This is a genomic window from Vibrio sp. Isolate24 (genome assembly GCF_022398215.1).
GTDB lineage: Bacteria > Pseudomonadota > Gammaproteobacteria > Enterobacterales > Vibrionaceae > Vibrio > Vibrio coralliilyticus_A.
This window is the reverse complement of record NZ_JAKEUU010000003.1, coordinates 115,344-230,686: the sequence shown is the minus strand read 5'-3', so window position 1 is coordinate 230,686 and position 115,343 is coordinate 115,344. Positions and strand designations below refer to the sequence as shown.

106 protein-coding genes, 2 pseudogenes and 1 riboswitch (2 of these 109 cut by a window edge) are annotated in these 115,343 nt (G+C 42.7%); of the genes and pseudogenes, 63 read left to right on the top strand and 45 right to left on the bottom strand.

Annotated elements, in window-relative coordinates; all coding sequences use genetic code 11:
* Both L1D23_RS13810 and L1D23_RS13805 read right to left on the bottom strand, forming a co-directional pair.
* Window positions 1-256, bottom strand: the 5' end (the start) of a protein-coding gene (locus L1D23_RS13810; RefSeq protein WP_239867214.1) for an outer membrane beta-barrel protein. It extends 347 nt beyond the left edge of the window; the window shows 256 of its 603 coding nt (coding positions 1-256); the start codon lies at window positions 254-256; its stop codon lies off the left edge, out of view.
* 190 nt (window positions 257-446) lie between these two features.
* Window positions 447-699 (bottom strand): annotated as a pseudogene (locus tag L1D23_RS13805) (tRNA-binding protein); the annotation flags it as partial.
* 165 nt (window positions 700-864) lie between these two features.
* On the opposite strand from L1D23_RS13805, the gene L1D23_RS13800 reads away from it, so the two are divergent.
* From L1D23_RS13800 to L1D23_RS13780, 5 genes are all read left to right on the top strand, one after another.
* Window positions 865-1,866 (top strand): substrate-binding domain-containing protein, encoded by a 1,002-nt coding sequence (locus L1D23_RS13800; protein ID WP_239867211.1) that lies wholly within the window; start codon window positions 865-867, stop codon window positions 1,864-1,866.
* 108 nt (window positions 1,867-1,974) lie between these two features.
* The gene (locus L1D23_RS22260) at window positions 1,975-4,917 is read left to right on the top strand and encodes an EAL domain-containing protein (protein ID WP_275667309.1); all 2,943 of its coding nucleotides are present in this window, start codon (window positions 1,975-1,977) and stop codon (window positions 4,915-4,917) included.
* Window positions 4,865-5,236: an EAL domain-containing protein gene (locus L1D23_RS22255; protein ID WP_275667308.1), complete on the top strand. Its 372-nt coding sequence runs from the start codon at window positions 4,865-4,867 to the stop codon at window positions 5,234-5,236. Before L1D23_RS22260 ends, L1D23_RS22255 begins: the two co-directional genes overlap by 53 nt.
* Window positions 5,237-5,468: 232 nt before the next feature.
* A complete protein-coding gene (locus tag L1D23_RS13785) occupies window positions 5,469-7,205 on the top strand; it encodes a methyl-accepting chemotaxis protein (RefSeq protein WP_239867208.1) in 1,737 nt (578 codons plus the stop codon).
* 539 nt (window positions 7,206-7,744) lie between these two features.
* Window positions 7,745-8,326 carry a VTT domain-containing protein gene (locus tag L1D23_RS13780; RefSeq protein ID WP_239867205.1) on the top strand — a complete coding sequence of 194 codons (582 nt, stop codon included), beginning with the start codon at window positions 7,745-7,747 and terminating at the stop codon, window positions 8,324-8,326.
* Window positions 8,327-8,537: 211 nt separating this feature from the next.
* On the opposite strand, the gene L1D23_RS13775 is transcribed toward L1D23_RS13780, so the two are convergent.
* From L1D23_RS13775 to L1D23_RS13745, 7 genes are all read right to left on the bottom strand, one after another.
* Entirely contained in the window at window positions 8,538-8,837 is a 300-nt protein-coding gene (locus L1D23_RS13775; RefSeq protein ID WP_239867202.1) for a hypothetical protein, read from the bottom strand.
* Complete coding sequence (locus L1D23_RS13770; protein ID WP_239867199.1) at window positions 8,818-10,842, bottom strand: PHP domain-containing protein; 2,025 nt, start codon at window positions 10,840-10,842, stop codon at window positions 8,818-8,820. Before L1D23_RS13770 ends, L1D23_RS13775 begins: the two co-directional genes overlap by 20 nt.
* 442 nt (window positions 10,843-11,284) lie before the next feature.
* Entirely contained in the window at window positions 11,285-11,470 is a 186-nt protein-coding gene (locus tag L1D23_RS13765) for a hypothetical protein (RefSeq protein ID WP_239867197.1), read from the bottom strand.
* Between the two features lie 289 nt (window positions 11,471-11,759).
* Window positions 11,760-13,751 (bottom strand): hypothetical protein, encoded by a 1,992-nt coding sequence (locus tag L1D23_RS13760; protein ID WP_239867194.1) that lies wholly within the window; start codon window positions 13,749-13,751, stop codon window positions 11,760-11,762.
* Between the two features lie 13 nt (window positions 13,752-13,764).
* Window positions 13,765-17,397 (bottom strand): hypothetical protein, encoded by a 3,633-nt coding sequence (locus L1D23_RS13755; RefSeq protein WP_239867191.1) that lies wholly within the window; start codon window positions 17,395-17,397, stop codon window positions 13,765-13,767.
* Window positions 17,398-17,852: 455 nt separating this feature from the next.
* Window positions 17,853-19,232 carry a DEAD/DEAH box helicase family protein gene (locus L1D23_RS13750; protein ID WP_239867188.1) on the bottom strand — a complete coding sequence of 460 codons (1,380 nt, stop codon included), beginning with the start codon at window positions 19,230-19,232 and terminating at the stop codon, window positions 17,853-17,855.
* Entirely contained in the window at window positions 19,226-19,756 is a 531-nt protein-coding gene (locus tag L1D23_RS13745) for a hypothetical protein (RefSeq protein ID WP_239867185.1), read from the bottom strand. The genes L1D23_RS13750 and L1D23_RS13745 overlap by 7 nt, the downstream gene beginning before the upstream one ends.
* 103 nt (window positions 19,757-19,859) lie before the next feature.
* On the opposite strand from L1D23_RS13745, the gene L1D23_RS13740 reads away from it, so the two are divergent.
* Window positions 19,860-20,174: a helix-turn-helix transcriptional regulator gene (locus tag L1D23_RS13740; protein WP_239867182.1), complete on the top strand. Its 315-nt coding sequence runs from the start codon at window positions 19,860-19,862 to the stop codon at window positions 20,172-20,174.
* On the opposite strand, the gene greB is transcribed toward L1D23_RS13740, so the two are convergent.
* The 5 genes from greB to L1D23_RS13715 all read right to left on the bottom strand — a co-directional run bounded on the left by greB (window position 20,171) and on the right by L1D23_RS13715 (window position 26,741).
* Window positions 20,171-20,650: a transcription elongation factor GreB gene (gene greB / locus L1D23_RS13735; protein WP_239867179.1), complete on the bottom strand. Its 480-nt coding sequence runs from the start codon at window positions 20,648-20,650 to the stop codon at window positions 20,171-20,173. The genes L1D23_RS13740 and greB overlap by 4 nt on opposite strands.
* A gap of 18 nt (window positions 20,651-20,668) precedes the next feature.
* Window positions 20,669-21,292, bottom strand: coding sequence for a gamma-mobile-trio protein GmtX (gmtX, locus tag L1D23_RS13730; RefSeq protein ID WP_239867176.1), 624 nt, complete (start codon window positions 21,290-21,292; stop codon window positions 20,669-20,671).
* Window position 21,293: 1 nt separating this feature from the next.
* On the bottom strand, window positions 21,294-25,097 hold the full coding sequence (locus L1D23_RS13725) for a VPA1269 family protein (RefSeq protein ID WP_239867173.1): 3,804 nt from the start codon (window positions 25,095-25,097) through the stop codon (window positions 21,294-21,296).
* On the bottom strand, window positions 25,094-26,392 hold the full coding sequence (gene gmtY / locus L1D23_RS13720) for a gamma-mobile-trio recombinase GmtY (protein ID WP_239867170.1): 1,299 nt from the start codon (window positions 26,390-26,392) through the stop codon (window positions 25,094-25,096). Before gmtY ends, L1D23_RS13725 begins: the two co-directional genes overlap by 4 nt.
* Window positions 26,393-26,591: 199 nt before the next feature.
* Window positions 26,592-26,741, bottom strand: a complete 150-nt coding sequence (locus L1D23_RS13715; RefSeq protein ID WP_239867167.1) for a hypothetical protein — start codon at window positions 26,739-26,741, stop codon at window positions 26,592-26,594.
* 172 nt (window positions 26,742-26,913) lie between these two features.
* On the opposite strand from L1D23_RS13715, the pseudogene L1D23_RS13710 reads away from it, so the two are divergent.
* Window positions 26,914-27,249, top strand: a pseudogene (locus L1D23_RS13710) (GreA/GreB family elongation factor); the annotation flags it as partial.
* 36 nt (window positions 27,250-27,285) lie between these two features.
* On the opposite strand, the gene L1D23_RS13705 reads toward L1D23_RS13710, so the two are convergent.
* Window positions 27,286-29,166: a RimK/LysX family protein gene (locus L1D23_RS13705; protein WP_239867163.1), complete on the bottom strand. Its 1,881-nt coding sequence runs from the start codon at window positions 29,164-29,166 to the stop codon at window positions 27,286-27,288.
* A 243-nt stretch (window positions 29,167-29,409) separates the two neighbouring features.
* Here L1D23_RS13705 and L1D23_RS13700 point away from each other — a divergent pair, with 243 nt between their 5' ends.
* Window positions 29,410-31,737 (top strand): Tex family protein, encoded by a 2,328-nt coding sequence (locus L1D23_RS13700; RefSeq protein WP_239867161.1) that lies wholly within the window; start codon window positions 29,410-29,412, stop codon window positions 31,735-31,737.
* A 70-nt stretch (window positions 31,738-31,807) separates the two neighbouring features.
* Here L1D23_RS13700 and L1D23_RS13695 read toward each other — a convergent pair whose 3' ends face one another.
* Window positions 31,808-32,278, bottom strand: a complete 471-nt coding sequence (locus L1D23_RS13695) for an ATP-dependent Lon protease (protein WP_239867158.1) — start codon at window positions 32,276-32,278, stop codon at window positions 31,808-31,810.
* 109 nt (window positions 32,279-32,387) lie between these two features.
* A complete protein-coding gene (gene bioH / locus L1D23_RS13690) occupies window positions 32,388-33,185 on the bottom strand; it encodes a pimeloyl-ACP methyl ester esterase BioH (protein ID WP_239837894.1) in 798 nt (265 codons plus the stop codon).
* A gap of 59 nt (window positions 33,186-33,244) precedes the next feature.
* Here bioH and L1D23_RS13685 point away from each other — a divergent pair, with 59 nt between their 5' ends.
* From L1D23_RS13685 to cysQ, 4 genes are all read left to right on the top strand, one after another.
* Complete coding sequence (locus tag L1D23_RS13685; protein WP_239867155.1) at window positions 33,245-33,949, top strand: ComF family protein; 705 nt, start codon at window positions 33,245-33,247, stop codon at window positions 33,947-33,949.
* 93 nt (window positions 33,950-34,042) lie between these two features.
* Window positions 34,043-34,630: a Fe-S biogenesis protein NfuA gene (gene nfuA / locus L1D23_RS13680; RefSeq protein ID WP_239837896.1), complete on the top strand. Its 588-nt coding sequence runs from the start codon at window positions 34,043-34,045 to the stop codon at window positions 34,628-34,630.
* Between the two features lie 132 nt (window positions 34,631-34,762).
* The gene (gene nudE / locus L1D23_RS13675; protein WP_239837897.1) at window positions 34,763-35,311 is read left to right on the top strand and encodes an ADP compounds hydrolase NudE; all 549 of its coding nucleotides are present in this window, start codon (window positions 34,763-34,765) and stop codon (window positions 35,309-35,311) included.
* Window positions 35,312-35,337: 26 nt separating this feature from the next.
* Window positions 35,338-36,165 (top strand): 3'(2'),5'-bisphosphate nucleotidase CysQ, encoded by an 828-nt coding sequence (cysQ, locus tag L1D23_RS13670; protein ID WP_239867152.1) that lies wholly within the window; start codon window positions 35,338-35,340, stop codon window positions 36,163-36,165.
* Window positions 36,166-36,313: 148 nt separating this feature from the next.
* On the opposite strand, the gene pyrE is transcribed toward cysQ, so the two are convergent.
* Window positions 36,314-36,955 (bottom strand): orotate phosphoribosyltransferase, encoded by a 642-nt coding sequence (gene pyrE, locus L1D23_RS13665; protein ID WP_239837899.1) that lies wholly within the window; start codon window positions 36,953-36,955, stop codon window positions 36,314-36,316.
* Window positions 36,956-37,073: 118 nt separating this feature from the next.
* A complete protein-coding gene (gene rph / locus L1D23_RS13660; RefSeq protein WP_239837900.1) occupies window positions 37,074-37,790 on the bottom strand; it encodes a ribonuclease PH in 717 nt (238 codons plus the stop codon).
* A 170-nt stretch (window positions 37,791-37,960) separates the two neighbouring features.
* Here rph and L1D23_RS13655 point away from each other — a divergent pair, with 170 nt between their 5' ends.
* Window positions 37,961-38,827, top strand: a complete 867-nt coding sequence (locus L1D23_RS13655; protein ID WP_239867149.1) for a YicC/YloC family endoribonuclease — start codon at window positions 37,961-37,963, stop codon at window positions 38,825-38,827.
* A 61-nt stretch (window positions 38,828-38,888) separates the two neighbouring features.
* Here the strand turns inward: L1D23_RS13655 and L1D23_RS13650 are convergent, their stop codons facing one another.
* On the bottom strand, window positions 38,889-40,259 hold the full coding sequence (locus tag L1D23_RS13650) for an NCS2 family permease (protein WP_239867146.1): 1,371 nt from the start codon (window positions 40,257-40,259) through the stop codon (window positions 38,889-38,891).
* A gap of 56 nt (window positions 40,260-40,315) precedes the next feature.
* A riboswitch (purine riboswitch) is annotated at window positions 40,316-40,415 on the bottom strand.
* Between the two features lie 399 nt (window positions 40,416-40,814).
* Here L1D23_RS13650 and gmk point away from each other — a divergent pair.
* The 5 genes from gmk to recG all read left to right on the top strand — a co-directional run bounded on the left by gmk (window position 40,815) and on the right by recG (window position 47,024).
* Complete coding sequence (gene gmk / locus L1D23_RS13645) at window positions 40,815-41,438, top strand: guanylate kinase (RefSeq protein WP_239867143.1); 624 nt, start codon at window positions 40,815-40,817, stop codon at window positions 41,436-41,438.
* Between the two features lie 127 nt (window positions 41,439-41,565).
* Window positions 41,566-41,838 (top strand): DNA-directed RNA polymerase subunit omega, encoded by a 273-nt coding sequence (rpoZ, locus tag L1D23_RS13640; RefSeq protein WP_006957184.1) that lies wholly within the window; start codon window positions 41,566-41,568, stop codon window positions 41,836-41,838.
* Between the two features lie 40 nt (window positions 41,839-41,878).
* On the top strand, window positions 41,879-44,002 hold the full coding sequence (gene spoT / locus L1D23_RS13635; RefSeq protein ID WP_239837904.1) for a bifunctional GTP diphosphokinase/guanosine-3',5'-bis pyrophosphate 3'-pyrophosphohydrolase: 2,124 nt from the start codon (window positions 41,879-41,881) through the stop codon (window positions 44,000-44,002).
* A 66-nt stretch (window positions 44,003-44,068) separates the two neighbouring features.
* On the top strand, window positions 44,069-44,752 hold the full coding sequence (gene trmH, locus L1D23_RS13630) for a tRNA (guanosine(18)-2'-O)-methyltransferase TrmH (protein ID WP_239837905.1): 684 nt from the start codon (window positions 44,069-44,071) through the stop codon (window positions 44,750-44,752).
* A gap of 193 nt (window positions 44,753-44,945) precedes the next feature.
* Entirely contained in the window at window positions 44,946-47,024 is a 2,079-nt protein-coding gene (recG, locus tag L1D23_RS13625) for an ATP-dependent DNA helicase RecG (RefSeq protein WP_239867140.1), read from the top strand.
* Window positions 47,025-47,082: 58 nt separating this feature from the next.
* Here the strand turns inward: recG and lpxM are convergent, their stop codons facing one another.
* From lpxM to coaBC, 4 genes are all read right to left on the bottom strand, one after another.
* A complete protein-coding gene (gene lpxM, locus L1D23_RS13620; RefSeq protein WP_239867137.1) occupies window positions 47,083-48,069 on the bottom strand; it encodes a lauroyl-Kdo(2)-lipid IV(A) myristoyltransferase in 987 nt (328 codons plus the stop codon).
* Between the two features lie 17 nt (window positions 48,070-48,086).
* A complete protein-coding gene (locus L1D23_RS13615; protein WP_239867134.1) occupies window positions 48,087-49,037 on the bottom strand; it encodes a Kdo(2)-lipid IV(A) acyltransferase in 951 nt (316 codons plus the stop codon).
* Between the two features lie 5 nt (window positions 49,038-49,042).
* Window positions 49,043-49,633 (bottom strand): nucleoid occlusion factor SlmA, encoded by a 591-nt coding sequence (slmA, locus tag L1D23_RS13610; RefSeq protein WP_239837909.1) that lies wholly within the window; start codon window positions 49,631-49,633, stop codon window positions 49,043-49,045.
* A 111-nt stretch (window positions 49,634-49,744) separates the two neighbouring features.
* Complete coding sequence (gene coaBC, locus L1D23_RS13605; RefSeq protein WP_239867131.1) at window positions 49,745-50,950, bottom strand: bifunctional phosphopantothenoylcysteine decarboxylase/phosphopantothenate--cysteine ligase CoaBC; 1,206 nt, start codon at window positions 50,948-50,950, stop codon at window positions 49,745-49,747.
* A gap of 242 nt (window positions 50,951-51,192) precedes the next feature.
* Between coaBC and radC the strand changes: the two genes are divergently transcribed.
* The 5 genes from radC to mutM all read left to right on the top strand — a co-directional run bounded on the left by radC (window position 51,193) and on the right by mutM (window position 54,053).
* Window positions 51,193-51,855, top strand: a complete 663-nt coding sequence (gene radC, locus L1D23_RS13600; protein ID WP_239867128.1) for a DNA repair protein RadC — start codon at window positions 51,193-51,195, stop codon at window positions 51,853-51,855.
* 276 nt (window positions 51,856-52,131) lie between these two features.
* Window positions 52,132-52,368, top strand: a complete 237-nt coding sequence (rpmB, locus tag L1D23_RS13595; protein WP_004410867.1) for a 50S ribosomal protein L28 — start codon at window positions 52,132-52,134, stop codon at window positions 52,366-52,368.
* A gap of 13 nt (window positions 52,369-52,381) precedes the next feature.
* Window positions 52,382-52,552, top strand: a complete 171-nt coding sequence (gene rpmG, locus L1D23_RS13590; RefSeq protein ID WP_004410866.1) for a 50S ribosomal protein L33 — start codon at window positions 52,382-52,384, stop codon at window positions 52,550-52,552.
* Between the two features lie 178 nt (window positions 52,553-52,730).
* On the top strand, window positions 52,731-53,216 hold the full coding sequence (locus L1D23_RS13585) for a hypothetical protein (RefSeq protein ID WP_239867125.1): 486 nt from the start codon (window positions 52,731-52,733) through the stop codon (window positions 53,214-53,216).
* A 30-nt stretch (window positions 53,217-53,246) separates the two neighbouring features.
* Window positions 53,247-54,053: a bifunctional DNA-formamidopyrimidine glycosylase/DNA-(apurinic or apyrimidinic site) lyase gene (gene mutM / locus L1D23_RS13580; RefSeq protein ID WP_239867122.1), complete on the top strand. Its 807-nt coding sequence runs from the start codon at window positions 53,247-53,249 to the stop codon at window positions 54,051-54,053.
* A gap of 48 nt (window positions 54,054-54,101) precedes the next feature.
* Here mutM and coaD read toward each other — a convergent pair whose 3' ends face one another.
* Window positions 54,102-54,596, bottom strand: a complete 495-nt coding sequence (gene coaD, locus L1D23_RS13575; RefSeq protein WP_239867119.1) for a pantetheine-phosphate adenylyltransferase — start codon at window positions 54,594-54,596, stop codon at window positions 54,102-54,104.
* 111 nt (window positions 54,597-54,707) lie between these two features.
* Here coaD and L1D23_RS13570 point away from each other — a divergent pair, with 111 nt between their 5' ends.
* Window positions 54,708-55,742 (top strand): glycosyltransferase family 9 protein, encoded by a 1,035-nt coding sequence (locus tag L1D23_RS13570; RefSeq protein WP_239867116.1) that lies wholly within the window; start codon window positions 54,708-54,710, stop codon window positions 55,740-55,742.
* Window positions 55,743-55,788: 46 nt separating this feature from the next.
* Here the strand turns inward: L1D23_RS13570 and L1D23_RS13565 are convergent, their stop codons facing one another.
* On the bottom strand, window positions 55,789-56,574 hold the full coding sequence (locus L1D23_RS13565; protein ID WP_239867113.1) for a glycosyltransferase family 2 protein: 786 nt from the start codon (window positions 56,572-56,574) through the stop codon (window positions 55,789-55,791).
* Window positions 56,575-56,601: 27 nt separating this feature from the next.
* Window positions 56,602-57,657 carry a glycosyltransferase family 9 protein gene (locus tag L1D23_RS13560; protein WP_239867110.1) on the bottom strand — a complete coding sequence of 352 codons (1,056 nt, stop codon included), beginning with the start codon at window positions 57,655-57,657 and terminating at the stop codon, window positions 56,602-56,604.
* A 94-nt stretch (window positions 57,658-57,751) separates the two neighbouring features.
* Here L1D23_RS13560 and L1D23_RS13555 point away from each other — a divergent pair, with 94 nt between their 5' ends.
* Genes L1D23_RS13555 through L1D23_RS13545 form a run of 3 tightly spaced genes read left to right on the top strand, consistent with a single transcriptional unit; the run spans window position 57,752 to window position 60,304 of the window.
* Window positions 57,752-58,459 (top strand): 3-deoxy-D-manno-octulosonic acid kinase, encoded by a 708-nt coding sequence (locus L1D23_RS13555; protein ID WP_239867107.1) that lies wholly within the window; start codon window positions 57,752-57,754, stop codon window positions 58,457-58,459.
* A complete protein-coding gene (locus L1D23_RS13550) occupies window positions 58,456-59,517 on the top strand; it encodes a glycosyltransferase family 9 protein (RefSeq protein WP_239867105.1) in 1,062 nt (353 codons plus the stop codon). The genes L1D23_RS13555 and L1D23_RS13550 overlap by 4 nt, the downstream gene beginning before the upstream one ends.
* 46 nt (window positions 59,518-59,563) lie before the next feature.
* On the top strand, window positions 59,564-60,304 hold the full coding sequence (locus L1D23_RS13545) for a glycosyltransferase family 25 protein (protein WP_275667306.1): 741 nt from the start codon (window positions 59,564-59,566) through the stop codon (window positions 60,302-60,304).
* A gap of 40 nt (window positions 60,305-60,344) precedes the next feature.
* Here L1D23_RS13545 and rfbA read toward each other — a convergent pair whose 3' ends face one another.
* From rfbA to rfaD, 9 genes are read right to left on the bottom strand one after another with little or no spacing between them, the layout of a single operon-like run.
* The gene (gene rfbA, locus L1D23_RS13540) at window positions 60,345-61,223 is read right to left on the bottom strand and encodes a glucose-1-phosphate thymidylyltransferase RfbA (RefSeq protein ID WP_239867099.1); all 879 of its coding nucleotides are present in this window, start codon (window positions 61,221-61,223) and stop codon (window positions 60,345-60,347) included.
* A gap of 8 nt (window positions 61,224-61,231) precedes the next feature.
* On the bottom strand, window positions 61,232-62,290 hold the full coding sequence (rfbB, locus tag L1D23_RS13535) for a dTDP-glucose 4,6-dehydratase (RefSeq protein WP_239867096.1): 1,059 nt from the start codon (window positions 62,288-62,290) through the stop codon (window positions 61,232-61,234).
* Window positions 62,291-62,337: 47 nt separating this feature from the next.
* On the bottom strand, window positions 62,338-63,606 hold the full coding sequence (waaA, locus tag L1D23_RS13530) for a lipid IV(A) 3-deoxy-D-manno-octulosonic acid transferase (protein ID WP_239867093.1): 1,269 nt from the start codon (window positions 63,604-63,606) through the stop codon (window positions 62,338-62,340).
* Window positions 63,607-63,621: 15 nt separating this feature from the next.
* Window positions 63,622-64,404, bottom strand: coding sequence for a glycosyltransferase (locus L1D23_RS13525; protein ID WP_239867091.1), 783 nt, complete (start codon window positions 64,402-64,404; stop codon window positions 63,622-63,624).
* A gap of 1 nt (window position 64,405) precedes the next feature.
* Window positions 64,406-65,449 carry a glycosyltransferase family 9 protein gene (locus L1D23_RS13520; RefSeq protein WP_239867088.1) on the bottom strand — a complete coding sequence of 348 codons (1,044 nt, stop codon included), beginning with the start codon at window positions 65,447-65,449 and terminating at the stop codon, window positions 64,406-64,408.
* Between the two features lie 6 nt (window positions 65,450-65,455).
* Entirely contained in the window at window positions 65,456-66,484 is a 1,029-nt protein-coding gene (waaF, locus tag L1D23_RS13515; protein WP_239867085.1) for a lipopolysaccharide heptosyltransferase II, read from the bottom strand.
* Between the two features lie 29 nt (window positions 66,485-66,513).
* Entirely contained in the window at window positions 66,514-67,755 is a 1,242-nt protein-coding gene (locus tag L1D23_RS13510) for an O-antigen ligase family protein (RefSeq protein WP_239867081.1), read from the bottom strand.
* 3 nt (window positions 67,756-67,758) lie between these two features.
* Window positions 67,759-68,871, bottom strand: a complete 1,113-nt coding sequence (locus L1D23_RS13505) for a glycosyltransferase family 4 protein (protein WP_345779105.1) — start codon at window positions 68,869-68,871, stop codon at window positions 67,759-67,761.
* Between the two features lie 21 nt (window positions 68,872-68,892).
* Window positions 68,893-69,831, bottom strand: a complete 939-nt coding sequence (rfaD, locus tag L1D23_RS13500) for an ADP-glyceromanno-heptose 6-epimerase (RefSeq protein ID WP_239867074.1) — start codon at window positions 69,829-69,831, stop codon at window positions 68,893-68,895.
* Window positions 69,832-70,186: 355 nt separating this feature from the next.
* Here rfaD and tviB point away from each other — a divergent pair, with 355 nt between their 5' ends.
* From tviB to L1D23_RS13370, 26 genes are all read left to right on the top strand, one after another.
* Window positions 70,187-71,467, top strand: coding sequence for a Vi polysaccharide biosynthesis UDP-N-acetylglucosamine C-6 dehydrogenase TviB (gene tviB, locus L1D23_RS13495; protein ID WP_239867071.1), 1,281 nt, complete (start codon window positions 70,187-70,189; stop codon window positions 71,465-71,467).
* Between the two features lie 47 nt (window positions 71,468-71,514).
* On the top strand, window positions 71,515-72,534 hold the full coding sequence (locus tag L1D23_RS13490) for an NAD-dependent epimerase/dehydratase family protein (protein ID WP_239867068.1): 1,020 nt from the start codon (window positions 71,515-71,517) through the stop codon (window positions 72,532-72,534).
* Window positions 72,534-73,247 carry a hypothetical protein gene (locus L1D23_RS13485; RefSeq protein ID WP_239867065.1) on the top strand — a complete coding sequence of 238 codons (714 nt, stop codon included), beginning with the start codon at window positions 72,534-72,536 and terminating at the stop codon, window positions 73,245-73,247. Before L1D23_RS13490 ends, L1D23_RS13485 begins: the two co-directional genes overlap by 1 nt.
* A 10-nt stretch (window positions 73,248-73,257) precedes the next feature.
* A complete protein-coding gene (locus L1D23_RS13480; protein ID WP_239867062.1) occupies window positions 73,258-74,361 on the top strand; it encodes a hypothetical protein in 1,104 nt (367 codons plus the stop codon).
* The gene (locus L1D23_RS13475; protein WP_239867059.1) at window positions 74,354-75,499 is read left to right on the top strand and encodes a hypothetical protein; all 1,146 of its coding nucleotides are present in this window, start codon (window positions 74,354-74,356) and stop codon (window positions 75,497-75,499) included. Before L1D23_RS13480 ends, L1D23_RS13475 begins: the two co-directional genes overlap by 8 nt.
* Complete coding sequence (locus L1D23_RS13470) at window positions 75,480-76,574, top strand: glycosyltransferase family 4 protein (protein WP_239867056.1); 1,095 nt, start codon at window positions 75,480-75,482, stop codon at window positions 76,572-76,574. The genes L1D23_RS13475 and L1D23_RS13470 overlap by 20 nt, the downstream gene beginning before the upstream one ends.
* Window positions 76,561-77,292, top strand: coding sequence for a CDP-alcohol phosphatidyltransferase family protein (locus L1D23_RS13465; RefSeq protein WP_239867054.1), 732 nt, complete (start codon window positions 76,561-76,563; stop codon window positions 77,290-77,292). Before L1D23_RS13470 ends, L1D23_RS13465 begins: the two co-directional genes overlap by 14 nt.
* A 2-nt stretch (window positions 77,293-77,294) precedes the next feature.
* On the top strand, window positions 77,295-78,821 hold the full coding sequence (locus L1D23_RS13460; RefSeq protein ID WP_239867051.1) for an asparagine synthase-related protein: 1,527 nt from the start codon (window positions 77,295-77,297) through the stop codon (window positions 78,819-78,821).
* Complete coding sequence (locus L1D23_RS13455) at window positions 78,818-79,243, top strand: adenylyltransferase/cytidyltransferase family protein (RefSeq protein ID WP_239867048.1); 426 nt, start codon at window positions 78,818-78,820, stop codon at window positions 79,241-79,243. Before L1D23_RS13460 ends, L1D23_RS13455 begins: the two co-directional genes overlap by 4 nt.
* Entirely contained in the window at window positions 79,236-80,378 is a 1,143-nt protein-coding gene (locus L1D23_RS13450; protein ID WP_239867045.1) for a glycosyltransferase family 4 protein, read from the top strand. The genes L1D23_RS13455 and L1D23_RS13450 overlap by 8 nt, the downstream gene beginning before the upstream one ends.
* Before the next feature lie 94 nt (window positions 80,379-80,472).
* Window positions 80,473-81,837, top strand: coding sequence for a hypothetical protein (locus tag L1D23_RS13445; RefSeq protein WP_239867042.1), 1,365 nt, complete (start codon window positions 80,473-80,475; stop codon window positions 81,835-81,837).
* A gap of 8 nt (window positions 81,838-81,845) precedes the next feature.
* Complete coding sequence (locus tag L1D23_RS13440) at window positions 81,846-82,763, top strand: NAD-dependent epimerase/dehydratase family protein (RefSeq protein ID WP_239867039.1); 918 nt, start codon at window positions 81,846-81,848, stop codon at window positions 82,761-82,763.
* The gene (locus L1D23_RS13435) at window positions 82,756-83,304 is read left to right on the top strand and encodes a sugar transferase (protein WP_239867037.1); all 549 of its coding nucleotides are present in this window, start codon (window positions 82,756-82,758) and stop codon (window positions 83,302-83,304) included. The genes L1D23_RS13440 and L1D23_RS13435 overlap by 8 nt, the downstream gene beginning before the upstream one ends.
* Before the next feature lie 194 nt (window positions 83,305-83,498).
* Window positions 83,499-84,212 (top strand): WbqC family protein, encoded by a 714-nt coding sequence (locus L1D23_RS13430; RefSeq protein WP_239867034.1) that lies wholly within the window; start codon window positions 83,499-83,501, stop codon window positions 84,210-84,212.
* The gene (locus L1D23_RS13425; protein ID WP_239867032.1) at window positions 84,209-85,132 is read left to right on the top strand and encodes a glycosyltransferase family 2 protein; all 924 of its coding nucleotides are present in this window, start codon (window positions 84,209-84,211) and stop codon (window positions 85,130-85,132) included. Before L1D23_RS13430 ends, L1D23_RS13425 begins: the two co-directional genes overlap by 4 nt.
* A gap of 8 nt (window positions 85,133-85,140) precedes the next feature.
* On the top strand, window positions 85,141-86,064 hold the full coding sequence (locus tag L1D23_RS13420; protein WP_239867029.1) for a hypothetical protein: 924 nt from the start codon (window positions 85,141-85,143) through the stop codon (window positions 86,062-86,064).
* 3 nt (window positions 86,065-86,067) lie between these two features.
* Window positions 86,068-86,742 carry an acetyltransferase gene (locus tag L1D23_RS13415; RefSeq protein WP_239867026.1) on the top strand — a complete coding sequence of 225 codons (675 nt, stop codon included), beginning with the start codon at window positions 86,068-86,070 and terminating at the stop codon, window positions 86,740-86,742.
* A gap of 3 nt (window positions 86,743-86,745) precedes the next feature.
* Window positions 86,746-86,985 (top strand): acyl carrier protein, encoded by a 240-nt coding sequence (locus tag L1D23_RS13410; protein ID WP_043009498.1) that lies wholly within the window; start codon window positions 86,746-86,748, stop codon window positions 86,983-86,985.
* Window positions 86,975-87,715: an SDR family oxidoreductase gene (locus L1D23_RS13405; protein ID WP_239867023.1), complete on the top strand. Its 741-nt coding sequence runs from the start codon at window positions 86,975-86,977 to the stop codon at window positions 87,713-87,715. Before L1D23_RS13410 ends, L1D23_RS13405 begins: the two co-directional genes overlap by 11 nt.
* A gap of 38 nt (window positions 87,716-87,753) precedes the next feature.
* Window positions 87,754-88,584: a formyltransferase family protein gene (locus tag L1D23_RS13400; RefSeq protein ID WP_239867021.1), complete on the top strand. Its 831-nt coding sequence runs from the start codon at window positions 87,754-87,756 to the stop codon at window positions 88,582-88,584.
* Window positions 88,585-90,120, top strand: coding sequence for an amino acid adenylation domain-containing protein (locus tag L1D23_RS13395; protein ID WP_239867019.1), 1,536 nt, complete (start codon window positions 88,585-88,587; stop codon window positions 90,118-90,120). It abuts the gene before it with no gap.
* A 38-nt stretch (window positions 90,121-90,158) separates the two neighbouring features.
* The gene (locus L1D23_RS13390; protein WP_239867016.1) at window positions 90,159-90,527 is read left to right on the top strand and encodes an EamA family transporter; all 369 of its coding nucleotides are present in this window, start codon (window positions 90,159-90,161) and stop codon (window positions 90,525-90,527) included.
* Window position 90,528: 1 nt separating this feature from the next.
* A complete protein-coding gene (locus L1D23_RS13385) occupies window positions 90,529-91,152 on the top strand; it encodes a class I SAM-dependent methyltransferase (protein ID WP_239867014.1) in 624 nt (207 codons plus the stop codon).
* Window positions 91,153-91,194: 42 nt separating this feature from the next.
* Window positions 91,195-92,007: a class I SAM-dependent methyltransferase gene (locus tag L1D23_RS13380; protein ID WP_239867011.1), complete on the top strand. Its 813-nt coding sequence runs from the start codon at window positions 91,195-91,197 to the stop codon at window positions 92,005-92,007.
* A complete protein-coding gene (gene rffA, locus L1D23_RS13375; RefSeq protein WP_239867008.1) occupies window positions 92,000-93,151 on the top strand; it encodes a dTDP-4-amino-4,6-dideoxygalactose transaminase in 1,152 nt (383 codons plus the stop codon). The genes L1D23_RS13380 and rffA overlap by 8 nt, the downstream gene beginning before the upstream one ends.
* Before the next feature lie 15 nt (window positions 93,152-93,166).
* The gene (locus L1D23_RS13370; RefSeq protein WP_239867005.1) at window positions 93,167-95,104 is read left to right on the top strand and encodes a nucleoside-diphosphate sugar epimerase/dehydratase; all 1,938 of its coding nucleotides are present in this window, start codon (window positions 93,167-93,169) and stop codon (window positions 95,102-95,104) included.
* Window positions 95,105-95,150: 46 nt separating this feature from the next.
* Here L1D23_RS13370 and pssA read toward each other — a convergent pair whose 3' ends face one another.
* The 3 genes from pssA to murB all read right to left on the bottom strand — a co-directional run bounded on the left by pssA (window position 95,151) and on the right by murB (window position 98,606).
* Window positions 95,151-96,491 carry a CDP-diacylglycerol--serine O-phosphatidyltransferase gene (pssA, locus tag L1D23_RS13365; RefSeq protein ID WP_239867002.1) on the bottom strand — a complete coding sequence of 447 codons (1,341 nt, stop codon included), beginning with the start codon at window positions 96,489-96,491 and terminating at the stop codon, window positions 95,151-95,153.
* A 109-nt stretch (window positions 96,492-96,600) separates the two neighbouring features.
* Window positions 96,601-97,563: a bifunctional biotin--[acetyl-CoA-carboxylase] ligase/biotin operon repressor BirA gene (gene birA / locus L1D23_RS13360; protein WP_239866999.1), complete on the bottom strand. Its 963-nt coding sequence runs from the start codon at window positions 97,561-97,563 to the stop codon at window positions 96,601-96,603.
* Complete coding sequence (gene murB / locus L1D23_RS13355) at window positions 97,560-98,606, bottom strand: UDP-N-acetylmuramate dehydrogenase (RefSeq protein WP_239868526.1); 1,047 nt, start codon at window positions 98,604-98,606, stop codon at window positions 97,560-97,562. Before murB ends, birA begins: the two co-directional genes overlap by 4 nt.
* Window positions 98,607-98,665: 59 nt before the next feature.
* Here murB and L1D23_RS13350 point away from each other — a divergent pair, with 59 nt between their 5' ends.
* From L1D23_RS13350 to groL, 5 genes are all read left to right on the top strand, one after another.
* Window positions 98,666-99,109 (top strand): GNAT family N-acetyltransferase, encoded by a 444-nt coding sequence (locus L1D23_RS13350; protein ID WP_239866996.1) that lies wholly within the window; start codon window positions 98,666-98,668, stop codon window positions 99,107-99,109.
* A gap of 54 nt (window positions 99,110-99,163) precedes the next feature.
* A complete protein-coding gene (locus L1D23_RS13345; protein WP_239866993.1) occupies window positions 99,164-99,787 on the top strand; it encodes a metalloregulator ArsR/SmtB family transcription factor in 624 nt (207 codons plus the stop codon).
* Window positions 99,788-99,891: 104 nt separating this feature from the next.
* Window positions 99,892-100,227 carry a DUF3135 domain-containing protein gene (locus tag L1D23_RS13340; protein WP_239866990.1) on the top strand — a complete coding sequence of 112 codons (336 nt, stop codon included), beginning with the start codon at window positions 99,892-99,894 and terminating at the stop codon, window positions 100,225-100,227.
* Between the two features lie 203 nt (window positions 100,228-100,430).
* On the top strand, window positions 100,431-100,721 hold the full coding sequence (locus L1D23_RS13335; RefSeq protein ID WP_239837966.1) for a co-chaperone GroES: 291 nt from the start codon (window positions 100,431-100,433) through the stop codon (window positions 100,719-100,721).
* A 75-nt stretch (window positions 100,722-100,796) separates the two neighbouring features.
* Window positions 100,797-102,443, top strand: a complete 1,647-nt coding sequence (gene groL / locus L1D23_RS13330; protein ID WP_239866987.1) for a chaperonin GroEL — start codon at window positions 100,797-100,799, stop codon at window positions 102,441-102,443.
* A 105-nt stretch (window positions 102,444-102,548) separates the two neighbouring features.
* Here the strand turns inward: groL and glpX are convergent, their stop codons facing one another.
* The gene (gene glpX, locus L1D23_RS13325) at window positions 102,549-103,556 is read right to left on the bottom strand and encodes a class II fructose-bisphosphatase (RefSeq protein WP_239866984.1); all 1,008 of its coding nucleotides are present in this window, start codon (window positions 103,554-103,556) and stop codon (window positions 102,549-102,551) included.
* Between the two features lie 303 nt (window positions 103,557-103,859).
* Here glpX and zapB point away from each other — a divergent pair, with 303 nt between their 5' ends.
* Window positions 103,860-104,102 carry a cell division protein ZapB gene (gene zapB / locus L1D23_RS13320; RefSeq protein ID WP_006963347.1) on the top strand — a complete coding sequence of 81 codons (243 nt, stop codon included), beginning with the start codon at window positions 103,860-103,862 and terminating at the stop codon, window positions 104,100-104,102.
* Window positions 104,103-104,176: 74 nt separating this feature from the next.
* Here the strand turns inward: zapB and metF are convergent, their stop codons facing one another.
* The 3 genes from metF to L1D23_RS13305 form a co-directional block, all read right to left on the bottom strand.
* Window positions 104,177-105,067 carry a methylenetetrahydrofolate reductase gene (gene metF, locus L1D23_RS13315; RefSeq protein ID WP_239837970.1) on the bottom strand — a complete coding sequence of 297 codons (891 nt, stop codon included), beginning with the start codon at window positions 105,065-105,067 and terminating at the stop codon, window positions 104,177-104,179.
* A 216-nt stretch (window positions 105,068-105,283) separates the two neighbouring features.
* The gene (locus L1D23_RS13310; protein WP_239866981.1) at window positions 105,284-107,695 is read right to left on the bottom strand and encodes a bifunctional aspartate kinase/homoserine dehydrogenase II; all 2,412 of its coding nucleotides are present in this window, start codon (window positions 107,693-107,695) and stop codon (window positions 105,284-105,286) included.
* The gene (locus L1D23_RS13305; protein ID WP_239837972.1) at window positions 107,692-108,861 is read right to left on the bottom strand and encodes an O-succinylhomoserine (thiol)-lyase; all 1,170 of its coding nucleotides are present in this window, start codon (window positions 108,859-108,861) and stop codon (window positions 107,692-107,694) included. Before L1D23_RS13305 ends, L1D23_RS13310 begins: the two co-directional genes overlap by 4 nt.
* Before the next feature lie 221 nt (window positions 108,862-109,082).
* Here L1D23_RS13305 and metJ point away from each other — a divergent pair, with 221 nt between their 5' ends.
* A complete protein-coding gene (gene metJ, locus L1D23_RS13300) occupies window positions 109,083-109,403 on the top strand; it encodes a met regulon transcriptional regulator MetJ (RefSeq protein WP_006963343.1) in 321 nt (106 codons plus the stop codon).
* An 86-nt stretch (window positions 109,404-109,489) separates the two neighbouring features.
* Here metJ and L1D23_RS13295 read toward each other — a convergent pair whose 3' ends face one another.
* Window positions 109,490-110,767 (bottom strand): malic enzyme-like NAD(P)-binding protein, encoded by a 1,278-nt coding sequence (locus tag L1D23_RS13295; protein ID WP_239866978.1) that lies wholly within the window; start codon window positions 110,765-110,767, stop codon window positions 109,490-109,492.
* Between the two features lie 250 nt (window positions 110,768-111,017).
* A complete protein-coding gene (gene rpmE, locus L1D23_RS13290) occupies window positions 111,018-111,236 on the bottom strand; it encodes a 50S ribosomal protein L31 (protein ID WP_006963341.1) in 219 nt (72 codons plus the stop codon).
* A 290-nt stretch (window positions 111,237-111,526) separates the two neighbouring features.
* Here rpmE and priA point away from each other — a divergent pair, with 290 nt between their 5' ends.
* The 3 genes from priA to L1D23_RS13275 all read left to right on the top strand — a co-directional run.
* Window positions 111,527-113,728, top strand: a complete 2,202-nt coding sequence (gene priA / locus L1D23_RS13285) for a primosomal protein N' (RefSeq protein ID WP_239866976.1) — start codon at window positions 111,527-111,529, stop codon at window positions 113,726-113,728.
* A 247-nt stretch (window positions 113,729-113,975) separates the two neighbouring features.
* The gene (gene cytR / locus L1D23_RS13280; RefSeq protein WP_239837977.1) at window positions 113,976-114,983 is read left to right on the top strand and encodes a DNA-binding transcriptional regulator CytR; all 1,008 of its coding nucleotides are present in this window, start codon (window positions 113,976-113,978) and stop codon (window positions 114,981-114,983) included.
* A gap of 115 nt (window positions 114,984-115,098) precedes the next feature.
* Window positions 115,099-115,343: the 5' end (the start) of an SPOR domain-containing protein gene (locus L1D23_RS13275; RefSeq protein ID WP_239866974.1), read on the top strand. Its footprint extends 304 nt past the window's final position; 245 of the gene's 549 nt are visible here — the first part of the coding sequence; the start codon lies at window positions 115,099-115,101; its stop codon lies beyond the right edge, outside the window.

The window sequence follows — 115,343 nt, the reverse complement described above, 5'->3', positions numbered from 1 at the left end:
CGAAACCAACAACAAATGTGTCAGCAATGTGGAAGTTATAACCAATCGCCAAAGCAGCGCTCGTAGATGACACTTCACCAGTAGAGCTCGCGCCATCCCAATTCTTGGTATTCAGATCAGTATCAATGATATCTGCGCCTAAATACCAGCCATTTGCAAGGTGACCACGTCCAGCCTGCTGTGTCTCTACGCTTTCCGCACCAACTGCCTGAAATGACACGGCTGCTATTAGAGCCGCTAATAATTGTTTATTCATTCTAATTCCTATTTCTGTATACGGCTTGAGAAAAAGCCAGCGGGTGAATATAGGTATATTGCTAACAAATAAAACCATCAATATTTCATATGGTGACCCAAATCACATCCGTTAAATAAATAATAAGACTGGATTTACTCACAAAGTGTAGAGGGCAACTCTTGGCTAAATAACACTCGTCACTGGTTTAAGAACACAGCAACAAACATTTAGAGCTTTTACCTCGCCCTTGGCTTAGTGGAATTACATAACCTCACCACTTCTTTGCTCATCAGCTCTTGTTCAGTGTAATAGGCACTAGGCTTGTCACGGTCTACTGTCACCTTCCCCAACATTGATTTGAACCATGACAGTTTGTCCGCATTCTGATGACGGGCAACTTCAATGAGCTTGCCTGTACGCCTCTCCTGTTTTGAAAAATCAGTGTCAGCAATCGCATCCATAATAAAGCCTAAATAAATTTCACTAAAAGATAACGTTTACACTAAAGCTTAGTTCTTACTATTAGAAGTGGTAAAAATTGTATCTATCACAGTAAAAAATGTCTCAAATTGCTTCACTTTCACAAACAGTGTTTAATGTTCAGGTTCAATTTATGAGGTAAAAAAATGGCAACGATCAAGGACGTAGCAAAAGAAGCGGGCGTTTCTGTCGCAACGGTTTCTCGCGTAATCAACAAATCCCCGAAAGCTAGCCAGTCGTCCATTGACTCCGTCACTAAAGCAATGAAAAAGCTTGGCTATCGTCCCAATGCTGCTGCACGCGCATTAGTCAGTCAAAGTACCAATACCATGGGTGTGCTGGTTAGTGATGTCTCCGATCCGTTTTTTGGCACTTTAGTTAAAGCCGTCGACACTGTTGCTCATGAACATGGTAAACATATTTTGATTGGCAATGGTTATCACGACGCGGAGCAAGAGCGAAAAGCGATCGAGCTTCTGATTAACAATCGCTGTGATGCCCTCGTCATCCATGCTAAAGGCCTGTCCGATGAAGAATTGATTGGCTACGCCAAAGAAGTCAAAGGTATGGTCATCATCAATCGTCATATACCCAAGTTGGCGGAACGTTGTATCTCGCTCGACAACCATAAAGGGGCTTACCTAGCAACGGAATACTTGATTCGTCACGGTCATACCAAGATTGCCTGTGTTGCCTCTAACCATTCCATCGAAGACTCACAGCAACGCATTGAAGGATACCTTGCTGCATTAAGAGATCATGATATTGAGTTGCCGACCAGCTATATCGAATACGGAGAGCCGAATAACGATGGCGGTGAAGTTGCCATGACCAATTTGCTGACTAAGTCACTAGAAATCAGTGGGGTAATCGCTTACAACGATTACATGGCGGCTGGTGCACTATCGGTTCTTGATGCAAATGGTATTCAAGTACCGCAGCAGGTGTCGATGATGGGCTTCGATGATGGCTTAATTGCGCGCTATGTACATCCTCACCTCACAACTGTACGTTACCCGATTCAAATGATGGCCGATAAAGCCGCTCGTCTTGCATTGTCTTTAGCGAGTCAAGACCCTTTGGAGAGTGGCACAATGATCTTCTCACCTACTGTAGTGCGAAGAAACTCGGTAGAGAAAGCGACCTAACAGGCTAAATAAAACCATTAGTCGCAATATACAAATAAACAAATTGCATACGCATAATCTATACTTTGTCTGGGCAATGGTGCCATCATTGTGTGCAGGCTAACCAACATGACAAAAAAACCACCTAYCAATACTCTACCTACTTACTTATGCCTTTTTGTCAGTTACTTGTTGCTCGCCATGCTTTCTCTTGTGCTCAGTCGTGGAGAAGGCGCTTTGGCAACGGTTTGGTATCCAAACATTGTTGCAGGATTTATTATTGCTCAGTTGCCAGTAANCAATACTCTACCTACTTACTTATGCCTTTTTGTCAGTTACTTGTTGCTCGCCATGCTTTCTCTTGTGCTCAGTCGTGGAGAAGGCGCTTTGGCAACGGTTTGGTATCCAAACATTGTTGCAGGATTTATTATTGCTCAGTTGCCAGTAAGAACATGGCTGGCGTGCCTTGTTATCACCCTAGTCGCTAATGTCGCCGCCGATTACCCMTTTAGCAACAGCTTAGTCTCATCACTTATATTTGTTCCCGCCAATATGTGTGAGGTGTTCTTGATTGCTTGGATGATCAGGCAATCAAAAGATATGGCTCACAGCCTAAAAAACTTGYCAGCATTCATAAGATGCCTTACCTCCACCTGTATAGTCCCTGCTTTTTTTGCTTCATTATTCGGTGCGATATCCTTGAGTATTCGTTATGAACAATCCGTGATGGAGTATTGGCATGTTTGGATCTTGGGAAGCATGGTCGGTGCCATCACTTTTTTCCCTTTATGCTTGCTCTTGTTATCTAAGGCCACKATTAATTCATGGCGTGAACTCTTAGAGCCAAAGGAATTAGCCATTATWGGGCTCAGTATCTTTGTCACCTATGGTRGYTTTATGTTCCTACCATACCCATACGCTTACCTTTGYGCTTTCTTATCTTTCGCCGCTATCTTTTCTCGCTTCKCYACACTCAGCGTTGCAATCGCTCTCACTGGCGTACTCACGACCTATATCACCTCCAATGGCGTCTATCACCCCATTACTCACGACTATGACAATAAAGCCTTCTTCTTTTACGTGCCGATGTTATTGACATTTATTACCCCTAGTTTTCTCTCAGTCAGTGTTGAAGTGACTCAACACGCGAATGCATTATTGAAACAAGCCAAACAAAGTTACATTAATTTGTATGAAAAAACGCCTTCCGCTATGCATTCCATCGGGCATGATGGAAAACTGGTGTCCGTCAGTGACGAATGGCTAAAGTTGTTAGGCTACGAAAGACATGAAGTGATTGGGCGGCCCTCAACGGATTTTTTAACAGAGGCCAGTGCAAAACTTGCAAGAGAAGTCATTCTGCCGATTTTTTTTAAGACTGGGAAAATTTCGAACATTCACTACCAGATGATATGCAAATCAGGAGAMGTTATTGATGTCGAGTTATCCGGTTTTTTAGAAAAAGGGAAYGAARAAACGTCTGATCGATCCATGGCGGTCTTGAAAGATAAAACCAAGGAATACGCTCTGGCTCGCTCATTGGCAAAAGAAAAAGAACTGTTGGAAGTCACGCTGACTTCGATCGGCGATGGTGTGATCACCACAGATATCAACCAGAAAATCACCTTCATTAACCCTGTAGCTTCAGCGATCTTAGACATCAACGCAGACCTTGTGAAAGGTCGTCAGTTTATGAATACCATTTTTATGATCAATGAAAAAACAGGGACATACCTAGAAAACCCGTTAAGCAAAGTGCTAAGAAACCACATCACTTTTGCTTTACCTGAGACCACTGCACTCAAAAATATGAGTGGCTCCGTTTTTTCGATTCAGGGCTCAGTGACGCCCATTACTGACCATCAAGGCAACTTACACGGCTCAGTCATGATCTTTCAAGATGTCACCGAAGCAAGAACCCTATCACAGAAGCTCTCATATCTTGCTCAGCATGATGCRCTCACGGAACTGCCTAATCGACTGCTTTTGACTGATAGAATCTCCATTGCTTGCCTGAATTACCAACGAAAGAAAGTGGGCTTTACTCTTCTTTACATCGATTTAGACAACTTTAAAACCATTAACGATTCTCTTGGGCACCATGCGGGAGATGAGCTGTTAAAGATAGTGGCAAAAAGGCTAGACGATTTCACAAGAAAAGTGGATACCGTTTCTCGTGTCGGTGGTGACGAGTTTGTGGTTTTGCTTGATGCTTTTACCTCCAARCGAGATGTGGCGACTTTTACCTCAAAACTGATTGAAGAAATCKCTCATCCCATCTTACTTGAAGGTCAAAACGTTCAAATGACACCCAGCATTGGTATTACCCTGTGTCCTGAAGACGGAAGCGATGTGGAATCGCTGCTAAAACGGGCAGAYTTTGCAATGTACAGAGCCAAAGAAAATGGCAGRAACCGYTTTCARTTCTAYTGTTCYGATATTGAGCGAGATGTAGAGAATAGAATTGAAAGCGAGAAGAAACTGCGTCTTGGGCTTACAAATAAAGAGTTCTACCTTCATTTTCAACCTATTGTGACCAGTATTGATTATCAGATTCTCTATTGGGAAGCGCTGTGCCGTTGGAATCATGAAGGGGATGATATTCCGCCATCGGACTTCATTCCGCAACTAGAAGAGATGGGGTTAATCAACGAATTAGGGATGGAAACTTTAAACCAAGCTTGCGACTTTATAAAACAAGTCAGCTATGCAAACCATGATGCAAGGCTGTCGGTTAATATCAGCGCTGCCCAATTGTTAGATAAAAAATTTGGCGACAAAGTAAAGCAATTATTAAAAGAAAAAGGCGTTGCCGCTTCCAGCTTTATCTTTGAAATTACGGAGTCCGTCTTAATGGAAAACTGGCAACAAAACCTATCCGTTCTCAACAAGCTAAAACAGCAAGGTATTTTACTTGCTGTAGATGACTTTGGCACAGGTTACTCGAGCCTAAGCTACTTAAAACGCTTCCCCATCGATATCGTGAAAATTGATAAAGAGTTTGTTCGTGATTTAGCCGTTGATTCCCANCAACAAGCTAAAACAGCAAGGTATTTTACTTGCTGTAGATGACTTTGGCACAGGTTACTCGAGCCTAAGCTACTTAAAACGCTTCCCCATCGATATCGTGAAAATTGATAAAGAGTTTGTTCGTGATTTAGCCGTTGATTCCCAAGACAACGTTTTTGTCAATGCCATCATCACTATGGCAGAAACGCTTGGAATGACCACCGTCGCTGAAGGCGTTGAAACTCAAGAACAAGCTGATTTATTGAGCAAAATGCACTGCCCAATGCAACAAGGCTATTATTTTGGCAAACCGCAAAGTCAAGATTTTTGGTTAGCCCAAAACACACCGGCACTCAATGTTATCGACTTTCGGCAGAAATAAACCAGCGCAAGCGATTGCTGCTCACAGCAACGACGAGCACAGGACCTCTATTTGAATCGCTTCAAGAAGACCGCAGTGTCCATTAGAAAACGGGGGGATTACATTAAACTTTATAAAGGAGCAAGGTATCCGCCACTCAAAGTCAGTATTGAATTTATAACAACGACTAGGCCATTACCTAACGAGATAAAAACAACGTCGGTTGATTTATTGAGTAAAAGGAATCAACACTATGAACATTAACAATACCATGAAGTTGGTGTTTGGGGTGATAGCCCTAGGCATTGTGATCAGTGTCGTGACAGTGCTGCAATTAAACGATTTACTGAAAAAAGTCGATGAGATGGCGCAAATTCGTTATCAGTCTTATCAAGCTGCAGATGAACTTCGACAAAGCTCTGATGACCTGACTCGCTTAGGGCGAACCTATGTTCTAACGGCTGATGATGCCTACGAAAAAATGTATATGGACATACTGGCCATTCGCAATGGTCAGAAACCTCGCCCAGAGAACTATCACACGATCTATTGGGATCTTGTACTGAATTATGGTCAGAAGCCCAAACCCGACGGAAAGCGTATCTCTCTACAGCGGATGATGGAAAATCTGGGCTTTAGCCAATCTGAATTCAAACTCTTGCAGCAAGCTCAGAAAAACTCTGATGCCTTAGTCAATATGGAAGTGAAAGCAATGAACGCAGTGAAAGGGCTCTACCCTGACAGTTCAGGCAATTATACTCGCCGAGGTGAACCAGACTTAGTCATGGCAGCGAATCTATTGCACAGCAAAGAATACCACCAAGAAAAAGCCAAAATCATGGCGCCTATTGATACTTTCTTTAAAGAGTTAGAGTCACGAACCAACCACCAATTTGAGAGCGCGGCGCACAAAGTTCAAATGACGGTTCTCATCGGAAACATTTCTTTGATTGCGGTGTTTGTTATTGCGATTGTTGGTTATTTTCTGGTTAACCGTCGAGTAGTCAAGCCGATTGACCAAATGGCAACGACGCTTCAACAAGTTGATACTGACTCAGACTTAACCCTACGGGTTGATGATAAGAGTAACAATGAGCTCGGTATTATAGGGACGACCATCAATAAAGTGCTCGTCAGTTATGGTGAGACCATCAGTAAGATTAATCAGGTCAATGCGACAATCTCCGACATTTCTCAGTCTATTCAATCCATCACTCAGAAAAACATAGACATGGCAAATCAGCAGAATCAAGAGATGGAAATGGCGGCGACCGCAATGGAAGAAATGACAACGGCACTGTCTAACGTCGCAGAGAGTACCACTATGGCCGAGCAATACGCGGGTAGTGCGGAAAAAGATGCGACGACTAGTAAAAATGTGTTCGATAAAACGTCTAACGAATTTGCTCAGTTAGAAGGGGAATTTACTAATACCTCACAAATTATTCAGCAGTTGGCCGAAGAGTCAAACAATGTCGGTAATGTGCTGGACGTGATTAAAGCCATTGCCGAACAGACGAATCTTTTGGCGCTTAACGCAGCGATAGAAGCGGCTCGTGCGGGTGAGCAAGGCAGAGGGTTTGCTGTCGTCGCTGACGAAGTGCGCTCTCTCGCTCAGCGAACGCAAGACTCGACAGGTGAAATTGAAAGTATCGTCTCAACGCTGCAAGAAAAAGCCAAAGAGTCGACAGTGACGATTCACAGTAGCGCGGACAAAATGCAGTCGACGCGCTCAAACATGAGTGTTGCCAACGATGCACTGAGTACTATTCAGGGGTCTGCCATTGAAATTCACAAACTCAATTCATCAATTGCCGCTGCAACAGAAGAGCAGTTGGCGGTGAGTGATGAGATTTCTGGCAATTTGGCCAATATCAAAAACCTCTCTTCCGATATGAACGAGGCAATCAATCAACTGGAGCCGATTGTGATCGACTTACAGCAAAACGTCGATGATCTTAATCAGGCTATTATTCACATTCGCACTTAACTTTTTAATAGAGCTCGTTACCTAATGCTTAATTTAGACTCCGAGCTTAAGAGAATCAACGAAAAGTCCACAGTAAGTTAGCCCTTTAGTTATAAGGGTTAACGGCTGACACATAATAGCGATATGACGACTTAACTGGATGTTCACAAAGTGCTTATACACTCAATCATAACTATCTGACAGCCTCGATGACATTGTCGATTGGTCACCTATACTCGACACACGTACAGCGTCATTATTACCAATTTCACGGTAACTGATTGATGGGCAGTGGATATGCTTGGTACATTAGAGATGTTTTATTGGCAACAAGACTCAGGCCCTAGCACGTAACGAGGAAAGGTGAGCTGATAATGTTCATTGGTGCAGCATCGGATATATTCGAGTTTTATCCCAGACAGAACAGCTTCGAAAATCTTTAACTGGCTCCTGAGTGTATAGCTAGTGTGGTGGAAATCAATGGCGCGTGCTGGTACGGTCTATCAATGTCCCTTGGGTCTGAATTAGTACCATTAAATACTCTGAAGGATGTCGTTTTCATGGTTAAAAAACTGAAAAGAAAAACCAAAGACCTGATTGAGTCTGAGTATATGTTGGGTGGTGTTTTCACTGCCTCATTTCTTGAGTCAACGATTGTTCCCGTACCATTGGAGGCCTTGCTTATTCCACTGCTTCAGGAACGACGAGATAAACTTTGGCGAATTGCGCTTATGGCAACCTTAGGTTGTATTGTCGGTGCGCTATTTGGATATGCGCTTGGATACTACACCTTCGAACTGCTACGAGATTGGATAATAACACACTGGATAACAGAGCAACGCCTAGATGCTGTCATACTACGAATGAATACCGAAGGTTTCTGGTTTGTCATGACTTTAGGCGTCGCACCCATCCCATTCCAGATTGCTATGTTGGCAGCAGGAGCCACCCACTTTTCACTCACTTTGTTTTTACTCGCAACAGGACTATCTCGTGCTATGAGGTACTTTGGTATTGCATTGGTCGTGTATGTTGCTGGCGACAAAGCAGAAGAATTGATAAAAAGATATAAACTTGCAACAGTAGGCCTGATAACGCTGGCATTGATAATAGCTTGGTACCTGAGTACCAGTACTGGGTAGTTTTCCAGTAAGCACTCAAGATGCTTGATTTTCGGCACCATCTAACGAGGTGCCGAAATGAAAGCTTTTGGACATTTCCGTGTCAGTGACATAACTTATTTAGCAAACCATGAATAACCATGGGTATGAAAAATAGGTATGAGAGCCAGCGCAAGCGGTAAACTTGCGCTAGCTAAAAGCTCTGTTTGATTAAGTAAAACTTAGAAGATGATTATAGGCTCTCCACACTATATTTTTCATATTCCTCCCTATAGAGGCCTTCGGATTCATCTTTAAACTGTTGACGTTTTTCAAATAAATCTAACAACTTTTCGCTTACACTTTTATAAATAATCGCATGAGCCTGATTTCTAATTTTGGTCTCATCGTAATCTTCAATTGAAAAATCATCTTCCAAGGATAGGCTTACCAAATGAAGCAAGGCTGTTTTATCAAGTTTATCAATAAATTCATAAGTATCGTTATCTTTTAAGAAGTAACCTTGGTTATTATCAATTTTTAATGCTTGCATATCCGCCTCTTCGTTCATTATAAGAATTCTCGCCAGCTTCTAGAGAATTCATTGTTATGTCAAAATTGTCTATTGATTTCCCATCAACAGAACTTAGGTGGACATTTGATGGATGCCCAGAGTACCTGCGGTATATGATTTTTCCATCTTCAATTTCCTTAGATGTATAAACTATATAATCAGGTTTTATAGAGGCTCCTACAGTATTGTTGTGGGTTACGACAACAACAGGCATTGTCTTAGATAGATCTTTAAGAATCTGATTTACCTCACCTTTTAAGAATAGGTTATCAAAAGATGATTCGGGTTCATCTATCAGCAAATAGTCGAAATTCTGTGCATCTTTAATTTCTTGAAGTAATCTAAATTCAGACCTTTCACCTCCAGAAACCGTAAAGCCATCTTTGTTTAGGATCTCATACTCTATACACGTAAAATATTTATATAATTCAGATGGAGTCAAAGCCTCGTTATTTCTCAACTCAACTAAATAGTTATATGGTGATAGATATTGGTCAAACGCATCTTTAAAAGCGGTTTTCACTCCACTAACGTTTTTTACTTCACCAGCACCATTAAAAGGACGTTGTTTACAAATAACCGTAAAATTTTGCACATACTCTTTTTGAATTACTTTATTTTCTTGCAAGAGCTTTGTGATTTCATTAAATCTTTTAACCTTTTGGTGTTCCGAAATTACTTTGTATAAATCAACATCTTTAATTTGTGTTGACGATGAGCGAAGTTGAAGTTTATTCTTTACATCTCTCACTATATCGTTGACTGCGCCTTTCTTTTTCCTATCAAGACTCTTTCTTCGGAATATTTTTATAAGCTCACAAATAAGTGCTTTTAGTCCATTTAAGTTAACATGTTTATCAATGACAGCTCTGTACTCTGTATTATCAATGAGCAGTCGAGTAGAGTTGATAAGATCACTGAGACCTTTATCATCAGTGATATCAAAAAGGCTTTCATTAAACAGAGAGGATTTTGAAAATGCATCACGTTTTCCTGCATCGTCAGCTAGTTTCATCAAGCTGTCGAGGTAGTCAGATACCTTACGTCTGTTTTGCTCGATGTCGATGTCGATTACATCATCCAGTACGCCCTTAAAGGCGCTCAGATACTTGTCCGAAAAATTACTTTTTTCTCTAGCAAGTCCCTGATTAAACTCTCTATCATAACTAGCATCATCCCGCTGAACGAGAGAAAATTGGGGTATATATTTTACATTCTCACACTCTTGGTGAATTCGGTTAAGCGTAACAGTCTTACCAGAAGAACGCATTCCAAGAATGATATTAAGACCAGTAGACAAATGCAGACCATCGTCAAAGACTTGAAAAAGTCGGTTACCATCAGCTTCTGACAGTGCAACTTTTGTTCTGTCCCTCAAACTCGATTTAATTGACGTTAAGGTAACCTCCCCACAATCAATATAAGTTTGACGCGGAGGAAATGTACGCAACCCTTCTTTGAGCCTTACGTCACTGAATAAAACAGGTGTTAATTCAGACTCGTCTTTACAAAGACGAATAAATTTTTTAGGGCTATCAACCTCTCCAACTGAAATGTAATCGCTTAGCTCACTAAGGCTACGCTTTGATAGAGATGGCTTTTTATCGTAGTGAGGAATAATCAGATATTTATGAAGATCGCCAAAGATTTCATGCAGGTCACTCGTAGATATAGAATCACCAATGTTTCTGATTCTTTTAGTAACCTCCATAGTCTTGAGCTGAAAGTCTTCTAGGTCTTGATTTTCTGAGATAAGAAGAACGTGACCATTGTCGAGATTAATTTCTATTCCTGGAAACACTACGCAATCGACAGCACTATCAATTTGATAAAATTGTTCTAAATCGAACATATCATGATTTGTGATAGCTATTGCGTCCAGTTTTGCCGTCGAAATATACTCACACAACTTAGATAATGAAAATGTAAAATCAGCATCGCTAATTGTTGAAACTGTGTGCAAGTGGAGATCAATTTTTTTCAAGTTTAACTCCGCATATTAATGAAAAGATAACCTCAACACTGATAGCTATCTATGTTGATTTAGTTATGAAATTGAGTATGTTGAACGGCCCTTTCATGCTCAAAAAAAACGACATAACGCTCTGTACATTGGCTAACATTGAACCACTATTAACATTATCAGCAGTTTAAACTAATTGCATAATAACTTTATTGCATTAGCTGTGGTTTGCTTTGTATCAAACCTTATAACCATGGTGAGATTTACCCCCGTAATACAGCAAAAGGGTTAGCAGTGAACAGTGCTATAAGAATGGATAAGTTTTGGTAAAGCAAACACACATTAACAGCATGTGAATGAGTAAAAGGTCTAGCGTATAAAGGGGCAGGTTTGAGTTAGCGACAAAAGCCAGCTCGCTTGGGAGGCTTCATATCTGAGATGTATTAACGAGTAAATGGAGTGATTATGCTCTTTTTACTGCATCCAGCTCATTTTGTGCCTGTCGCATATCGTCTATCGCCTCTTTTAAGTCTTCAGAACTGACTGCACCTGCTCGATGAAGCTTTGCCATTTCCTTATGATGCTGACAAGCGCGATCATACTTTTCTCTTGCTTCCTTTATTTCAGGAGTTCTGTTTATGTTGAACATAGATAACCACCTCATATGATTGAATGATCATGTTAATTATTACAGTACAAAGATGAGTAAAAGTAAGTCAAAGAAACGCGATATAAATTGAGAGATAGTGCAAGTCTAACAACGAATGGGGCACAAACGTGCTAGCTGTGATTAAGCTGGCACGCCATTGGGCAATTCTTAAGTTGACACACGAGGCATGAATTGAGCCGTAATGTCGCTAACAAAGCTTTTAAACGAAAATAGGGAGTATATCTCGCCGCGTTAAACCCTGAAAACAAAGATGAGCACCGTTCATACGCTATATTGACTCTATTTCCTTAAGCTCAGATGTTGTACTTACCGGCAAAGCCAATTCTCTCAGGTGTTTAAATGGGAATGGGTATACCGTTGCTTGCTTATGACGAATATGGAAAACCCTCATCATCTTGAGTAACTCCTCCGGGGTTTCTTCAGCGTCAGTCAAAATTCGTCTGATGCGGCAGAATCGAGGCACGCTTTTGACATTGTCTTTATCGCCAACAAAATACAGCTTTTCTTCATCGTTATAGAAAAAACCTAGTGACGCCTCTATAAGCCCAGAGTCTTGCCCTTTCAATGACGCCGCTAGACGAAGTCCTTTTTCTTCGGCAACCCAATCGAAAAAGGTTTGTAGGCTACCCTTGTAGGCAATGGCGTTGTCTTTATCATTAAAAATCGCCTCTTTATACAAGGTCGTTGAGGCTGGATTTCGAAGTAGGAGTGTTTGCAAGCGATCTGCTACCATTTTAGGATTAACCACTTCAATATCACCTGCATTAAGTCGTTTGAGAAATTCTTCAACCCAAGTGCGCTTAATGCCGCTGGCGTAGCCGTCCGCAAGCTCACTCATTACTTTCGCTAACTGTTGATACTCAGGTAGTGCTACATACTTGGTATCTTCAAAAATAAAGGCATAACTCGACGCTAAATCAACAACAGCATGCTCATTATTTTTAAGCTGCCGTGGTAAATCCAGCAGGAATAGATCTTGAGCTCTGCGTTCATCAACTCGTTCAAAGGAAAGCTTACCGCCATTTACGAGCAGGGTATCATAGACTTTCGTGTTTCTATCTATTTGATGGCATAACACAAATAGCCAGTTTCCCTTAGGCCTAACCAGTAAGAGTTCACCATTCATCGCTTCTAGTTTCACGAAAAGCTCTTTCTTACACGCTTCATACTGGGATTGTGACAGTTTTCCTTTTTTAATGAGGGTTTGAGGGTAAGCAGATTGAATGATCACATCCGTTTCGGCTCGCAATTGCTTATATGGATCAGGCAAGCCTCTCGATTCGTAGTAGTCTTGGTCATGGTGAATCGCCAGGTTCAATGTCTTGGGTTTGACATCCGCGGAATGAGTGACTCGAAATCCATCTTTTTCTAAAGCATGTTCCAGTTCAATACAATCGCAATCGGTTAGATTAACTATGTTAATTGGGTATTCTGTTAGTAGGCCATCGATGGCACGATAAGCCAACTTGATGTCCTGATCTTTGAATCGAGCACGATACTGGGGGGACAAGGTTTCAAATTCGATCTGCATATAATCAGAAAGATAGCGTTTGACGTCTTCCATAAACGTTGCCAACACACCCATTTTTGATCGCCAGTACTTACCCGGGTTCTTCGTATCTAACGAGACCATTTCCCCACTCATCTTTTTGTCACGATGTCTTTTCTTAATGTATTCCCCTTCTTGAGAGCGAGTGAGTTCTTGAGTCCATTGGTCGAACTTCAACTTGGGTAAGTAGGTGCAATCACCATATAACTTGCCTTCAGCATTGGTGTGATAACTCACAGGAGTAAATGTGGCAGACACTATGTTCAATACGAGATGCTGTTTTTGCTCATACTCGATTTTTACTTCATAGGTTCGTAGTACATCAACCTTTCGCACAGGTTCAACATCACATAGATAATAAAGCCCAGCCCCTTCGGAGCACTTTTGGTGATCGCTTTGCAGTACTGGTAATGCACCGATGAGCAGTTTAGCCTTAGAACTGATCGCCATATCCGCTGAGGTTTGACGGGTAACCGCATAGTTAGAGTCATTGAGAGTGTGGGCTGCACCTTTTTCAACAAGTACGGCGTACCCATACTGTGTCTTACAAAGAGACAATGGCTTTACCTCCTCGTAAATTGTCGTCACAGCCTTGCCATAAGCTTGCTTGCCTCTCAGATCACAGTTGATTTTAAAAAAATCAAAGCGTCCATCAATTTGCTCATCGTTAAATTGAACATTAATACGGTTTACCAAAATTTCTTTCGACACGTTAGTTACTCCTTTAGATGTCCAACCAGCGAGACAGAGCTGTAATTGAGTCTATATCGACACTACCATCACGCTTATTGATTAAACTCGGGATAGCGATAATTGATGACCCTACGTGGCTGGGCAATGAGTTAAAATCTGAATCGTAGTACGATACGGGCTCATCTCCTTGCTTAAGCATGTTACAGACCACTAGCTTGTTTAGTTCAAGTGCCGATAGCTTCTTACTCAACTCAGCCATGGTTTTTTTACGTTCCTCATCTGGCAATGAGCGCACAGAGGCAAGATCCCAATGTTTAAAATCAATGAGAGCTTTGTTTCCTTCGCGAACAATAATTTCGTCAAACACCTCAAAGTGCTCAACCGGCAGAGATTCAAAGCTGAACTCATAATGTTTGAAGATAGCTTTACCGACTTCCTCCCCTAACGCTCCCAAATAAATGTTGATAAACATGGGAGGAGTTAGCATATAACGTGCATCTGGTGCCCATTGAGTTGCAAACCCCTTCGATTCAAAATGGGCCTTCGCAATTTCATTTCGCATAAAGATTGGTAGCAAGGAACGTAGCTCACTCACTCGCTTGATAGGGGCAACAGCCAGTTCAAAGAATCGATAGTCATCCGAATGCCGTTCATTCAAAGCAGGTGTGTAGCAATAACCACGGTCTTCTGGAGACTGGACGTAGTATTCCTCATAAGTAGGTGCTTCTACAGAGGCTGGCACCTTTAGCACGTTGTGTCTCAGCGACTGCCAGCCTTCAATATGTTCAGAGTTTTGTTGTTCATTGATTCGATATAACATTCGTTCTATAGCGCCCAGAGAGCGTCCCGTATGCAATATCGCTAAGTTCTGGCGATGTTTAGCTTCTCGATCAACGGGGGTGTTTAACATGCCAAATTGTTGCTTGGCATAGGCAACAAGCTCTCGGTATTCATGAGAAAAGAGGGACACATCGCGCTCGTCTTTGGATAGCAACTGAACCAGTAATGAATCCGCAACGATATAGACTGACTCTCGTTTCATTTCAGTTCGAGCCGCCCGCCCGACGGCTTGCTCAATCACCCGAAAAATAGCATTGATACTATCGGTTGAATCTTTTTGGTAAAACTGACCCTTTAACTCTCTGCATAAGTTAAAGGGACTGCTGTGTGTCACAACTTTATGCGCCCATATGTTACTGCTTTTAGGGGGGAGTATGCCGGCTTGCTGCAACGCCATACCGTAACTTAAAAGCAATAAGCGATCGCTCGTGCGAGTCTCAGGTTTACCCTCGACTGAAATTAGATTAGTTGGTTCTTCAAGATACATGAAGTCGATATCGGTTCGTTCGCGACTTCTATGTCCCACATGTCTCAATGAATCATTTTCAAATCTGGGGTCAAACTTGTAATCCGGATTCTTCCCTGATGACATGGTTTGATACGCCGTAATGGCTATCACTTTTCCTGGCTGGTTCTCAAGGTGCGAAATAACCTCTTTATCAAATCGCCCTTGCTTAAGAAAATGTGCATTGATGCCAGTGACTACCTTTACGGGTGCTTGTATATTCTCAGAAAGGTGTTTTCCATACCAGGTTAGGAACTTGTTTAAGTCACCTTTAATGCTGCGATTGAGCATACCAAGCATGTAGCGGTTATTGGGGCATTGTGCGAACCTCTGCATTGCCTCACACAGCTTGCTCAACCAGCTTAAATTGAAATCAATCTGCAGTTCGGTACATTGGAATAATGAACAATAAAGTAGCTCTCTATTTTTGGCTTTAGGGTTCCACTGCCCAAGAAGATCTCGAATAAAGACATAGTCGTGCTCTACATGACTAAGCACAATCTCAACCCCCCTCCCACTGTAATTGCGCTCACTCTCATAGTAAGTACGAATTGCACTGCGCTCAGACCGGGACAATCGAATAAAATTAGAACCCAAGCTTCGCTCCAGGTACTTTATGTCAAAATTATGGATGACAGAGGGGCATTCCGCGGTCGCACTAACTCCCAGAATACAGCACCCTGACTCTACCCACGCTGCCAGCATGCCAGTTGGAGACATGCTATAACCGTGATGTTTGAACATGACCGAATCTTGAGCTTCCGGGAGTCGGTCCACTTCGATCATGCGTATGCCTCGAGTATGGTAGTTAGCCGCGCTTCTGCGAGGGCTAAATTTCCTACCAACTAGATAGTTTAACTGCTGATTCAATTGCTGACGCAGGCTATGAAGATTGAGCTGATCTAGAATGCTGGCTATCGCCTGTGATGAGGTTAACTGACGAAGCTCATATTCAGACATTTTCTTGGAACGGTTCTCTCTGTACCGCTCTTCTGCTCGACGAACCAAAGAGTGGAATGTTCGATTGACCAGACGCTCAAGGCCACCAAGAAATTTAGGGAAGTCATTTTCTGCACGGTCTTCAAACTGGCCATAATGTGAGATCTCATGTTGTTGATGAGCATTGTTAAAACTGAATGCCAACCTTCCTTTTACGCTGGTAATGTGTGTCGTCATTGTGTCACTAAATAATAGGATCTCCTTGTTTTCTTTAATGACACTAGGATGCACATCGAAAGAGTACTGAAGCGACCATTTCTCGAAAAACTCTTTGACCTTATCAAGGTACTTTTCAAACATTTCCTCGATGCCATCGTACTGTGGTTTCGTACAGAGTTTCTGCTCTTTTAGATTGGAATGAATGGTACGTAGAGTCGCAAGTAAGTCCGTATCATTGGATGACACTAAATGCGTCAACATTTCCTGATGCTGCCGATCGACTTCATCAATTAATAACATGTTGTTACCAAGATGACTTGCGGGGTGAAACTTGCCTTTGGATTGCTGTAGCCCAAATAGAAACTTTTTGGTAGTCATGAATACAACCCGGGCGACACCAGTTTCTACTTTTACTCCCGGAATAAGTGCACTTAATAGCGCAACATTTCTTTCGGTCAAGGATACTGGTTTATCACCTAATTGTATTTTTTGAATGTGCCGTATGAGTGCTGAATAACATTCATTAGCAGTATCAGTAATGCGCTGAGTGAGGGTCATCTTTTGCGCTGCGGAAAGATTAACATTAAGCACGCTCTGTTCACTTCGCAGTTGATCAATGCTGTTCATTAACGCTGCATTTTTCTCAACCTCAAACAGAGTGAAAATTTTGTCCAGGGCATCATTTTTATGATCCAACATATCGAGTAACGAGCGGGAGTTTGAAGGTGCGTAAAGAAAACGCTCAATAACGGTGGCTTTTTGGATCTCATTGAGAAAGTTACTCTCTTTTACCCTTATCACCAGATTGTTATAGGCTTCCAACACATTATCGACAGAATTGGTAATGTAGTAGATGGTCCTCGGTTCGTAGTCTTCGCTTAAAGTCAGTTCTTGCTCAATATCATCTAAAGTTGCTTTGATAATTAATGACAACGTATTGTGCGTTTTACCCACACCGGTAGGAAAAGGCATTGGCATATAGCAACCTTCGGAAGAACCAATCACACGGGCCTCATAAAAAGTCTTTTCAAGTAACTCGTAAATGGGGTTTGTATCATCGAGCGAGGGAACCGTCCCGTGTGGAAACGCATTGATAAGACGCTGTGTACTGGCAGAAACTTGCTCAATTGTCATCATTTCACCTTGAAAGAGCTGTTTCATTCAATATATATGTAACTGATTACACAACACAATCACATATTCTTGGCTCTGTGCCCGACGCAGTATTTCGTTGCTATCGCTTGTTCATTACATAAGTGTGCTCACGCCTGTTTGGCCCCACATCGAATATAGTTTCAGTTTTTCTAGGGCCAATATGTAACCGTTTTACGAAGCTTCAATACTCAGTTCCGTCAAAAGCAAACCAGTAGAAATGCTGTGAGTTCTTACTCCTACTCAGTTTTAGGGCATTGTTGTTTTTGACTGATTTGTGCAACAGGCTGTTGCACAATTGGGAGACTGCTTGTTTTACGAACAAGCTACGCTGTTTTAACTGACCAATTTATCTTGTGAAGGTTTACCGCGCTCTAAACACATTACGGGGCTGAAGCATGTCAGTAAGTCACATTCTAACTTGCCCCAAAGTAGGTGAAGGTGGATACCAAAGGTATCCACCATTAAACTGCTTGAAACGCTGAAATAATACGCTGCTTGAACCCGCCAAACTGAACCTCGTCAGGAATGCTCGTGACGTCATCTACCGTGCGACCACGTTCAGCGACACCATTCCATCTCAAATCTGTATGGTTGCTTGTTGAATCGACATTGCAACCGTTAACAGCCACTTTTTGCCCTGAATCACTTGCTGTAAGTGTTTCGGGAGTGTCTGCCCTAATAAACATACAAGACTCTGGAAAATCTTGTTCTATCCGTTCAGCAAACGCAATCAAACTTTGTTCTGCGAAAGTGAATAGCCACGCTTGTTGGTCCAAGGCTTGATTCACTCGCAGAATTCGTCCTAGTACTTGTCTAAAATAAAGCTCTGTTTTTACTGAGCTCATATGACAACAAACTTGAAGGCGAGGAATATCAGTACCTTCACTAATCATTCCAACGCTGACTATCCACTGAGTACTATCCTTCCGGTAGCGTTCAATCTCAGCCAAGGGCTCTTCATGACGATAGGTCACAATAGAAACAGTTTGTTGATACTTATGCAAAAGTACCTTTTTAATCTCTTGGGTATGTTGAACAGAAGAAGCAACGACTAGCCCTCCTGCATTTTGATTTTGAGTACGTATCTCAGCAAGCTTTCTACAACCAAGTCCAAGCAAGTATTCCATGGCCTCTTGATTTTGAATTACGCTCTGATAAGGAGTTTTAGTTTGCTTTAGCATTTCAAGAATCGATGAAAACGATTCTGCTTTTCCGTCGCTAGTTATCGACAAGTGTTCATTGTCTACCAGTACTATTCTTGGTGCTCTACAAACCTTGTCAGCAACGGCTTGTTTCAGTGTGTATTGGTAGTTGACCAAGAGCTGCCCATCAGGATTGCTATACTGTGCCATTACTATCGGTAATGCATCTGAACGCCAAGGTGTACCTGACAGCGCTAAGGTGTAGGTTGCTAGCCCCTGAATCTTCGTAAGGATCTGTTGTCCCCAAACATTCGCCTTTTCGTATTCGGAACCAGAGCAATGATGCATCTCATCAAACACAACAAACACTCGATATTTACGCAGAGTTTGCCAGAACTCTTCGCTCAGAAACTGAATAGATTGGTAGGTTAGCGACTGCCCAATCGAACCCAAACCACCATTAAAAGTACAATTGAGAACTTCTGAAAAGGTTCTTTTTATCCCATCTGATACCGTTAATGATGGTGAGAAACACAAAACAAGATCAACCATCCCATCTTTCAATAATCTAAAAGCAATAGTTGCCGCCAATACTGTTTTCCCAGCTCCTGGGGTAGCTTGGCAAAAAAAGTGATATTGCCTGCTTTTGTAATTTTCTAACGCTCTTTCAGAGCATTCTTGCTGCCATTTTCTCAACATTCGACAACATCCGAGGAGATGGTGTTAATCAACTTGGTTAGTGCGTTCACTTTGCCAAACAGATGTGCTGAATGATCTCTCGCCTGTTGCAACATAGGGATGAGCCTCTTTTCCAGTTCGGGGAAACGACGATTAAGCGATTGGTATTCGTTGATCTCACCCAGAACAATCTCTAACTCAGCTTTGTACTGGTTTCGCTCATGGCGCAATACCGAGTAATCTGGAGTGGATTTCGCAGGAGATGCAGTATTCTTTCGTTCTACTTTAGGCTTTACATTAAGAGAACGAAACAAATGTGTTTGAAAGTATCTTTTATCTCGTCCTTCTCCCTCACTTTCAAGCCAACCGTTTCTCAAAAAACGAAGAATCTGTCTGTATAGTCTTTTTCTTGCCTCATCAGGCTCCTTCCAAAGCTCACTAATAGAAAGAGAGGCGTCGCGTAGTTCAATAACCGAAAAACCATCCATACCTTTTTCAATCAATAGCTTGTGCATAATCGCACTGATTTTCGTCGAACGTTTCATTTAAAACTCATACATAACCGAGTACTAAGGATTGCTTAGTATACAGAAATCAATGAAACTAAGAAAATCTTAGTTACTGTAGGTTTTCACACATGAACCGAAAATGTCATTTACTAGCCCAGTCCCAGCGAGGCTTAAAGAAGCGCGCAAAAAAGCCAAACTCTCCCAGAAAGCCTTGGGGGTGCGAATAGGTATGGATGAAGGTTCGGCAAGCGCTAGAATGAATCAGTATGAGAAAGCGAAACACGCTCCTGACATACAGACTCTAAAGCTCATTGCTGACGAGCTAGGCGTTCCTTTGAACTATTTCTTTTGTGAGGAAGAAAGCTCTGCCAAGTTAGCTTGCCTGATTGCAGAATTGAGTGAAGAGGAGAGGCAAGAGCTTATCAATAAGTTGAGCGGTTCCGAAGAGAGTTAGGATTTGGTGTAGCTAATCGAGTTAATGAACCATTCTTTGTCACCTTCAGGTGTACGAACTGTGACTTCGTCATCAACTTCCTTTTTGAGTAGCGCACGTGCCATTGGTGAGTCAATGGAAATATAGTCTTTTGCATCGCCATAGATTTCTTCAGGCCCAACAATTCTAAACGTCTTAACATCACCGGCATCATTTTCGATCTCTACCCAAGCTCCAAAAAATACTTTCCCTTCTTGTTGAGGCGAGTAATCGACAATGGTGACTTCTGGTAAAAACTTTCGCAAAAAGCGAACTCGACGATCTATTTGACGAAGTAGACGCTTGTTGAAGGTATAGTCAGCGTTCTCAGAACGATCGCCAAGGCTAGCTGCCCATGTGACGATTTTGGTGATCTCTGGACGCTTCTCATTCCACAGATGGTCGTGTTCCGCTTTGAGTTTGTTGTAACCTTCTCTGGTGATTATTTTTGTTTTCACTTCTACAGTCCAAGTTATCTATAAGTTTTGTAGCGCCTTTTTGATTGCATCGATAGTCGCAACACCGAAAAAAGACTTTTGAGTATCACTCGAGACTATACTGCCATCGTCTCCAACTTCCAATTGATGTCTGCGCAAAAACTCACTAGAAATAATGTACTCCAATGCGCTTCGCTCCAACTCCGTGAGCTTAATCGACGCCACAGAGATATCGACGTTATCGAACACTTCAATGACCTGATTGATAGGCACTACTTCATTAAGTAATCGCTCCGCTTCCTTCTTCTGAGCATAGAGAATGTTGGCTTGAAGCTTAACGATTGGATCTTCTAGTTCATCTATCCAAGCGTGCATCTTACCTTTTGAGGTGTTTCGTACCTGCCTAGGTTGGTCTTCTGTTGCAGAGTTGAAGCTAGCAATTAAGGTTCGGTAGGATTCACCGGTTTTGTTTCGGATGCTTTGTGCAGCAGGAACACCTCGCCCTTTTCCAAGACGAGCTATCGTTGAATAACTAAAGTCGTTCAATCCGCGTTCTTGTTGTTCCTTGCATATGGTGAACACGGCCTCTAATGAGTTCTGTACCCGAGATGATGCTTTCTTTTTTAGCTGACTCAGTACTTGCTCAGGAGTAATCTCTGACATACTAACCGATCCTTTTTAGTGGTTTCGACTTCTCAAACAATTCACGAATCGTCTTTTCGTCAAACTGGTTGTCTATCGATAAGTCCTTGAGGGTCAAGCTCCCATCCATGAGACGGTCAACGTTCTCCCAGCCCTTCAAGCGTGTCAGCATCAACTCTGTTAACTGGTTACCCACTAAGAGTTGTTCTTCTTCTGACAGTAAAAACAGTTGCGGCTGAATACCATTTTCAACCATCATTTTGTCGATCATTTGGGAGCGCCTGGTTACTGCCAAATCATCACTACAACTATGGTACAGTTCTGCATTCGAACATACCTCTGATAGCTGATGAAAACTGCTAACTTCATCTAACTCAACACCTAGTGTGAATTCATGCGGAACAATAAGCTGATACTGATTCTCCGCATTTTCTTTAGGGTTACGCATAAGAGTTTGACAATTATGTATATGTCGGTGAATCGCGTTCATGTCTGAGAGATACAAATCCAGCTTTTTCGCACGTGTTTCAATTTCTGAGTTCAAGTGTGCACGCTCTCCGACTAACTCACGTCTATCAGACTCCAAAGCCGACTTCTCTGAGTTATCCGCTTTAATTTTGTAAAGTTGGTGATCAATGACATCTATCTTCTCTGCAATATTATCAAGCTTCTGCCCAAGGGAAGCGTAACGTATAGACTGAGTGTTTATGGCTAGGCTAATCTCATTGAACATGGCTGAAAGTCCAACCAAAAAAGCAGGGCCGGTAATAAAGAAACGACACTGAAAACAGTTCTGCTCACCCAAATAACCTGCTGGTACGGGGTGATATATGTTGGCTTTCGTGGCTACAGGACAGCCCCCTTCCGAGCAAAAAGCACCTCCCACAGGGCAGATACCAAAGTCTTTCCAAAGATAGCTTGAGGCTGGCCGGGCATTGTCTAGTGAATTTAGTAAATCTATAGACGAACCTACCAACTGTGATTTCACCTCTTCAATTCGCTGCTGCTCCACAAAGGATTTGAGTGTCTGAGTTGCTTTGCTCATCGCTTCCCTTTCTCCCAACTCCATTTTCTCTCGTAAGTTGGCGCCTGTTTTATCACTCTTGGTATAGTAGATAGTCATTATGATGCTGGAGTGGCCTACCAGTTTCATGATGACTTCCAAAGGAATGCCGAACTCATACGCGTATGCGTTAATCAGACTAACGCGCATTGAGTGTGGAGTGTAAGGGGATTTGAAGTGTGAAAGCGGTATCGTTTGGCTATTTTCCAGCTCTTCAATCGATTGATTGTATTTCAATCCTTTGTAAGTAGCCGTTGTAATATCATTCTTGCCAGAGAAATATAGCGCTGCAGCAAGCCGCGTCGTTAGTCTGCCACCAAATGTGCCAGGCTCTTTTTCTAGATAGTCTCGGAATAAAAAACAGTTCGCCCCTTTTTGCTTACGCTGTACTTCGTTTAGATTAGTGCGCTCACAATCAAGCCATTTTGTTGGCTCCTTAATTGGATTGTATTTCTGTTGCCACTTTCTAAGCTTTACCAACCAATATGCCAGCTCTATGGGCATGAAGGGTATCGTGTAGCCCGAACCATCAAACTTAGTTTTGTTCGACGTGTAATGGACACCAAACTCTCCTTGCCCTGACTTACTTACCATGCCCTGCCGATTAGTTAGACCAGCCAGCATAGTTCTATTTTTCTTCCAAACGACTTTATTGTTCTGAAAGTCGGCGAGTTCTTGATCAGCCTCTCCAGAATCGCAATAGACGATTTGCATTCCTCTTGCAGGGAGTTGCATGAGTGAGTAGGTATAGGTCCAGTATGTAGGAAACCAAAGATAGGTTTTTCCATTTTCAACTTTGAAAACGCAATCAGGATCTTTTTTATCTATGAGAGAGCTATCGGTGATCGGCACCCAATCTGATGAAAAACGATGCAAGTGAGTCAAGTCCCGATAGCTTAACTTTTTCTCTACTGAGTCTGAGGGAAATATCCACTCTCGCCCCAGTTTTACAAATTGATAAGGCAGGTTCATCTTGCCTGTTTCATTGACAACTTGAGGAGCAGTCTCTCCATTAAAGTTAATGTGACTAAAAGGGTTTTTAGCGTCCTTGATGTGAGTAATTTCTCCGGTCTCTGTGTCTTCTAAAATAAGATAACTCGAGATAATCCAATCTAAGAACTCATTGATTGAGAACGCCCATTTTTTTCTTCTTGTCACTGGAACTTGTTCAAACAGATTGAGCATTGGTTGAATGTTTGTCGAGCCACGTGTGAGAAACTCCAGCGGGGATGTTTCAAAACCATTTGGCTCAATGTATTTACGAACAAATTCACACAGGTCCTTCGCTTTGGTATCTCCCCCACGTGCAGACTTGAGAAACTCTTTTATCGTCTCCGCCCACAAAGACCATTCATCAGTAAAATAATTCACTTGATACGGTCGTTTAACGCCCCAGAAGTCATAGGTGTTAGTCCAACCTTTCCCCTGATAATGCTCTTCTGGTTTTACTGGCATTCTGGGATCATTGGATTCCGCTCGAAGCTTCGCATATTCTGCAAGACTGCAAACACCTTTGCTTTGAACCAAAGCAGCTAGTTCGTCATATCCATAAGGTCGTGGTATATCGAGAGCATCATACCAGTTGCTCCAGTCAGGTATTCTTGTTTCAGGTTTTGAGGGTAATTGAGGATAGTTCTTTTGTGTAACTCTATATTGGGCTGAATTTTTGATTTTTAGAATCGCACATGCTGTTTTGAACTGTTTCAGGTTAGAAATATCTCTGGGCAATAAGAAGTGAATCCAGGTGACCCAGTCATCAGCATAAATYTGATGTGGACTCGAGGGAAGRCGTTCATCTTCTTTGTAACGCTGCAGATATTCCTGCTGCGATTGAATGCCCAATCCTATCGCCGCTTCGTGGGCCTCTGCATATGTCGGATACCAAGGCCGCTTTTCTTTATCTAGAAAACTAAACCAATCAACCCAGTCATCGGCATAWATTTGATGTGGACTCGAGGGAAGGCGYTCATCTTCTTTGTAACGCTGCTKATATTCYKGCTGCGATTGAATGCCCAATCCTATCGCCGCTTTGCTGGCCTCTGCATATGTCGGATACCAAGGCCACTTCTCTTTATCTAGAAAACGAAACCAATCAACCCAGTCATCGGCATAAACCCTATATGGGCTCGAGGGAAGACGTTCATCTTCTTTGTAACGCTGCGAATATTCTGGCTGCGATTGAATGCCCAATCCTATGGCTGCTTCGCTGGCCTCTGCATATGTCGGATACCAAGACCGCTTCTCTTTATCCAGAAAACGAAACCAATCAACCCAGTCATCGGCATAAACCCTATATGGGCTCGAGGGAAGACGTTCATCTTCTTTGTAACGCTGCGAATATTCTGGCTGCGATTGAATGCCCAATCCTATCGCCGCTTCGCTGGCCTCTGCATATGTCGGATACCAAGACCGCTTCTCTTTATCTAGAAAACGAAACCAATCAACCCAGTCATCGGCATAAATTTGATGTGGACTCGAGGGAAGGCGCTCATCTTCTTTGTAACGTTGCGAATATTTCGGCCGCGATTGAATGCCCAATCCTATCGCCGCTTTGCTGGCCTCTGCATATGTCGAATACCAAGGCCACTTCTCTTTATCCAGAAAACGAAACCAATCAACCCAGTCATCGGCATAAACCCTATATGGGCTCGAGGGAAGACGTTCATCTTCTTTGTAACGCTGCTTATATTCCGGCTGCGATTGAATGCCCAATCCTATCGCCGCTTTACTTGCTTGGTTTATAGTTGCGTAAAACTTTTTCAACAGTGAACGCCTCTCATTTGACGACGAACCTCTTCGTCAGAAGGTTTCAAGTAGACTAAACAACTATCAGGACTTTTATGGTGCATCGCTTTTTGAATTTCCATTTGAGAAAAGCCTCCTTGGTTTAATCTATAGCCGTAGGAATGGCGATGAGCGTGTGGAGTTGTCCCTAGCGATTTGTGGGGCTTTAGCCCAATTCGTTGAATGGCTCTGTTATATTTTTGAAGAAAGTTCTTTTTACTCTCAGGGTTACCTTTTGAGTTAACAAATAGGAAAGGAGAGTCTGAAGCTGGTTTAGTCGAAAGGTATTTTTGCAGTAACAAAGTGAACTCAACGGCTTTACCTGCCGGATAAAACATGACATCAAAGGATAGGTCGCGATTTGTGAGCAGAGGTCCTTTCCAGCCAGCGTAGAGCCTATGGCTTCTCGAATACTCATTCCTTGGATTCAGTCGGTATGCATTAGCCAAGAATTCGTTTCGTTTACTGAAACGTTTATCTGGAGACTTTCCATCACTAGGATGGAAAACCGAGATAAGAGCAGAACCTGATTTCTTATCTATATCCACATCATGGGTATATATATGGAAACACTCTGACAATCGTAGCCCACCAAAATGCATCAACATTACGATTAACTGACTACTAAAATCCGGCTCTCCTGAGGCAGAAACAAACCCGTGCAAAAGTAAGTCTTCAATTCTATCTTCTGGAAAGCGATATACCGCTTCGATATCGAATAGATGCCTCGCAGGTCCTCGAACTTTTCTAACAGCTGAGAATTGCTGTCGGGACGGTTTAGCTAAATGATTCAGAAAGCAACGACTGTGCCTTCTGTAGTAAGCACACCATTGCAAGCGCTCTTCTGCATGATTGGCTTTACGCAAAGGATTTAGCTTAGGTAAATCAGTACCATGGATGGTGTCTAAGTAGTCGCAGTAATCGGTAATATGACGAAGAAGAACATTCACATCTTCATTGCTTCGAGGAGACCAAAATAGCCCAGAGCAATCTTGCCCGTCTTGAATAGTTCCGAACTGTAACGCTTCAACAAAAGCTCTTAGTAGCTTTGTAGCCGATGAGAAGTTTGATACTCGGCGCTCTACGAACTTTAAAAGGAGCTCTACAGCGAAGGTATTGCGCTCAAGCCACGACTGAGATTTGTAGCGATTATCATGCAAAAATCTCAAATGAGAAATCAGCAAACCACTTTCAGTAAAAAGCGCTGGAAAGCGAAATGAGGGCCGACCTGTACCAGCTATGTAGTGCACTCCACGCTTTATAACGAAGTTCATTTCTTTGTTTTTTGAAGGTAATTATGCCATCCAGACCAATTTGAACTGTAATAGTGAGTCATCTTTACAGGGCAGTGCTTGAACTGCTTCGCCTCTTTGCATCCCAACCCATCACTATCACAAAGTCGACGGTTGCTCTTTAAAAACTCACTCCAACTCGTCCAGCGCTCGTTATCATTCATAGTTCACCTCAATACACTTATTTCCGCGTTTTCGGCACATCAATGTTGAGAGAAGATTCATCTTTCTCTTTTTTTTCGTAGCTCTCTCTATACTCTCTTGCTGACTTTATCTTCAGCTTAACTGCCGCCTTCCTAGCTTGCTCATAACTCATAAACTTTTCAGACATTTCGCACATTCCTGGGAGTTCACACAATTCAACCAATACTAAGGATTTCTTAATATACCAATTAGTATATAGTTTATAGTTCTCACAAATTCCAGTTTCATAGTTACCAAGCCAGACCTAACGGATAATGTGGATATGTGCAGTTTTAGTATGCTTTCCTAAGTAGTACTAATATCAATATAACAAGAAGCGTCTACGTGAAATTGACCGTCGTGTGCGCTATCTACGCAAACGCTTAGAGCAGGTAAAAGTGGTGGATTATGCGCCGCAGCAGGAAGGTAAAGTGTTTTTTGGGGCGTGGGTTGAAGTAGAAAATGAAGCGGGAGATGTAAAGAAATTTCGTATTGTTGGTCCGGATGAGATTTACGGTGATGCCAAGGATTACATTTCGATTGATTCCCCGATGGCTCGAGCGTTATTAAAAAAAGAAGTTGATGATGAATTCAGTGTCAGGACGCCAGAAGGCGAGAAAGAGTGGTTTGTGAACAGTATCTGCTACTCAGAATGACACCAGTGCCGCGCCGGTGAGCGCGGCACTGAGTTACTATTTTTCGTAGTCAGGTTCATCCGTCACGATATAGGCTTGGTCACTGCTGACGATCGCTCCGTATTTGAGGAAGTTCTCTCCTAAAATCATGCTGTAATGGAAACGGCCTCTATCTTGCAAATTGACGCGAATCGTTTGGTCTATCTCTCCTAGTCTGACTCGCATCTCGACCACAGGGCGAACGTTGTCTTTTTCGCCTTTCTTGGCTTTAATTCTCATCACATCGACCACTTCCCGTGTGAACTCCTGTTTCATGCCGACATCATTTTCGTAAGTGAAAGTGACCATATCTTTGCCGTTTTTCTGAAACTGTTTGATGTTTTGTGCGTTTATCGAGCTGACATCAGCGCCAGTATCGAGTTTGACGGGAAACGACAACTCTTCCACTTGGGCAACTTCGATGTACCCTGCTTTGAACAACGGGTGCGGTGTGAGCAGGTTTTCAGTTCTGGTATTTAACAGCACACCATTTTTAGCCATGCTATGTCCCATGACGAAGAAGGGTTGAGCATCGCCTTTCCCTAGTTTGTCGATAGCGAACTCCAGTTCGCGTTTTTTGTCCCCTAACTCGAATACGCCTTCGACAACCGGACGAACGGATTTACCAACTTTGAGTTTACGCAGGACACGCTTACTCACCGTTTTCATTTCACCTTGGCTGTTTTCAAGAATGAAACTGACCTGCTCTTTGCCATTTTTATTACTTAGTTTGAACTCTGTAACTCTCAGAAGCGGTGTTTTGACGACAAAGCTCGGATGAGCAGGGAGCTGGTAATCTTGATCTATGGTGATGGTTTCCTTTGGTGAGATCACCAGAGGGTCTGATTTAAGAGCGCTTTTAAAGCTGGTGTCAGCGTCTTGGAGCAGGTTTGCTTTCTCGGTGTTGATCACAAAGTGTTCGCTGGCCACATCGCGCCCGAGGCTAATCTGGCTGTCTAAATGGCCGCGATCACGAAGATAAACCAGCCAGTGTTGAGTTTGGTCTTGATTAAGTTTGACGGGTAAGTACACCAGAGGGCGTTCAGCTTCGCTTGTTTTCAAAGTGCGAATCAGAGGCAATGTCATCGACTTCCTCTCACCGTTCTCTCCCTCCAGTTTGAATGAAACTAAGTTGTTCTTCTTATCGATGTTGACATCCAGTGCATGAGCATTGGAGTAGCGGCTGGTGGTTGCTACGCTGACTTTATAAGGTAGGCCATCGACTTGCACCGTTTCTTTTTTGCCGATTACCTGAGCGTGAGGTTGTTCTTGCAGATAGTCATACCCAGCCATGACCCAGGCATTGTCTTCTAGGAAGGTTTTACCAATCAGAATCGGTGCGGAAAATTGACTGCGTTTGGTGAGATTGATCATGGCCTCGACTGTTCGTCCGCCGATGGTCAAAGGCATTTTGACCGCCGGACGGAGAATTGGCTTTTTGCTGGTTCGACTGCGAATAATGCTGATGCGTTCTAGATCATCTTTAATATTAATATTTTCACCTGTGTATGGGTGACGAATGGTGAAGGCAATGGTGACCTGATAAGACAAATAGGTTTCCGTTGTACGTTTGAGTTTCTTCTTACGTCGGTCGTTAACTACCGCCCACAGCAGATCGTTGTCGGTCAGGTGTTTAAAGTCAGGGTGTGTGCTGGATAGATGAATGTTTTCGGCGTGAATCGAGGTGGTATCGGCACCAGTATCGATCTTACCCATAAAAGGAACATCTTTTAGCTCTGGAATATCGTTGTAGTAGACGTTTTCTATGCGGCCTAGAATCAGATCGTTATCCACCTGATAAGCTGGTTGCTGTGTGGTGGCTGAAAGGGACTCTGACCAAGCGTGTGGAGTGGTCAACAGAACGCTGGTTAACGTCAAAAATAAAGAGAGCTTTTTCATGCAATGGTTTCCAAACAAATCAAGGTATCGATATAAGTAAACGATTTCACGTAAATATAACTGACTTAAATATAATGAATAAATGCACAATGCGACTGCAGTTTTGACACAAATGTGCACCGTGTCTATCAAGGAACGGTGATTTTTTCAGGGTAAGATTAAAAACATTGCAAAATCGATGAATTGCCCCAATGTCTAGGGCTGAAATACTCCTTCACATTATAGAATTAAGAGAATCCACGGATGAGCCAAGCTATCTGTCAAATGATTGCTCAAGAACTGAATGTTCGTACTGAGCAAGTTACCGCTGCTGTTAATCTGATCGATGATGGTAATACGGTGCCATTCATTGCCCGTTACCGTAAAGAAGTGACAGGTGGTCTGGACGATACCCAATTACGTAATCTCGACAGCCGTTTAGCGTATCTGCGTGAACTGGATGATCGTCGTCAGACGATTCTGAAATCCATTCAGGAACAAGGCAAACTGACGGCTGAGCTTGAAACGGAAATCAATCAAGCGGATAGCAAAACTCGCCTTGAAGACTTGTATCTGCCATACAAACCTAAGCGTCGCACCAAAGGCCAGATTGCGATTGAAGCTGGCTTGGAGCCGCTGGCGGACAAACTGTGGAACGAACCGCAAACGGATCCCGAACAGGAAGCAACGCATTACATTGATGCTGAAAAAGGGGTTGCTGATGTAAAAGCGGCTCTTGATGGTGCGCGTGCCATTGTTATGGAGCGGATTGCTGAAGACGCTAACTTGCTAGAGAAAATTCGTCTTCATCTGAACCGTAATGCAGAGATTATGTCTCGTGTTGTGGAAGGTAAGGAGCGAGAGGGTGAAAAGTTCAAAGACTATTTTGAGCATAATGAAGCACTGAGCAAGGTGCCTTCACACCGCGCACTTGCAATGTTGCGTGGGCGAAATGAAGGCTTTCTGACATTGGCGATGAATGCTGACCCTGATCAAGAAGAGGGGGTGCGTCAATCGTATTGCGAAACCCTGATCGCGGACCATTACGGTATCTCGCTGAGTCAGGCGCCTGCTGATGGTTGGCGTAAGCAAGTGATCAGTTGGGCGTGGCGCATCAAAGTTTCGATGCACATGGAAACCGAGTTGATGGGCGCGATGAAAGAGCGGGCTGAAATTGAAGCGATTGAGGTGTTTGCCACGAATTTGAAAGATTTGTTGATGGCAGCACCGGCTGGCCCTCGTGCCACATTGGGGCTCGATCCTGGTCTGAGAACAGGCTCAAAGATCGCGGTTGTAGACTCAACAGGTAAGGTACTGGCAACCGAGACAATTTATCCTCACCCACCACAGAACCAGTACGATAAGTCGGCACAAGTGGTGGCGAAACTGGTGCAACAGTTCAATGTTGACCTCATTGCTATTGGTAATGGTACCGCCTCACGTGAAACCGACAGCTTCGTCGCCGATCTGATAAAGCGTAACAACCTAAAAGTGCAGAAGATCATGGTGAGTGAAGCGGGGGCATCGGTTTATTCCGCTTCTGAATTGGCCGCGAAAGAGTTTCCACATCTTGACGTGTCATTGCGCGGCGCAGTGTCGATTGCTCGTCGTCTGCAAGATCCACTCGCGGAGCTAGTGAAAATTGACCCTAAATCGATTGGTGTTGGTCAATATCAACATGATGTCAGCCAGTCAATGTTGGCTAAGCGTTTGGATGCCGTGGTTGAGGATTGTGTAAACGCCGTGGGTGTGGATGTGAACACGGCATCCCCTGCTTTGCTGACTCGTGTTGCTGGCTTATCGAGTACCCTTGCTCAAAATATCGTTGATTACCGCGATGAACATGGCCGCTTTGAAGCGCGAACCACATTGAAGAAGGTGGCGCGCCTTGGGCCTAAGGCATTCGAACAGTGTGCCGGATTCCTACGTATCATGGATGGTAAAAACCCGCTAGATGCGTCATCCGTTCACCCAGAAGCTTACCCAGTGGTAAAAGCAATAGCGGAGAAAAACAGCAAAGACGTTCGTGCTTTGATTGGTGATACTCAGTTCTTACGCGGGCTTCATGCGGTCGATTATACTGATGATAACTTCGGTGTTCCGACGGTCAGTGACATTATTAAAGAGCTAGATAAACCGGGGCGGGATCCTCGTCCAGAATTCAAAACCGCGACATTTGCCGATGGGGTGAATCAAGTGTCAGATCTTGAGCCAGGTATGGTATTGGAAGGAGTGGTTTCTAACGTGGCCAACTTTGGCGCTTTCGTTGACATTGGTGTGCATCAGGATGGCTTAGTGCATATTTCAGCATTGACGGATCGCTTTGTATCGGATCCTCGCGAAGTAGTGAAAGCCGGTGATATCGTGAAAGTGAAAGTGATGGAAGTGGATATCCAGCGTAAACGTATCGGTTTGTCGATGCGTCTTACCGATGAGCCAGGTCAGGATAATCGTTCGCAACGCTCTTCAGATACTCGCGCTCAGCAGCGTCAAAGCCATGGTAGCAAAGGTGCTCAACGACGTCGTGATGAACCTGCTAATGGGGCGATGGGCGGGGCGTTTGCTGCTGCCTTTGCCAAAGCGAAAAAATAACCCCTAGAAAGACAAATCCCCGCAATCGCGGGGATTTTTTTCGGCATTTCCTAATCATTTGGCTTAGGAACTACAACACCGCAATGACATCTGAAGGTGTATTGGGTGCAACCGCATCACCATAGTGAAACTTAATCACAGTTCTGCGTTTGGCCATTTTGCCTTCAGTTATCGCCGCATCGATTATGTGCCTAGGTAACCGAAAGCGCATTGCGTAGCCTTTGCCCTGATCTTCGCTGTAGCTATCCAGAGCAATCAGCTGGAAAATCCGTTCGAGTGTATCTTTAGGATCTTCCTGATAAGTAGCTTTGACTTCTTCTTGTTCACCGGTTTCATAGCTTGGATGCTCTGCCGGATCCCAAGAGGATTGCCTTCGCCTTTTATCATCGGCTTTAACTTTACGTTCAGCGTTACTTTTGGTTAATGCCACTGTTGGAGTGACGGGTTCGCGAACTTTATTGTCTCGAGCTGCCTGCTCCGTTTGCACATTAACCGATGGGGCGATCAGCGGTACACTTACATTGGTAGGTGATACGATCATTTAAACCTCCTCACGCCCAGCCAGAAAATGCAATAAAACAGCGTTTTCTTAGCTCGATTATTTATCGGCCTTGATAGTCAAAATTTTAGCGTATTAGGCAAAATAATTTCTATTTGCTGACTGAAAAGCGAATAACTTGCTGACAAAAATCGCTAAATTCGGTCATGAAAGGGGCGTGAGAAGAGGCGTCAAACATATAGCTTTCACTGCCGGGCATGAGGTTATCGACTTCAGCGGCGACTTTGGCTGGAACTAAGCCATCGAGGCGTCCGTAGAGGCGCAGAGTCGGTGTAGAAATCTCCGTGAGTGCTTGGCGGTAATCGATATCGGCTAGTAATTGCAGACCTGACAGCAAAGATTGAGGGTTCGGTTCAGGGCGAGATAATACCGCTTGCTTGAGGCTTTTGACATCCTGACGCGCAGAGGGGCTCCCCATAGCTTGCAAGGCCATAAAGCGTTCAACCGTCACGCGAAAGTCTTCGACCAATTGCTCGGTGAATGCACTCAGGACTTGAGGCTGTATGCCGCGCCAGCGTCTTTCAGCGGAAAACTTTGGTGAACTGGCCACGGTGATCAGTTTGGCGATCCGTTCTGGGTGATGAATTGCGATATGCGTTGCCACCAAGCCGCCCAAAGACCAGCCTAGCCAAATCGCCTTGTCCGGTGCGTTTTGCAACACTTGCTGTGCGAGCTCTTCCATCGTGTCGAAGTGTAATTGATGGCTATGGCCAAAGCCCGGTAGGTCAACGACGTGCACACGAAAATGCTGGCTTAATTGCTCAACGGCTTGATGCCAGACCGCACCATTCATACCCCAGCCATGAACCAAGACCAAATCCTCACCCTGACCGGTGGAGTGCCAGTAAGGCGTTTCTGGTTTGATCTCATTGTGTGCCACGTTTTTCATCCTTTACACCCGAGCTAAAGCGATAAGCTGATTGCTACATTCGTTGATATTTGGCCCCTATGTTAACTGATTGGATTAAGAAACACACAACCTACCTGTTTCCGAGTCATTGTGAACTGTGCCATATGGTGATAGAGCCTGAGGCCTTTCATCCTCAATTTTGTGTCACTTGTCAGCTGAGGTTTGCGCCAACAATACGTTGTCGTCGTTGCGGCTTAGTGACGCCAGAAGTGACTGAGATGTGCGGAGAGTGTTTAGTTTCACCGCCATTATGGACGCGCTTGTATTGTGTTGGAGACTATCTGCCCCCTTTGTCGAGTTATGTTCATCGCCTTAAATATGAAGGGCAGTATTGGCAGGCAAAAACTTTGTCTGGGCTCTTGGCTCCGCGAATCGACACCCGACCAGACTTGATCACTTTTGTGCCTGTGCATTGGCGCCGTTATTGCTATCGAGGCTATAACCAAAGTGAGCATTTGGCGTGGCAGATCAGCCGAGAGTTAGCTATTCCTTGTGATGCGGTGTTTAAAAAAGTGCGTTCAACACCAAGACAGCAAGGGATGGATAAGAAGCAACGTAGGAACAATGTGCGTCAGGCTTTTTGCCTAACTAAGGCAATCGAGGTAGAGCATATTGCTATTGTCGATGATGTGTTAACCACAGGGAGCACCGTACATCAATTATGTAAATTATTGCTTGGTAACGGGGTAAAAACCGTTGATATTTATTGTATTTGCCGCACTCCTGAACCGTCGAACCGTTAAAGTGACGGTGATTTGATCTAAAAGGCTAGATCTTGAGGAAATCAGGAGTAAAATGGTGCTTAAATAGCCTACAAATTTACTCAGGTATTCGTCGTGTCAAATCCTATTACTATTACAGAAAATGCTCAAAAACACTTTGCTAACCTTTTGAGCCAGCAGCCAGAAGAGACAAACATCCGCGTATTCGTTGTGAACCCAGGAACGCAAAATGCAGAGTGTGGCGTTTCTTACTGTCCTCCTGAAGCTATTGAAGCTACAGATACGGAGTTTCAGTACGAGGGATTTTCGGCTTATGTTGATGAGCTAAGTTTGCCATTTCTAGAAGATGCTGAAATCGACTTCGTGACGGATAAAATGGGCTCTCAACTGACGCTGAAAGCGCCTAATGCAAAAATGCGTAAAGTGTCTGACGATGCGCCTTTAGTCGAGCGTGTTGAATATGCGATTCAAACACAGGTAAATCCTCAGTTAGCGGGTCACGGTGGTCATGTCAATCTGGTAGAAATTACCGATGACGGCGTTGCGATTGTTGCCTTTGGTGGTGGTTGTAATGGTTGCTCAATGGTGGATGTGACGCTAAAAGAAGGCATTGAAAAAGAGCTGCTACAACAGTTTGAAGGTGAATTGTCTGCGGTTCGTGATGCAACAGAGCACGACCGTGGTGAGCACTCTTATTACTGATCATGACTTAAGTCTTTGATTTAACCATATGCAATACAAGGGGTTGACGAGAGAGTCAGCCCTTTTTTTGTTTTCAAACATAGTAATTTTCTCATATATTAATGGCTTCCCCCATGGCTAAGGAGTCAGCAAGTGGCTAAACGGAATCCACCAGAAATTCTGGCAAAACAAACAGTAGCTCGATCCAAGTTATTTGCTGTTGAGGCACTCGACTTACGCTTTAGCAATGGCGTCGAACGTACTTATGAACGCATGAAGCCGAGTGGGCGCAATGCAGTAATGATGGTACCTGTGACAGCTGAAGGAGACATATTACTGGTTCGTGAGTATGCGGCGGGCACAGAGCGTTATGAGCTGGGTTTTCCTAAAGGTTTGATTGATGCTGGAGAGTCGCCAGTTGAAGCGGCAGATCGTGAGTTGAAGGAAGAAATTGGTTTAGGTACTCATAAGCTGACACCCTTGAAAGAGGTTGTGCTTGCCCCTTCTTATTTCTCAAGCAAAATGACTCTGTTTATCGCAGAAGAACTATACTCAGAACAATTAGAAGGGGATGAACCAGAACCTCTAGAAGTGATTCGCTGGCCACTTGCTCAAGCTGAAGAGCTTCTGACTCACCTCGATTTTTGTGAGGCGCGCAGTATTACCGCGCTGATGCTGGCTCTACGTATCTTAAAACCATAATCAATGTAGAGCGTGAAGGATTGACTATGCCAATGACAGACGACCTTTCTCACCATTTGCCTGCCGTGATTGCCATTGCTCGCTCGGCAGGTCAGTTAATTCTCGATATCTACGAGAAAAAAGAATATCAAGCCTATACCAAAAGTGACGAAACACCAGTAACCAGTGCAGATATAGCTGCACATAAACTGATCATGGAAAAGCTTTCTGAGCTTACCCCTGATATTCCCATCCTGTCCGAAGAAGACGCGGAGATAAGCCTTGATAAACGCTCTCAATGGGACCGTTATTGGTTGGTTGACCCGTTAGATGGGACACAAGAATTTATCGCTCGTAGCGGTGACTTTGCAACGATTATCGCCTTGGTCGAGAATAACCAACCTATTATGGGAGTGGTGTACGGTCCAGTGTCTGGTGTGACTTACTACGCATACAAGAACAAAGGCGCGTGGAAAATACCCGATATGGATGAAAGCGTTCGGATCTCATCCCACAACCATGATGGCCGAGCGCATCCGATTGCGATTGCCATTAGCCGCCGTCAAGATATCAACCGTATTACCAGCCGCATGAGCAGTGGTTGGAACTATGATTTAGTACCACTCGGCTCAGCAGCACTGAAAGCTTGCTTAGTGGCAGAAGGTGCGGTGGATTGTTACCTTCGCCTTGGCCCGACTGGTGAGTGGGACACTGCGGCAACGCAATGTATCGTTGAAGAAGCGGGTGGCCGTATTTTGAGTACGCAGCTTGAACCTTTGTCTTACAATGAGCGCGAAACATTGGAAAACCCTAATTTCATCGTGCTCGGTGATGAAGTGTTACCTTGGGATGAAATTCTTCAAGTTAAAGACTAGCGTCACAAGGGCGCTTAACGTCCGTGCTTGATGAAAGAAGGGCTGGTGTGAATACATCAGCCCTTCTTTGTACGTGCAGAAAAAGAGCCAGTTTGGTGGCAGTTAGCGACTCGGGTCACTGCGGCACAACCAGCTCTCTAGCGATATTTTAGATACCATATTCAGCGCGATAAGCTTTAACAGCTTCAAGGTGTTCCGTCGCATTACCTTTTTCTTCAAGGTAAGTCACCAAGTCACCTAGGCTAACAATCGAAATCACAGCACAACCAAAGTCACGCTCGACTTCTTGAATCGCAGACAGCTCACCCTTGCCCTTCTCTTGGCGGTCGATTGCCACTAAAACACCCGCTAGGTCAGCACCATTGGCTTTAATGATTTCCATTGATTCGCGGATTGCCGTGCCAGCAGTGATCACATCATCTACCAGCATGATGCGCCCCTCAAGTGCACTACCGACTAAGTTACCGCCTTCGCCATGGTCTTTCGCTTCTTTACGGTTGAAGCAGTATGGCGTGTCGATATCATGATGATCGGCCAAGGCTACGGCTGTTGTCGTCGCAATTGGGATGCCTTTGTACGCTGGGCCAAATAGCACATCGAACTCAATTGCAGAATCCGCCAGTGCCGCTGCGTAAAAACGACCGAGACGCGCTAGGTCACGACCAGTATTGAAAAGACCAGCGTTAAAGAAGTACGGGCTCTTACGGCCAGATTTTAAAGTAAATTCGCCAAATTTTAGGACTTCTTTCTCTAATGCAAACTCAATAAATTCACGCTGGTATGCTTTCATCACTTTCTCTCTAAATAAAAGGTCTAGTTGTCTAGACGGTTTATAAACACTAATGAACTATCTCCTAAAGAAATGGAGATAAAAAAATAGCTTCCAAATGGAAGCTATTTAATAACAATCAATTTTCTAACGCCGCTTTCTGCGCCGCTACAATTTCGCTAATGCCTTTGGTCGCCGACTCCAGCAGCGTCATCAGCTCAGCATGAGTAAAGGGTTCGCCTTCTGCTGTGCCTTGAACTTCGATCATACGACCATCTTCCGTCATCACCACATTCATATCAGTATCGGCTGCGGAGTCTTCGGTGTACTCAAGGTCACACAGAATGTCTTCACCTAAGATGCCCACAGATACAGCAGCCACATGGCCCTTCATCGGATTAGCTTTTAATTTGCCTTTCTCAACTAGGTGTTGGAAAGCATCCGCCATTGCGACACTCGCGCCAGAGATAGACGCAGTACGTGTACCGCCATCAGCCTGAATCACGTCACAGTCAACCGTCACCATGATTTCACCCATCGCTTCTAGGTCTACGACAGCACGAAGACTGCGAGCAATCAGGCGTTGGATTTCCATCGTACGGCCGCCTTGTTTACCGCTTGCGGCTTCACGGCGCATACGTGAATGCGTTGAACGAGGTAGCATGCCGTATTCAGCGGTCACCCAGCCTTTACCTTGACCTTTTAGCCAGCGAGGGACGTTTTCTTCAACGGTCGCATTACACAGCACTTTAGTATTGCCGAATTCAACCAGCACAGAGCCTTCTGCATAAGCAGTGTAGTTACGAGTAATTTTGATTGGGCGAACTTGATCCGCCTTGCGATCGTTTGGACGCATGGGCATCTACCTTAGTTATCTATCTGCTGATAGGGGGAGACGAATTTGGTTGGAGCAGGATTATAGCGAAGTTTAGTAGACAAAGCTATGTGGATTCCTTCAGCTAAGCACCAGTGCATGTGCTACTATTGGCTCGCGTTATTTTCACAGATAATAAACAGGAAAATTCGATGATCTACAGTATGACAGCCTATGCGCGTAAAGAGGCGAAAGGTGATTGGGGTACAGCAGTATGGGAGATTCGCTCGGTAAACCAGCGTTACCTTGAGACCTACTTCCGTCTGCCCGAGCAGTTCCGCGGCTTGGAACCTGTATTGCGCGAGCGTTTTCGTAAGCGCCTTGCACGCGGTAAAGTCGAGTGTGCGCTTCGATTTGAAGCCAACCCTGCAGCAAAAGGTGAGTTGACCATCAACGAAGATCTGGCGAAGCAAGTGATCAGTGCCGCTAACCAAGTGATGGCTTTATCTGGCGATGAGAGCCGTTTAAATCCTTTCCAGATCATGAACTGGCCTGGGGTGATGGAAACACCAGAGCAAGATATGGACGCCGTCAATAAAGACCTGCTTGCGGCTTTCGATGCCGCATTGAGCGACTTTATCGAAGCCCGTGGTCGTGAAGGCGACAACATGAAGGCGCTTATTGAGCAGCGCTTAACGGCTATTTCTGAAGAAGTCGTGAAAGTACGCGCGCGTATGCCGGAAATTCTAGAATGGCAACGTGAGCGCCTGTTTTCGAAGTTTGAAGATGCAAAGGTAGAACTTGACCCATCACGAGTAGAGCAAGAGCTTATCCTGCTGGCGCAAAAATCAGACGTAGCCGAAGAGCTTGACCGCCTAGATTCACACGTAAAAGAAACCACTAACATCTTGAAGAAAGGGGGCGCAGTCGGACGTCGTCTCGACTTTATGATGCAAGAGTTCAACCGTGAGTCCAATACCTTAGCCTCTAAGTCTATTAGTACGGACATCACTGCGTCTGGTGTTGAGCTGAAAGTGCTCATCGAGCAAATGCGTGAACAGATCCAAAATATTGAATAGGTTGACCTATGCTATGCAGCCCCCACTCTTGGAGTGGGGGCTTTTTTTAATCTAAATCTGATTAAAGCAGGATCAAATACATCAAGAAGAGCACGGATAGGGCGTAAATCACCGGATGAACTTGCTTACCTTTGCCGGCGACGACCATAGTAAATGCGTAGCTGATGAAGCCCATCGCCATGCCGTTGGCTGGTGAGAAACTCAGTACAGTGAACATGATGGTAAAGAATGCCGCAATGCGCGACTCTTTTTGCTCCCAACTGATTTGTCCTAACCGTCCAATCATGTAGATGCCAACCACGACCATTGCTGGTGCTACCATCGCGGCTGAGAAAATAGAAAACAGCGGGTATAGGAATAATGAAAGCAGGAATAGCCCTGCGACCATCACAGCGGCTAATCCGGTTTTTGCTCCCTGAGAAGAGGCGATGCCTGACTCTGAAAATGCCGTGATGGAGGTGGTGCCTAAAACGGAACCAATCACTGTCCCACCCGCATCTGCTACCAAAGCAGAGCGTGCATTCGGTACTTTACCATCCTTATCAATGATCCCTGCATCACGCCCAACACCAACAATCGTGCTCAGACCATCAAAGAAATCGACGATGAGGAAAATAATCACAATAAACAGCAGATCGAACATTTTGTCTGCGGTCAGTCCAGAAAAGTCAAAGACGGCACCAAAACTACTCGCTAAGCTTGGTGGGGCAGAGACAAATTGTTCTGGAATTGGCGCGTTATTGGTACCCATTATCATGTCTGCAAAGACTGTTAACACTATGGCTGTAATGAACGAAATAAAGGTCGCTAATTTGATATCACGGACCATGCATCCCAGAGCGACAAAAATACTGATGTACGCAATGATGACTTGTGGATCTGTCACCTTGCCCATACTGACGAGAATGATGGGGTTAGAAACAATAATGCCAGCGTTTTTTAGGCCGAGAAAGGCAATGAATAAACCAAGCGAAACGGTGATCGCCAGTTTCAGATCCTCTGGTATCGACTCAATCATCGCTTTGCGGATATTGGTCATCGACAAAATCAGGTACAGTACACCGGAGAGAAAAATGCCAAACAGGGCTTCGTGCCATACCAATGCCACCGAGCTACTCAGCAACATACCTTTGAAAAAGCCATTCATACTCATTCCCGGTGCCAACATCACAGGGTAATTGCCCCAAATGCCCATAATTAACGTGGCTGCTGCGGCTGCAATGGCTGTCGCGGTAAAGACTGCGCCTTTATCCATACCAGGAATACTACCTAGAATGGCGGGGTTCACCGCTAGAATATAGCTCATCGCCAAAAAAGTAATGAAACCCGCGTACAACTCAGTACCTAGGGTCGTTTTACGTTGAGTAATTTTAAATACTGATTCCAGCACACCGGATTGATTCTGGCTTTTCAGGGTTGATTCGACACTCACAATGAAACCTTTAAAAGTGGGGATAAACAGGCAACGGGTTCAATGCTGTAGCAGAAGAAAAGTAGTATAGCGACTGTAGTCACCGAGATAGGCTCAATGGTAGAAACGTCTAATCCATTTCATCAGACATATACAGCATTTAATCGTTTGCGCGGATTGTAAGGATCTTGAGTGAAATCTCAATGCTTTTATAAAAATTTAGCAAACGTTTGCTTTTGGTGGGGAGAGATCGCTAAGCTCACGCAGGTACTTGAGAGTAACCCCTCGAGTATAACTTCCCTATGAAGATTCTTGCGGCTGGCTTCCTTTAGCGTCGTGGTTTATGTAGTGAACTCTTGTTTGAGCGATTCCACTGTTTTTTTCAGTCCCGCATCAACATCAATTGGCACAACCACGCACTCAAATACTTGTGAAGATCCTTAGGATCATGCTACTCTTCGCCTCCATTTTTCTGACCTAATTTTCACCATTTCGGTGATCCTGCAAGGTCGGTGCTATCTTTAACATGTCGGCTTGTTAAGCTGGCAAGATCAAACCAAATGTGGAATTGTACCTATGGGCAAAGGCACTCTTTATATTGTATCTGCACCAAGTGGCGCTGGTAAATCGAGCTTGATTTCCGCCATGCTGGAGACCAACCCGACTTACGCAATGAAGGTGTCTGTTTCACACACTACACGTGGCATGCGCCCGGGTGAACAAGATGGAGTCCACTACCATTTTGTCCAGAAAGAGTATTTCGAAGAGCTGATCGACCAAGGTGCTTTCCTTGAGTACGCCGAAGTGTTTGGTAACTACTACGGCACTTCACGTCCGTGGATTGAAGAGAATCTCGATAAAGGTATCGATGTCTTTCTTGATATCGACTGGCAAGGTGCTCGCCAGATCCGTGAACAAATGCCTCAGGCACAAAGCATCTTTATATTGCCGCCATCGAATGGTGAACTTGAGCGTCGCCTCAATGCTCGTGGCCAAGACAGCGATGCTGTGATCGCTAAACGCATGGCTGAGGCAAAATCAGAGATTTCACACTACAGCGAATACGACTATGTGATCGTCAATGACGATTTCGATAGCGCACTGATGGACTTTAAAGCCATCATACGTGCAGAAAGATTGAAGCAAGATAAGCAAGCTGCTAAATATAAAGGCATGCTTGACGCGCTTTTAGCAGAATAAACCGGCTTGTTAACAAGCTGTTTATCAAGAAATACTGTCTCCGCCTACTCTGATCTAGACACTGGGAACACAGAGACTGTATAATTTCTCGTCATACAAAATTTTAGTTAACTAATTTGGAGTCCTCATGGCACGCGTAACTGTTCAAGACGCTGTTGAAAAAGTTGGCAACCGTTTCGACCTAGTTCTCATTGCGGCTCGCCGCGCTCGTCAAATGCAAACTGGCGGTAAAGATTCACTAGTGCCAGAAGAGAACGATAAGGCAACGGTTATCGCCCTTCGCGAAATCGAAGAAGGCCTGATCACGAAAGAAATTCTTGATGCTCGTGAGCGTCAGGAGCAGCAGGAACAAGAAGCAGCAGAGCTAGCAGCCGTAAGCAGCATTGCTCACAGTCGTTAATCTGACTTCCTTCTCATCAACTATCTTCCGGGCCTAAAGTTTGTATCTATTCGATAGCCTAAAAGACGTTGCCCAAGAATACTTATCAGAGCCTCAAGTTGAGGCTCTACGTCAATCTTATGTGGTAGCGAAAGACGCTCATGAAGGGCAAACCCGCTCCAGCGGTGAACCTTATATCATCCATCCTGTTGCTGTTGCTCGAATCTTGGCCGAAATGCGCCTTGATGTTGAAACACTGCAAGCCGCTCTACTTCATGATGTTATTGAAGACACAGAAGTTACTAAAGAAGAGTTAGAAACTCAATTTGGCACCACAGTGGCTGAGTTGGTTGATGGTGTATCTAAGCTGGATAAGCTTAAATTTCGTGATCGCAAAGAAGCTCAGGCTGAAAACTTCCGCAAAATGGTTCTTGCCATGGTGCAGGACATTCGCGTTATTCTGATCAAGCTTGCTGACCGTACGCACAACATGCGCACGCTCGGTGCATTACGCGCGGACAAAAAGCGCCGTATCGCTCGTGAAACCCTGGAGATTTATTCTCCGCTTGCGCATCGTCTCGGTATCCATAACATCAAAACGGAACTCGAAGAGTTAGGTTTTGAAGCCCTTTACCCGAACCGCTACCGTGTTCTTAAAGCCGTGGTCAAATCGGCGCGTGGTAATCGTAAAGAGATGATCCAAAATATCCATAGTGAGATTGAAGGACGTCTTGAAGAGGTTGGGCTGAAAGCACGCGTATTTGGTCGAGAAAAAAACCTGTTCTCCATCTACAACAAGATGAAGACCAAAGAGCAGCGCTTCCACACCATCATGGATATTTACGCTTTCCGTATTGTGGTTGAAGATGCCGATACTTGTTATCGGGTACTCGGACAGGTTCATAGCTTGTACAAGCCGCGTCCGGGGCGTGTAAAAGACTACATCGCGGTACCCAAGGCTAATGGTTATCAGTCCATTCATACTTCGATGGTTGGCCCGCATGGGGTACCTGTCGAGGTGCAGATCCGCACCGAAGACATGGACCAGATGGCAGACAAAGGGGTGGCGGCACACTGGTCTTACAAAGGGAATGGTGATCGTACTGGTACTACGGCGCAGGTGAAAGCTCAGCGTTGGATGCAAAGCCTGCTTGAGCTTCAGCAAAGTGCGGGTAACTCGTTTGAGTTCATCGAAAATGTGAAATCGGATCTGTTCCCGGATGAAATCTACGTATTTACACCAAAAGGCCGGATTGTCGAGCTGCCTGTTGGCGCAACTGCGGTTGATTTTGCTTATGCCGTCCACACTGATGTGGGTAATACTTGTGTAGGCGCTCGTGTTGACCGTAACCCTTATCCGCTCAGCAAATCGCTGAAAAATGGTCAGACGATCGAAATAATTAGTGCGCCAGGAGCGCGTCCGAATGCGGCTTGGCTTAACTACGTGGTGACTTCACGTGCTCGCACGAAGATCCGCCAAGTGCTGAAAACCATGCGCCGTGAAGAGTCGGTGACACTTGGCCGACGTCTGCTCAATCATGCCTTGGGTGACCTGTCTCTTTCGGATATTGATGAAGAGAACATCAACCACGTCCTGTCAGAACTGAAAGTCGATAGTGTTGAGGACTTGCTAGCCGATATCGGCCTTGGCGAATTGATGAGCATTGTTATTGCCCGTCGTCTACTTGGTGATGTTGAGGAGCTGACTCAAGTTGAGCAGGCTGACAGTAATAAACCGAAGAAGAAGCTGCCAATTCGTGGTGCGGAAGGCCTGCTACTGACATTTGCTAACTGTTGCCATCCAATTCCTGACGATCACATCATTGCTCATGTTTCTCCTGGGCGAGGGCTGGTTGTTCATCGTGAAACGTGTCCAAATGTGCGCGGCTACCAGAAAGAGCCAGATAAGTATATGGCAGTGGAATGGTCAGAAGATTATGACCAAGAGTTTATCACTGAGCTATATGTCGATGTCCAAAACCGTCAGGGGGTGTTGGCCGAGCTGACCAATGTGATCTCCAAAACAGGTTCGAATATCCATGGTCTTTCGACGGAAGAGAAAGATGGTCGATTGTATACTGTGACGGTATTACTGACGACCAAAGATCGTGTTCATCTTGCGGGTATCATGCGTAAGATCAAGGCAATGCCGAACGCACTAAAAGTACGTCGCCGTAAAAACTAACGGTATATTCATCGAGCAAAACGCCCTTGAAATTACGGTTTCAGGGGCTTTTATTTTACTATCATTATGAACTTAGAACGTTACAACCGAATTCAACAAGTCCTCAAGTCTCGGCAGGCTGATCTGACTTTCTGTCTTGAAGAAGTGCACAAACCTAATAATGTTTCCGCAGTTATCCGTACCGCTGATGCGACGGGAATTCATAAGATTCATGCTGTGTGGCCCAATGATATGCGCACGCTTAGCCATACTTCTGCGGGAGCACGAAACTGGGTTGAAGTCGACACTCACGATACGATTAGCAAAGCCGTCAAAACGCTTAAAGAGCAAGGTATGCAGGTTCTAGTGACGAACCTGTCTGACAACGCGGTTGACTTTCGTGAGATTGACTACACTCAGCCGACGGCGATCATTCTAGGGAGCGAAAAAATTGGTGCTTCTGAAGAAGCAAAGCAACTGGCCGATCAAGATATCATCATTCCTATGATGGGCATGGTCCAGTCGCTTAATGTCTCGGTTGCCAGTGCTGTCATCATGTACGAAGCTCAGCGTCAGCGCGAAGCGGCTGGCATGTATAACAATCAGGTTAGCAAGCTACCTGAAGAAACGATTCATCGTATTCTGTTTGAGCGAGGTCACCCTGTGCTTGCGAAAGTTGCAAAACGCAAGGGGCTACCTTATCCACCGCTTGATGAAGAAGGTCAGATCATTGCTGATGAAGCTTGGTGGCAGGAAATGCAGAAGAAGTAATGTCAATGAACGTTAGAGGTTGAGGCGAATGCGTCAACCCTTTTGATTTTCTGCTCATCACCAATGCCGACAGCTTGAAGGCGCTATACTCTTGTTACCAGACTAAATTTCCCTGTACAAAAACACAGCTCAATGGTTAACTATTAGGTTCAGACACCTATGTAACTTACTGAATAACTTACCGAGTTCTGTTATGTCCCAATTGCTATCTGCTATTCCTTTGACTTCTCTGACTGGTGTTGGCGCCAAAGTGGCAGAAAAGCTAGCAAAAGTCGGGCTACATTCGGTACAAGATCTCTTATTTCATCTCCCACTGCGTTACGAGGATCGAACGCGTATCTACCCTATTGTGAAGTTACATGCTGGTTTATGGGCGGCAGTGCAGGGAAAGGTCATGAGCGTCGATACTTTGTTTGGTAAGCGTAAGATGCTGACGGTCAAAATCAGTGATGGTAATGGCACCATCACCTTGCGCTTCTTCAATTTTACCGCAGGGATGAAGAACAACTTTGCTGAGGGCAAAACTGTCCATGCCTATGGTGAAGTTAAACGGGGCAGCTATGGCTTAGAAATTGTCCACCCAGACTACAAATTCTATGCGCCGAATCAGCCTTCTGAGGTAGAACAGAGCCTGACACCGGTCTATCCGACCACAGATGGACTACGTCAAATCACTTTACGTAACTTGACTGATCAAGCGTTAGAATTACTTGATAAGTCGGCAGTGCAAGAGCTCTTGCCTGCCGGCCTGTATGATCAGCAAATCTCGCTTGCTCAGGCGCTGCACACGATTCACAGGCCAACACCCGATATCGATTTACACGCCTTTGATGAAGGTAAGCACCCAGCGCAAATACGCCTGATTATGGAAGAGCTGCTGGCTCAGAACCTTTCGATGCTCTCAGTGCGGAGCAAAGGTCAGCAAGACATTGCTCTGCCACTGGCTGAACGCAATGAACTGAAACAAAAGCTGCTCAGTCAGTTGCCTTTCTCCCCAACCAAAGCGCAATCTCGAGTTGTTGCGGAAATTGAACAAGATCTTGCTAAACCTCACCCGATGATGCGTCTTGTTCAGGGAGATGTCGGCTCAGGAAAAACTTTGGTTGCCGCTTTAGCAGCGCTTCGAGCACTAGAACATGGCTATCAGGTGGCTTTAATGGCTCCGACTGAACTGCTGGCAGAGCAACATGCGATCAACTTTGCACAGTGGCTGGAACCTATGGGGATACATGTAGGCTGGCTAGCAGGTAAACTGAAAGGTAAAGCCAAAGATGCTGAGTTAGCCAAGATAGCCAGTGGCGAAGCGCAAATGGTGGTTGGTACTCACGCTTTGTTTCAGGAGCACGTTGCTTTTCATCATCTTGCGTTAGTCATTATTGATGAGCAACACAGATTCGGTGTACACCAGCGCCTCGAACTAAGAGAAAAAGGCGCGAAACAGGGCGCATTTCCTCATCAACTGATCATGACGGCTACCCCGATCCCGCGTACATTGGCGATGACCGCCTATGCGGATCTTGAAACTTCCGTTATTGATGAATTACCCCCAGGGCGAACGCCTATCCAGACGGTCGCTATTCCAGATACCAAACGAGATGATATTGTTGAACGTGTACGCAATGCCTGCCTCAATGAAGGAAAGCAGGCTTATTGGGTGTGTACATTGATTGATGAATCAGAAGTATTAGAAGCTCAAGCTGCGGCTGACACCGCAGAAGAACTGCAAAGAAAGCTGCCTGATGTCAAAATCGGTTTAGTGCATGGCCGGATGAAGCCTGCAGAAAAACAGGCCGTAATGCAGGATTTTAAAGACAACAAACTTCACTTGCTGGTGGCTACTACCGTGATCGAAGTCGGTGTTGATGTCCCCAATTCAAGCTTAATGATCATCGAGAATCCTGAGCGCTTAGGGTTGGCTCAGCTGCACCAGTTACGAGGACGAGTTGGACGAGGGAGTGTTGCTAGTCACTGTGTGCTGCTTTACCATTCCCCATTGTCTAAAACCGCACAAAAGCGTTTAGGTGTGCTGCGTGAAAGTAATGATGGGTTTGTTATTGCTCAGCGCGATCTGGAAATTCGTGGCCCAGGTGAGCTACTAGGCACTAAGCAAACGGGCATGGCTGATTTTAAAATTGCTGATCTGATTCGAGATCAGCATTTGATTCCAGAAGTTCAGCGAGTTGCGCGTCATATTCATGAGTACTTCCCAGACAGCGCCGCGGCAATAATTGAACGTTGGCTGGGGGATAGAGACATGTATTCGAAGGCATAGCATGTATTCGAAGGCATAGAGAGAAAGGCTTGTAGGGTTGGAGTGACAATACCAACCCTTATCGCTCGCTATTAGTACCTTTGTGAGAGTTATCGTAAATCTCACTTCCATCGCGCTGAGTTTTGAGTAGCGATAGGTTCCACATATATTGTTCTGGATGCGGTCTGACTAAGTCTTCAATGGCCTGGTTCATTGCGCGAGCATCGGCTTCTTCATCGCCAGTTGGAAAGTTTTCGAGCGCAGGCAGAATATGCACTTCATACTTGCCTGATTTGTCGTTGTAGGCAGGTAACACTGGGATCACTTTGGCTTTCGATAGGCGGGCCATTTTACCAAAGCCTTTTAGCGTTGCTTTTTCTGTACCAAAGAAAGGCACAAATACTGAGTTGGCCGGGCCAAAATCTTCATCTGGTAGCCAGTAACCAAGGTAACCATCTTTAATTGAACGCACGAAAGGCTTCACCCCGGCTTCACGAGCAAAAATACGACCGCCATATTGCATGCGTTGCACTTGCATCAACCAGTCCCCGATAGGGTTACGTTGCGGCTTCATGATGGTGGTGACTTTGTAGCCCTTTGCAGCCAACATGACCGCAGGGTAATCGACCGCCCAAGCATGTGGCGCTAAGATGATGACTTTCTCTCCGGCATCAAGCAGCGGTAGGATGTTTTCTTCGCCAATCATGACGCCACGTTCTTGGTTATGTTTGGTTGAACGAACCAAAAACTCCGAATAACCCAACAGATACTGTGCAGCCTTAACAAAGGTCTCTTCCAGAATATCTTGGCGTTCTTGGTCTGATTTTTCAGGAAAGCAATACTCAAGATTGACACGCGCTCGGCGTACCACTCGGCCGTTTTTGCGCACCGCAAAGACGGACAGTTTGCGTGCCAAGTTATCGCGCCAGCGGTACGGAATAAAAGCAAACAGGGCGGCAAATAAAATGCCCAGCCATGTCCCCCAGTGTTTAGGATGTAAAAATGCCCACTCGAAGGTAGGGTTATGCAAATGTTTATCGATGCTATTTTTATCGTTGTTGCTCATTGAAAGCAGCACCTATGTTATTGATATCTTGAGTTAGTGAGAGAGTGGTCTGGCATCGACTTAAAACGCTTGTGTAGCCACATCCACTGTTCCGGAGCGCGCATGATAATCTCTTCGACGAATTTATTCATGTAGGCTGCGGCCGCCGTTTCATCTTTTTGTGGAAAATCTTGGTCGATAGACTTATCGGCCATGATTTCGTACTTGCCGTTTTGGTTACGGAATCCAGAACCTGGCACGATGGCACTCTTACTAGTGTAAGCAAGGATGCTGGTTCCTGTCGTTGTACAGGCTTCTTCGACGGCAAAGAAAGGCACGAACACAGATTTGTTATGGCCGTAGTCCTGATCTGGTAGGTAGAACAGGCGATGGCCTTGGCGCAACACGCGTACCATCTGTTTAAGATCACGACGATAAATGAGTTGGTTGCCGTTACGTGTGCGTCCTCTATACTGGATGAACTCGTAAGCCGGGTTTGTGTGGGGGCGGTAAGCGCCATAACCCGGTAGGCCAAGTACACCAAAAGCTCGCGCGGTAATTTCCAAATTGAGGGCATGCACGCAGCAAAGTAGTACACCTTTACCTTCGTCATTGAGTCTCTTTAGCTCTTCGATATCTTTCGCAATCAAAATACGTTTGAAACGCCACGTCGGCCAAAACCAAGTGATGCCTGTCTCAATCAAAGCCATACCGGTATTTTTGAAGTTTTCTACGACCATGCGCTCGACTTCTGTCTCTTCCATCTCCGGAAAGGCCAGTTCAAGATTACGCTTAGCGATCTTTACCCGGGATTTACCCAGCTTCATACCGATTGCTCCGATGCCTCGGCCTATTTTAAGCAGTACCGCATAAGGTAGAAGGTTGACTGTCAGAGCCAACAAACCAAACCCAAACCAAACCCCCCAATATTTGGGGTGGAGCAGGGCTGGTGTAAATTGAGGCTTTTCGACGCTATTTTTTTTGCTCATAGTGATTACTTGATCTGTGCACTTAAGAGTGACCAGTATTGTTCAAAATTGGCTGTTGGTTGATATTTAAAGTCTGAACGCACAAAACGGTTCAAGCTACCTTCCACCTGACCGAGTAACTGCGTTGCCAGAATGGTCTCATCGACAGGGAAGGATTTGCCTTCTCTCAGCTTGCGCTCACGCAAGATCTGACGGATGGATGTTTCAATGCGTTCAAACAATTGATTGATACGATCACGCAGGCGTTCATTCTCGAACATCAATGCGTGTCCTGAAAGAATACGGGTTAGGCCAGGGTTACGCTCAGCAAATGCCAGAATCAACTGGAGAACCAGTCGTATACGTGTCAGCGTGTCTTTTTCTTCATCCAGAATACGGTTAATACGTGACATTAAGGACTCTTCAATGAACTCGATCAGGCCTTCAAACATGCGAGCTTTACTGGGGAAATGACGATATAACGCCGCCTCCGAGACTCCAACATGCTTGGCAAGTTTGGCGGTGGTGATACGAGAGCCACCATCGTTGGATTCCAACATTTGAGCAAGTGCTTGTAAGATTTCTTCCCGGCGATTACTTTTTCTTGTTCCGGCCATGAACGAGTTCCTTTTGTTACCACTGTTGATGCCCATAAACACAGGCATTCGTCCACCTTACTAAGCTAAGGTGAACGGAATAGACGAATTTCTGATTGTTAGAATAGCGACTTAATTGTCTAACTTTGCGGCGATAATTGTAAGTATCTGCTTCGCAATTTGTTGTTTTGATGCAAGGGTAAGTGATTGCTCACCATCTTTCCAGTATAGGTTAATCGCATTGTTGTTGCTGTTGAAGCCTTGCCCCTCTAATGAGACATCGTTGGCACAAATCATATCGAGATTTTTCTTGGTCAGCTTAGTTCGCGCGTAATGTTCCACATCTTGCGTTTCTGCAGCGAAACCTACGGTAAAGGGACGCTGCTGAGTCATACCGGCAACGGACGCGACAATATCTGGGTTTTTAACCATAGTGATGGTCATTTGATCGCTGTCATCCGTCTTCTTAATTTTCTGCTCAGACACTGCTTGTGGGCGATAATCCGCTACAGCGGCACAGCTAATGAAAACATCATGTTCACAAGCTTTATCCATGACAGCGTTGTGCATGTCTTCTGCGCTGGAAACATCAATGCGCTTCGAGCCGACTGGCGTTGGAAGAGTCACTGGGCCAGCGACTAACGTGACCGTCGCACCGAGCTGAGCTGCTGCTTCTGCTAATGAAAAGCCCATTTTCCCTGAGCTATGATTGGTAATGTAGCGTACCGGATCAATAGCTTCGCGGGTTGGACCGGCAGAAATCAATATCGATTTACCGCTAAGAGGTTTGTCGCCCCAAAACTGTTCACATAAGTCAACTAATTGCATCGGCTCTAACATGCGGCCAGGGCCAATATCACCACAAGCTTGCTCACCAGCAGCGGGCCCCCAAATATGCATGCCACGCCTTTTTAACGTCGCGATATTTTCTTGTGTGGCTGGATTGCGATACATCTGCTGGTTCATGGCCGGAGAGACTGCAATTGGAGCATCGGTTGCAAGTACCAGTGTGGTCAGCAAGTCATTGCCCATGCCCGCAGTCATTCGTGCGATCAGATCCGCCGTTGCGGGAGCGAGTAAGACCAAATCCGCCCATTTTGCCAGCTCAATATGGCCCATAGAGGCTTCTGCTGCCGGATCCAACAAGCTATCGGAGACTGGACGTCCGGAGACTGCCTGCATCGTTAAGGGCGTAATGAACTCTTTTGCGGCTTTAGTCATAACAATCTGAACTTCAGCGCCACGTTCAATCAGACGACGTGTTAGGTCGGCACATTTATAAGCGGCAATACCACCACCGATACCAAGTAGGATCTTTTTGCCCGCGAGTGTTTGCATGATGAACATCCTTAAAAAATACTGGAGGTAGATTACCACGCAGCAATTAGAGACTCTAGAAATGGAAAGTGTTGTTGCAGATTCAGCACGTTTTTGCTTTTTTATTTTTTACTTCTTTATATACCTATTATTTACAGAAAATCTTTCACTACTTCGAAGATAAAGTTTCAGCGCACGAGCTTGATGACAAGCTTGTTTAAGCTAAAGGCACTGTGTTTACCGTAGAAGGGTGTGTTCTAACTATGTTACCTCGTGAGTCAATGCCGAGAGAAAAGCTGTTAACCAGAGGCCCGCAGTCACTTACCGATGCTGAATTGCTGGCGATTTTCTTGCGTACCGGTACTCAGGGCATAAATGTTCTTCAGCTGTCAGACAAACTACTCAAAGAGCTGGGTTCGTTACGACGTTTATTCGCTGCGAGCAAAGAAGAGTTCTGTCAGCATAAAGGGCTCGGTGAGGCGAAATATGTCCAACTTCAAGCGGTACTTGAGATGACACAGCGCTATTTGAGTGAAACCTTACAGCGAGGGGAGGCTCTGACCAGCCCGCAACAAACCAAACTTTACCTTTCGAGTATGCTGCGCGATCGCCAGCGTGAAGCTTTCTATATTTTGTTTCTCGATAATCAGCATCGGGTAATTAAAGATGAAGTGATGTTCGAAGGTACGATTGATGCAGCGTCTGTTTATCCAAGAGAAGTTGTCAAACGGGCATTAGAGTTTAACTCGGCAGCGTTGATTCTTGCTCATAACCACCCATCAGGGATTGCGGAACCAAGCCAAGCCGACCGTAGAATTACCCAGCGAATCAGTGATGCATTGGCGCTAGTGGATATTCGAATTCTCGACCATTTCGTCGTCGGAGATGGAGAGGTGGTCTCCTTTGCAGAACGTGGATGGATTTAAATCACATTATTTGTTGTGAGTTGCGCGAATTCTGCTACAATCCCCCGACATTTTTTGAACTATTATCAGCTCTGCCTAAAAAAGATCACGAAAACCTTGAAAAAGGATCTGTTCGGGTCTTGAGCAATGCTAGTCAAGTTAGTATAATGCGCGACCTTTGATAGCCTTGTATGGGTTTCCATAGCGGTATAAGACCTCGAAATTCTTCTTAGAGAACTAGAGAGGTTCGGCCACCAAGGTTGATATCGAGCTGAAACGATTTTGGAGAAGACATTCATGTCACGAGTATGCCAAGTAACTGGTAAGCGTCCAGTAACGGGTAACAACCGTTCACACGCACGCAATGCTACTAAGCGTCGTTTTCTGCCGAACCTACAAACTCATCGTTTCTGGGTAGAGAGCGAAAAACGTTTTGTTAAACTACGTCTATCTGCTAAAGGTATGCGTATCATCGATAAGAAGGGCATTGATGCTGTTCTTGTTGACATTCGCGCAAACGGCGAAAACGTTTAAGAGGAAATAGGCAATGGCAAAGAAAGGCGTACGTGAGAAAATCCGTCTAGTATCTTCTGCAGGTACTGGTCACTTCTACACTACTGACAAGAACAAACGTAACATGCCAGGCAAATTTGAGATCAAAAAGTTTGATCCAGTTGTTCGCCAGCACGTTATGTACAAAGAAGCGAAAATCAAGTAATTGATTCTTCTTTGAAGCTTCTTAAACAGAAGTCTGTATTTGAAACCCAGCGTTCTCGCTGGGTTTTTTATTGCCTGTTATCCTAATAGCAACCAACCGTTCTTCCTCTTTGTTTCATTCCCCCCTTTGCTATTTTCTGCTACCTTTCTTGTAGTTACCTTTAGGGAAGTATAAGTTCATGCGTGTTTCTACCTCACGACGCCGTCGCTGGAATAACATCATGATATTGGGCATCATCGCGTTTATCGCGATCCTCAATTTGCCGACTATCATCAAAACCTATTTGATTGACGACCAAACAACCGCTGAAGTTAGTCCTTACCCTTATTTGCTCAACCCCTCCGCAGAATTGAAAGCTCTGCATTTTTCTGACTGGTCGTTGGAATTCGTAAATGGTGAATGGGTTCTGACTCAGCAAAGCCCCCTTGCTGCGCAGGAATTGGTTGAGCGCTGGGTGGGTCTCGTCGGGACCGAAGTAGACCAGAAAACGTTTGATAGCTTAAAGCCTCAATTGTCCGCACCGCAGACGATTGAAGTCTGGTATCGTGATCAGGAAGAGCCTCAAAGGATCACCTTATACCAAACGCCGCAATTTTGGCTGCTGAAAAACTGGCAGGATCAATGGATCGCTGTTTCAGTTGCTCCGGAATATCTGCTACCTTAAACGCCCAGAATTATTAATTGCTTAACCACTATGCCTGAATTACCTGAAGTTGAAGTCAGCCGTATGGGGATCACCCCTCATCTGGCTGGACAAACTGTTGCCAAGCTGACTTTTCGTACCCCTAAGCTGCGTTGGGATATCCCGCATGAGCTAAAGAAGATGGAAGGTCAGGTGATCCGCAGTATTTCTCGTCGTGCAAAATATTTGCTAATTGAAACCGATGTAGGCAGCGCGATTGTCCATTTGGGGATGTCAGGATCGTTGCGTGTACTGGATGCAGACATGGAGCCGGGGAAACACGATCACGTCGATCTGAAACTGACCAATGGCAAGGTATTACGTTATAACGACCCAAGACGCTTCGGGGCTTGGTTGTGGACCGAAGATGGTGAACATGATGCGTTGGGCCATATGGGACCAGAGCCGCTAACGGAAGACTTTAATGCGCAATATATCGCGGATAAGGCAAAGAATAAGCGTGTCGCGGTGAAGCAGTTCATTATGGATAACAAAGTCGTAGTTGGGGTAGGAAATATCTACGCCAATGAGTCATTGTTTAGTGCACGTATCCATCCGACACGATCAGCAGGCACACTAACGGCGAAAGAGTGGCAACGTTTGGTTAAAGAGATTAAACAGGTGCTCGATACAGCCATCAAGCAGGGCGGAACAACGTTAAAGGATTTTGCTCAAGCGGATGGTAAACCGGGCTATTTTGCTCAAGAGCTGCAAATTTATGGCAAAGCAGGTGAAGCTTGCCCTAGCTGTGGTGAAGCGATTGAAGAGCAGAAAATTGGCCAGCGCAATACGTTTTTTTGTAGCCATTGCCAGAAGTAGTCAAATATAGAGCTGAGGCTTTATGCTAGCTCTATATTTCTATTAAAGTTAGACTTTCGCTTTGCTTTTTAGCGCTTTCGCGACCGCTTTTGGTACAAAGTTGGTGACATCACCACCATGAATAGCCACTTCACGGACTATGGTCGAGGAGATAAATGCATGCTCTTCTGCGGGTGTGAGGAAAACGCTTTCTAATCCGGGCATCAGTCTACGATACATATTAGTTAAACCAAATTCGTACTCAAAGTCGACTGTGGTACGTAAACCACGGATAAGAACATTGGCATTTTCTTGCTTGGCAAAGTCGACCATCAAACCGGAAAATCCCTTCGAGATTACATTGTCCAAATGCTGAGTCACCTGCTGTGCAAAAGCTACGCGCTCTTCTAGCGTAAACATGGTGTTCTTACTTGGGCTGGCAGCAACAGCAATGATCACTTCATCAAACATATCTGCCGCACGTTCGATTAAATCCAAATGGCCATTAGTAATAGGATCAAAGGTCCCTGGGTAGATCACTCGGGAAAGGCGTTTTTTGCTCACAGTCAGTTACTCAAATCATTCTTTTATATCGCTTAATGGTAACAAAAAGGCTCACATTTACCCAACTTAGCCGTTATCATTGGAAGCAAAGATTGAGAGTTGGGAAAAGTAATGAAAAAGATACTGGTGGTTCGTAACGACAAGATAGGCGACTTCATGCTAGCTTGGCCCAGTTTCGCGATGCTGAAAGCTTCGATGCCGGATTGTCAGATTACAGCGCTAGTACCTAATTACACTGTGGCCCTGGCAGAGCTTTGTCCTTGGATTGATAAAGTGTTGGTTGATCCAACGAAGAAAGGCTCTAAGCAGGCGCAATCGACTTTGATTGAGCAGATAAAAGCGGAGCGCTTTGATGCATCCATTAACCTTTTCTCTACGACATATAGCGCGAAATTGGTCTGGAAAGCGAGAATCCCTTACCGCCTTGCTCCGGCGACAAAGCTGGCACAGCTCTTTTATAACAAGCGTATCAAACAAAAGCGTTCACAATCAGCAAAACCAGAATACGAATACAACCTGGACTTAGTGCGTGCGTTTTTAACGGATATTGGTCAAGCGGTGGTTGAGCCTGGCGCACCTTATCTATCTTTCTCAGCTGACGATCTGCAGCAGCAAAAGCGCAAGCTCTCACAACAACTGAATTTGAACGTAGAGAAGCAATGGGTGTTCGTTCATGCCGGTAGCGGTGGTTCAGCCAATAACTTATCTCTACAACAATACACCCAGTTAATCTGCGATATGCCGGAGCCGTTTGAAATTATACTGACGGCTGGGCCGGGAGAAGAAAAGAAAGCCGCTGAGTTACATAACCTACTGAAAGGAAAAGGCAGAGCCTCGGTGGTGTATGACAAGAACGATGGCTTAGTCGATTTCTCTTGTTCTATCGCTTGTGCCGACTTGTTTGTTGCGGGTTCTACTGGGCCCTTGCATATCGCGGCGGCGATAGATGTGCCGACTGTTGGCTTTTTCCCAAGTAAGCGTTCAGCGACACCGCTGCGCTGGAAACCAATTAACTCGGCAGGCAACCATATCGCTTTTTGCCCACCAGTGGCTGAAGATAAAGCCAGTCAGGAAAATATGGCTAGAATTGATATGGATTTGGTCTCGAGAGAGTTACAACCATGGATAAGTCGTAAGCTGAATTAATAAAAAAGGGCGATAGAAATATCGCCCTTTGTTTGTATTGAAATACTTAGAATTTGTCTGGCATCTTGTCGGTTTCACTGCGAATCCACAGATCCGCATATTTCACAAAAGTAGAGTGTGCCGAAAGCAGGGAGAGCAAGAAGCCTTGCTTGCCATCAAGAAAACCGGCTTTAACAACATACATTTTCAAGAAGCAGCCCAATGCGTGCAAAATGCCTTGCGAGATGCTGCTTTTCTTACCTTTTTTCTCGCGCTGTTCAGCCCAGGCTTTGGCATAGCCCGCCGACTTCACTAAGTAGTGATTCATGTCGTTATAGGTAAAGTGAATCAAATCGCCATCCAAGTTTTCGACTTTCATGGTTTTCGTCACTTCGACTTTTTCATGCACCAAGGCATCATTGTATTGCGTTAACTTGGTTGGGTATAAACGCAACACACGATCTGGGTACCAGCCGCAATGACGAATATAGCGTCCAAACACCCAGCTTAGACGCGCCGTTTGATAAATGGTATCTGGCTTGTTTGCACTCACTGAATTTAAAATGCTTTGCTTGAGCTCAGGAGTGACACGCTCATCGGCATCTAGCCACAGGACGTAATCCGACTCGACATAGGACTGAGCTAGGCGGCGTTGAGGGCCAAAGCCAGGCCAGTCAGGGTTGACGTAAAACTTGTCCGTAAAACGGCGTGCAATCTGCTCGGTATTGTCTGTACTTCCAGAGTCCAGAACCACAATCTCGTCTACCCAGTCGTGAACGGTTTCTAAACAAGCTTTCAGGTGCTGCGCTTCGTTCTTAACGATAAGTGCGACGGCAATGGTTGGTTTACTCACTGTGGTACCTCTGAAGTCTCTCGGAGTTTATTTTAAATGGAGTTCTGTGGTTACTTTATCAAACATGGCGATGACTTGCTGTGGTTGAATGCGCTGCATGGCGTTTTTGTCTTTGACACGGGCGCGCCAGTTGAGTTGCTCTGCAGATTTTCCTGTTTCAGCCTGAATTGCTTCTTTATAAGCAGACACTACATATTGGCGATATTGATAAGGCCCAGTGCGTTCAGGGTTATGGTGGGCATACAAACCAATAACCGGTGTATTGACTGCATTGGCCATATGAGCAGGGCCAGTGTCAGGGGCGATCACCAAATCAGCTTGGTCTAACAGTGCCAGCATTTGCTTCAGCGAACTTTGACCGACTTGATTGTTGATTGTGCATGTCAGCTTGTTTTCAATCTTCGTCGCTAGGTTTAATTCTACTTGCGCTGGGCTACCGGCTAAGGTTACCTGCCAGCCTTGATTGACGGCATGCTGGATAAGTTCGACGTAGCCTTCTGCTGTCCAGTTTTTGTAGGTTTTACTTGCCGCAGGTACGACAACCAAGTTGCGTTTGTCGGTAGATAATTGCTGTTGTGTCCAATGTTGATCTTCATCTGAGTATTCAAGCGTCCAGACAGGGCTCATATCTTGAACACCAAGTGTATGGCCAAAGGCGAGCAGTCCATCTAAAACGTGCATGGAATCTGGTGAAGGCACTTTGATATTGGTAAACAGAGTTTGGAAGTCCTGACTGCGGATAGAATCAAAACCGAGCTTGTATTTAGCCTTAATCCCCAGAGTGGCAATGCTGGCTCTAAATGCGTACTGCATGTGCAGCAGTGCATCAAACTTGTGTCCTTTTAGTGTCGACCAGAGTTTTTTATAGCCTTGCCAGCCTTCCTTCTTGTCAAAAACAATCACACGAATGCCGGGCATGTCTTCAATGAGCTTGGCTTCAAGCTTACCTGTGATCCAGACAATGTTGGTTTGCGGCCACTGACGCTGAATGGCTTGCACTGCCGCAACGGTGTTACACACATCGCCAATCGCAGATAAGCGCAGAATGCACAAAGAGTCAGGGGCAGAAGAAAAAAGGCTCATAAATAATTCTTTTAGCTAGCAATGGTGAAGATTATGCAGAGGCGCTCAATAAATGTAAAATGGCTACTGAAATTTAATCAGAGATAGCCTCCGCATGAAAACCGTGCAATTGGATAATCAAACCATCTGGTATGACGAAACCTTGCTGAAGGAAGACCCTAAGCAGGTGTTTGACGCCGAATTTTGGCAAAATGCCGGTAAAGTCATCGGTAGCGCCCAAGGACGTGGTACCACTTGGTTTGTACAAACGGAAACTATTGAAGCGGCACTCAGGCATTATCGCCGCGGTGGCTTGTTTGGAAAACTAGTGGAAGATAGTTATCTCTTTTCAAGCTGGGAAAAAACTCGCAGCTATCAGGAATTTCAGCTGCTAAATACTTTGATTGAAGCTGGTGTCAACGTGCCTAGGCCAATTGCTGCCCGAGCGGTGAAAGCTGGCTTCACTTACCAAGCGGATCTTCTGAGTGAGAAAATCCCCAATGCACGAGATTTGGTTTCTATTCTGATAGAAAAGCCACTTCCCGCAGAAATGTATCAGAAGATTGGCTGCGAAATTCGCAAGATGCATGATGCGCAAGTCAATCACACCGACCTTAATATTCACAATATCCTGATAGATGAACAGAACAAAGTGTGGATAATCGATTTTGATAAATGCTATCAGCAATCAGGAAATGGCTGGAAGCAGAGCAACTTGGATAGATTGAAAAGGTCGTTTGAGAAGGAAGTCGGTAAGCGCAATATAGGGTGGAAGGGTGATTATTTTTCATCAATTTTATCTGCTTATGAAGGTATTCAATGAGACTTATAATTAGTAAGCTGCAGCGATTTAGAGATATAGCCCGAAGGTATTTTGGCGTATTGTTGTTTGACCATAAGAAAGAGTCAGATTTTGCCCCAGAGTATACCAAAACTATCTTGTTTATTCGTAATGATGCTAAACTCGGAGATGCGATTGTCTCTTCTGGGGTAATTAGTAAAATTCGTAGATATAGGCCTGATATTAATATTATTATATTGACCACACCTTCGTTGGAGACTCTTTTTAAGAAACATTTCTCTGTTGACCGAGTTGTCCATCTCAGTAAACGACCATCATATAGCGAGATAAGATTTGTCAGCAATGAAGTAGGAAGTGTTGATGTTGTAGTATCACTCAACCTTGATATGAAGATGAAAGATATCTACTTACTAAACAAGCTAGATTCTAAGATAGTTATCGGTGTTGATAGGCTTCTCAAAATAGTCAATTTTAATATCTCTAAGGACATTCAGCAGCTTCATTATGCTGAGAAGTTTGATTATATAACTAAGCTTTTGGGTATATCGGGACCACGTGAAAAATATCAGATACCAGTACTTAGCGACTCGGTCGCTAAAATGGAAAGCTTTTTGACTACGAATGGAATCAAAGACTTTATTCTCTTGAACCCGTTTGGAAGTGGTAATGAACGTAAACTCAGAGCTGAATCGATAGCGGCTATTGTGGATGTAGTATTGAATTTAGATAAATTTCTTAAAGTCGTTGTCTTGACTGCTCCGGACACCAAAGGGCACTTTCAGTCAATGAAGTTAACTAATGATAGGGTTTTTCATTTCACCGATAGTGAATCAATCTATGATGCCATTGCAGCGGTTCAAGCAGCGAAGCTGATTATTTCTGTGGATACTTCCATTGTCCATATTGCCTCAGGGCTTCACAAACCTCAAGTTGCTATTTATAGTGATGACACTGTAAACTTTTCAAATTGGCACCCAAACTCTGATGTAGCAGAAGTCATTGTTGCACATGGAGAGGTGAACAATTTTGAGTACAATGAGCTAGCCCAGAAGACTAAGCTGTGTATTGAGAGAACTTGAGGTTGTCAGGTATTTTAGATACGTCATTTTAATAGACTAATGAAGTATGAAAGTTTTTATAATTAACTTGCCACGTTCAATTGATAGACGGCGTGAGATGGCAGTGCAGCTAAGTAACACTAACGTAGTCAATTACGAATTTTTTGATGCGATTGACGGTAAAAGCTTGCCTGCTGAATTGGAAAATCTAATCAATGACAGACATAGGGTTTTGTTACGGAGTAGGCCTTTAGCTCCTGGAGAGAAGGGTATATATGCCAGTAACTACTTACTCTGGAAGAAATGCGTGGAGTTAAATGAACCCATTTTGATTATGGAAGACGACGTAGTTCTAGAGCCTGAATTTAATGAAGTTTGTACTAAAGCAGAACAATTACATCTTTTAGGATATGATTACTTTAGGCTTGGTGTGAGTGATACAGAAGAAAAGCCGAAAGTTATTAACGATGAAATGCAGTTGGTACATTGGCGTGACAATTGTAGTGGCTCTACACGATGCTACAGCTTATCCCCTAATGGAGCCCAAAAGTTACTCGATGCTAGTTCATCATGGTTATGTGCTGTGGATAACTTTGTCGGCGAGGCATACAGAACTAAATTGCCTTGCTTAGGTTTACTACCATTCGCGAGCACCAAAGCTGATTATGAAACAACAATCCAGTTTGGCAGTAAATCAAAAGTCCCTTTGCTGTTTAAGGCCTTCAGAGAGGCTTATCGTTTCTATCGTTTCATCAGAATGACTATTTGGAACAAGTTTCAGTTTAGAAGTCGTTTACCTAACAAGTAACTTAACTCAGGCGTCATTGTTGGATTAATGGAGTGCTACATTAATCCTTCTTTTCGCTGCTGATTAAACCAAGTAAGTATTGACCATAGTCATTTTTGGTCATCGGTTGAGCTAGGCTTTTTATTTGTTCTGATGTAAGCCATCCATTCCTCCATGCAATTTCTTCTAAGCATGCTACTTTTAAACCTTGAATATGTTCTATGGTTTGAACAAAAGAAGAAGCCTCATGAAGGCTCTGATGGGTCCCTGTATCAAGCCAAGCAAATCCTCGACCTAAAAGCTCAACATTTAGCTGTCCGGACTCTAAGTACATTTGGTTGATGCTAGTGATTTCTAGTTCCCCTCGCTCTGATGGGGTAACTTCTTTAGCAAAATCAACTACTTTATGGTCAAAGAAGTAGAGGCCAGTTACTGCATAATCAGACTTAGGTTGAGTGGGCTTCTCCTCAATAGATATTGCTTTCATTTGGTTATCAAACTCAACGACACCAAAACGTTCGGGGTCTCGTACTTGATGACCGAAAATCGTTGCTCCAGTTTTTTTAGTTGCTGCAGATTTTAGTGTATTACTAAAAGCATGACCGTAAAAAATGTTATCTCCCAGCACCAAGCAGACTGAATTGTTATCTATAAACTCTTCTCCTATTATAAACGCTTGAGCTAAGCCATCAGGACTTTCTTGAATAGCATATTGGATTGAAATGCCAAAGCCAGAACCATTACCCAACAGCCTTTTAAACGAAGCGTTATCTTCTGGGGTTGTAATAACTAGTATATCTCTTATCCCAGCTAACATTAATGTCGATAGGGGATAGTAGATCATAGGTTTATCATAGATTGGAAGCAGCTGCTTGGACGTCCCACAAGTCAAAGGATAAAGTCTAGTCCCAGTGCCCCCTGCGAGTATTATGCCTTTCATTTTATTTCTTACGCTCCTAGTTTTTTTCTATTGTATGAGCCATCTAAGACCCGCTTCCACCAGTTCTGGTTATTAAGGTACCACTCAATAGTCTTGCGGAGGCCAGACTCAAAATTTTCTTTAGGGACCCAACCTAAGTCTCGCTCTATTTTACTTGCATCGATAGCGTAACGGATATCATGACCAGGGCGATCTGTTACATACTTTATAAGGTCAGAATACTGATTTACACCATGAGGCTTATTGGGGGCAAGCTTTTCTAGTAAAGTACAAATCTCTTTAACGACATCAATGTTGGCTTTTTCATTATGACCTCCAATATTGTATGTTTCACCTACTTCACCCTTGGTCAACACTTCATACAGTGCTCTAGCATGATCGTCCACGTATAACCAATCTCTAATTTGCATTCCGTTACCGTATACAGGTAGAGCTTTTCCCTCTAGAGCATTGAGAATTATTAAAGGTATTAGCTTCTCCGGGAAATGATACGGCCCATAATTGTTCGAGCAATTGGTAATAACCGTAGGTATACCGTAAGTACGAAACCATGCCCTGACTAAATGATCACTTGAAGCTTTGGAGGCAGAATAAGGGCTACTAGGCGCATAAGGAGTGGTTTCAGAAAAAAGGTCACTTTTTCCCTCGAGGTCACCAAATACTTCGTCTGTAGAAATGTGATGGAACTTAAATGAGTTTTTTCTGTGGGGTTCTAATTTGGACCAATATATACGAGCTGTCTCGAGTAAAGTGTAAGTCCCTACAATATTTGTTTGAATAAAATCCGATGGGCCATCAATTGATCTATCAACATGTGACTCCGCAGCTAAATGCATAACAGCGTCAGGTTTATGCTCTTGAAACACGCGCTCAAGCTCAACAGCATAGCATATGTCTACCTGCTCAAACTCGTACCTATCGCTATACTCAACAGACTGTAAAGAGTCGAGATTACCTGCATAAGTGAGCTTATCGATGTTTACTACGTGATCTTGTGTGTTGTTAATGATATGACGAATAACCGCAGAGCCTATAAAGCCCGCACCACCGGTAACTAGAATTTTCATATTTTGCCTGTAAATTGTGTCGAAGGACAAAGTAACTCGTTAAATGGTTACTTAGTTATTAGCCGCATTGTATTAACTAACGCACCTCTATTCTCATTGATGCACCGTAGGCTTAGTTCACCTTGGTGGGATAGTCTTCTTTGATCGCTCAATAGTTCCAAGATCACTTTGCTAATTTCTATCGAAGAGTGAGTAATAATGATGGCATTGTGGGTCAGCAGCTTTTGCACTATATCAGTGAAATTATAATAGCTAGGGCCAGAAAGAACAGGTTTGGCTAGCGCTGCCGGCTCCAAAACATTATGTCCACCAGCCTTGTCACCAATTAAACTGCCACCTATAAAACATATATCAGCTGCTTGGATCAATGTTAACATCTCACCCATCGTATCGGCTAAGTAGATCTCAGTGGTATGCAGTTTTTCCTCATTGATATTGGTTCTACGCTGAGTAACAAAGCCTTCTTCTCTACATAGTTCATATACATAATTAAATCTTTCCGGGTGTCTTGGGACCAGAATTAGAAGAGCGTTCGGGACACTTTGTAGTATCTCTCGATGTGCTTCTATAATCTGTTCATCTTCATTGAAATGAGTGCTAGCCGCGATCCAAATAGGACGCTCGTTACCGAGTTGCTTTCTAAGTTGGTCACCTTGAGCTATATGAGAAGGTTCAATACTTATATCGAACTTAATTGAACCTGTTACCTTTATTTTATCAGAATCTACCCCTAATTTTACAAATCGATCTGCATCATTTTGATACTGGCATAAGACTTGATCAATATTTTTACTTAGTAGATTAAAAATGGGTTGAACTTTTGAATAACGTAGATAAGAACGTTCAGAGAGGCGTGCGTTAATAACACTGATTGAAATACCGTTTTGGTTAACAGTGTAAAGGGTGTTGGGCCATAACTCTGTTTCCATGATTATCAGCTTACTAGGTTTTATCGCTTTGATAAAGCCTTTGATTGCAAATGGGAAATCTAATGGCATATACCGATGGCTTACTAACTTACTGAGCTTAGCTGCTTGAGATGCCCCCGTAGGAGTTGTGGTTGTAAGGACAATCTCGGTATCGGGGTGTTCATGTTTGAGTTGCTTGATCAGAGGTGCGACGGCGAGAGTTTCTCCAACTGAAACAGCATGAATCCAAATAGGTTTCTTACTTGAGTCTAACTTTGGTGTAAAACCAAAATGCTCCTTCCAGCGTGAGCCGACACTGGGTTTTCCTTGTTGTGTCCTGTATAAACTAAACAACAAGAAGGGGGCAAAGAAAGTAAGTATTAATGTATATAGCCAACGAAAAAGCACTTTGGTAAATCCTGATTATTTCTTGATAAGGTCGTTTGGGTCTTGGTGAGTCCATTTACCCCTTGGTTTATCTAAGTACTGGAAATATTCATTAGTAAAAGTGCCTTGAATACATACATATCGACGTCTGCGAGAGTTAATTTTCCTATCCTTAAGGGTATCATTAAACGCCTGAGGCCCCGTGGTACCATATACTCCTTTTCTGGGGTCATAATGATTAATATTATGTAAAATTTTATCTATTACATCTTTATAATCAGGGTTATTTGGGTATGTCGCCAAAAAATAATTTGTGATCTCAGTGTCATTCTTTATTTTAATATATAAAGAATGATCTTCTTCCTGTAAGATTCTTTTTAAAGGCCACACCAAAGTAGCATCAATGTCCATATAAACACCTCCTTCTAAATAAAGAGTTACTACCCTCCATAGATCTGCTTGTGCTGCACCATCTGTTAATTTTAAGTACGCTTCATAAATTTCTTTAGGCGCATGGTTCTTTAAATATGCCTGCCTTTCTTCTGTACTAACATATCTATATTCGTAGTCTAGTGACATAAGGCGATTAAATAAGTAGTTAAGATAAACAGGTAAAGACGATTTATTAGAAAAATTAGTTTGCCAGATGATTTTTGTTATTTTGTTTTTACTTTTGTTTCTTACTTTAGCAGGTGAATGATCAGGAATAGAGAATCGAATACTAGGAAATAAAAAATGAAACGGATAAGAAAGCACCTTAAATATGTTGCCAATGAATCTAATTATACGATTCGCTATTATTATAGGGATATTATTCATCTTAATTATTCCATTGTTTTTTTTTGTTTAGTGCTAGTTTAATGGTATCCAAAATATGTATATTATCAGGAATTGAACCGTCTGGATTCATGACAATAATATGTTCTCCTGCTAGAGGCGTATATCTAAAAGGTACCGTAGAGTAGAATACACCTACTGTTGGCGTGTGTGTAGAAATTGCAATGTTACGAATTCCTGTATCAGGTGAAACTAATAGCCTTGCTTTAGCGATATAATCTACAAGTTCTTCTAATGGTAGGCATTCTTTAATAGAAAAGTTTGGGTTTGATGTCAGCGGTTTCAAAAAATCCCCTTTTTCAAAATTATTTTTTCCTTCGAGGTAAATATGTTGATATTCCGGAAAAGAATTAATAGATTTTTTTATTAAGTTTTCTACTTGTTGTTGTGACAGTATTTTTGTTTTAGTTGACGCTCCATTAAAGTAAAGGATCTTAGGCTTTGTTGTGAAACTTTCACTGTACAGGTTTAGATGACTTGGATAGGCGAAATCCAGTGGTCGCTTAGGATTGTGCCCTAGTAGTTTCAGCATATCCATCATACATTCTACTTCGGGTTGAAAATCCGAACGACAGACCGTTATATTGAAAAGCAAGCCTCTAAGGTACCATTTATAAGGGAACCCCATCTTTATTTTTGCTTTACTAAGCGCTGTCATCCAATGAGACCTATTGGTGCTGGCCAAGTCAAAGATGATATCCTGTTTACCTAATTGCTTTATGTTAGCGACTTTCTCTTTAATGGATATTTTTTTACCGTGCTCTTTTCCAGGCATCACATGAACGTGATCAACGAGGTCGCTTGGTACGCCATACATATAATTGGAGACAGGCACTAAAGTAATTTCAGCATTAGGGAAAAACTTACGGGCTTCGACTAAAAAAGGTCGAACTATCACTTGATCGCCAAGTGCAGCATGGCGAATTACTGCGATCTTTTTGATTTTTTCAGGCGTGAATTCCGTCTCAATATAGTGGCGAGCTTTTTTGGATGCATATGCACCACGTTCAAACCAGAGGTGTTTCATAAATTTTTACTCAATGAATTTATCTACAGCAGAAATAACTTGAGGTGGCATTAGTTTATTCAAACAGTCTTGATGTCCTAATGGACACTCACGTTTAAAGCAAGGGCGGCAGTCTATATCAGTATGCACCATCTCTAAATTATCAGTCAGAGGTGGAGTGTATTTTGGTGAGCTAGAACCATATATTGCTACGATATTACAACCAACAGCTGCTGATACGTGCATTAGACCAGAGTCGTTAGAGACAACAGTATGGCAAGCTGCGAGTAGGTCGACCGCTTCAATTAGTGATGTTTCACCAGCCAAGTTAAAGCAATATTGTTGTTGCTCTTGAGTCAGAGCAGACTTGATTTTATCAGTTACTTCTTTATCTTTTGCTGAGCCGAATAGCCAAACTTGTTGTCCTTTATTGATAAGATATTTAGCTAGTTCGGCGTAGTAGTAATCTGGCCAACGTTTTGCTGGGCCAAATTCCGCACCAGGGCACAATCCAATTGCGGGCTTGTTATTGGTTAGTTGAAGCTTTCGACGTGCTGTTTGCTGGCTATCTACACATACTTGTAGGGAAGGTTTAGGGCATTTATCAATGCTCACTTCATCAATCATGGATGATTTTTCATGCGAGAGAGCAACATAACGTTCAACCATATATTGGAAAACGCGTCGATCGGGCCTTAAATCGTTAAGTAGGCCATAGCGCATCTCACCTTTCCAGCCTATCCTATGCGAAACCCCGGCAAAAAGTGGAATCAACGCAGATTTTGCTGAGTTAGGAAGAATGTAAGCATGGGTGTATTTTTCTTTTGCTAGCTGTCGTCCTAGCTTCCACCGTCCTGCAAGATCAAAAGCGCCATGGCCAATGGGCATTTCGATGATGCTATCAATTTCTGGCATTCTCTCAAGTATTTCTTTACACCAAGCAGGTGCCAGTACGTCGATATTCGCACAAGGATGAAGCTGATTAAGTGATGAATATAAACTCTGCGACATTACCATGTCGCCTACCCATGATGGGCCGATGATAAGGATTTTCATGAGCAATAATACATTTTTTAAGAAGTTAGTCAGGTACTTTCAACATTTGTGATTTTATCCCTGATCTCTAACTGTGTGACAGCAAAAAACAAGGCCAGCATATAGCCATAGAAGGTACTAATAAGGTTTTGTTGCAACGCGACTTCTGTTAGGCAGAATAACGCAAAGCTAAAAACAAATAAACATCCTACATAAGCAGCATCTGACTTTTCTCTATACTTAAAGAAGTAACCGAATGGGACCACTATAGTGAATAATATAGAAAATACGCCGAGTATTCCACCTGAGGCTAACTGATCGAAGTATTGACTATGTGCATGGCCCCGCTTGATCCCAGCTGCCCATTCATTGATCACTCCTTCATCAGCAAGCTTCTTATTTAAAGCTTCTCTCTCTGGATGAGTTAGGCCAAGCAAAGGGCGTTCTTTGAAAGCTTCAAAAGCGGCACGCCAAAGTAACAGTCTTCCTCCAGAGGATGTTGCTTGTTCTATGTGTCCGTTAGCGATGTTCGTTATTTCGTAAACTGTATAATTAACACGTTGTTTTATACTAGGGGATACAGTGTAAGAGAGCACTGCAAAAGCTAGTACAAAACAGCAAGAAGCTAGAGAACCTTTTAGGCCTATTTTTTTTATATTTATAATTGCCATTAAAATGACTACTAGAAAAAGTGCAAAAATAGCACCTCTTGTTAAAGTCAGTAAGGTAGCAATAGTCGATAAAACGAAAGAAACAGTTAGCAATATTCGGAGGGATTTATTGTGTAACAATGCTAAAGAAAGTACAGCCAATGCGCAAGCTAAATAACCGAAGTTAATACTAAACAAAAAGCCATCAACACGAACTCTACCTTCAATGAAGTGCTGATATATTGCTATGGAAAAAGCTCCTAAGCTTCCAGAAAAAACCCCCAAAGATAAAGATTGTCTGTATATTTTCTCACTATCTATAATATGTTTTAAAATCATATAAATAGGTATGCATAAAAGTACTCTTGAAGCGCCTCTAAAATATCTAAAATTCCCCCAATCTAATAAAAATAATGGAATATTAGAGAAAGTGTAAGCACTAAGACACAATAATACTAGTTTATCTGTATTATCCCATTTTATTTTATCTTTAAATTTAAACAAAGCTAATATCGAAATAAGTACAGAGACTCCAGCGATAACTACTGAGCCATTGTTAGTGCTAAGTAATAAAGCTAACACTAAAAAGGTTGAAGCAAAGAAAAATTTTTCTAGGTTGTTGTAATAGTTTTTTGGTTTCATATCTTATTTGTAATAAAGTTTTTCTAACTTTGAAATATGAGCTTCCATAGAAAACTCTTTTTTAGCACGTAAGTAAGCTATATCTGCATTATCGTTTTTTAAATCGAGATCATTTATGTAAGACTCAATACATGATGCAATTTCACTTGGATCAAATGGATTGCAAAATAGCGCTGTATTTTCTAAAACCTCCGGTAGTGATCCTGTCTTTGAAGCTATGATAGCCTTGCGAGCAGCCATTGCCTCAATAGCAGTTAAGCCGAACGCTTCATTGTGGTTTGGTAGACAAACAATATCCATAATAGACAATGCTTCATAGGTATCTTTTTTGAATCCGGAAAATATAACTCGGCCTTCGAGTCCTAACTCTACGATCATGTCTTGTAGAGCCTTCAAATAGTTTGTGTCAGCTCCTTGCGAACTCTTTAAACCGCCAACAATTAATAGTTGTACTTCTGGATAGTTCTCAGAAATGAGAGCGAATCCCTCTAAAAGCTCTTTTTGGCCTTTCCCAGAACATATTCTACCTACATTTCCTACTGTTATTGAGTTAGGTTTTAAGCCAAGTTTTGTCTTTATTTCAGCTATGTTCTCTATTGTGTTATTTCTAGCTTTTGGAATATCTGTTCCGAGCCATAAACATGTCAGCTTTTCCTTTTTAACGGGAAGCGCGATTAAATTTCGTTGATATGTCTCTTTGCTAATCGCGAAGACTCGGTTTAAATGTCTATATATACAATTATGGTATAGATCTTTTTTGGAATTGGTGATACCCATATGTTCGGTAAAAAAAGAGCATCTAGTAGTTACTAAATTTAATAATGCTGATACGAGTACATCACCGGACTTGTGGCAGTGCACTGTGTTTACTGAACGTGCTTTTAACCACGAGTTCAGCTTGAATAGTTCGCTAAAAATGAGAGAAAATTTGCTCTTGATCTCAAAAACTTCAATACCCGCACCTCTCATTCCTTTTGCAACTTGCGAATTAGATATGCATAAACCATAAACCTTATAGCCTCTTTCTTGAAACTCTTTCCCGATCCTAATTGGATACATTTCTAGCCCTCCCCATCCTTTGGAGAGGCATATATGCAAAATTACTGATTTGTTCACATAAAGCCCTATCGGTGCAATTTAGTTAATTAGAGACATATATTCAGCTACACCTTGTGCTACCGTTTTAAATTCATGTTGACATCCAGCGGCGCGAAGTTTTGTTAAATCTGCTTGAGTGAATTCCTGATAAGTCCCTTTTAAGTGTTCAGGGAATGGGATAGTTTCGATTTTACCTTTTCTATGAAAGGTGATTACTGCTTTCGCGACTTCTTCAAATGATTCTGCTTTTCCAGTCCCAAGGTTGAAAATACCTGATTTACTGTTTTCCATAAACCATAAGTTTACGGCTGACACATCACCCACGTAGACAAAGTCGCGTTTGAAAGTTTCACTCCCAGCGAACAATTTGGGATTTTCACCATTATTTATCTGGTTGTTGAGGTGAAATGCAACCGATGCCATCGAGCCTTTGTGTTGCTCGCGAGGTCCATATACATTGAAGTAACGGAATCCCGTTATTTGAGACAGCTTTTCTCCATGTTCTTCAGCATCTTGCCAAATACGGCGCACGTAGTTATCAAATTGCTGCTTAGAGTAGCCATATACGTTCAGTGCACCTTCATACTCTTTTTCTTCAATGAAAGTATCTGTTTCGCCATAAGTGGCCGCGGAAGAGGCATAAAGGAAAGGAATTTTTCGTTCTAGACAGTAATGCAAAAGCTCTTTTGAATACTCATAGTTATTGAGCATCATGTACTTGCCATCCCACTCAGTGGTAGCAGAGCAAGCTCCCTCATGAAAAAGTGCTTCGATAGGGCCGAAGTCATCTCCAGCCATGACTTGAGTTAGAAAGTCGTCACGGTCCAGGTAGTCAGTGATATCTAGATCAACCAAGTTCTGAAATTTCTTACCATTCTTAAGGTTGTCGACTACCAAAATGTCGTTAATGCCTTTTTCATTCAGGCTTTTGATTATATTGCTGCCAATCATTCCAGCACCACCTGTGACGATAATCATAAAAAACTCCTAATGCTCCCAAAAAGTTGAACAAAGCATACCACGATCAGGCAAGTTGAGCCATTTACGTTCAATGATTCCCGTACTCTTAAACAATCAACCGTCCAGTTCAAAATGCAATATCGATTCTAGCAAATGTTTGCTGTATCATTCCGATATTTTGAGTATCCAAGCACTCAACTTTATCTTAGACCGCTTCTAAATAGGAGCGATCGTTAAGTAGGCTCTTTCGTTCAAGAGGAGTCATTGGATAAAAAGATGATTTTATAAGCCCCATTGTTGAAAAAATAATCTATCCAAAGGTTTATCTATGTATGGGGTGGGCAGGTTTAATATATTAACTAGGAATGTGAGTATGCGTTTTGAAGTGGCTGGTGCAAAAATAGGCATTATTGGTCTAGGGTATGTAGGACTACCCTTGGCGGTAGAGTTTGGTAAAAAAGTAAAAACGATAGGCTTTGATATAAATAGTTCAAGAGTCGAAGAGCTAAAGGCTGGTTCTGATAGCACCCTAGAGTGTAGTCACGATGAACTCCAATCTGCAACTCTACTTACTTATACGGCGAATCTTAAAGAACTAACTGATTGTAATATCTATATCGTGACAGTTCCTACGCCTATTGACGTTCATAAGCAACCAGACCTGGCTCCACTTATTAAGGCTTCTGAAGCGTTGGGTCAAGTTGTTAAAAAAGGCGATATTATTATCTATGAATCTACAGTCTACCCTGGGGCTACCGAAGAAGATTGCATCCCAGTCGTTGAGCGAGCTTCAGGGCTAAGATTTAACGTAGATTTTTATGCTGGTTATTCTCCAGAACGTATTAATCCAGGAGACAAAGAACACAGGGTAACTAACATTCTTAAAGTTACGAGTGGTTCGACTCCGGAAGTTGCAAGCTACGTTGATGAACTTTATAAATCGATTATAACCGCTGGCACTTATAAAGCCTCGTCAATTAAGGTAGCAGAAGCTGCAAAAGTGATAGAGAACACTCAGCGTGACGTAAATATTGCCCTAATCAATGAGCTGTCAATCATATTTAATAAGTTAAATATTGACACATTAGAAGTATTACAAGCTGCAGGTACTAAGTGGAACTTCCTTCCTTTCCGACCTGGGTTGGTTGGGGGGCATTGTATCGGTGTAGATCCGTATTATTTGACTCACAAAGCTCAATCTGTAGGCTATCATCCAGAAATGATCTTGGCCGGTCGTCGATTAAATGATGGTATGGCTGAGTATAGCGTATCTCAATTAGTTAAGCTCATGTTAAAAAAACGTATTCATGTAGAAGGGGCGAATGTTTTGATTATGGGGCTAACTTTCAAAGAAAATTGCCCAGATCTTAGGAATACTAAGGTTGTAGACATTGTGAGAGAGTTAAAAGAATACAACATTAATGTGGATATTGTCGATCCTTGGTGTTCCAGTGAAGAAGCTAACTTAGAATATGGACTTGAGTTATGTGAAGAACCACAAGCTGGTAACTATGACGCGATAGTCCTGGCTGTTGCTCACGATGAGTTTCGTAGCTTAGGAGCGAAGAGGATTCGAGAATACGGTAAAAAAGAGCATGTGTTATACGATCTAAAGTATGTATTGGATAAATCTGATGTCGACATGCGTTTATAATTTTACGGGTTAATCTCTTTGCTAAGCTATATGGAGCAACAATCAAAATGTTTAAGTACGAAAAAGTAAAGAAAGAGCTGCAAGCTGAACCCAAAGTTTGGCTTATTACGGGTGCTGCCGGATTTATTGGCTCAAACTTACTAGAGTCGCTATTGAAGCTAGAACAAACAGTTGTTGGACTAGATAATTTTGCTACAGGGCATAAGTCTAACCTGTTAGAAGTCAAAAACAGTGTCTCTACGACTCAATGGGAGAGGTTTCGTTTTATAGAAGGGGATATAACTGACTATGGAACGTGCATAGAAGCTACTCGTGGAATTGACTACGTTTTGCATCAAGCAGCACTGGGGTCGGTTCCTCGCTCTATAGCTGATCCAATCGCTACAAATGATGCAAACATTACAGGCTTTCTCAATATCCTTAATGCATCTAAGGAGAATAAAACAAAAAGTTTTACATACGCCGCGAGCAGTTCGACTTATGGTGATCACCCGGTATTGCCTAAAGTCGAACAAAATATTGGGAATCCACTTTCGCCATATGCAGTGACAAAATATGTCAATGAATTATATGCTTCGGTGTTTTCAAGAACATATGGCTTTCAATGTATAGGCTTACGATATTTTAATGTGTTTGGTAGACGACAAGATCCTAATGGAGCATATGCAGCTGTAATTCCTAAATGGACAGCGGCATTACTTTCCGGTTCGGACGTGTACATCAATGGCGATGGAGAAACGAGTCGAGATTTTTGCTATATCGAAAATGTTGTACAAATGAATATTTTATCCGCAACTGCAGGAAAAGATGTTAAAGATGAAGTCTACAATGTTGCAGTTGGGGATAGAACAACACTCAATGATTTATTCTATACCATTCAAGCAGAGCTAGGTCAAAGTGGTAAAAAACCTATATATAGAGACTTTAGACCTGGAGATGTAAGGCATTCTCAAGCTGATATAAGTAAAGCAAAAGAGCAATTAGGCTATGAACCACTTTATAAAATAAAAGATGGGTTAAGTATTGCTATGGGATGGTACAAAAAACAAAATGATGGAAATAACTAATGAGAATGCAGGCTAAAAATTTAACCAGCGAGCTTAGCCTTAATGAGTTGATGCTAGAGTTATGGAATAAAAAGCTAATCATAGCTGTATCTATAGTTTTTGGTGTTTTAAGTTTACTGGCTTTGTCTCTTATGAAGCCGGTACAGTATGAGCAAAAAGGGGAGTTTTCATTCTACACAGACTCAATTTTCTTCGGCTACGATCAAAAAACAGCATCTAGCGCGTCGTTTGACTATATAAACAACAGGTCTTTTTCCGATTTTGCTTTAAAAAATAGTGATGTTGATAGTCAGTTTAATTTTAGCTTTGATCCTAGAAAAAAACTGATCACACTGATTGTTAGAGGGGAAGATGAAAGTAAGGTAGAGAGAGATTTCAATAACTATAAAAAGCAAATCAGCACTCTCGCGAAGCAAGACTTGATTGAGCGAAGAGAGACTGAACACAGAATGATGATAGAGACCTTTAATAGTCAAACTAGTGATAAAGTTTTAGAAGCTATTGCGGAAAAAATTGCAGTAATCATGTACGTGGTCCATGTCGCCAAAGAGCCTAATATCGAGTTGATGGCTGTAAGCAAAAAGTATGAAAATCCAATCAAGACGAATGAGAAGAATAGGAAGCTCTACATTCTACTAGGTGCTTTACTTGGGGGGTGTTTGTCTACTGTTACAATTATTTTTAATTACTTGTATAGAAGCTATAAAAAATAGTGGTGTAAGCTTGAGTATTCAAAATGAAAATAGAAGTCTTCTATTCGTATTGATATTAGTTTTTGCTTCTTTTTATTTTAATGTATTGCCTTATATTATTAAGTTTTTAGATATTAATATTGTAAGCAGTTATTATACGTTAAATAATATTACAGAAGACACATTGATTGTTTCTTCTGTAATTTCGATTGCATTTTTCATTGTGAGTAGTGTACTACTTATTTACTATCACTTCAGTGGTGCTCTTGTTAGAAACTTAAATTACAACCCCAAAATACCATTTATATTTGAATTGATATTTGCTGTTTCTGTAATTTTAATAACTAAAGATCACTTCTCTCAATCTCGAGACGTTATTAAATCCGGTTCTACACTAGTTAGTGAAATTATTATAATTAGTTCTATATCGATTTGTTCATATAAACTGTTGATAGATAAAAGAGTAATTCCTAGCTTGCTTAGGTTTTTATTTATTTCATACATAGCAATAGTTATATTTGAGAGGGAGTTTTTCCTTTTTGCAGTTATTCCCTTGATACTTAGGGTTAGAGTTACAGGAAAAAGCCTGATTGTATTGTCAATTTCTAGTGTCGTGCTTATGTCTACGGTTTTGCTATATAAAGATTTAGTTAACTACTCTCGCGGACAAAGCTTCAATAATTCTACTAATGGGATTCTGTATAAACTAGGAGTTGATACAATCCACAAACTCTCTTTAGAAGTTTCATACATTGACGGGGGGAATGTGCCAAATTACAAACCATTTAGTTTGATGTCACCATATCAAATCCCAAGGCTTGTTGAACCGGAGCGTACTACAAACTCTCGATTAGCTACCGATTATTATACTGATGGTAACACTGGTACGGGGTTCTCTAGCTGGCTAGAAGGATATATTAATTTTGGAATGGCTGGTATAGTTTTAGTGCCTTTAATTGTCATACTAATTATACATCTCACTACAGGTATTTTAGGGCAGTCAACGTTAATACCACTACTAATTTTTGCTATTAAATACAATAGAGCTGAGTTATGGCCATTGCTAATTTCGATGGTCATATTTCCAAGTCTAGTGATATATCTTATTTCTACGCTGAGCATGAGACGTGAATAAATACCTGTTAACTATTTTAAAAATAACAACACAGTTAACGGTAATGTCTCCTGTGTTATACTTTTACTTTGTTGATCTGGAATCAGCAGGCAACTATTTGAAATGGGCTCCTTTATTTTCTATTTTAATAGAACTCTCCGCATTTGAATGGGTTAAAATAGCCGTTTTAAAAGAAAGAGTAGGTAGGGATGAGTTGATTTTTAGAAGGAAAGCAATATTTATTTCCTACCTAATATCATTTTTTGCCATTCTATATCTTCTAGATGCTAGAGAAACAGTTTTAGTTATAACGTGCCTATTGTTACCTCTGATGTCTCAACACTACGTCGATACATACTCTTTACCAGAGAGAATCAATAAGAATGAACGTAAGTTCCACAAGAGATTTGTAGCTAAGTCTTTAATTATTGATATTTATATTCCGATATTAGTCATGTTTTCTCTAATTATGGGTTTTGAAAGTTACTTATATCCAATAACAATATTGGGCTATTTGACGATATTTTCCATGACAATTTGGGTATATTCAAATATATTAAATTACAGTAAAGAGCATAAATTTGACGAGTCTTATATTAATATATATTTCTACGCACTGCTCAAAAGACTGGATAGTCAATCTTTAAGACTGACGATGGCCTTCTTTCTACCAGAGAAGATTCTTGGTCAACTTGTTCCGATTACATTAATTTCTAGAGGTATTAATGTGGTTGGAAACTTTACGAATTATCTTTTTTTACACCGGAACAATGAAATAACGACACGTTACCTTAAAAACATTGTTGTTGTACCATGCTTAATTATTTTTCCTATAATTATTTCCATTAGTGCATACATAATTTTCAACTATGTCGGCTTATATGAATTTAATATTTACTACGCCTCAGTCATGTTGTCGTTAAATATCAGTGCCGTAGTTAAATTGTTTATTAGAGGTGTTAGGCTTAGAGAGGGAAAAATCCGAGATATATTCTCAACATTAGTTGTGAATATATTATTAAAAGGCTCAGTGTTTTCATTGGTGTTCTTCATTGATCAGCGGTTAGCATTGTTGGCTATCATCTATATGGCCGCTGAGATAGTCTATGAATCACATGTGGCAAAAAGGCTTACGATAAATGAACATATTAAGAATTAGCAGTTATCCGACTAAAGAAAGACCAGGGATGGGTCTACATCCTTATAAGATAACTCAAAGTATGTCCTCTGATGTGAGGACTTATTATGTTACAACGAAAAATAATGACGAAAATGAAACTATACCCCAGGGTGTTTTTTTAAATGAGCAATACTTCTTTAGCGAAAAGAGAGACCCTTCTGCTGGAATATTAAAAAAAATCATATTCAATATTAAGAGAATTTTAGGAATTATTTCTTTTAGTACCAGAACCATTTGTTTTTATAGACGAATTGATATAGACGTAGTTCATATACACTCCCCTATGTTTATACTCATTGCGCTCTATTATAAAATGTTGGGAAAGAATACATACATTACCTACCATGGTTCAGACTTAAATGCTGTTAGTAAATCCAAGCTCTATTGTTACTTTTTAAATAAGTTAGCAGGAGCATTTGCTATCTCACCTTCAATGATTCCATCATTAAAAGAAATTCATGGTAAGGACTCTGTATTTCAAACATTTAATGCTATTGATCGAAGCGAATACTTTCATGATAAGAACAAGCAACGTCAAAAGAGGATCGTAGCGGTTGGGTCATTAAAGCTTGAAAAGGGATTTGATTTGCTTATTGACGCGTTTTCTCAAATTGTGAAGGTTCACCCAGAATACGACTTAGTCATTGCCGGAGAAGGCCCTTTACGTCCTGTGCTTCAGGCTCAGATAACAGAATCTGGGTTAGATGACAAAGTGACTCTAATAGGGCATATGAACAAGTCAAGTTTGTTGGATCTTTATTCTACTAGCGAGATGTTTGTTCTTAGCTCGGTATCAGAAGGTTTTCCTAAAGTCGTTCTTGAAGCATTAGCATGCCAACTAAAGTTAGTGACTACCAACGTAGGAGCTATCCCTGACTTTTTGGGAGACTACCCTTACATAGTAAATCCAGATGCGTCTGAAATCGCAGAAGCAATAGTTAAATTGACGGCAGATAGCGAAGACTACGGATTGGAAAAGGTTTTAGATAAGTACTCGGATTGGAGAGTAGTCTCAGATATGTATTTGGAGGTTTATAAAAATGATACCATATGAAGAAGTTAAGCAGAAATCGAAGAGAAAGAATGCGAGTTCAAATGACAAGCTACATTTCTTTGCCTCTAAATTTAGCATGATGTTTAGTTGGGTGTTCATTAACCTTGGATTAAGCGCTAATCAAGTTACATTGGTTTTCTTTATCGCTGGTCTACTGTCGTGCTATTTCTATTTTCTAGGCGGAGTTTATGTATTTTTAGCTTATATATTCTGGCGCTTACATATAATTTTTGATCTTTCTGATGGTGATGTGGCAAGATTTAACCAGACTTTCTCTATTAATGGTTCATACTGGGACTATATGATCCATTCAGTATTATATCCTCTCAGCTTTATTTCTATATCATTGAATGTTTACTTTACATTTAACGATCCTTTAAGCTTAATTATTGGTATGTTTGGTAGTTTAGTTATGAGTTTAAACTTAGCTACAAAAAACAATTATTATCGAGCGATGCTTTTTTCGAATGTTAAACTCGACACAAGTAAGGGTAAGTTGACTCAATTGTCCGGGCTAAAATTTCAATTAAAAAGGTCAATACAAGCATTATTAAGTTATGAAGGATTTTTGTTAATTATCACAACTGCCTTATTCTTAGAGGTCAATAATGTTTTTCTTCACATTATCATGATTTTTTACTCGGCAGTAATGGCGTCTATCAGTTTTATTAAGTTTTATTTATTTTCTAAGAATGGATTTTATAGCAAGAGAAGCTAGTTATGTGTGGACTGTTTTTAACAAATGACCCTATTTTCAAAACAAGTCAGGGAAATATAATCGAGGAAAAGCTAAGATTTCGTGGTCCGGATTATTCATCTGGAATCATAGAAGTGGGACCTTGGAAACTTTATCACTCAAGATTGTCGATTATTGATGTAGAAAGTAACGAATCCAATCAGCCGATGTTAGGTTCTGAAGGGGGGGCGCTATTATTCAATGGAGAAATCCTTAACTTCAAGGAATTATCGGAAAAATACTTCGATGGAAGTCATGTAGGAGATACAAAGCTCTTATTTGATCTGATAGAAAATGATCTGTTAGATTTGGACGAGCTAGATGGGTTTTATGCATTTTCTTATATTAATAAGAGTGGTGAACTGAAGTATTGTGCTCGAGATAAGTTTGGAGTTAAACCTTTATTTTATTTAAAAAGAGAAGGGTTTGTAACTATAAGCTCAGAGCCGTCGGTCATTAAGGAAATTCATAATCTTAATGTGGATATGAATGCTTTAGAAGAGTATAAATGCATGAGGGCCCCTGTATTCTCAAATTCCTATTTTGAGGGAATAGAGTCTGTGACTCCAGGTTCCTGTCTCATTCAGGGTACTTTCTTTGATCCTAAGTGTTTCATTTCCAGTCATTATGAACCTTTAGAAATCGAACAACTCGAACAAGTACTTAAGCATTCGGTAAGCACTCGATGTGTCAGTGATGTTCCCGTTGGTCTGTTACTCAGCAGAGGCATAGATAGCAATCTTACGAAGCACCTAGGTAAGTTTACCCACCTATATACGATCGGTTTCGAAGGCGATGAGGACATTGAGTACTTAGCAAACCAAGATATAAAAAACCTAACTCTAGAGTATTGTAGCCCTGAAGAATATCGTGAATCTTTCGAATATTTACTTGAGTTGAGAGGTGAGCCACTTTCAGTACCAAATGAAGTTCTGCTGTACAAAATTGCTAAGCGTGCAGCTGACGAGGGGGTTAAGGTCTTACTTTCTGGGGAGGGGGCCGATGAGTTTTTCGGAGGCTATGACAGAATTTTTTCATGGGCCGCTCAGGAAGAAGTTTTTGATCTAGAGACGTTTGTAGAGTATTACTGCTATTCTAAGCCTTCGAAAGGTAGCTATGTATATCAGAAAATTGAAGAGCTATTTCAAAGTGCAGGCAATCAAAGCCCATTTGAGTTAGTTCGCTGGTTTTTTATTAAATATCATATGCCAGTATTATTCAGAAGGCTTGATTTCGCTTTGATGGCCGCAGGTGTAGAGGGTAGAGAGCCTTTGGCAAATATGCATACCTTTTTGGCGGCTATGAAGTTCGCCCCTGACTCACTAATGACTAATAATAAATTAGGTAAGTTACCTTTAAGGCGTGCTATCACCAAGTATGAAGGTGAAGATTTTGCTTTTGAGAAAAAGGTGGGCTTTCCAGTAGATTTAAGAAAAGTTTACCCGGGCATTGCTGACGCGTCTTCATATGACATCTGGTTCCAAAAAAATATTGAGGTCTTAAAAAAATGATTATTGGCTACACAAGTGGTGTATTTGACTTATTTCATGTTGGACATGTGAACATTTTGAGAAATGCTAAATCTATGTGCGACAAACTAATTGTGGGCGTCACAGTAGACGAATTAGTATTGTATAAGGGGAAACGTTCAGTAATTCCTTATCATGAGCGAATCGAAGTGGTTAGATCGTGCAAATATGTCGATGTTGCTGTACCACAAATGGATATGAATAAATTTGATGCTGCCAAAAAGTACCATGCAAACATTTTGTTTGTTGGTGATGACTGGTATAAATCTGAAAAGTGGAAGTCTTACGAAGAAGAGCTATCTAAGATAGGGTGTAAGGTTGTATATTTTCCATACACACAGGGTACTTCGAGTACTATTATCAATGATACCCTTAAAGGCATAAGAGACCACGGTAGTGAGTGATTCAATCATGAGAGTTTGCATGGTTGCAAACTCTCCTTTTACCCTTTTGAATTTTAGATTAGATCTAATTAAGTATTTAGTAGAAAGAGGACATCGGGTAATTCTCTTGTGCCCGGCCAGTTGTAATCTTATAAATGAACGTAAGGTTATCGAGCTGACAAAATCTCTAGGTGTTGAACTGATTGACTTGTCGGTCTCGAGAGCTGGTGTTAATCCATACTCTGAAGCTAAGTCCTTACTTAAATTGGCTATTTTATTTCGGAAGCTCAAACCTACACACATATTAAACTATACAGTGAAGGCAAACGTATATGGTGGATTGGCATCATATCTGGTCCCTTCGGCGAAAGTCTATTCAAATATTACAGGGTTAGGTTACTCTTTTTCAGGTCAGACTTTGAAACAAAAGACTATTGCTTGTCTAATAAAATTGTCTTATAGACTGGTAACTCACCGCTCTCAAAATGTTTTTTTCCAAAACCAAGACGATGTTAACTTTTTTGTTTCGTCTAAATTGATTGATCCTATGAAGGTAGCGTTGATTCCTGGCTCCGGCGTCAATACAAAAAAGTTTACACGAAAAAACTTTAACACTACCTGTATACAATTTCTATTTGTAGGTAGATTGCTCAAGGATAAGGGAATATATGAGTTTATTTCGGCTTCTAAGCTGCTAGCATCGAAATATAACGAAGTGACTGTTTCGATTGTTGGTCACTTAGACGATAACCCTAACGCTATCACAGAATCTGAACTTGAGAATCTCTTAGAAGGCACCTCCATCCAATACTTAGGTGGTTCAGATACTATGGTTGAGGTTTATGAGAATCATAACGTTTTTGTACTGCCATCATATCGAGAAGGGAAGCCTAAGGCAGCGCTTGAAGCTATGAGTATGTCGATGCCGATTGTAATTACCGACGCACCTGGATGTAAGGAAGTCGTTGAAGATAGCGTAACAGGGTTCAAGGTAGCAGTCAAAGATGATATACAGTTGTATAATGCAATGGAACGCTTTGTATTGGAGCCTGAGTTAATAACTTCGATGGGAAGAAATTGTAGAGAGGTAGCAGAGTCACTGTATGATTCTTCTATCGTTGTAAATAAAGTATATGAAGCATTGAAAGATGAATAAGAACAATGAATTAATTGAGTATATATCTAAGTTTCGGCCTTATATTGTAGTTGGACTGGTATTATTGATGATAACTCTCGTCTTAGGAAACTTCATGAAGGTTTACCAGACTGATGAGAGCTTTTTTATGTATAAAGCTTGGTCTGTAACATACTTTGATGACACAATTATTAGTGCTTATTTACCAGGTCTTTTTCCTTTTATATTTTCAAGGTTTGTAGGTTTTTTTGATGGTGATATGGATGTGTTTATATATTCCAGAGCTCTTGTTGGGCTGTTTTTTATAGCGTCGATAGTACTAACGTATATATATGTTTATAGATCTTTCTCTAATATAAAACGCTCTAGCGCCTTTCTTTTGTCTGCGCTTGCTATAATTTACGTAGCAGCTATGAGAGGTTTTGAGTTAAGACCTGAGTCTATTGCTAACTTATTTCTTATTGCTTCTTTCTCGTATTTAATCTTGAATTCAGATCGTTTTGGCAAGATTATATTTTATGTCTCATTATTTCTTGCAATGGCTGCAGCATTCACGTCATTGCGATATACTCTGCCTGCAGCTTTTATTGCATTGGCATCATGTATAAAATTATGGCATAAAGATGATTTCAGGTATATAGATATACTTTATGTTTCAATATCTGTTTTAATCTTTGTTTCTTTCATGCATTTTCATGTTCATGATTACTCAGTTTTTATCAAAGCTCTAACTAGCTACGAAAGTACACGAGAGTTTAAAGCAGATCTCTATTCTAAAGTTTTTTCACTCGGACTTGGTAAGTACGATTATGTGTTTAATGCCAAAGGACTATATTTTTCGGAGTATGTAAGGGTTATAACATTTTTAATGTTCTCTGCTTTGATGTCACTGAGTATTATCCGCGCTGGTGATCTTAAAGAAAAGCTCTTATTGTCAACGCTCTTTTCTGGGGGGGGGGCAATTTACTTATTTACTCTAATGGAATCAATTCCCATGAACTATGTGGTGTCATTAGAAGTAATATACGTATTTCTTTCGCTTGTATATGTTTGTGGTTCTTTGGGTTTTTACGATAATAAAAAATATATCTTGCTTTCTTTGTCTCCTATTTTGTTAGGAGGAGTATACTCTTTTGTTTTCTTGGAGCGACATTCTATTCTTGACTATATGTTTATAAAAACAAAGTCAACTGTTCAAATAAAGTCACTATCAGACGAAGAACTTCTATACCACAAGCGAGCACCTAGAGGAGAGTACAACCTAGAATCTCTATCTATGATTTATAGTGAGGCGTGTGTAAGGTATCGTGGCTACAAGGTGTTTACAAAAGAGTTTGGTTATCATCCAATTTGTATCAGAGATGAATATTCTCATAAATATTGGCTTGAGTTGATGACTTACGAAGAAGTGTTGAAGAAAATAAACGAATCTTCGTCGGACATCAAGTTTATCGGTGACCATTTCGTGTTTTATAGGTAGGTGGCTGTATGAGACGAACTAAGGTTTTAATTACTGGTTCAGGGGGGTTCATTGGATCTTTCCTTTCAAATTCGCTCTCTACCGACTTTGATGTTGTTACTTGGGATCGGAATTCAAATTTTGATAGTTGCGAAAATATGACACCTGAAACTGATTTCGGAGATAGACTTAAGACAATTGACGTAATTGTTCACTGTGCAGCCGTGTGTCATAGGGCTCCTAGTCAACATGTGTCAACCTTACATGATAGCGTTAACTACCAAAGTACTCTTAACTTTGCCCGTCAAGCACAAGAATCTGGAGTTAGGAAATTTATATTCTTAAGCTCTGTGAATGCTGTCCGTTTTGATAATTCGGATTTGGACTCTTTTTCTGTTAACGACAATCGTGAAACATACGCTTTTTTCAAAAAGAAGGCTGAAATAAGCCTTCAACAAGTAAATATGGATACTGTCATATTACGGTTGCCTACTGTATATGGACCATATGTTAAAGCTAATTTTAGAAACTTAATTTCTCTTATTGATAAGGGATGCCCTCTTCCATTTGGCAACCTTGAAAGGCCAAAGAAAAGCTATCTCTCACTATACAACTTATCTGAACTAGTAAGTAAGGTGATTCTTTGTAACAAGGCAAGTCAAGCTATTTTTAATGTTACTGATAATTACGATATTTCTACGAAGATGTTAGTTAATACCTTATGTAAGCATTTAAATAAGAAGGGGGGTAACTTCAATGCGCCATATCGTCTACTTGTGTTTTTAAGCTTTGTCCCTATTTTAGGAGTGAAACTAAAGTATTTTTTGAATTCATCAGTTTCAGATTGTACAGAGACGATGGAGTTCTTCAACTGGGTACCTGGCACAACATTTGATAGAGCAGTTGAAATGACAGTTAAAGCTTACAGAGATGAAAAAAATGATTAGACTACTAGATTTATTATTTTCGGTTATTGGTATTATCCTTCTATCCCCGGTGTTTTTCTTGGTTTTGGTTCTCGGTTACTTCGATACTGGATCGCCACTATTTATACAAACGAGAGTGGGAAAGAATAAAAAGCCTTTTCGACTCGTCAAGTTTCGAACAATGAATGTTGATACTAAGTCTGTCGCCAGCCATATGGCCGATCGAAATTCAATTACAAAGTTTGGAGAGTTTCTACGCAAGACCAAGCTTGATGAGTTGCCGCAATTAATCAATGTGATGAAAGGAGAGATGAGCTTAGTTGGCCCTCGTCCCAACTTATTTAACCAAGGTGAGTTAATTGCTGTTCGAGAACAATATAAAGTTTATGATGTCGTACCTGGTATTACGGGGCTCTCTCAAGTAAATAATATTGACATGTCTACTCCTAAGCTACTGGCTGAAACAGATAGCGTGATGATAAAGAACATTAGCATACTTAACTACTTTAAGCTTATCGCAATGACCGTACTTGGATCGGGTTCTGGAGATGCGATTAGGTAACATAATTATGGATAGACTTTCTTTTGCTTTTATAACAATTGATAGTATTTCTCGTCTTTCTCGTCTTTCTGATGCTGTCTTTTCTGATTGCAAAAAGTTAAATATGGTCATCTGGCGTGCTATATGTATTTTAAGGTAAGTTGTCTTTTTTAGCTTAAGTAGTGTACCAATAATCAAGATTTAGGAGCTGTTTAGTGAGTAAGAAAATTGCCATATCCCAATCAAACTATATCCCATGGAAGGGATATTTTGACATGATATCTTACGTGGATGAGTTTGTATTATATGATGATATGCAGTATACCAAACGCGATTGGAGAAATAGAAATAAGATTAAAACCTCAAATGGCACTCATTGGTTAACTATTCCTGTACAAGTTAAAGGAAAGTATTTCCAAAAGATAAAGGACACAGAAATTGATGGTCAAGCCTGGGTAAGGAAGCATTGGGGAACTATTGTTCAAAATTATAAGAAATCGCCTTACTTTGCCGAGATATCTGCATTGCTGGAGCCTTTGTACCTTGATTGTGAATTTAAGACGGTTTCAAGCTGTAATCGTAGGTTTATTGAAGAGATTTGTAGGTACCTTTCAATTAATACTAAGGTGACGAATTCCTCGGATTATGAGTTGGTACAAGGGAGATCTGAGAAATTGCTGAATATTTGTTTGCAGGCTGGCGCAACAGAGTATGTTTCAGGCCCTGCCGCTAAAGAGTACTTGGACGAAGACATTTTTAGGAGTGCTGGTATAAAAGTTACTTGGTTCGATTACAGTGGATACGAAGAGTACGAACAGTTATGGGGCGAATTCGAACATTATGTCTCAATTATCGACCTTTTGTTCAATAAGGGTAAAGAAAGTCGTTCTTATATGAAGTATGTGTTAGATGAGGATGTCAGTAAGTGAAGCTTTCAATAGTAGCAACATTGTATAAGTCTGAATCCTACATAGAGGAATTCTGTCAACGTGCAGCTCTTGTAGCTCAACAGTTGGTTGGCGACGAGTTTGAGATTATTCTCGTGGATGATGGTTCACCAGACTCTTCGTTATCAATCGCTTTATCCCAGCAAAATATTTATCCAAATTTGAGTGTGGTCGAATTATCGAGAAACTTCGGTCACCATAAGGCGATGCTGACAGGTTTATCTTATGCGGATGGTGAGCACATCTTCTTAATTGATAGTGATTTAGAAGAAGAACCAGAATGGTTGCTAGATTTTAGTAAAGAATTGGAAATTAATAATTTTGATGTTGTGTATGGTGTTCAAGAAAGTCGAAAAGGTAACTTAAGAGAGAGAATTACCGGAAAATTATTTTATAAGCTGTTTAATTTATTTGCTAATATCGAGCATCCTCATAATATAACAACAGCTAGATTAATGACTAAGGACTATGTCCGCTCTCTACTGTTATTCGAAGAAAGGGAAGTTGTATTTTCATGTCTATGTGAGCTAACTGGTTTTTCTCAAAGTAGCTATATTGTAAAAAAACATTCCACTAGCCCTACTACGTATAGTACCACAAAAAAAATCAGATTATTATTCGATAACTTAATATCTTTTAGTTCGCTGCCTCTTGAATTTATATTTTATTTTGGAATGTTGATATTCTTAACTTCAATTGGTATTAGCGGATATCTTTTAGTAATGAAGTTGTTTTATCAGCAATCACTAGACGGTTGGACTTCAATTGTATTATCTATTTGGTTACTGGGCGGATTAACATTTTCTTTTATGGGTATTATTGGTATGTATATTAGTAAGGTATTTAATGAAATTAAAAGAAGACCTTTGACCATAGTTAAAAAGATACATTTTAATAAATAGGAATTGGTATGTACTGGGATAAATTAGGCTTGGTTTTTTGCGCAAATAATCACAGCGAATATATGGTTAGTGGAGGTCGGACACCAGTGCCACTTCATATTGGAGATGATTTATACAGGATATTTTTTGCATCTTATGATGGTGAAGGGCGCGGGAGAGTATTTTCTCTTGAGATAGATCTCACAGAACCGACACAACCTAGATCTATTGAAACAGCCCCCTTATTAGATATAGGTAATGTCGGCTTTTATGATGATAACGGCATCATACCATCATCTTTGGTGGTAGAAGACGATTCGCTTTATTTGTATACAATCGGATTTAGCGTTAAAAATAAGATTATATTCGATGCAGCAACAGGCCTAGCAATCTCTAAAGACTCCGGAAAATCCTTTGACAAGTTTACTGGACCAGTTTTGGATCGAGGCATTGATGATCCGTGCTTCGCCGCATCCCCATGTGTGCTCAAAACAGATGAGGGTTGGAAAATGTGGTATGTCTCTTGTGAATATTGGGAAAAGGAAGGAGCAGGGTATAAACATTATTATAATATCAAGTATAAAACATCAGTTGATGGCATATACTGGGAGCCTCGAGGGGTTACTTGTATTGATTTTAAGAATGAGTTCGAGTACGCAATATCTCGGCCCGCGGTGATTATAACACCAGAGGGCAAGTATCGTATGTGGTATTCATATCGTGCCCAGCCGGAAGTCGATACTTATCGTATTGGATATGCAGACTCTCAAGATGGTGTTAACTGGGAAAGGAAAGACGAGTTATCGGGAATTGATGTCTCTAAAGAAGGATGGGACTCTGAGATGATATGCTACCCATGCGTCTTTCAACATAAGGGTTATACATATATGCTATATAACGGCAACGGTTATGGGCGTTCAGGGTTTGGTATAGCAGTGTTGCGGGAAGGTTGATTAATGAGCAAGAAGATTGTCCTTGCTGGGAATGGTATCACAGCTGAAATATTACATGCTTATCTTAACAAGGATGAGCGATATCTGGTAGTTGGCGTGGTCGCAGATGATGCCTTCATCAAGGCAGATAAATTTATTGATGTTCCATGCGTTCCGTTGAGCCAAATAAAACACAATTTTGATTCAGAAGAAGTGATGGTTATCATTGCAATGGGTTACCACGATCTCAATCGTTCTCGTCAAACGATGTGTAATAAAATTAAATCTCTAGGATACAACGTTGAGACCTATCTGCATCAGGATGCCAAGATTCATACATCAAAGTTAATTGGTGAAGGTAGTATTGTTTTACCTGGAGCTGTTCTTGAGCCTTATTGCTCTGTAGGTTCAAATAGTATGATATGGTGCAATACTACAGTTGCACACCATGCTAGCGTCGGTGACAATTGTTGGCTTGCATCTGGGTGTGTGGTTTCTGGTAGTGCAAAAGTGCGCGACAATGCATTCATAGGCGTAAATTCGACAATCGTAAACGAGGTCGAAGTTTCTGAGTTAAATATTGTGGGGGCAAATGCTTTGATTTCAAAGTGTACAAAGCCTAACACAGTCCATTTGTCGCGTTCTGGTGAGCAATTCCGTTATTCAGCTGAAGATTATATAAAGTTTTTTGGAGTGTAAAAAGTGGACGTGAAGTTAAGTACAATACTGAGCAGTGTTTTTGGTGTTCAAGCTTCGGAAATTAGCGCAAGTTTAACAAAAGCTGATTTACAGAGTTGGGACTCGCTTAAACAGATGGATCTTGTGACTACTTTGGAGCGAGAGTACAGCATTACCTTGGAGTTGATGGATATAGTGTCTATGACAAGTGTAGAGGCCATAATGGGTGTACTAAGAGACAAAGGAGTAGAGCTTGAAAGTTAAAGGGGCAGTTGCCCTAGTAACTGGAGGATGTGGCGGGCTTGGCTCTAATATTGCTGAGTATCTGTCAGACCTTGGGGCAAAAGTTGTCATCGCTGACTTGCATGAATCGTCTTTAGAGCGAATGCCTGCAAAATTTGCGAAATATGCATTTGATGTTACCGAACCAGAACAGGTAAAAGCGTCAATTTCTTCTATTTTTAGCAGTGAAGGCCCCATAGATATTCTCATTAATTGCGCGGGCACGATAGACAGTGCTCCTTTTGTCAATTTAATGAACCCAGATGAACTGATGCTAAGTTACCAGAGATTCCAAAATAACCTTGTTGTTAATCTTGATTCAGTATTCTTGGTTACTTCAGCGACAGTAGAGCACATGCTGCGCAATCGTGTTAAAGGCTGTGTAGTTAATATTAGTTCTATATCTAGTCGAGGAAATGAAGGTCAGACGAGTTACTCAGCGGCTAAGGCTGCGGTAAATGCACTAACGGTAACCTGGTCTAAGGAGCTAGGTAAGATGGGTATTCGTGTAAATGGTATTGCTCCCGGCTTTATAGAGACAGAATCAACAGGCCATGCTTTATCAAGCCAGCATATTGATCATATAGTTTCTAATACTCCATTGAGAAGGTTAGGGAAAGCATCTGAGATTAGCAAAGCTGTGGTTTCACTTATTGATAATGACTTCATCAATGGTGCTACCTTAGATGTTAATGGAGGTCTGACGTTTTAGGTATGAGGGACTGTGTATTTGTTGGCAATAGAAGGTTTGTGCTCGAGGAACTCATCAAGAAAAATTGGAACTTAACAGTATTTGTTGTTAAAGGAACGCATTTAGAACGCGACTTTAATTCTGGTATGTTTGAAAATGTTCCATTTCAGACAGTCGCTTCTAAGAGTGAGCTTCTTAAACATTTGTCACTGATTAGTTTTGATTTACTCATATCAAATGGTTGCCCATTCATATTGCCGGTTGAAAAACTACCTTTGGCTAAGTATGTCAATATCCACCCTTCTTACCTACCCGACTTGAAGGGGTGTGATCCAGTGATTGGGGCAGTCCTTTTACGTCGTGATGCTGGTGCTACTTGCCATATTATGGACTCAGGGATTGATACCGGAGATATTATATCCCAGACCAAGATACCCTATACCGAAGATCTCGATGTAACGACTTTATATCAGTTAAGTTTTTTGGCAGAGATAGAAGTCTTTCATGAGGCATGCAGGTTAGGCTTCAAAGCAAAAGGGGCACAGGTTAGTACACCTGAGTCCCTGTACTTTAATCGAAAAGCAGAACATCAGAATCTGTCTCAATCAGATACTAACGATTTTATGCTGCAAAAAGTTAAAGCATTTAATAATAAGAGTATTGGCTGTTCGTTCAAGAGTGAAAACGTCGAATATAAAGTATTTCGTGCGTCTAAAGTATGTAATCCATATTTAACTCGGCATGTTATGAAATTTGAGGAAAATACCGTCGCTCTAAGTTATGAAAACTCAATTGTTTTTAATAGGCATGGAGAAGTAATTAGATTTGAAGAAGTTACTCAAAAGGACAATATTCCATTACTCGTTAACCAGAAATTATTTGGAGTCTAGATGTATTATTATAATCTAAGTATGTACTTCAGGGACGTAGCATCAAAATTTTCGGATAGTCCTGCTATTGTTTTAGTGAATGAAAGCTTCTCATATTCTGAATTATCCGAACGTGCTCAAGTGCTCGCTTGTCATATTTTGTCAAAAGGCTGTGTCAAAGGAGATGTGGTTGCTATAGCGCACACAAAACAGTTTGACTCATATGCAATGATGTGTGCTTGTTTGTTGTTAGGTATTGCGTATGTCAACATTGATGTAGATTCTCCTGCTGAGCGAAATAGAAAAATACTTGAAACATGTGGAGCTAAATACCTATTTGGTGATCAGTCAATACTTAGTGAATCCCTTTCAAACCTTGCTCAGCAATCTCGATGTATATTTAGTCTTATAAGCTCAATAGATAACGTTGCAATAGGTATTGAACAACGCGCTTTAATTGAAAAGAGTATGGAGAGGGTAGACGGTTCTTCAATTGCTTATGTTATGTTTACTTCTGGATCCACAGGGACCCCAAAAGGTGTAGCCGTTACCCATCAAAATATCCTTCATTTTATTGAGTGGGGGAGAAGCACTTTCTCAGTCACTTCTAAGGATATTTTTGCCAACTTGAGTCCGATGTATTTTGATAACTCGGTATTTGACTTTTATACCGCTTTGTTTTCAGGTGCCAGTCTTGCCCCGATTACTAAAGATGTCCTGGAAGATCCAGTTCGCTTGGTAACAGTCGTTGAAGAGCTTAAATGTTCGATTTGGTTTAGCGTACCTTCATTGTTGATATATTTAATAGCTATGAAAGTAATTTCTAAAGGTAAGCTATCCAATATACGAAGCTTTTCTTTTGGCGGAGAAGGTTACCCGAAAATAGAGCTGAAAAAGTTGTATGACATTTTTTCTAGCAGCGCAGATATCGTGAATGTCTATGGGCCTACAGAGTGCACTTGTATATGCAGCGCTTATAGGTTAACTGATTCAGACTTTGACAATTTGGATGGACTGCCGACACTAGGCCAGCTTAATCAGAATTTCGATTATATGATACTTGATGATAATGGCCGTCACTCTGACTCAGGGGAGCTATGTCTGATCGGGCCGAATGTGGCAGCTGGTTATTTTAACGATCAAGAAAGAACTGATAGGGCTTTTGTTACGTTAACGCAATCAGATTGCTATATGAAACGCATGTATAAAACAGGTGACTTGGTGCGAGAAAGCCAAGGTTATTTATACTTTTTAGGGCGTAAAGATAACCAAATAAAACATATGGGTTATCGGATTGAACTCGAAGAAATAGAGCACGCTTTACTGAAGGTTGAGCATGTCAACCAAGCAGCTGTAATTTATAATAGGGTTAATAGTGCTTATGGAAAAATAGAAGCCTATATTTCATCGAATTCAAACATAACAGATAGTATGGTTATTGACTCACTATCCAGTATAATTCCTCATTATATGATTCCAAGTAAAGTGGTTGTTTTAGATACGCTTCCTAAAAATGCTAATGGGAAAGTAGATAAAAAAACCTTATCTACCTTGTAAGGTATGTTTCTAGAGTCATCTTGGTTAAAGTTCTTAGTATGCAGCAGTATTTTTTTATTTTCTCCACACTAGCATTTTCTGTGTATAGCCAGACGGTTATCAAATGGAAATCTCAACTTTTAATAAATATGCCAAGTGATACTTTTGGTAAAGTTGTTCATATGTTCTGGGTATTACTTAATCCTTGGGTTATTTCAAGTATAGTTGCTACTTTTTTTGCAGGTATATCTTGGATGATGGTTATGTCAAAATTTGACATCGGTTTTGCATATCCTTTCATGAGTTTAAATATCATTATTATGATGTGGGTCGGCTTTGTTGTCTTCAATGAACCTATTGATATTTATCGTATTTTGGGTACGGCTTTAATATGCCTAGGCTTAATTGTAATTTATAAAGGAGAATGACATGGCCCAAGTGACTACAGGGATCAGAAAAGTTTTGTCTCACCCTAAAGTATATAATGCTCTACAGTTCATTCTAGGGTCAAAAGATTTTAGTCGATGGATGGTCGAAAAATACATTATAAATTCAAATAACAATAATAGGATTTTAGATATCGGTTGTGGGACAGCTAATATATTAGATTTTATGACTGAGTACAGTGTTGAATATGTTGGTTTTGACCCTTCAAATGAGTACATTGAGCTTGCTAAAAAAAAGCATGGAAATCGAGGCACGTTTAAATGCGCTTATGTTTCAGAAGATGTCGTTCAAGAACAGGAGAGATTTGATACAATTCTAGCATTAGGTGTATTACATCACTTGGATGACGATGATGTGGAAGCTCTGATTAAAGTTGTAAAAAAGGCGTTAAAACCTGGAGGAAGGTTTATTGCCTTAGACGGTTGTTATGTGGAAGGGCAGAATAAACTTGCCAAATATCTGATAGATAAAGATCGTGGTCAAAATGTGCGAACCGAAGCTGGCTATAGAGATCTTTTTTTAGGTGATTTTGACAAGGTTTCGACAGAGATTAAGCATAAACGTTGGATACCTTATACTTACTGTATATTAGTTGTGCAAAATTGATTTTTAAGTTATTTAAGGGACGGTAAACTAAAGGGCAATATTGTGGAAAATCAATACCAAGAAATAGATGGGATTAGAGTATACCATAGTGATTCCTCTGATAAGCATGATGACTACAACCCATTGGGGTTGACCAGCCTTTACAACTCTGAGAACAAACACTTTTGGTTCCTGCACAGAAAAAAATACATATTTGATAATATTAACAATTCGATTAGCAAGAATGCACGGATTATAGAAATTGGTGCCGGGACTGGTAATGTGTCCCGATTTTTAAGGTCTAAAGGCTATCATAATCTCTGTGTCGGAGAGATGTACTTCTCAGGTCTAAAGTATGCTAAATCGTACGGAATTAATGATTGTTATCAGTTTGACTTACTGAAATCCCCTTTCACGAGCGAGTTCGATGTTGTTTGTATGTTTGATGTACTAGAACATATTGCAGACCCCAATGCCGCCCTCAAAAATGTGAGAAAGATGTTGAGAAACAACGGTCTAGTCGTGATGACTCTACCAGCGCATAACTGGCTTTGGTCTAGAGAAGATAGTGTGGCAGGACACAAAAAGAGATACAACAGGGAGATGATTGAGAACGAACTGGAAAGTAATGGCTTCGAAGTCGTTTCAGTCAGATACTTTTTTGTATTAATTGTCCCCTTGCTCTACCTGAGAAGGCTCCTTAATCCTGATGATGGCAGCGATGTGAAGGAAAGTGAATATAGCAATGAAATTGCAATCAATAAATATATTAACTTTGGACTTAAGTTTATATGTAAACTAGAAGATAAACTAAGTGGTATGCTACCAAACTGTTTTGGTGGTAGTTTATTTGTGATTGGAAAAAAAAATGATTAAGTTTTCCCAGCCAACTGTTGTAGGCAGTGAAAGCAAAAATATCTATGATGCTATTGCCAAAGGCCACTTATCTGGCGATGGTTATTACTCTGAGCTCTGTCATAATTGGTTTGAATCACAGTTAGGCTGTTATAAAGCACTCCTTACACCGAGTTGTACTTCTGCGCTTGAGATGGCGGCAATATTGGTGAATATTCAGCCCGGTGATGAAGTCATCATGCCTAGTTATACATTTGTCTCTACTGCCAATGCATTTGTCCTGAGAGGTGCAAAAATAGTATTTGTGGATGTACGCCCAGATACTATGAATATTGATGAGACGTTAATAGAACCGGCTATAACTTCTCGTACCAAGGCAATCGTACCAGTGCATTATGCAGGGGTCGCGTGTGATATGGATGTTATTATGGACATTGCTAATCGGCATGAACTCTACGTCATTGAAGATGCCGCTCAAGGGATGATGGCCAAGTATAAAGGAAAGGCATTGGGTACTATTGGGCATTTGGGAACTTATAGTTTCCATGCAACCAAGAACTACACTTCAGGTGGTGAAGGCGGATTATTGATTGTCAACGATGTTCAATTTTTAGATAGGGCTGAACATATTAGAGAGAAAGGAACCAATCGTACTCAGTTTATCGAAGGCAAAGTTGATAAGTATACATGGGTTGATATTGGCGGTAGTCATTTGCCGAGTGAATTGCAGGCTGCATATTTATATGCTCAGTTAAATGCTGCGGAACCTATTAATCTCAAACGTCTTTCCGCTTGGAATGTTTATAACTCACTACTAAAGCCTTTAGCTGAACAAGATTTTATTGATCTACCAACTATCCCGAAGGATTGTGAACATAATGCGCATATGTTTTATGTGAAGCTGAAAAACTCGGTTGTGCGCTCTCAATTAATATCTTATCTGGAAGGAAAAGGCGTTCAGACGGTAACGCACTATGTCCCGTTGCATTCATCTGAGTATGGGAGCAAGACTAGCAGATTTCACGGAACGGATAGTTTTACTACTTTACATAGTGGCTATCTTTTACGACTACCTCTCTATTATGGAATCACTTCTGACGAGATAAGTACGATTGTTGAAGAAATCTTTGCTTTCTTTATCAAAAAGACTAGTCGTTCAGTATAAGTTGGATAAGCGTTTATGAAAAAGTTGAATCTGATTTGGTCACTCCCAAGGGTACACAAGCGCTTAATTAGTGTTTCTATAGACGTTTTTTTTATTGTAGCGTCATTTTATGCTGCTTATTGGACGCGAATTGGACATATTAAGCCTCTGGATGATGTCTTAACGAAATATGTAGTGTTTGGCACTCTTCTTGTTACTATTTTTGCGTTTACTAAATTGGGCCTTTATCGAGCTGTCTTGCGTTACTTGACGTTTCACGCACTAGCCGTAGTTAGTCTTGGTACAATTATTTCGGCTGCATCAGTAGCAGTATTAGCTTTCTACTTAGATGCATCAGTACCACGATCAGTACCAATTATTTATGGTGCTTTTTTGTGCTTGTTATGTGGTGGTTCTCGTTTAATTGTTCGAGTCTTAGTTGCCCAAGCTAACGGGAAGGGTATGAAAAAGGTTTTGATATATGGTGCAGGAGCCGCAGGTAGGCAATTGGCACTGGCTTTACGTTCTTCTGAGACACATAAAGTTGTCGGCTTTATCGATGAAGATAAAACTTTATACAACACGATTATAATGGGACTTAAGGTTAAAGGGATAGGTCGTGCGGAAAAGCTTATAGAAAAACACTCCGTGAGTCAGATTTTACTAGCTGTTCCTAGTGCATCTAGAGCTCGTCGTAAGGAAATCCTTGACTCACTTGTTCACCTTTCTGCAGAAGTTCTCACTGTCCCTGATATGAAAGACATCGTTGATGGCAAGGCAAAAATCGATGAACTAAAAGATGTTGCTATTGAGGATTTATTAGGGCGAGATTCTGTCGAACCTCAGCAAGCTTTAATGGAAGCAAACATTAAAAGCAAAGTGGTCATGGTAACTGGTGCTGGAGGCTCGATTGGTTCAGAGCTTTGTCGTCAAATTGTTAGACAAAAACCGAAGGCTTTGGTCTTGTTTGAGTTGTCTGAATTCGGTTTGTATCAAATCGATCGAGAATTATCGAACTTGATTGAAGCTGAGGGCTTTAATGTGGAGATTGTTCCGCTACTTGGTTCTGTGCAACGTATCAATCGACTTGCCACTACCATGAAGAGTTTTGGCGTTCAAACGGTTTATCATGCTGCAGCTTATAAACATGTACCTTTGGTTGAGTATAATGTTGTCGAAGGAGTGAGAAATAACGTTTTCGGTACTTACTACACAGCGAAAGCGGCAATTGAAGCTAAGGTCGAGTCATTTGTTTTAATTTCTACTGATAAAGCAGTTCGGCCAACCAATGTTATGGGAGCGAGCAAACGTATGGCTGAATTAGGCTTACAGGCTTTAGCTGAACAGGAAAATGCCAAAGACAATGGAACTCGTTTTTGTATGGTTCGGTTTGGTAACGTATTAGGCTCCTCTGGCTCGGTTATTCCACTGTTTAAAAAGCAGATCGCGAGTGGTGGTCCAATTACAGTTACACACCCAGACATCATTCGTTACTTCATGACTATCCCTGAGGCTGCACAGCTCGTAATTCAGGCTGGGGCAATGGGCAAAGGTGGTGATGTATTTGTGCTCGATATGGGCGAACCGGTCAAAATTACAGACCTAGCTATTAATTTGATACAGTTATCAGGATTGGAATTGAAAGATGACAATAATCCATACGGTGACATTTCCATAGAGTTCTCTGGTTTGCGTCCAGGAGAAAAGCTATTTGAAGAGTTGCTTATCGGAGATAATGTTGGTGAAACTGCTCATCCAAGAATTATGACAGCGAGTGAACGTTTTCTACCTTTAGAAAAATATGTTGAGTTGGCTAATAGGCTAGATAAAGCTTGCCATAACTTTGAACATGATAAGATTAGAGAGTTATTGCTCGAAGCTCCGACTGACTTTAATCCAACAGATGGTATTGGCGATTTAGTTTGGCAAAGACTTCATGATATCCAAGACGAGTCTATAGATACTATTCATTAAGTGTAAAGAGCTCCAGTTCAATCGGAGCCTTTCATTTTTCCTCTACCTACAAAATTTGCTTCAACACTCGATCTGCTTTCACGCGAGTTATCTTGCGTATTAGCTTTTGCACCGCCTCGGGGTAATCTTCCGCTTTTTCTAACTGTCTATAAGTACAAATTAGCTGAGTATGCTGAAGAATATTCTCCACTTCTTTCTCAAATTGAGGAGTGAGGTGGTGGAAGTGGTCTTGAATAAAGATCGCGTTTTCTAGATCTAGACTCCAGGCTCTTGGGTTTAGGTTGTTACCAGTAATTAGCATGTAGCGCTTATCTACCCAAATGCCTTTTAAGTGGAAGCTATTCTCTTCGTGCTTCCATAAATGGATAGACAGTTTACGACTTGCGATATTGGCTTCATTGGATTTAGCAAATTGGCGCAAGTTACGCTCATAAAGGTAAGGTAAGCCACCAATCGTTTTAAATTCTTCCTCAGGCGAGATATAAAAATCATTGGCTGTTTTATCACCTACGACGATAGTCACCTTTACCCCACGTTTTAGGGCTTTTCTGACTTCTTTGGCAACACTGCGTGGGAAGTTAAAATAGGGCGTGCAGATGAAAATTTCATCTTTCGCTTTTGCTAGTAATTGATTGATGCCTTGATTAAGTTTATTACGCTTTTTCCCAACCCCAACGATTGGCGTGATCGCGACTTGTTCTTGAGAGACAGTCTGGGGCTCAAATTGATAGGTGGACTTCGCGAGAGAGGCACGTAGCTGGCGAATCTGTACTTTTATCTCTTTGGTATCAGGTTTACTCGGACAAGCTAAATCATTCACTGCCGGATGTTCGATCATCTCTTTTTGCACAAAACTGCTCATGCTGTCTGCAAGTGCTTTATTGTTCATAACGTGATAGCGATCGAAACGATAGCGTTCTTTATAATTAAGATAGATGTTGTTAAGACTCGCGCCACTGTAGATGACTGAGTCATCTATAATGAAGCCTTTTAAGTGCAAGACGCCAAATACTTCACGTCCTCGGACAGGTACGCCATAGATTGGAATTTTATGCTCGTACCTATCTGCAAAGTTTTTATACATGGAGGCATTGGTTTCCCCCGGCTCGGCACCAATCAAACCACGTTGAGCACGGTGCCAGTCAACACAGACGTTCACTTCTAGGCCAGGGTTACGCTGCTTGGCTTCATAGAGTTCGGTTAAGACTTCTCTTCCCGCTTCATCATCTTCTAAGTAAAGAGCAACCAGGTAGATTCGTTTACTTGCCTGACGAATCGCTTCAATTAAGCGAATCCGAAAATCTTTAGCCGCATAAAGGGTTTCAAACTGAGCGGGATCTTGCGCCAAAGTAGGAAGTTGTTCGAATAAATTCCTATTAGTCATCATGTTGGATGGGTTACCTTTACTTAACGTGGACATGGATATTAGCAAAATGTGCTAGCAGTTCCTAGCGGCCAGATCTTGCTTCGACAATCGCAGTGGTAAAGCTTGTGACTTACTTATTTGAGCGAAGACTGATCTCACCACCAATATAGGTTTCTAAACCATTTCCCGTTTCTAAAAGTACCGCGCCTTGTTCGTTAATACCTCTAGCGAGCCCAGTGATCTCTCTCGGTCCCATGAGCAGTTTAACTGGACGGTTGATGAAGTTATCCAGTCGGTTCCATCTTTCCACAAACCCGACCATTCCATACAGTTCATAATCAGTCAACGCTTTATGCAGTGTAGTTATCATGGAAATCGCGAGCTGGTTTCTATCAATATCCTGATTGTTTGCCACCTCAGAGAGACTAGACCAAGGTTGGTTAATACCTTCCGTTGACTCTGACATCATCAAGTTGAGCCCCATACCTATTACAAGGTTGGCCGCTGCACCAGCCTGACCTGACATTTCTACCAGAATGCCTGCGAGCTTCTTATCTTGATAATAGAGGTCATTCGGCCATTTTAACTTAACACCTGTCAGTCCCATTTCTTCGAGAGCTTCGACAATTGCCACGCCAACCACAAGGCTTAGCCCCATCGCGGCTGCTATACCTGCATCTAAACGCCAAAACATCGATAGGTATAGGTTTGACCCAAAAGGAGATACCCATTCTCGTCCTCGGCGGCCTCTCCCTTTGGCTTGATACTCTGCAAGGCAAACTGACCCTGACTCTAAGCTATCGATTCTATCGAGTAGATATTGGTTGGTTGAGTCGATTATGGGGATTAGATCTACGTGGTTAGCTAGGCTATTTTGGAGTATTTCCTGATCGAGTAGCTGGATAGACTTAGCGAGTTGGTAGCCTTTTCCCTGCACGCGAAATACATCAACGCCCCAAGCTTGGATACCTTTGATGTGTTTACTTATCGCTGCTCGAGAGACACCAAACTTTTCTCCAAGCTCCTCTCCCGAGTGAAAGCCTCCTTGAGATAAAGCCTTCAAAATAGAGAGCTTTACGGAATGTTCTTTCATTGCTGATTCTCCAATATCTCCTCAAGATTGGTTTCTGCCTGAGAGCCGATAAATCTTACCTCGTGTTCTAGGGTTATCTGGTACTTTTCAAACACAGTTTGTCGCACTGTGGCAGCTAATTTGACAACGTCCTTTGCTGTTGCGTTGTCTTTATTCACCAACACCAAGGCTTGCTTAGGGTGAACTTGAGCCCCGCCGATTTGATGGCCTTTCAATTGGCATTGATCTATTAGCCAGCCAGCGGCTACTTTTACGCCACCTTGTGTTGGGTACGCGGCAATATTGGGGAACTGTTTACTCAAATTTTCGAACTGCTGGTTTGATATCACTGGGTTCTTAAAGAAGCTCCCTGCATTGCCTAGCTTGGTAGGGTCAGGCAGCTTTTCCGTTCGGATTTGGCAAACTCGTTCAAACACTAGTTGTGCGTTGAGGGGTTCGCTTTGCAGAGATTGAAGTGGGCCATATTCGATATTTGCTGACCACTGCTTGGGGAGCTTTAAGCCAATCGCTACAACCATGACTTTCTGAAACAGCGTATGTTTAAAAATGGAGTCTCGATAGCCAAATCGACACTCTTCAGTACTCAATCGCTTTGTATGGAAGGTTTCCAAACAAAGTACGTCGACGTACTCGCAAACATCTTTCAGTTCAACGCCGTAAGCGCCAATATTTTGAATTGGGGCGCTGCCAGCACAACCAGGAATAAGGGCGAGGTTTTCCAATCCATAATAACCTTGCTCAACGCTCCATTTGACTAAGCTAGGCCAATCTTCACCGCCTGCAATGTGCAGGTGCCAATGAGTGTCGCTTTCAGTGATTGACTTACCGAGTAAATTATTCACGACTACAACGCCTTGATAGGGTTGAGTAAATAAAACATTGCTGCCTTTACCCAAAATGAGCTTTGGAAGATCCAACCATTCTCGTTTTTGATAGGCTTGTTGAATCTCTTCAACGTTTGTCACTTCAACTAGGTAAGAGCAGGTTTGAGAAATGGAGAAAGTATGGAAGCGACTAAGATCTGCGTTAGCTAATATTTGCATCGGATTTATTGAGTAATCTAAACTGCGCACATTCTACCTCAAATAAAGGTTGGGTGATAATGAACGCCATGCAGATAGAACAGATTGATCCGCTAAAATTGCCTTTAGTCACGCGTTTGTATAAGCAGTTTTACCCATCCGGTAAGGCTAAAAAGGATGAGCTGACATTAGTAGGGTATCTCGATGATCAAATTGTGTCGGTTGTGCGCTTGAAAACGATAGAAAATATCAGATTACTTACGGGTATGTTGGTTGTGCCTGATAAACGTCAACTCGGTTTAGGTCATCAATTGATGCAATATTGCTCTGCTAATATCCTTGCTGGTAGGGACTACTGTTTTGCTTACGAACACCTAGAAAATTTCTACGCTCAGCATGGGTTTGCAACAATAGAACCTTCAGGCTTGCCCGGTCAACTAAAAGAGCGGTTTCATCGTTACAACCGAAATAAGAAATTAGTTCCAATGCAATTCTTGCCCGGTGATGTATTAGTATATCAATGAGTTGCGTTATTAAACCCGTGCGCAATAATGATTATTGTGATGAAAGGAAGTGATATGAAAAGCACGGAGAAAATTTTACAAGTCATCAAAACTCGCGGTGCCGTTACGGTTAAGGAGCTTGCGCAAGAACTTGGTATGACCACTATGGGAGTCAGGCAGCACCTACAAAAGCTTGAGAAGGATGGGTTGCTATCATATGAAGATCGCAAGGCAAAGATTGGGCGTCCCACACGCCATTGGTTACTGACGGGCTTGGGCCATAAGCAGTTTGCGGATCGTCATGGAGAGCTGACCATCCAAGTGATTGATGCGGTAGAGCATCTATTTGGTGCGGATGGGCTCAAAAAAGTTGCAGAGGAACGAGAGCGGAGCACCTTTCTCAGCTATCAAATGCAACTTAGTGAATTGTCTGGATTGGAACAGCGTTTGATTAAACTGGTAGAATTGAGACAGCAAGAAGGCTATATGGCGGAGCTTGAAGAGTGTAATAATCGCTATCTATTGATCGAAAACCACTGTCCTATTTGTAATGCGGCGGTGCATTGTCCTTCTTTGTGTCAGTCTGAACTGAATGTGTTCCAGAAGCTTCTTGGAGACTTGTGTGTGGTTACTCGGACTGAGCACATCATCCAAGGACAACGTCGTTGTTGCTATGACATTACCCCTATTGAGCAATAGATGTTCTCACTTATGAGAATGTGGAACTGTACATTTCCCTTTTTCTGTCGTTAATCTAAACTCTTTTTATGGTGATGATAAAACTATCACTATATGGGGGGATCATGAGTGCGGCACTAATCAATCAAACTTTACCATCTTTTGATGAGCTCATGGCTCTAGCACAAAATAACCCAGAAGAGTTTAATCGCTTTAAAAAGAATATGTGTAAGGAGATGATCAATTCTGCTTCTGAGGAGATGCAAGGGAGATTATGGGCCCAGCAAAGTCATATAGACAGGGTGGTTGGGCACTGCAAAAACGCGAATCACGCCAACGTTTTGCTCATGCGCGAGCTTGTTTCCCAAATGGTAAAATTTCAAGATGTTCTTGATGGGGATGTTAGTGAAATCGCCCCTAAGTACAGTGCACAGGTTGTTCCTTTGGATGATTGGCGTTAATTAAAAGGTTTTCTTGATTTAGTGTTTCTCCAACTAGAGGCTTACTTCATTTATCTTCTCTGAACTAGATCACAAAAATCTCTCCCTAGCCCTTGGGTTTCCTGATTTTGCCCCTCATATAGGTAGCACAAGACTTTGAAGCCTTGTGCTTTAGTGCAATGCAATTATCAAACAATATGGAAACTAATCAGGAGAGACGACCGATGAACATTCGTCCATTACACGACCGAGTTATCGTAGAACGCCAAGAAGTTGAATCTAAGTCTGCTGGTGGTATCGTTCTAACTGGTTCTGCTGCAGAGAAATCAACTCGCGGCGTAGTTCTGGCTGTGGGTAAAGGCCGCATCCTAGAAAATGGCTCTGTTATGCCGCTGGACGTTAAAGTTGGCGACACTGTTATCTTCGCTGAAGGTTACGGTACTAAAACGGAAAAAATCGACGGTAAAGAAGTGCTAGTGATGTCTGAAAACGACATTATGGCTATCGTTGAGTAATAGCAATCATTGAGTAATTTTTTGCTCAGGTTCAAAGACAAATCAAAACGAAGAATTTAGAAAAGGAAACTAAAGATGGCTGCTAAAGACGTTAAATTTGGTAATGACGCACGTATTAAAATGCTAGAAGGTGTCAATGTTCTAGCGGACGCAGTAAAAGTAACACTTGGTCCTAAAGGCCGTAACGTAGTTCTAGACAAATCTTTCGGTGCACCAACGATTACTAAAGATGGTGTATCTGTTGCGCGTGAAATCGAACTTGAAGACAAGTTCCAAAATATGGGCGCGCAAATGGTTAAAGAAGTCGCTTCGCAAGCAAATGACGCTGCAGGTGATGGTACAACAACGGCAACAGTACTTGCTCAGGCTATTGTTAACGAAGGCCTAAAAGCGGTTGCTGCGGGCATGAACCCAATGGATCTTAAGCGCGGTATCGACAAAGCTGTCATCGCTGCGGTTGAAGAGCTAAAAGCACTGTCTGTTGAATGTGCCGATACTAAAGCGATTGCTCAGGTAGGTACTATCTCTGCGAACTCAGATTCAAGCGTTGGTAACATCATTGCTGAAGCGATGGAAAAAGTGGGTCGTGATGGCGTGATCACGGTTGAAGAAGGTCAGGCCCTACAAGACGAGCTAGACGTAGTGGAAGGTATGCAGTTCGATCGCGGTTACCTATCACCTTACTTCATCAATAACCAAGAGGCAGGTTCTGTTGATCTAGAAAACCCATTCATTCTTCTGATCGACAAGAAAGTTTCAAACATCCGTGAGCTTCTTCCAACTCTAGAAGCTGTAGCAAAAGCGTCTCGCCCTCTACTTATTATCGCTGAAGATGTAGAAGGTGAAGCACTAGCAACGCTAGTTGTGAACAACATGCGTGGTATCGTGAAAGTGGCGGCAGTTAAAGCGCCAGGCTTCGGTGATCGTCGTAAAGCAATGCTTCAAGACATCGCTATCCTAACAGGTGGTACGGTCATTTCTGAAGAAGTGGGTCTAGAGCTAGAAAAAGTGGTTCTTGAAGACCTAGGCCAAGCGAAACGTGTTGCTATCACTAAAGAAAACACAACTATCATCGATGGCATTGGCGAAGAAGCAATGATCTCTGGCCGTGTTGCTCAAATCCGTCAGCAAATCGAAGAAGCAACTTCAGACTACGACAAAGAGAAGCTGCAAGAGCGTGTTGCTAAGCTAGCTGGTGGGGTTGCAGTTATCAAAGTTGGCGCTGCTACTGAAGTTGAAATGAAAGAGAAGAAAGATCGCGTAGAAGATGCTCTACACGCGACGCGCGCTGCAGTTGAAGAAGGCGTAGTAGCTGGCGGTGGTGTAGCACTAATCCGCGCAGCTTCTAAGATCACTGAACTTCAAGGTGATAACGAAGAGCAAAACGTTGGTATCCGCGTTGCTCTACGTGCAATGGAAGCGCCAATCCGTCAAATCACTATGAACGCAGGCGATGAAGAATCAGTGGTTGCCAACAACGTGAAAGGTGGTGAAGGCTCTTACGGTTACAATGCGGCAACGGGTGAGTACGGCGACATGCTTGAGATGGGTATCCTAGACCCAACCAAAGTCACTCGTTCTGCACTTCAGTTCGCGGCATCAGTGGCTGGCCTAATGATCACAACAGAAGCGATGGTTACGGACCTACCTCAGAAAGATGCACCTGCAATGCCTGATATGGGTGGCATGGGCGGTATGGGTGGCATGGGCGGTATGATGTGATCCCACTGCTACTTTAGCCAAATTCAAACGGAGCCTTTAGGCTCCGTTTTCGTATCTGACTTATACAGCAGAGGTTTATTTACTATCAAATAACTCTGCTAGAGGTTAGAGAATAATCTCTCTTACTTCAGCATCTTTGCGCTCAAGATAATGGGTGGATTTAATGCGGCGAATGGTACGGCAGTGACCTCGGATAAGCAGTGTTTCTGTGGTAGCAATGTTACCTTGGCGAGTAATGCCATCCAGCAGATCACCTTTAGTAATCCCCGTTGCTGAGAAGACCACATTATCACTCTTCGCCATGTTTTCCATGGTGAGTACGACATTGGCTTCTACACCCATTTCTTTACAGCGTGCTAGCTCTGCTGTGCCATAAATTCGGTTTTCTTCTGTATCGCCTTTAACTTCATGACGAGGCAGTAAACGGCCGTGCATGTCACCATCCAGAGCGCGGATGACTGCAGCAGACACCACCCCTTCAGGTGCGCCGCCAATGCAGTACATAGCATCAACTTCGCTGTCAGGCATACAGGTTAAAATAGAAGCAGCTACGTCACCATCGGGCACAGCAAAGACACGTACTCCCATTGCCTGCATCTCCGTAATCACCTGATCATGGCGGGGTTTAGCCAGTGTAATAACGACCAAAGTATCTAGGGTTTTATTTAGTGCTTGGGCGATATTCTCTAGATTGTCTTTCAGTGGTTTGTTGAGATCGATGCAGCCCTTCGCACCAGGCCCAACAACCAACTTTTCCATATACATGTCTGGTGCTTTAAGGAAACTGCCTTTTTCACCTGCGGCGAGGACCGCTAGGGCATTTGATTGACCCATAGCTGTCATGCGTGTCCCCTCAATAGGGTCAACTGCGATATCGATGTCATCACCGCCTAGGCCAACATTTTCTCCAATATATAGCATGGGGGCGTCGTCAATCTCGCCTTCACCAATTACGATTTCGCCACTGATCTCTGTTTTGTTAAGTAAGATTCGCATTACTTCAACGGCAGCACCATCGGCCGCATTTTTGTCACCTCGTCCTAGCCATTTATAACCAGCCAGTGCGGCGCCTTCAGTTACTCGGGAAAATGCCATTGCTAAATCGCGTTTCATGAGGACTCCAAATCTAGAGAATAGGGGAATGAATTAAGCGCGCAGGATTTTAGCACATTCGTAAGTAAACGTTTGCTATTTTAGGCTAGTGAGATTGAACTCGATCAAAATGAGGTGCAAATCGCCAAAAAAATTACCCGCAACACTTCTCCGTCAGTACATTGTCAATGTATGCTGTTTTTTTGACCGAATGATACGAAATATAGAATATAGGGCGTGTTTATCACTCTCTGCCTAAGTAGAATGAGAGTATTAGGTGGAGAAAGCTCTTCACAATAACCGGACAATACAAGGTAGGCTAAGATGTCTTTTGAAGTACTAGAAAAACTAGAAGCGAAAATCCAAACTGCAGTTGACACCATTGCACTTCTACAAATGGAAGTGGAAGAGCTGAAAGAAGAAAAAGAAAAGCTAGCTGTAGAAGCTAATGAGCTTCGCTCTAGCCGTGAAGAGATTGAACAGAAAGCACAGCAAATGCAGCAAGAGCACTCTGCATGGCAGGAGCGTATCCGTAATCTGCTCGGTAAGATGGACGAAGTCGAATAAGTCCTGTCTTAATGAGAAAAGGGTTGGCTTGTGGCCAACCCTTTTTACGTTTTTAGAGGAATAATGAGTTCAGGTTATACCTGAGGGCGCACGCCTAACGTATGGCACAGCGCGTAAGTCATTTCTGCGCGGTTTAGTGTGTAGAAGTGGAAGTCTTTCACACCTTCACGACTCAGCACTCGAATCATATCGATTGCTTGGCTTGCACCAACCAATTGACGCGTGGTTGGATCATCATCCAGACCTTCAAACTGTTTTGCCATCCAGCTTGGTACTTTGACATTGTTTTGTGCGGCAAAGCGTGACGCTTGCTTAAAGTTAGAAACCGGCAAAATACCTGGTACGATTTCAACGTCGATACCCGCTGCAACACAGCGATCACGAAAACGTAGGTAGCTTTCGACGTCAAAGAAAAACTGAGTGATAGCACGGTTTGCTCCCGCGTCCACTTTGCGTTTTAAGTTGAGCAAATCGGCTTGAGCACTTTTTGCTTCAGGATGCACTTCTGGGAAAGCAGCGACGGAAATATCAAAGTCATGACGCTCTTTCAGCAGTTCTACCAGATCGGAGGCGTACATTTCTGGCTTACCGCCACCCGGTGGGATGTCACCACGAAGGGCGACAATGCTCTCAATACCATTTGCCCAGTAATCATCCGCAATGCGAACTAACTCTTCGCGTGACGCGTCAATACACGTTAGGTGAGGAGCGGCGATTAGGCCGGTTTCTGCCTTGATTTCTTTAATGATGGAGTGAGTGCGGTCACGTTCACCCGAGTTGGCTCCGTATGTAACAGAAACGAACTTAGGTTTTAGTGTTTTGAGGCGATGGACAGAGTTCCACAATGTTTCTTCCATTTTTTCACTGCTTGGTGGAAAAAACTCAAATGACACATTGATGTTGTCAGAAAGCTCGGCGATATTTTGATTTAAGGCATCAATATGGCCTGCGTGTGTGTATCCCATCTTACTCTCTCCATGTGGTAACCAAGACCACGAAAACTCAAATTCCTCAAATCGACGTTTAGACGTCTATATGTCCACAGGATGTATTGAATACGATTTAAAGTCAACAATACGATTATGAATTTTTCTCAAGTTAAATATTAGACGTTTTCAACTTGAAAGGTGAATAGTTGTGCGGGAAAGAAAAAGCGCAGCTGAGGGCTGCGCTAAAGTCGATTATAAGAAGCTGGAAAGTAAGTTGAGATCGGACTGAATCGCACCTGCGGTTACTTCTCGACCAGCGCCCGGGCCGCGAATGACTAGAGGGTTATCCTTGTACCATTTACTTTCGATGGCAAAGATGTTGTCACATGGCAGCAAGTTAGCTAATGCATGTTCTTTGCTAAGTGCCTCAACTCCCACGGTTGCAGAACCGTTCTTTTCCAACCTAGCAACATAACGAAGTACTTTATCTTCACGCTGAGCTTTTTCTAAACGTTCAGCTAATAGCTCACTTAATAGTTGGCTATTATCGAGGAAGTCATCGAGAGATAACTCTGCGAGTTCAGAGGGAACTAGGCTTTCGACTTTGACGGCTTCAGGCTCGAGGTCGAGTCCTGCCTCACGAGCAAGGATAACCAATTTTCGCATAACATCGGAACCGTCGAGATCGCTACGCGGATCGGGTTCAGTTAACCCCTGCTGCCAAGCGAGATCCACCAGCTCAGCAAAAGGGACACTGCCATCATATTGTTGGAATAACCAAGATAACGTGCCGGAGAAAATTCCGGATAGGGCATGAATATCATCACCACTCTCACGTAGATCTTTGACGGTATGATTAATGGGTAAACCTGCCCCGACTGTTGCATTGTACAGCCAGTAGCGGTTTATCTTGGCAAAGGCATCTTGCACTTGATGATAATAACTGCTGGACGCAGAGCCGGCGACTTTGTTGGCCGAGATAAGGTGCATGCCTTGTTCTGCAATCTCTAGGTAACGTTTTGCCAGCTGTGGGCTTGCCGTCACATCAAGTACGACTACGTCATCGTAACCTTGAATGGCGCCGAGCTTTCTTACCCACTCATTACCTTGGTATTCAACGGCCTCTTCTTCATAGTGGTCGCTGACGGTACTGGCATCAATGCCTTCAGGATTGAACCAATAATTTTGGCTGCCAACAACGGCAACCAGTTCAAAGTTCATGCCGCGACGCTTTTCCAGTTCAGCTTTTTGTTCGGCGAACAGTTCGAGCCAGCTCGAGCCAATGTTGCCTTTACCACATAGAGCAATGCCGACACGTTTTTGAGCTTGAAATAACTGGCTATGGATTGATTTAACCAGAACAGAAGTATCCGTACTGCGCAGTACAGCGACTAAGCTCAAACCAGATTGGGATTCTGAGATGAACTCGATAGGTGCAGCTTTGAGCTTCTGATAAAAACCATAGCAATGGCTCGCATTTTTCGTCACGCCTGCGCCGACTGCCGCAATCAGTGAGTAGCCTTCTTTGAGCTTAATTTCTGCTTCTATCGCCGCATCTTGCAGATATTCGAGCGCACCACCTGCAATCTCGGCAGTGTAGGCTAAGCGCAGGGTTTGCTGATCTTCCTGAACCTCGTAGGTTAAAGGTTCTAGCTGTGCTCGTTTCAAACTTGCCAAGGTTTCCTGTTCAAGGCGTTTGAAGTCATGCCCAGAGGCAAAGTTGAGTTGAATAAGCAGTACTTCTTTTAACGAGGAGATAATTTTAGCACCGCGGCCTGATGCAAGAACACGTTCGATTCGAGTTGATCCAGCTTCGGGGTCATAGCTACAACGCAGGTGCAAATCCATCGCACTTTGTGCAACAGGCTGTAAAGTACGACTGTGTAAAACGGGCGCTGCAAGCCGGGCTAATTCACTGGCTTCGTCAAGGCGAAGTAATGGCAACAGGCAAGCATCCGAAACTAAACGAGGGTCTGCGCTGTAGACACCGGCAACATCACTCCAAATGGTCACGCGTTTTACTTCGGCTAGCGCACCAATGACAGTGGCGGAGTAATCTGAACCATTACGACCAAGCAGAACGGTATGGCCTTGCTCATCCTGTGCCATAAAGCCTGTGATCACAACGCGGTGATGGGCGTGTTGAGCGAGCACTTCTTTGATCAGCGGATAAGAGGTGCCTCGGTCAACTTCAGGTTGTGTGCCTGCTTCGGCACGTAGGAAGGCTCTTGCGTCCTGAGCGACAGCCTGTAGGTCATTTTGATTCAGTAATGCTGCCAGTAGTCGTGAAGACCACACTTCTCCGTGACCTAATACGGCTGCGCGCTCGGCGCTAGTTAACGGAGCTGTTAGCTCACCCAGTGTACTGAATTCATCGTTGAGTGTTGCGATCAACTGTTGTTGAGTCTCTCCTTGGAGTAGCTCCTCAACCAGTTGGGTTTGAAACTGACGCAACGTTTGCAATGCCTCATGCGCGAGTCGGCCATCTTTGCTTAATGCGTCGAGGAATTCGATCAAACGGTTAGTAGTTTTACCCGCAGCAGAGACAACAATCAAATCTTCTTTGTCTGAATACTCTTTGAGTATGTTGACGACGCGGCGGTAACACTCTGGGTCCGCGAGGCTACTGCCGCCAAATTTATGCAATTGACGTTGCTGGCTCATGACAACGCCTCCTTGGTTTTATTAAATGCCTGCTCAAGGTCTGCAATCAGGTCGTCAGCGTCTTCTAGACCAACTGAAAGGCGTAGTAATTGTTGGGACACACCAGCTTCAGCTAGAGCCGCTTCTCCCATTGCTCGGTGTGTCATCGACGCTGGGTGGCAAATCAGGCTTTCCACACCGCCAAGTGATTCAGCGAGTGAGAAGAGCTCTAGCTGACCAACAAAGTGTTTGAGCTGCTCAAAGCTGCCTGCAAACTCAAAGCTAAGCATGGAGCCAAATCCAGACTGCTGCTTTTTCGCAATCTCATGACCAGGGTGATCCGGCAAGCTAGGGTGATAGATGTTACCTACCAGAGACTGAGACTGTAGGTAATTGAGAATGTGCGCTGAGCTTTCTTCATGTACTTTCATGCGTGCGCCCAAGGTGCGAATACCGCGTAATGTCATGTAGCTATCGAATGGTGTGCCTGTTGCGCCGATACAGTTGCCCCACCAAGCGAGATCTTCAGCGTGCTGCTCAGTTTTGGTGATCACTACGCCACCGATGACATCAGAATGGCCGTTAATGTATTTAGTTGTTGAGTGAATGACGAAGTCAGCGCCGAGTTCAAGAGGCTTTTGGAACACAGGTGTCAAAAAGGTATTATCGACGCCGACCAGAGCACCAACCTGGCGGGCTTTTTCACATACTGCGGCAATGTCGACTACGCGAACCAAAGGGTTAGACGGTGTTTCTAACAGAATCAGTTTAGGTTTCTTTGCAATAGCCTCGTCCAAGGCTTTTTGATCGGACTGATCGACAAACTGGACCTTGAAATCACCTTTTTGAGCGCGGGTATTAAACAAACGGTACGTACCGCCGTAGCAATCGTGTGGTGCGACGATCAGATCATCTGGGCCAAGAAATGCAGAGACCCATAAGTTCAATGCAGAGGTTCCACAGTTGGTCACTACCGCACCTTTACCAGATTCCAGCTCATACAGAGCTTTTTCTAACAAGCCACGGTTTGGGTTACCCGAGCGAGTGTAGTCATATTTTGGCACTTCGCCAAAGGCGGGAAAACCGTAGTTAGTCGAGAGGTAAATAGGTGGCACAACGGCGTGATGCTGAGTGTCTGACTCGATACCAGTACGTACCGCGATTGTGGCTGGTTTACGGGCGCTCATAAGTGTTTCCTTTCGAACTGTAGTGACTTGGCTGGAGATTACACTATACCTGTTTGCCGGATGTTAGATATATGTTATTCCAATCGTATGTCTCTTCACTTTACTTCTCATTTTTAAAGACGTCAACACTTCTAGACGTCTATATGTCTTTGCTTGTGGCCATAAATCCCGCTAAAATTACGCTTTCTAATTTTATACATAATGAATCATAAAGGTGCGCAATGGCAGATTGGAACGGCGAATACATTAGTCCGTATGCTGAACATGGAAAGAAAAGTGAACAAGTAAAGAAGATTACGGTTTCTATTCCATTGAAAGTATTGAAGGTTTTAACTGATGAGCGAACCCGTCGTCAGATTAATAACCTGCGCCATGCGACCAACAGTGAACTGCTTTGTGAAGCGTTTTTGCATGCTTATACAGGCCAGCCACTACCTACTGATGAAGATTTGCGTAAAGACCGCCCAGATGATATTCCCGCGGAAGTGAAAAAACTCATGACTGAGATGGGGATTGAATTCGAAGCGTATGATGAAGAGTAATCACCAGCTGCACACCTTATTTTTATTTCGCTAAATACAAAAAAACCGCTGAATATTCAGCGGTTTTTTGTTTCAGAGAGAAACGCTTACGCTTCCATGTAATTCTCTGGCATCTCAATACGAGCTACACCTGATTCCACTGCCGCTAGAGCAACCGCTTTTGCAACACGCGGTAATAGGCGGGAGTCCATTGGCTTAGGAATAATGTAGTCAGGGCCAAATTCCAGCTTATCCACACCTGCGGCTTTCAGTACTTCCGCTGGAACTTCTTCTTTCGCCAGTTCACGAATGGCGTCCACCGCAGCGAGTTTCATTTCATCGTTGATTTCGCTAGCACGAACATCGAGAGCACCGCGGAAGATGAATGGGAAGCACAACACGTTGTTTACTTGGTTCGGGTAGTCGCTGCGACCTGTACCCATGATTAAATCATCACGGACTTCATGTGCCAGCTCTGGCTTGATTTCCGGATCTGGGTTTGAACACGCAAAGACAACAGGTTTGTCAGCCATCAGTTTGAGAGCTTCAGGAACGAGCAAGTTCGGGCCAGATACGCCTAAGAACAGGTCTGCGCCTTCAATAACATCTTCCAGCGTACGCTTGTCAGTGTTATTCGCAAATAGCTGCTTGTATTCGTTGAGATCATCACGGCGAGTGTGGATAACGCCTTTGCGGTCAAGCATGTAGATTTTCTCGCGCATCGCACCACATTTGATCAGTAGCTCCATACAAGCTACTGCAGCAGCGCCTGCGCCAAGACAGACAATCGTCGCGTCTTCTAGCTTTTTGCCTTGCAGTTCAATTGCGTTAAGCATGCCGGCTGCGGTTACGATCGCTGTACCGTGTTGGTCATCGTGAAAAACCGGCACATCACAGCGCTCGATTAATTGCTTTTCAATTTCAAAACAATCTGGGGCTTTAATGTCTTCAAGGTTGATACCGCCAAACGTATCGGCAATGTTGGCAACCGTATCGACAAATTCTTCGATTGTGCGGTGTTTGACTTCAATGTCGATAGAGTCCAAACCTGCAAAGCGTTTGAACAAAAGAGCTTTACCTTCCATGACTGGCTTGGATGCCAGCGGACCTAAGTTACCAAGACCAAGAATTGCTGTGCCATTAGAGATAACCGCTACCATGTTACCTTTTGAGGTGTACTTATAGGCATTATCTGCATTCTGTGCAATTTCACGTACAGGCTCAGCCACGCCTGGGCTGTACGCTAACGCCAGATCACCTGCCGTTTCGGCTGGTGTTGTCAGCTCCACCGAAATTTTACCTGCTGTTGGGTAAGCATGGTAATCCAGCGCTTGCTGACGGAATTGTTCTTCAGGGGATAGTTCTTGGCGATTGTCATCGGACATAGGTGTAGGTACTCGTTAATAATAATTAGGATAGGGGAAATCCATTCTAGAGTAACTAAGTCAAGCTGCCTAGGTCAGAATGCGAGCTAAAGCAATAAAATGTGCTAAATCACTGGAGATAAGACCAGATGGGTAGAGATATGGCTAGCGAATATCAAACAGTGGAAGAGATTATTCTGAATGGGTTGGGGCAAAAGCAGATAACAAAAAAGGACGCCGTAGCGTCCTTTTCTTTTCATCTAAAAAGAAATTATTTCTTAGAAGAAAGAGCACCGAAACGCTTGTTGAAGCGATCTACACGGCCGCCAGTATCAACGATACGCTGCTTACCAGTGTAGAATGGGTGACATTTGTCACATACGTCTAGGTGGATTGACTCTTTAGTTAGAGTTGAGTTGAACTCGAAAGAGTTACCGCAAGAACAAGTTGCTTTAACTGCTTTGTATTCTGGGTGGATACCAGCTTTCATGGGAGAACCTCTGTAATAGGCCGTGTCGCTATCCGATTCTAAGCCGGACACCACACGTAGTTAATAAAATGTCACTTTGGATACCGCTGCTCAAAAGCAAGCCATATCACTAAGGCGCGATATAGTAATGAATACGTTCTCTGGGATCAACCGATTTACCAATAAAGTTGCTACTTTTTTCGCCTATGAGGTTGAACCATCGTAGAACTGAAGTTCATGATGTCGTTGCTTCCCCGTTTAGCGCTTTTCCCTTAGACTAATTGGGTACCTTTGATTGTATTTAAGCTTATATGCGACCGACGATTGCCCGAGTAGCCTTGCCTGTACCACTCGACAAACTATTTGACTATCAGATCCCCGCACACCTATTCCCTGTTATTGGTGGACGTGTGTCTGTGCCTTTTGGCCCCCAGACTTTGGTGGGGGTGGTGACTGCGCTTGTTAATCAATCAGAATTTAGCATTGATAAACTCAAACCGCTGAAACAGGTGTTGGACTCTCAGCCTGTCTGGCCAGATAGCCTCTATGAGTTGCTGCAGTGGTGTAGCCAGTTCTATCATTATCCGCTTGGCGAAACGCTATTCAATGCTATGCCCAGTGCTTTACGTAAGGGAAAAAAAGCGGATTTTGCTTCGCTGGTGGAATGGCGTTTAACCGCTTCTGGTCGTGAGCAGTTAATGCTTGGTTCTAGTTTAACTGTGAAGCGAGCCAAAGTGATGCATAGGTTAGAAGTTGGTCCTGTACCACACCAGCATTTTCTTGATGAGGAGATCAGTACCAGTGTCCTTAAGGGATTAAATGAGAAAGGTTGGATTGAGTCGGTTGAACGAAAACCAGAAATTCGCGATTGGAGCCAGCAGGTGGAGGCGGATGTTGATAAGCCAAAGCTTAATGAAGAACAGGCTGTGGCGATTGCAACCGTCAATAGCTTAAGTGGATTTGGCTGCTTTCTACTAGAAGGTGTCACTGGGTCAGGGAAAACGGAAGTTTACCTAAACCTGATTAAGCCAGTACTAGAGAAAGGGCAGCAAGCATTGGTGTTGGTCCCCGAAATTGGCCTGACGCCTCAAACAATCAATCGCTTTCGTCATAGGTTTGAAGTTCCAGTTGCTGTTATTCATTCGGGGCTCAATGACAGTGAGCGGTTAAATGCTTGGTTAAGTGCTCGTGATAAAGCGGCTGGCATCGTGATTGGCACGCGATCAGCACTGCTCACTCCTTTTGCCGATCTCGGCATCATCATTGTAGACGAAGAACACGATGCTTCGTATAAGCAACAAGACAGCCTTCGCTACCATGCGCGTGATGTCGCCGTAATGCGGGCCAATAAGGAACAAATCCCTATTGTTCTTGGCTCAGCAACGCCTGCGTTGGAAACGCTGCATAACGCCTTATCAGGCAAGTACCACCATCTGACACTGACAGCGCGCGCAGGCAATGCTGTACCGACGACAAATAAGGTGTTGGATGTAAAAGGCCAGTATCTGGAAAGTGGCTTATCTGCGTCTTTAATTGCTGAAATGCGTCAACACCTCAGCGCGGGCAATCAAGTGATGCTATTTCTCAATCGCCGCGGTTTTTCGCCAGCCTTGATGTGCCATGATTGCGGTTGGATTGCCGAATGTAAGCGTTGTGATGCGTATTACACCTACCATCAATACAGCAATGAAATTCGTTGTCACCATTGCGGTTCTCAGCAGCCTACTATTCATCAGTGTAAAGGGTGTGGTTCATCCAACTTAGTAACGGTGGGCGTTGGTACTGAGCAGCTTGAAGCGCAACTGGGTGAGCTCTTTCCTGAATATAAAACCATACGGATTGACCGCGACAGCACTCGGCGTAAAGGGAGCCTTGAATCAGCGCTAGGTGCAATTCGTAGCGGTAAATACCAAATATTGATTGGTACTCAGATGTTGGCGAAAGGTCATCATTTCCCTGATGTGACATTGGTAGCATTGCTGGATGTTGATGGTTCACTATACAGCAGTGATTTCAGGGCATCAGAGCGTTTGGCTCAATTGTTTATTCAGGTAGCAGGGCGTGCCGGTCGTGCGAGCAAACCCGGGGAGGTGATACTACAAACCCATCACCCTGAGCACAGTTTGTTACAGGCACTGCTGACCAAAAGTTATCGCCATTTTGCTGAGACTGCATTACAGGAACGTAAATTTGCCCTGCTGCCACCTTATTCTTATTTGACACTGTTTCGTGCCGAGGCGAATAACTCCCAACACGTGGAAGCATTTTTGCGTCAGGTTCGTCATACCTTGGAAGCTCATCCTCTCTTTGACGGTTATTGTCAGGTTTTGGGCCCCACACCGGCTCCGCTGGCAAAACGAGCTGGTAAGCACCGTTGGCAGCTAATGTTGCAGACGCAAACTCGCCCAAGGATGCAAAAACTACTGGCTAGTGCCAAACCCGCGATCCAAATGCTACCTAATGCAAAAAAGGTTCGCTGGTCTTTAGATATTGAGCCGCAAGATCTGAGTTGATTTTCATCTTTTTCATTTAATTGTGATTCACGTCTCGCTGCGGGGTTTAATTTTGTTAATCTTCCCGTAACTTTCTGTTTCGAAATGAATAAACTATGGATTAGCTTGATTGAATAAATTGAGTGATATAAGACAGGTAAACGATTGCTCTAGGCAATAAACATAAGAATGGGTTTCAGCTCATCAAAATCGGTTTAGGTGGCACTAGGCGCTACCATGTTTAGGAAATAAAGAGGGTAATTAATATATGGCGACAATGAAGGATGTTGCTCAGCTGGCCGGTGTTTCAACTGCAACAGTATCGCGTGCTCTAATGAACCCGGAAAAAGTATCTTCAGCCACAAGGAAGCGGGTCGAAGATGCAGTTTTAGAAGCCGGATATTCACCAAATTCTCTGGCGCGCAACCTGCGCCGAAATGAGTCCAAAACCATTATTGCTATCATCCCAGATATTTGTGATCCCTACTACACAGAGATTATTCGCGGGATAGAAGATGCAGCAATGGAGCATGGGTACATAGTACTGCTAGGAGATAGTGGTCAGCAGAAAAAACGAGAAAGTTCTTTTGTTAACCTTGTCTTTACTAAGCAGGCAGATGGTATGTTGCTGCTTGGTACGGATCTGCCATTTGACGTCAGCAAACCAGAGCAGAAAAACTTGCCACCTATGGTGATGGCGTGTGAATTTGCTCCAGAGCTGGAATTGCCGACGGTTCACATTGACAACCTGACATCGGCATTTGAAGCAGTGAACTATCTGACACAAATGGGGCATAAACGTATTGCCCAGATTTCTGGGCCGGACTCAGCTGTATTGTGTCAATTCCGTTTCCAAGGTTACCAGCAAGCACTGCGTCGAGCGGGGATCACGATGAACCCCAACTACACTATCTACGGTGATTTCTCGTTTGAAGATGGCGCAAAAGCAGTGAGACAGCTTCTATCTCTACCTGAGCCTCCAACTGCTATTTTCTGTCACAACGATGCAATGGCCATTGGTGCGATTCAGGAAGCGAAGAAATTAGGCTTACGAGTACCACAAGATCTTTCAGTCGTTGGCTTCGATGATATTCAATTTGCTCAGTACTGCGATCCACCGCTGACCACTATTTCTCAGCCGCGCTATGAAATAGGCCGTCAAGCGATGTTGATGATGTTGGAGTTGTTGCGAGGACATGATGTTCGAGCAGGTTCAAGATTGTTGGAAACTCAGTTAGTGGTCAGAGAAAGTGCCGCTCCACCGCGAGTCATCTGAGGATAGCTTTCTCCTCAGCGGTGCATTTTGATGCGCCGCTTCCATTTCCCCTCTGTAATCAGGGCGCGAACTGCATTACCATAGCCAAAGAGGTAATAGATATTGATGTACAGCAGTGGCAAATAGAGATTATGTAAAGCGCGGTCGTGGTAACAGCGGGCGCAAACCCGTGCGTAAAAAGTCGGCTCCCAAAAGAAAGCCATGGCGAAGCGGGTTACTGGCAATTTTGCTGGTAGGAGGGTTTGGCTACGGACTTTATACATTGAACAATGACCCTGAGCCCCCCCAGCCTGTTGTGCAGCAAACCAAGCCGAAACCTAAACCAAAGGCTGATAAGGTGTTACCACCTCCTCCGGAAGA

Bases quoted from the DNA above. Each gene is read 5' to 3' on its own strand.
- L1D23_RS13800 (WP_239867211.1), top strand. From the start codon at position 865: ATGGCAACGATCAAGGACGTAGCAAAAGAAGCGGGCGTTTCTGTCGCA.
- L1D23_RS13785 (WP_239867208.1), top strand. From the start codon at position 5,469: ATGAACATTAACAATACCATGAAGTTGGTGTTTGGGGTGATAGCCCTA.
- L1D23_RS13780 (WP_239867205.1), top strand. From the start codon at position 7,745: ATGGTTAAAAAACTGAAAAGAAAAACCAAAGACCTGATTGAGTCTGAG.
- L1D23_RS13775 (WP_239867202.1), bottom strand. From the start codon at position 8,837: ATGCAAGCATTAAAAATTGATAATAACCAAGGTTACTTCTTAAAAGAT.
- L1D23_RS13765 (WP_239867197.1), bottom strand. From the start codon at position 11,470: ATGTTCAACATAAACAGAACTCCTGAAATAAAGGAAGCAAGAGAAAAG.
- L1D23_RS13755 (WP_239867191.1), bottom strand. From the start codon at position 17,397: ATGAAACAGCTCTTTCAAGGTGAAATGATGACAATTGAGCAAGTTTCT.
- L1D23_RS13750 (WP_239867188.1), bottom strand. From the start codon at position 19,232: ATGTTGAGAAAATGGCAGCAAGAATGCTCTGAAAGAGCGTTAGAAAAT.
- L1D23_RS13745 (WP_239867185.1), bottom strand. From the start codon at position 19,756: ATGAAACGTTCGACGAAAATCAGTGCGATTATGCACAAGCTATTGATT.
- L1D23_RS13740 (WP_239867182.1), top strand. From the start codon at position 19,860: ATGTCATTTACTAGCCCAGTCCCAGCGAGGCTTAAAGAAGCGCGCAAA.
- gmtX (WP_239867176.1), bottom strand. From the start codon at position 21,292: ATGTCAGAGATTACTCCTGAGCAAGTACTGAGTCAGCTAAAAAAGAAA.
- gmtY (WP_239867170.1), bottom strand. From the start codon at position 26,392: ATGAACTTCGTTATAAAGCGTGGAGTGCACTACATAGCTGGTACAGGT.
- L1D23_RS13715 (WP_239867167.1), bottom strand. From the start codon at position 26,741: ATGTCTGAAAAGTTTATGAGTTATGAGCAAGCTAGGAAGGCGGCAGTT.
- L1D23_RS13705 (WP_239867163.1), bottom strand. From the start codon at position 29,166: ATGAAAAAGCTCTCTTTATTTTTGACGTTAACCAGCGTTCTGTTGACC.
- L1D23_RS13700 (WP_239867161.1), top strand. From the start codon at position 29,410: ATGAGCCAAGCTATCTGTCAAATGATTGCTCAAGAACTGAATGTTCGT.
- L1D23_RS13695 (WP_239867158.1), bottom strand. From the start codon at position 32,278: ATGATCGTATCACCTACCAATGTAAGTGTACCGCTGATCGCCCCATCG.
- bioH (WP_239837894.1), bottom strand. From the start codon at position 33,185: ATGAAAAACGTGGCACACAATGAGATCAAACCAGAAACGCCTTACTGG.
- L1D23_RS13685 (WP_239867155.1), top strand. From the start codon at position 33,245: ATGTTAACTGATTGGATTAAGAAACACACAACCTACCTGTTTCCGAGT.
- cysQ (WP_239867152.1), top strand. From the start codon at position 35,338: ATGCCAATGACAGACGACCTTTCTCACCATTTGCCTGCCGTGATTGCC.
- pyrE (WP_239837899.1), bottom strand. From the start codon at position 36,955: ATGAAAGCATACCAGCGTGAATTTATTGAGTTTGCATTAGAGAAAGAA.
- rph (WP_239837900.1), bottom strand. From the start codon at position 37,790: ATGCGTCCAAACGATCGCAAGGCGGATCAAGTTCGCCCAATCAAAATT.
- L1D23_RS13655 (WP_239867149.1), top strand. From the start codon at position 37,961: ATGATCTACAGTATGACAGCCTATGCGCGTAAAGAGGCGAAAGGTGAT.
- gmk (WP_239867143.1), top strand. From the start codon at position 40,815: ATGGGCAAAGGCACTCTTTATATTGTATCTGCACCAAGTGGCGCTGGT.
- rpoZ (WP_006957184.1), top strand. From the start codon at position 41,566: ATGGCACGCGTAACTGTTCAAGACGCTGTTGAAAAAGTTGGCAACCGT.
- trmH (WP_239837905.1), top strand. From the start codon at position 44,069: ATGAACTTAGAACGTTACAACCGAATTCAACAAGTCCTCAAGTCTCGG.
- recG (WP_239867140.1), top strand. From the start codon at position 44,946: ATGTCCCAATTGCTATCTGCTATTCCTTTGACTTCTCTGACTGGTGTT.
- lpxM (WP_239867137.1), bottom strand. From the start codon at position 48,069: ATGAGCAACAACGATAAAAATAGCATCGATAAACATTTGCATAACCCT.
- L1D23_RS13615 (WP_239867134.1), bottom strand. From the start codon at position 49,037: ATGAGCAAAAAAAATAGCGTCGAAAAGCCTCAATTTACACCAGCCCTG.
- slmA (WP_239837909.1), bottom strand. From the start codon at position 49,633: ATGGCCGGAACAAGAAAAAGTAATCGCCGGGAAGAAATCTTACAAGCA.
- coaBC (WP_239867131.1), bottom strand. From the start codon at position 50,950: ATGCAAACACTCGCGGGCAAAAAGATCCTACTTGGTATCGGTGGTGGT.
- radC (WP_239867128.1), top strand. From the start codon at position 51,193: ATGTTACCTCGTGAGTCAATGCCGAGAGAAAAGCTGTTAACCAGAGGC.
- rpmB (WP_004410867.1), top strand. From the start codon at position 52,132: ATGTCACGAGTATGCCAAGTAACTGGTAAGCGTCCAGTAACGGGTAAC.
- rpmG (WP_004410866.1), top strand. From the start codon at position 52,382: ATGGCAAAGAAAGGCGTACGTGAGAAAATCCGTCTAGTATCTTCTGCA.
- L1D23_RS13585 (WP_239867125.1), top strand. From the start codon at position 52,731: ATGCGTGTTTCTACCTCACGACGCCGTCGCTGGAATAACATCATGATA.
- mutM (WP_239867122.1), top strand. From the start codon at position 53,247: ATGCCTGAATTACCTGAAGTTGAAGTCAGCCGTATGGGGATCACCCCT.
- L1D23_RS13570 (WP_239867116.1), top strand. From the start codon at position 54,708: ATGAAAAAGATACTGGTGGTTCGTAACGACAAGATAGGCGACTTCATG.
- L1D23_RS13560 (WP_239867110.1), bottom strand. From the start codon at position 57,657: ATGAGCCTTTTTTCTTCTGCCCCTGACTCTTTGTGCATTCTGCGCTTA.
- L1D23_RS13555 (WP_239867107.1), top strand. From the start codon at position 57,752: ATGAAAACCGTGCAATTGGATAATCAAACCATCTGGTATGACGAAACC.
- L1D23_RS13550 (WP_239867105.1), top strand. From the start codon at position 58,456: ATGAGACTTATAATTAGTAAGCTGCAGCGATTTAGAGATATAGCCCGA.
- L1D23_RS13545 (WP_275667306.1), top strand. From the start codon at position 59,564: ATGAAAGTTTTTATAATTAACTTGCCACGTTCAATTGATAGACGGCGT.
- rfbA (WP_239867099.1), bottom strand. From the start codon at position 61,223: ATGAAAGGCATAATACTCGCAGGGGGCACTGGGACTAGACTTTATCCT.
- rfbB (WP_239867096.1), bottom strand. From the start codon at position 62,290: ATGAAAATTCTAGTTACCGGTGGTGCGGGCTTTATAGGCTCTGCGGTT.
- L1D23_RS13525 (WP_239867091.1), bottom strand. From the start codon at position 64,404: ATGAATAATATCCCTATAATAATAGCGAATCGTATAATTAGATTCATT.
- L1D23_RS13520 (WP_239867088.1), bottom strand. From the start codon at position 65,449: ATGAAACACCTCTGGTTTGAACGTGGTGCATATGCATCCAAAAAAGCT.
- waaF (WP_239867085.1), bottom strand. From the start codon at position 66,484: ATGAAAATCCTTATCATCGGCCCATCATGGGTAGGCGACATGGTAATG.
- L1D23_RS13510 (WP_239867081.1), bottom strand. From the start codon at position 67,755: ATGAAACCAAAAAACTATTACAACAACCTAGAAAAATTTTTCTTTGCT.
- rfaD (WP_239867074.1), bottom strand. From the start codon at position 69,831: ATGATTATCGTCACAGGTGGTGCTGGAATGATTGGCAGCAATATAATC.
- tviB (WP_239867071.1), top strand. From the start codon at position 70,187: ATGCGTTTTGAAGTGGCTGGTGCAAAAATAGGCATTATTGGTCTAGGG.
- L1D23_RS13490 (WP_239867068.1), top strand. From the start codon at position 71,515: ATGTTTAAGTACGAAAAAGTAAAGAAAGAGCTGCAAGCTGAACCCAAA.
- L1D23_RS13485 (WP_239867065.1), top strand. From the start codon at position 72,534: ATGAGAATGCAGGCTAAAAATTTAACCAGCGAGCTTAGCCTTAATGAG.
- L1D23_RS13470 (WP_239867056.1), top strand. From the start codon at position 75,480: ATGAACATATTAAGAATTAGCAGTTATCCGACTAAAGAAAGACCAGGG.
- L1D23_RS13465 (WP_239867054.1), top strand. From the start codon at position 76,561: ATGATACCATATGAAGAAGTTAAGCAGAAATCGAAGAGAAAGAATGCG.
- L1D23_RS13460 (WP_239867051.1), top strand. From the start codon at position 77,295: ATGTGTGGACTGTTTTTAACAAATGACCCTATTTTCAAAACAAGTCAG.
- L1D23_RS13455 (WP_239867048.1), top strand. From the start codon at position 78,818: ATGATTATTGGCTACACAAGTGGTGTATTTGACTTATTTCATGTTGGA.
- L1D23_RS13445 (WP_239867042.1), top strand. From the start codon at position 80,473: ATGAAGGTTTACCAGACTGATGAGAGCTTTTTTATGTATAAAGCTTGG.
- L1D23_RS13440 (WP_239867039.1), top strand. From the start codon at position 81,846: ATGAGACGAACTAAGGTTTTAATTACTGGTTCAGGGGGGTTCATTGGA.
- L1D23_RS13435 (WP_239867037.1), top strand. From the start codon at position 82,756: ATGATTAGACTACTAGATTTATTATTTTCGGTTATTGGTATTATCCTT.
- L1D23_RS13420 (WP_239867029.1), top strand. From the start codon at position 85,141: ATGTACTGGGATAAATTAGGCTTGGTTTTTTGCGCAAATAATCACAGC.
- L1D23_RS13415 (WP_239867026.1), top strand. From the start codon at position 86,068: ATGAGCAAGAAGATTGTCCTTGCTGGGAATGGTATCACAGCTGAAATA.
- L1D23_RS13395 (WP_239867019.1), top strand. From the start codon at position 88,585: ATGTATTATTATAATCTAAGTATGTACTTCAGGGACGTAGCATCAAAA.
- L1D23_RS13390 (WP_239867016.1), top strand. From the start codon at position 90,159: ATGCAGCAGTATTTTTTTATTTTCTCCACACTAGCATTTTCTGTGTAT.
- L1D23_RS13385 (WP_239867014.1), top strand. From the start codon at position 90,529: ATGGCCCAAGTGACTACAGGGATCAGAAAAGTTTTGTCTCACCCTAAA.
- rffA (WP_239867008.1), top strand. From the start codon at position 92,000: ATGATTAAGTTTTCCCAGCCAACTGTTGTAGGCAGTGAAAGCAAAAAT.
- L1D23_RS13370 (WP_239867005.1), top strand. From the start codon at position 93,167: ATGAAAAAGTTGAATCTGATTTGGTCACTCCCAAGGGTACACAAGCGC.
- pssA (WP_239867002.1), bottom strand. From the start codon at position 96,491: ATGATGACTAATAGGAATTTATTCGAACAACTTCCTACTTTGGCGCAA.
- birA (WP_239866999.1), bottom strand. From the start codon at position 97,563: ATGAAAGAACATTCCGTAAAGCTCTCTATTTTGAAGGCTTTATCTCAA.
- murB (WP_239868526.1), bottom strand. From the start codon at position 98,606: ATGCAAATATTAGCTAACGCAGATCTTAGTCGCTTCCATACTTTCTCC.
- L1D23_RS13350 (WP_239866996.1), top strand. From the start codon at position 98,666: ATGAACGCCATGCAGATAGAACAGATTGATCCGCTAAAATTGCCTTTA.
- L1D23_RS13345 (WP_239866993.1), top strand. From the start codon at position 99,164: ATGAAAAGCACGGAGAAAATTTTACAAGTCATCAAAACTCGCGGTGCC.
- L1D23_RS13340 (WP_239866990.1), top strand. From the start codon at position 99,892: ATGAGTGCGGCACTAATCAATCAAACTTTACCATCTTTTGATGAGCTC.
- L1D23_RS13335 (WP_239837966.1), top strand. From the start codon at position 100,431: ATGAACATTCGTCCATTACACGACCGAGTTATCGTAGAACGCCAAGAA.
- groL (WP_239866987.1), top strand. From the start codon at position 100,797: ATGGCTGCTAAAGACGTTAAATTTGGTAATGACGCACGTATTAAAATG.
- glpX (WP_239866984.1), bottom strand. From the start codon at position 103,556: ATGAAACGCGATTTAGCAATGGCATTTTCCCGAGTAACTGAAGGCGCC.
- zapB (WP_006963347.1), top strand. From the start codon at position 103,860: ATGTCTTTTGAAGTACTAGAAAAACTAGAAGCGAAAATCCAAACTGCA.
- metF (WP_239837970.1), bottom strand. From the start codon at position 105,067: ATGGGATACACACACGCAGGCCATATTGATGCCTTAAATCAAAATATC.
- L1D23_RS13310 (WP_239866981.1), bottom strand. From the start codon at position 107,695: ATGAGCCAGCAACGTCAATTGCATAAATTTGGCGGCAGTAGCCTCGCG.
- L1D23_RS13305 (WP_239837972.1), bottom strand. From the start codon at position 108,861: ATGAGCGCCCGTAAACCAGCCACAATCGCGGTACGTACTGGTATCGAG.
- metJ (WP_006963343.1), top strand. From the start codon at position 109,083: ATGGCAGATTGGAACGGCGAATACATTAGTCCGTATGCTGAACATGGA.
- L1D23_RS13295 (WP_239866978.1), bottom strand. From the start codon at position 110,767: ATGTCCGATGACAATCGCCAAGAACTATCCCCTGAAGAACAATTCCGT.
- rpmE (WP_006963341.1), bottom strand. From the start codon at position 111,236: ATGAAAGCTGGTATCCACCCAGAATACAAAGCAGTTAAAGCAACTTGT.
- priA (WP_239866976.1), top strand. From the start codon at position 111,527: ATGCGACCGACGATTGCCCGAGTAGCCTTGCCTGTACCACTCGACAAA.
- cytR (WP_239837977.1), top strand. From the start codon at position 113,976: ATGGCGACAATGAAGGATGTTGCTCAGCTGGCCGGTGTTTCAACTGCA.